The sequence below is a fragment of the Bowmanella dokdonensis genome (assembly GCF_017254865.1).
GTDB lineage: Bacteria > Pseudomonadota > Gammaproteobacteria > Enterobacterales > Alteromonadaceae > Bowmanella > Bowmanella dokdonensis.
In genome coordinates this window covers 169154-283052 of sequence record NZ_JAFKCV010000003.1, presented here as the reverse complement: position 1 = coordinate 283052, position 113899 = coordinate 169154, and the positions used below count along the sequence as shown (strand labels likewise).

Here is a 113899-nt window from a genome sequence, read left to right as displayed (position 1 = left end):
TCTGGCTGTGCTGCTGGGGACAGATCTCAAAGCGACTGTAGGTTTTGCCTGCCAGGCTCAGCGCCGCAGAGCAGGCCTCGGTGGCGGTATCTATTACCAGAATATTCATTTACGGGGATACTCTCACTGTCTCAGTTGGGTCATGTATCTGTTTAAGAAAGCTCAGTGCCTGATCCAGGGCCCGTGTGCGGCGCATATCCGGCAGACTCGTCAGGAAGGTCTTTCCGTAATCACGGGTCACCAGGCGATTGTCACATATTACCAGTACCCCTCTGTCTGTGGTATCGCGGATCAACCTGCCAGCCCCCTGTTTGAGAGAGAGAACTGCCTGGGGGATCTGGATCTGAGCAAAGGGATTGCCCCCGGACTTGCGGCAATCCTCTATTCTGGCCTGCAACAAGGGATCATCAGGGGAAGCAAAAGGCAGCTTATCGATTAATACACAGGTCAGATCGTCGCCGCGCACGTCCACTCCCTCCCAGAAGGCGCCGGTACCCAGCAGTACCCCGTTTTTGGACTCCAGGTAGGCCTCCAGTAATGCGCGCTTGCTGGTACTGCCCTGGACCAGTATCGGATTGGTTATCTGGCCCTCCAATGCACCTGCCACCTCCCTTAGCATGGCATGACTGGTAAACAGCAGAAAACAGCGTCCCCGGCTCGCTGCGATCAACTGCCTGGACAGTTCCACCAAGGTTTGTCGCATGGCGTATGCACTGGGCTCAGGCAGATACCTGGGCACACAAAGTAAGGCTTGTTGCTGATAGGCAAAGGGACTGTCGAGACTCAGGGTCCTGGCATTGGCCAACCCCATCTGACGGGTAAAGTGCTCAAAGCCTGTTCCAACCATTAAGGTGGCAGACGTAAAGATCCAGCTTCGTTTCGGCTCTGCCATATAGGCGGCAAATCGCTTGGCAATGGAAAGCGGGGTCAGATGCAAGACAATATGCTTGGGGGTGGTTTCGTACCAGAGGCTCACCCCCGCCTGCTGTTTGTCGGTCAGGGCATCCAGTTTGCTGCGCGCCTGTACACAGCGCTCATAGAGGCTGTCCAGATCCTTATCCCTGCCCAGATGCAGCTTCAATACCTCATAAACCAGTTTGAGCGCTTCAGACATCTTACCGATCTGGAGTTGAATGTCCTGCCGTTCAAGCATTTGTCGCCAGTTGCCTTTTTGGGGATCATGGGGAAACAGCAGCCGCAGATCCATGGCGATCAGCCTGAGCTTCTCAGCCACTTTGCTCAGTTGAGCCGCATCCTTAAGGCTGGTGCGATAGACCAGTTCCATGTCGCCGGCCAGCTCCTGTAATTGTCTGCTGGACAGGGCTTCACCGAAATATTCGCTGGCGATATCAGGGATTTGATGGGCCTCGTCGAACAGAATCAGATCTGCTTCTGGGATCAGTTCCCCAAACCCCGTATCCTTGAGCGCCATATCGGCAAAAAACAGATGGTGGTTCACCACCACCAGATCCGCTTCCAGGGCATTGCGTCTGGCCCGAACCAGATAACAGTCCTCGTAATCCGGGCAATCCTTACCCAGACAATTGTCGGTGGTAGAGGTAACGAAGGGTAAGACTTTGGCGTCCTCAGGCAGACTCCTTAGCTCTCCCATATCCCCTGAACGGGTGGTCGTCGCCCATTGCCTGACCAGGCTCAGTTCGTGCAAGGTCTGTTTTTCAAACAAGGTGCTACCGCCCCCATGCTGAGCCAGGCGATGCAAACACAGATAATTGGCCCTTCCTTTTAACAGGACGGTTTTCTTGTTGCTGGCCAGAGCCTGCTTAATCAGGGGCAGGTCACGGTGAAACAACTGCTCCTGCAGATTCTTGGTGCCGGTGGAAACGATGACCTTTTGGTCACTCATCAGTGCTGGGGCCAGATAAGCAAAGGTCTTGCCGGTGCCGGTGCCTGCTTCCACCACTAACTGCGACTTTTCCTGAATGGCTTCCTGCACAGCCTCAGCCATCTGGGTCTGCGCTTCTCTGGGGACAAACCCTCTGATAATGCTGGCCAGTTTCCCCTGCTGGGAAAAAAATTCTTTGATTGTTGGCATCTGTTCTCCAGTCCATCCCCGGCCCTGCCCGGTGGCCCTGCCAAATTTGCGCGGCGGGATTATACCAACCCTGTGGCCATATTGGACGGTCAGGGGAAAATTTACCTGTCTGCATAGTCGCAGCGGACCTGTTTCGATCCAAAAATTACAAAGTCCCGTAAAAATAATCTAACCTGTTGATAACACCTTGAAAAAGGGAATGCTTGGAACGCTTGTCGGTGAGAGCGGCCGCATAAGTCAAAGAACGAAAATAATGATGGAGGAAGACATGCTCGCACCTTACGTCAGTCTGTTTCTGTTCCTGTCTCTGGCCTGGTGGGTTCTGTCCGGCATGCCCCAACCCCTGATGCTGGCGCTGGGTCTGTTGTCCGTGTTCCTGACTTTGCTGATTTCTTTCAGGCTGCGCCTGGTGGACTGGGAAAGCCACCCTGTCCACCTGCTCAATCGTTTGCCGGGCTTCTGGCTTCGTCTGTTTACCCGAATTGTACTGGCCAATATTGATGTGCTGCTCAGAATCCTGGGGCTGCGTGCCATAGATCCTGCCGTGTTGAAACTCCCCCTACCTTACCGGAAGGATCTTAGCAAGGCGGCCTATGCCAACGCCATTACCCTCACACCCGGCACTGCCAGCATTGAGCTTACCCAACGATATCTTCGCGTGCATGCCCTGTCTGCCAGCCATAGCAAGGAGTTGGTTCAGGGCCAGATTGCCCGTCTGGTGGGTAACCTGAACCGGGAGTCCGAATAAATGAGTCCGTTGCTGATTGGCGCAACGGCCGCCATCCTGGTCACCATGGCCCTGGCGCTGGCCAGGGCGCTGCTCGGGCCCAGCCTGTTTGATCGAATCCTGGCCATCAATACGTTCGGCACCAAGAGCGTTCTGCTGGTAGCCCTGCTGGCCTTTATGACAGGTCGGGAAGACCTGCTGGACATTGCCTTGCTTTACTCACTGCTGAATTTTGTTGGTGTGGTTGCCGCCCTGCGCCTGGTTGAAAAGGGTCGATATTTCGCCTTCGAAGACATGGACCACCCCGACAAGCATAAGGAGAATGGCGCCTGATGATAATTGAATGGGCAAGCCTTGTCTGTCTCGCGCTGGGCGGCCTGCTGAGCATGGCGGGCGGCTTGGGTCTGCACCGGTTCCCGGATTTTTATTCCCGGCTGCATGCCGCCGGCTTGTCTGACACCCTCTGCGTTGCCCTGATTATGCTCGGGCTGGCTTTTCAGGCCGGGCTGACGCTGGTGTCGGTCAAATTGTTTCTGATCTTCGCCTTTTTGTATTTTACCAATCCCACCGCCAGTTACTGCCTGGGTCATGCGGCCTGGCGCTCCGGCCTCAAGCCGTACCGTCGCGGACAGGAGTCTTGAACTTGGAAAGTCTCCTCGATCTGATACTTATGATATTTCTGTTGATTATGGCGCTGGCTATCCTGCATACCCGGCACCTGCTGGCCATGGCGATGCTGTTCGGTTTGTACAGTTTTCTGATGGCGGGGCTGTTTCTGCTGATGGACGCTCCGGATGTGGCATTTACTGAAGCCGCCGTTGGGGCGGGCATCTCTACGGTGCTGATGATCGTGACCCTCGCTGTCACTGGCATCCACCGGGAACGTCCGGGTCGGATACACTGGCCGGCTCTGTTCGTGGTCATGCTGACTGGCGGATTGTTGCTGGCCGGGCTGAGCCAGTTACCAGCGGTAGGCGACCCGGCCTCCCCGGCCACTCTGGGTGTAGCCCGTCATTATGTCGAACATGCCGCTGAGGAAACCGGCGTGCCCAATCTTGTCACTGCGGTACTGGCCAGCTACCGGGGCTTCGATACGCTAGGAGAAGTCGTAGTTGTCTTTACCGCCGGACTTGGCGTGCTGCTGCTGTTGGGATTGGACAGACGCAAGCCCAGAATCAGGAAACGTGCGCGAAAAGAAGGAGGTGACAGTGAGACCAGACCTGCTGCTTAAGGTGTTGGCGAAGTTCCTGATCCCCTTCATTCTTATCTTCGCCTTCTATGTACAGTTTCACGGTGATTTCAGTCCGGGTGGGGGCTTTCAGGCCGGCGTCATCATCTCTGCCGCGGCGGTACTCTATGTGCTGGCCTTTGGCCTGGAGCTGGCCGAGCGGGGCATACCGCTACGGGCACTGCAATACCTGTCCAGCACCGGAATACTGCTTTACACAGGGGTGGGGGTGGCCTGTCTGCTCAAGGGCGGAAACTTTCTGGACTACAGTGTCTTGCTGGATAACGACGTGGCCGGCCAGCACCTGGGAATTATCCTGATCGAACTGGGGGTCGGCATTACCGTGGCCAGCACCCTGACCCTGATATTTTTTACCTTTGCCCACTGGAGCCGTCATTCATGAGCCTGTTGAGCATCGACCACCTGTATTACTGGGTGATCGTCATATTGCTGATGTTGGGTATGTACTCCATGATCGCCAAGCCAAACCTGTTGAAAAAACTGGCCGGACTGAGCATCTTCCAAAGCGCCATCTTTCTTTTTTACATCAGCCTGGGAAAGCAGACCGGCGGCACCGCACCAATTATTGCACCGGGCTATGACACTTATGCGAACCCCCTGCCCCATGTACTGATGCTGACAGCCATAGTGGTCGGTGTTGCGACCGTAGCCCTGGGCTATGCCCTGATCATCCGTATTCGCGATGCCTACGACAGCATGGAGGAAGATCAGATACGTGAGCAGGATGATCAGGCGTGATTGAAAATCATATGACCATAATGCTGGTGGTGCTGCCAATGCTGGCGGCCCCTCTTATTGCCCTGTTGCCCAGTAAAAACCTGAGTTGGGGGTTGGCAATTTTGACGGCAACTCTGCAGCTTTATCTGGCTGTAAACGTATTGCTGGATGTCCAGGGAGGCACAGCGATACACTACGAATTGGGTGGCTGGGCGCCCCCCTGGGGAATCAGCTACCGCCTGGACAGCCTGAACGGGCTCATGGCACTGCTGGTCTGTCTGATTAACTTCGTTTGTCTGCTCTACGCCAAGGCCAGTATCGAAGCCGAGATACCGGGCCGTAAGCTGGGACTGTTTTATGCCACCTGGCAACTGGTGGTGACTGGATTGCTGGGTATCGTACTGACCGGCGATATCTTCAATCTGTTCGTATTTCTGGAGATTTCCTCACTCTCCACCTACGCCCTCATCGGCATGGGCCGCCAACGCCAGGCGCTGATGGCAGCCTTCCAGTACCTGCTGAGCGGCACTCTGGGTGCCAGCTTTTTTTTAATTGGCGTGGGACTGTGCTATGCCGCCACGGGCACCCTGAATATGCAGGATCTGGCCAGCCAAATCGGCCAGTCCGACCAGCCAATGACCCTGTACAGCGGTTTTGCCTTTCTCTTTACCGGCCTGCTGCTCAAGGCAGCCATCTATCCTTTGCATGCCTGGCTGCCCAATGTGTATCAGTTTTCCCCCCAGGCCGTCAGTGCCCTGTTGTCAGCCACCTCCACCAAGGTTGCCTTGTATGTTGTCGTTCGCTGCCTGCTGGATGTGTTTGGCGTTGAGTTTTCTTTGAGCCGTCTGTTCGCTGATCTGTTACTGCTGGCAGGGTCCCTGGCCATTCTGTTTGGCTCTCTCAGAGCAATTCAACAGACTGATCTGAAGCGCCTGCTCGCCTATTCCAGCATCGCGCAGTTGGGTTACAGCGTGGTCGGATTGGGACTACTGACGGTCACCGGGCTCTCAGGCGCACTGGTTCATCTGTTCAACCATGGAATCACCAAGGCTGCCCTATTTATGGGAGCTGGAATGCTGGCGCTGGGCCCGGGCACTACCTTGCTGACACGGCTGGCCGGCGGTACTCACCGGCCCTGGCTGTTGCTCCTGTTTCTGACTGGCGGTCTGAGTCTTATCGGCTTTCCGGGGACAGTGGGATTTATCAGCAAGTGGATGCTCGCCCTGGCGGCTATTGAGCAGGGTCATTGGTGGCTGCTGGTGGTCATTCTGCTCGGTTCCCTGCTGGCTATCCTGTATGTCTGGAAGTTTATCGAGACGCTGTATTTTGTGCCCCAGAATCCGCCTGAGACTTCCACCGGCCCTGTGCCAGGCAGGGGGATGTGGCTGGCCTGCGGCCTGCTTTGTCTTGCAATTGTCTACTTTGGTCTTGATACACGATTCACTCTGGGTGTGGCCATGGACGCCGCCCGTCAATTGCTGGGAGTTCATCCATGAGTTGGCTGATGTGGATTATGCTTACCCCCCTGCTGACGATGGCCCTGGTATGGCTGCTGGAACGCTGGCCCAACTTGCGCGAAGCTGCCAGCCTGGCCGGTGGTTTATCGCTTTTTATGCTCTGCCTCTGGGGATGGCGGCATGAGCTGCATCTGTCAAATGAGACGCTGATTCTTGCAGAGCCGCTGCCAGGTCTCACCCTCAGCCTTGCACTGGAACCGCTGGGATTGATGTTTGCACTCATGGCCAGCAGCCTGTGGCTGGTCACTACCTGCTATGCCATTGGCTATATGCGCGCCCACCATGAGAAGCAGCAAACCCGCTTCTACAGCTGTTTTGCCCTGGCCATTGCCAGCCTGATGGGTCTGATCCTGGCAGCCGATCTACTCACACTGTTCCTTTTTTACGAGCTGCTGACCCTGTCCACTTATCCCCTTGTAACCCACTCGGGCGATGAACAGGCCAAAGCCAGCGGGCGGCGTTATCTGGGTCTGTTGATGGGTACCTCTATCAGCTTGTTGCTGCCGGCGATACTGCTGGTATGGTATCTCAGTGGCAGCGTCAGCTTTGTGGCCGGCGGGTTGCTGGCCGACCGACTCTCGCCATTTTGGACCGGCATGTTGTACCTGATGTTTCTGCTGGGCATCGGCAAAGCTGCCCTGATGCCCCTGCATGCCTGGCTGCCTGCCGCCATGGTAGCCCCGACCCCTGTCAGCGCCCTGTTGCACGCAGTGGCGGTGGTCAAAGCCGGCGTGTTTTCCATTCTGAAAATCAGCCTGTTCATCTTCGGCCCCGTCCAATTACAGCAGGCATTGGTCCAAGAGTGGCTGATTTGGTTTCCTGCCCTGACCATTTTGCTGGCTTCTTTTGTCGCCATCAGTAAGGACAACCTCAAGGAACGACTGGCCTATTCGACCATTAGCCAGCTCAGTTACATAGTGCTTGGGGTTATGCTGGCCAACCAACTGGGCATGCTCGGCGCCAGTCTGCATATCCTGATGCACGGGTTTGCCAAGATCAGCCTGTTCTTTGCCGCCGGTGCTATTCTGGTCACCACCCATAAAACCCGAGTCAGCGAACTGGCCGGAATGGGTCGCCGGATGCCCTTCACCTTTGTGGTTTTTACCCTGGGCAGCCTGAGTATTATCGGTCTGCCCCTGTTTGGCGGCATGTGGAGTAAATGGTATCTGGCACTGGGCAGCATTGAGGCCAGACACTGGCTATTACTGGCGATCCTGATGGTCAGCTCGCTGCTGAATATCTATTACCTGCTGATTATTCCGGTACAGGCCTTCTTCAGCCAGTCGAGCCAGCGCAGCACCGTCCGGGAAGCACCCTGGCCCTGCCTGCTGGGCATGGCCGCTCCATCGGCTATCTGTCTGCTATTGTTCTGGATGCCCGAGCCTTTTATTAGGTTGATTCAATCGGGCCTGAACCTGGCCTTTGCCAACACAGGAGGATAAGTCTGATGTCAGGATTTTTTGATAAAGCCAACCACATCAAATGGATTCTGCGCAGTTTCTATGGCCTTTGCGTACTTCTGCTGGTGTTGGATTTCCTCCTCCATCGGCATCATTACCTGCAGATTGAGAAGATCCCCGCCTTTTATCCCCTCTTTGGTTTCGTTGCCTGTGTGACGCTGGTAGTGGTGGCCAAGTGGATGCGCCGGTTGCTGAAGCGTGATGAGGATTACTATGATGGCTGAGTATCCTCCCTTTCTGAACTTCTATCTGGCGGCGCTGTTCTATCTTCTGCTCAGTCCCCTGTTCGGCCCCAGATTACGGTTCCTGTTGCCCCTTGTTCCCCTGCTGAGTCTGGGGCAGTTAATTATACTGTCTCCTGATGCCAGTTGGAGCTGGCAACTTGCATCCTTGTCCATGGAGTGGCTCAGGGTCGACAAACTGAGTCTGTTGTTTGGCTATCTGTTTCACCTGGCGGCCTTTATTGGCTTTGTTTACGCCTTACATGTGAAAGATACGCTGCAGCAGGTCAGCGCTCTGCTGTATGCAGGGAGTGCTTTGGGAGCGGTCTTCAGTGGCGATTTGCTCAGCCTGTTTCTGTTCTGGGAGATGATGGCAGTTAGCTCCTCTGGACTGGTGTTTGCCCGGCAAACACAAACAGCCAGGGGTGCCGGCATACGCTATCTGATTGTACAGGTGCTTTCCGGCGTATTGCTGTTAAGCGGTGCCCTCGTGCAGTTCCAGCAGACAGGCACCTTGCGCTTTGACGCCATGCAGGCTGACGGGATTGCAGGAGGCTTGATCCTGTTCGCTTTTGGTATCAAATGTGCCTTTCCCTTGCTGCACAACTGGCTGGTGGATGCCTATCCTGAGTCCACCGCCTCAGGTACGCTTTTTTTATCGGCATTTACCACCAAGGTTGCCGTCTATGCGCTGGCCCGGGGATTCGCAGGCACTGAGCTATTGGTATATATCGGCGCCATCATGACCTGCTTTCCCATATTCTATGCCGTCATCGAAAATGATCTGCGCCGGGTCCTGGCCTACAGCCTCATCAACCAGCTCGGCTTTATGGTCTGTGGTGTGGGCTTGGGCACCGCCCTGGCGCTTAACGGGGCGGTAGCTCATGCCTTTGCCGATGTGATCTTCAAAGGATTGTTATTTATGTCCATGGGCGCAGTATTGCACCGGGTGGGTCATACCTTGGGTTCGGATCTTGGCGGCCTGCACAAGACCATGCCCAAAAGCACGCTGCTGTGCATCATTGGCGCCGGATCCATTTCAGCATTTCCCCTGTTCAGTGGTTTCGTTACCAAAAGCATGATCATGAGCGCGATGATTGAAGCTGGCCATGACTGGCTTTGGCTGGCACTGCTGTTTGCCTCGGCAGGGGTTTTCCATCATGCCGGTATTAAGATCCCGTTCTTTGCCTTCTTTGCCCATGATCGGGGACTCAGACCGAAAGAGGCGCCTGTGCATATGCTGTTTGCCATGTCCATGTCCGCCTTTTTGTGCCTGTTGATTGGAATGTTTCCCCAGCTTCTGTACCGGCTTCTGCCCTGGCAGATGAACTACTGGCCTTATGACCTCACCCATACCCTCACGCAATTGCAGTTGTTATTTTTCTCTGCGCTTGCCTTTGTCTGGTTGAACAAGCAGGGTATTTATCCGCCGGAACTAAGATCCGTCAATCTCGATTCAGACTGGTTATACAGGAAATACTTGCCCAATATGGCCCGGTGGCTGTGGTCTGTGCGAGAGTTCACCCAACCCGGTATTGCAAGGGTCCAGTCTGTCATACTCAGACCTTTTTCCCATCAGTCCGGTCTGACAGCATTTGACACCAGTCAACTTTTATTAAAACTCCTGCTTGGACTGGCAATTTTAATTGGCATTGGGCTGCTCAGTAGCGACTTATTCAATTAAGATAGGGATCGTAAAGGACGAATTGTTACAAAAAAGATCAAAGATAAACCTGTGCCTCACACCGTCTGGTAGACTTTATAAACCCAAGAGTATAATCCAGCTCCGGCCATGGACATTTTTGTGGGTCAATATTCTGACGGAAACGTTAGGTTGGTCACTGGAAATAAGTAATAGTCCTTTACCATTGGTTGAATTTAATTCTTTGTTCGGTATTTCAGCCTTTTCATGATGATTTACGCCAGTTATCTATTGCAAAAATATTATACACACCGTATTTTTATACATACCCCATCAAAAATATCAACTCAGAAATAAGGTGACCGAATGAGTGAATTTATCAGCATTTTAACCCACGCACGACGCTTGCAGGCTGCCGTCAAGGATCTGTCAGTAGCAGAATTGGAACAAGTTGCCGAGAAGCTAGATGCTGTTATTGAAAACAAACGCGAGCAGGAAGCTGAAAAGATCCGTGAACTGGAAAAGAAACAAGCCCTCAAAGACGCTATCCTCAGACAGATGCAGGAAGCGGGGCTGGATATCGATGACCTGGCAGGCGCAGATAAACCCGCAGGCGGCAAAAAAACCGGACAGAAGCGCCCCATCAAATATCGTTATACGGATGAAACGGGTACAGAACATACCTGGACAGGTATTGGCCGTACACCAAAAGTCTTTGCTAAATTAAAGGAGCAGGGAAAACTGGATAGTTTCGCAGTTTAACTCTTACCTTTTCTTCTCAGGCCGGCTCTGCCGGCCTTTTTTGTTTATACCAGGTTATCAAAGCCTATAATCTTCAAGGCAACCACTATGGCATGCTTGCCAAACTGGTAGTAAAAAGTCACAACGGAGATTCCAGAATACCATCAGGTTGAGGCCCATCTGAGTCCTGGCGATTAGGTTCCTTCTTATTGCGACCAGTCGGTAATGGTATGACAAACGACGTAAAGCCGGCTTTTGTTAATCTCCAGTCAGGACAGCTATGGTTATACAGAGGCCATCGGTAAATGACCGTCATTTAGCTGTATACGCAGGCAGCGAATCCACTACAAGGTATTAAGATGCAGACACAGATCCAGCAAGCCGTTGAGCAAATCAGCACTCTGATTCTGGGAAAACAGCAGGAAGTTCGCCTGGCTTTGACCTGCCTGCTTGCGGGAGGGCACTTGCTGATTGAAGATTTGCCCGGCATGGGAAAAACCACCCTCTCCCATGCGTTGGCACAGGTTTTCGGACTGAATTTCTCCCGCATCCAGTTTACTTCGGATTTATTGCCGGCCGACATGCTGGGGGTCAATATATTCGACAACCAACAACAGAGCTTTCGCTTTCATCCCGGCCCGATATTCAGTCAGGTCGTGCTGGCAGATGAGATCAACCGGGCAAGTCCCAAGACCCAAAGCGCGCTGCTTGAAGCAATGGAAGAACATCAGGTGAGTCTTGACGGCAAGACACACCATTTGCCTGAACCTTTTTTTGTCATCGGCACGCAAAATCCGGTTCATCAGGCCGGCACCTACCCGCTGCCGGAATCGCAACTGGACAGGTTTCTGATGCGGGTTCAACTGGGCTACCCCAACTGGCAGGCAGAGAAGAAAATGCTCCAGCAGCCCCAGGCCGACCGCTCTGTCAGACTGAAACAGGTTATTGACATCCAGCAGTTGCTGAGGTTGCAACAACATCTGGGCAAGATTCACGCCTCGGAGGGAATTCTGGACTACATATTGCGACTGGTAACCTTCAGTCGTGAATCCGATCTCTTTGCCAATGCTCTCTCTCCCAGAGCAAGCAAAGCCATTTTGCAGGCCGCCCGCAGCTGGGCTTTGCTGCACGAGCGTGACTATCTGATCCCGGAAGACATACAGGCCGTGCTGCCGGCAGTGGCGGAACACCGCCTCAGAGCCGCATTGGCGGAGCACCAGAGTAAGTCCAGCCTGAGCCGACAGTTGCTGGAGCACGTTGATCCACTGGCAGCCTGAGGCATGGCTAAGGCAAACCTGTTGCAGCGTAAAATGCATGCCTGGCTGGAGCGAAGAATCCCCGGCAGCCGGGAATTCACTCTTAACCGCAACAATATTTTTATTTTTCCTTCAAGGTTTGGCCTGCTGTATCTCATCCTTTGTCTGGCACTTTTTATTCTCGGCACTAATTATCAGAACAACCTGATCCTGATCCTGGGTTATTTCCTGCTCTCTCTGTTTCTGGTCAGCCTGTTGGCCAGCTATCTGAATTTTGCCGGTATACGGCTGCAACTGGGCAAAGTTAGCCACAGCTTTGCTGGCGATGTGGCTAATCTGCCGATCTGGATACTGGGGCCGGATAATGACCGTAACAGGTTTGGTCGGCTGCACTTTTCCTGGTATGGACAACAGGTCCGGCAATCGGTTGAATTGAGTAACATGACCAACCCCGTGGGATTGGAACTTGACAGTCCGGAACGGGGAATATTGCGCCCCCCCCGAGTCACCCTATGCAGCTATTATCCCCTGGGCCTGTTTCGTTGCTGGACCCATCTGTCGTTTGACTGTGAAGTCATCGTCTACCCTGCACCGCTGCCCTGCAATCTGCCCCTGATCAGCGAAACGGCAAAAGGCGAAACCGAGGGCCCACTGTCGGTGGAGGACGGCCACGACAATTTCGACAGCCTGACCGAGTACCGTCCCGGCCAGCCCCTCTATCACGTAGCCTGGAAACAGGTCGCCAAAGGCCAGGGAATGATCAGTAAGAAATTTTCCAGTCAGGCCAGGCAAAGCGCCTGGCTGAAACTGCTGCCGCAAGGATCGGACCGGCTGGAGCATCAGTTGTCAGAGCTTTGTTTCATGATTCTGGAATTGGACAGCGCCGGGATGACCTATGGTCTGGAATTGGGGGGGATGCGACACCAGCCTGACAAGGGCAATGAGCATCTGCACCGCTGCCTGACGGCGTTGGCCCTTTACAGGATGGGCTCCTGAATGCCCAGGTTGAACCCCTCCGCCCATAATCATGCCCATCTGTTGCTGAGTCTGGTGCTCCTGGTCAATGCAGCCAGCTTGTTTGAGCCCCTGCAACTCTGGATCCTTCTGCTGGTGCTGTGCGCCGTCATTATCCGGCTCAGCTTGTTTCTCAACTGGCAGAAGCATCAGTTATCGGTGCGCACGCTGAACCTGCTGGCCGTGCTGAGCGCCATTGTCCTGGCTTATTTCGGCTGGCAGTTGGGATTGCTGCTGGGTATGTTAAATCTGCTGGTGATGGCATCGAGCCTTAAACTGATGCTCCTGGCCTCGCGACGGGACTATTTCCAACTGATCAGCGTACAGTTTTTTCTTATCGGCACCGGCCTGGTGTTCAATCAGAGCATTGCCTTCAGTATGTTGTACGGCCTGCTGACCCTGTTGCTGCTGTTGAGCCTGGCCTTTCATATCAGTCCCTCCAGCGCCTGGTTACAGCAAAGTCACCGGGTCGGCATGTTGTGCCTGCAAGCGCTGCCCATAGCCCTGCTGCTGTTTCTGGTCATGCCGAAACTGGGCCCAATGTGGCAGATGCCAACCGCCAAGGGCACGGAGACGGGTCTTAGCGAAAGAGTGACCCCGGGCGATGTGGCCCAGTTGGCCCGCTCGGCAGATCTGGCCTTTCGGGCCACCTTCGACTCCATTGTTCCCAATACCAGCCAGCGCTACTGGCGGGCACTGACTCTGGAGGATTTCGATGGTAAAAGCTGGCAGGTGCATCCCTACCGCCAGAAACTGCGAGAGCGTTACCGCAGCGCCGGACTGGCTTTTAGACCAGCCATTGAGGGACCCAGCTTCGACTACCAGGTCATTGCCGAGCCCACCCAGCAGCGCTGGCTGTTTGGGCTGGACATCGCCATCAGCAGCGACCCGCAGGTTTGGCTGAGCCATGACTACCAATTAGTCAGCCGCATTAATCTGCAATCCAGCCTCGCCTACAAAGTCAAGTCCTACTTTATGGCCCCCCTGCAGGAAGGCATTCCGGAGCTGGACAACCGCCTCAACTTGCAGGTGCCGGCAGAAGGCAATCCCAGAACGCGTGAGCTGGCCCTGCAACTGAGAGCCGAGCATGTCGGTGACAAAGCCTACCTGCAAGCCGTCAAGGAGGTATTTACCGCAGGCGGCTTTCGCTACACCCTGCGCCCCAACCCCATGCCGGTCGATCCCGTTGACCAGTTCCTGTTTGAGGACAAAGCCGGGTTTTGTGCTCACTATGCCAGCGCAGCGGCCTACATGCTGCGACTGGGCGGTATTCCAGCCAGGATGGTGACCGGCTATCTGGGAGGGGAAATGCGGGGTGACCGGTATATGAGCGTCTATCAGTATGATGCCCATGCGTGGGTGGAATGGCTGTCGGACCAAGGCTGGCAACGTTTTGACCCTACAGTGCTGGTATCACCGCTTCGGTTGGACTACGGCCTGGAGCGGGCAGTAGCTTATGAAGAGAGCTTTCTGCTTGATACGCCATTGGCAGGCTTTCGCAATATTGCCTGGCTGAACGAATTCCGCCTGATGCTGGCAGATATGGATTACCTGTGGAGCCGTTGGGTGCTAGGGTTCAGCCGCGAAAACCAGCAGGACATGCTCAAATCCCTGCTGGGAAAGCTGACCCCTACCCGGCTGGCGTTATTCGGTCTGGCCCTGGTACTGGCTATCGCCCTGCTACTGGGACTCTACCAGCTAAAGCATTGGTTGCCGGATCGCAGCAACCCGTCTGCCTGGTACTATAAAAAAGCCCTGAAACTGCTCGCCAAACAGGGCCTGCAGAGGCCTTCCTGGCAGGGGCCGCAGGACTTTAATCAGGAAGTTGCACAAAGGTTTCCGGGTAAGGCTGCCCGTTGTTTCGGCCAGCTTACTTACCATTATATGCGAATGAACTACCGTCCAATGAGTGAGCAGGAACAAAAAGCCTCGCTGAGTCAGCTCAGACGCCTTGTTCCCCAGTTAAAACAAGCACTTAGCGAAGGTGGAGGGTGATTTCTTCCCTGTCGTGGTACAGATGCCGAGCCTGTAACTGATAGGGCCGGCCGGCCATATGTTCCTCGATAACCTGCAAAGCCTGCTGAAGACATTCGTAGCGCTTCTTCATGGGCAGTTTGAGATTGAAGATGGCCTCCTGGCACCAGCCCTCCCTGAGCCAGTCCGCCATCAGGCGCGCCACCTTGGCCGGTTGTTCCACCATGTCACACACCAGCCAGTGGACATGTTTTTTCTTCGGCCTGAATTTAAAGCCATCCTCGGCAAAATGCCTGACCTGTCCTGTTTCCATCAGGCTCTCGGCCATTGCCCCGTTATCCACCGCCTGCACAAACAAGCCACGGCGGACTAACTGATAGGTCCAGCCACCGGGACAGGCTCCCAGATCCACCGCCTGCATGCCGGATTGCAGTCGTTTTTCCTGCTCTGTGGGGCTCAGAAAGGTCTGAATGGCCTCGTCCAGCTTAAGGCTTGAGCGGCTAGGGGCATCGGCGGGTGTTCTGAGTCGCATGATCCCCAGCGGGTGCGGGGAGACGTTCTGGGGGTCCGCCACGCCCAGGCAGACGTTGCGGCTGTCAGTGAAAAACGCGAAGAGCACCGGCCGGTTAGCCTGCTCCTTTGCGGTGAGCAACCCCTGTTTGCGCAGGGCCTGACGAAGCGGTACCGAGAATTTACGGCAAAACCTGGACAGTTCCCGCCCTTCAGTGGTGTCGGGATACTCCACTCTCAGCTCGCCGCACAGGGGAAAGGCCTCACAAGCCTCAACAATCGGGCTGATGCGATCCTGGCCCTCCAGATGATCCAGTTTTGCCAGGCAGGCAAACTGCTGGCGGGCAAACACCAGATCCGACAAGGGTAAAAGTGAGGACAACCTGGTGGCATCGTGTTCCTGATAACACTCAAACAGCACATGGCCGCTGCCGCCCTGTGTCCGCGCAAATCCATAAATCTGTCTGGAAGCGGCCTTGTCCTGCAGCTCCAGGGCCAAATCGCTCTCAAATCCGGCACGGCAATAGGCCATTAACCCAGCCATCAGGTCCTGACTCCCTTGATACTGGCCACAAGCAACAGCAGCCACCCCAGAATCATGGCCAGTCCGCCGAGGGGGGTAACGGGCCCAAACCATTTAATGCCGGTCAGCGCCAGAAGATACAAACTGCCGCTGAACAGCCCTACCCCGGCGAGCATGGCAACAGCAGACCAGTAGAGCATGGGCTGCGGCTGCTGACGATACAGGACTACCAGCAAGATCACCGCCAGGCTGTGCCAGAGCTGGTACTGTACACCGGTCTGAAATGCCGCCAGCAGGGATTCATCCAATTTGTGTTTGAGGCCGTGAGCCGCAAAAGCTCCCAACATCACCCCGGTGAGGCCGAGGAATGCGGCAATGTTCAGGATCACCTGCATAATTGTTCTCCGATGAAGTCATCAATAACCCGGGCCGCCTGCTGCAGATTCTGCTGCGCTGTTACGCCGGATGATTTACGTGGTGTGAAGCTGTGATCCCCATCCGGCAGCACATGGACCCGGATCCGACTGTGCAACCCATAACCGCTCATCTCCAGCTCGTTACCGAAGGGATCGCGCTGCCCCTGCAAGACAAGCAGCGGCTTACCTGTCTCCTGAAGATGGCCGACACGCAACTTGTCAGGCTTGCCCGGCGGATGGAACGGATACCCCAGGCAGATCCCGCCAAGGGCCCGGGTCTCATTGAGGACCATGCTGGCGACCCTGCCCCCCATGGACTTACCCCCGATAAAAAGCGGCAGCTCGTTATCCGCCTTTTCTACGCAGCGCAGAAAACATTGCTGCAGCTTGTCCATGCTGTCGGGTGGACGCCGCTTGTTTTCCTGTTCGGCTTTTTGCATATAGTCAAAATTGAAGCGTAAAACCTTGATACCGGATACAGCCAGCAACCTGTCCATCTGCAGCATAAACTCGCTGTGCATACCGGCCCCGGCTCCATGGGCCAGGATCAGTGTGACTTTTGGCGGACCGCCCTTTTCAGGCAAAATCATCTTCCCCTTGCTCTTCTCTTACCTGGGTCAGCACCCAGTCACGGAATGTGGCTATCTTACCCAACTCAGCCTGGGATTCATGGCACACCAGATAATAGGCATTACGGGTGATCAGTCGCTCCTCGAAGGGACAGATGAGCCTTCCGCTTTGAATTTCAGCCCGGGCCAGTACCGAATGACCCAACGCAATGCCCTGGCCAAGCGCGGCAGCCTGAAGAACCAGCATGGAGTGACTGAAGATAGGCCCCTGATTGACGTTCACGCCCAGCACGTTGAACTCCCGGATCCAATGTTTCCAGGGCTCCCGGGACGAATCATGCAACAAAGTATGGAAGCGCAGGTCATCCAGGGTATCCAGGGGCTTGTCTGACTGGAACAACAGGGGAGAACAGATAGGGGTCAGGTATTCGGTGTGCAGTTTGTCCGCATGCAGGCCAGGCCACTTTCCGCGTCCATAGTAAATGGCCACATCCACATCGTCGGTCAGGTGCCCTTCATCGAAATCCACTGCCTTGATCCTGACATCAATATCCGGATGCTCCACACTGAACTTGTGGATCCTGGGCACCAGCCATTGAATAGCAAAGCTGGGCGGCAGGGCTACGGTGATGGCACCCTTGGCGCCTCGCGCCAACAGGCGCTGGGTGGCATCCTGCAGTGAAGCGAAAATGTCTTTGATATCAAGATAATAGCCCTGCCCTTCTTCAGTCAGAAGCAATGAGCGGTTCTTGCGCAGGAACAGCTTGATGCCGAGGAACTCCTCCAGGGCCTTGATCTGGTGACTCACCGCTGCCTGTGTCACAAACAGCTCATCGGCTGCCCGGGTAAAACTCAGATGCCGGGCCGCAGCTTCGAAGGCCTTGAGGGAGTTCAGCGGTGGCAAACGTCGTGACATCAGAATGACTCTTCCATTAGTTTTTTTAATCTACTTGCCCGAATTAATGTCAATTTAATACCAAGCAAGTTTAGGCTATATTTTAACCGTGAGATAAAAAACTTCTTTATGAAAAAGAAGTTAACGGAAACAAAATTGTAACACAGTTCTCACAGAAGCGTAATTTTAACATTATTTTTACTTGAGGTTTTGCAGATGAAAAACTTTACCAGAACTTTGGTCACCAGCCTAATATTGTTCACCGGTCAATTGGCCCAGGCCAGTGAGATCCTCGATCAGAACTGGCTCGAAAACCAGACCAGTGATTATATTCAAGGCGCCTTGTCCACATTGGAATTGCCCCGTGTTGAATCTTCCCCGCAATGGATAGCGCAAAGCGCCAAGGTGAATAAGGAAGAAATGCTGGCCCTTTACCAGACCACCAGCCAGAGCCTGGAGAATCGTCAGACTTCAGAATAATTGACCGGCATCTGCAAACATCCATTGCTGAGGGATCGGCAGTCAGCGGCAGCCACCAGTGCCAGCCCCTGACAGATTTCGCTAATTACGCAGGACGGCGGGCCTTGTCCCGCCCGTTCATGGCACCCCCTGACCACCACAGATCTTACTCAACCCCGTAAACCATTGTTCCATGTTTTGCCTGCCGCGGACCACTTCCTCCAGGCCCTCCAGTATTTTATTCTGCCATGCAGCGTCATACCCGCCAGACCGGGGATTCATAAAACCGTGCTGACAGGGCAGCTTCAGTTGACTCACCCGCCCCTGTAATTGCTTCATGATCTGTTGCACTGAAAAATGTGCCTCATCGGCAAATAACAGGTAGCTGGGTACGGTAATCTCAAGCTGCAGATGATGCCGTATTTGACCAGGATAAAAGGCCAGCAGGGCTTTAACCATCCCGCCACTATATCCGGCCAATGCCCGCCACGCAGCGCTGCCACCGGCGCTGAAGCCGATAACCAGCGTGGGCCGAGTCAGCGCCTGTACTGCCCTGCCCACCCGGCTGGCGTAATCTTCATGACCCGATAGCCGTATAAATGCCTCGTACGCCTCCCCTTCGCTGGCAAAAGTCACTGCCTGCCCATAGGGTGATACAATGGACAAATGTCCGGCGACAGAGCCCAGCGTCTGCAAGACAGACTGGTTGTGATCACCGGCACCGAAAATATCGGTGATCAGCAGCGCGTCCATCAGCTGGCGCTGGTATCCAGGGGGGCAAAGCCTTTTATCAGGTCGTCCATGGCTTTCATCTGCACCAGATAAGGCTCCAGTTTATCCAAGGGCAGCGCGCAGGGACCGTCACACTTGGCCTGGTTGGGATCCGGATGGGCTTCAATAAACAGCCCTGCCAGACCCAAAGCCATGCCTGAGCGGGCCAGTTGCGCGGCCTGGGCACGGCGTCCATCGGCCGAATCGGTGCGGCCGCCAGGTTTCTGCAACGCATGAGTGGCATCGAAGATTACCGGAGCAAAAGCTTTCATCTCATCCATGCCCAGCATGTCCACCACCAGGTTGTTGTACCCGAAGCTGCTGCCCCGCTCACACAAAATGATCTTATCGTTGCCCGCTTCGAGGAATTTCTGAATGATGTGGCGCATCTCATGGGGGGCAAGAAACTGAGGTTTTTTGACGTTGATCACCGCACCGGTCCTGGCCATGGCGACCACCAGATCAGTCTGCCTGGCCAGAAAGGCCGGCAACTGAATGACATCCACCACCTCGGCCACTGGCGCCGCCTGGTGCGGCTCATGGACATCGGTAATCAGCGGCACATCGAAGGTATTTTTGATTTCCTCGAATATCTTCAGGCCCTCTTCAAGACCCGGGCCGCGGTAGGAATGCACCGAGGAGCGGTTGGCCTTATCGAAAGATGCCTTGAAAATATAAGGGATCCCAAGCCTCGCAGTGACCTCCTTATAATGCTCGGCAATGCGCAAAGCCAGATCCCGTGACTCCAGCACATTCATACCGCCGAACAGGACAAAAGGTTTGTCGTTGGCCACATCCAGGCCACAAACGCTGACTGTCTGCAGGTTCCTCATCCAGCAATCCCCTTCATGATAATGCCGCACAAATACGCCATATAGGTGCCAAGACCATAGCCCATTACGGCCAGCAACACACCAACCGGTGCCAGCGAGGGATGGAAGGCCGCAGCAACGATGGGAGCAGAAGCCGCACCGCCCACATTAGCCTGACTGCCCACCGCCATATAGAAGATGGGGGCCCTGATCAGCTTGGCCACGCCAAGCATCAGACCGGCGTGGATGGCCATCCAGAGCAGTCCCAACGCAAAAAATACGGGTGTCTCGGTGATGGCAGTTACATCCATATGCAGACCGATGGTGGTCACCAGGATATAGACAAACAGACTGCCCACCTTTGACGCCCCAGCCTGCTCAAGATGGCGTGCAGGGCTGAACGACAGCATAATGCCAAAACTGGTGGCCAGTACCACCAGCCAGAAAAACTGACTATGCAGGCTGTACTCCCGCCCCCAAGGGGCATGTTCCACCATCCATGGCTGAATCAGATCGGCCAGGAAGTGCGCCAGACCACAGGCACCAAACCCCAGCGCAAAAATCATCACCAGATCGTTGAGGTGAGGAATGCGCATTTTTTCTGCCTGGTATTTTTCCACCCGGTGGATAATGTCCTGAATGGCGCTCGTGTCGGCGCCGCTTTTGGCATCCAGCTTCTTGGCATTGGCCGCCATGACCAGCAGAACCGCCATCCACAAATTGGCAATGATGATATCCACCGTCACCATGGTGGAGAAAATCCCACCCCCCACTTCAAATATCTCCTTCATGGCCGCCTGATTGGCGCCTCCCCCGATCCAACTGCCGGCAATGGTGGTCAGTCCACGCCAGACCTCTTCGGGGCCCTGGCCACCCATAGCCTCAGGCGCCACCGAAGACATAATCAGCAGCGCGATGGGGCCGCCGATAACAATTCCCACTGTTCCGGTAAAAAACAGAATCAGTGCCTTGGGGCCGAGGTTGATAATGGACTTGATATCCATACTCAGGGTCAGCAGCACCAAACAGGCCGGTAGCAGGTAACGGGAAGCCATGTAGTAGGCATCCGACGTTCCCCCATCGACAATGCCAAAGGTGTTCAGCAATGAGGGAAAGAAGTAACAGAGCAACAGCGCCGGTACGTAGGTGTAGAATTTCTGGAAAAACGGATGGCGGCTGTGTGAGGTATAGAACACCAGGCCCAGTATGGCGGCCAGCAATCCAATGACCACTGCGTCATTGGTAATCATAGGGGTTTGGGTCATGCAGACTCCTTTTCATTATTATGGGATTGCAAAGGGCATCGGGTCCGCTTATCAATGCAGGACATCCTCTTGTGGACTGACATGCCTGAGGCGCATTTTCAACAAGTGGGCAGCGGGATCCTGAGGACATTGCCGGATATAGTAGCGGTAGTCTGCCAGCGCTCCCCTGTAACAATCAAGCTGCTGATAAACAAAGCCCCGGTCACGCCGCTCATAAGGATCCTCCGGACAGAGCTGAACCAGCAGATCACAGGCTGTCAATGCCTGCTCCGGTTGCTGCTCGGCCATACAGGCGGCCTTGATATTCTGCAACAACCTGATCAGTGTCTGGCGGGTATCTGCAGGTTGCAACATGACTTCGCCGAGGCTGTCCTGCGATTCACCGGTAAGACTCTCATAGAGGTTCGCCAGCATGGTCCAGCTCAGTTGTTCGCCGGTCAGGGGATCGATGAAATCGCTGCGGCTCGGACTGATGCGATGACGAATCAGATAGTGACCGGGAAATATCACGCCGGACAAGTCCAGTCCCAGTCCCCGTCCCAGGTGGCAAAACAACAGGCCCAGACATACAGCACCACCAGTGCGATAGGCAATGACCTGGTGCATCATTGCAGCTTTGGAGGACATCAGATGGCTGCCCTGGCCCGTCACGCCAAGGTGCCGGTAAAACACTTGCCTCAGGGCGTTGAGCCTGGCCTGCAACGACAGACAGGGATCGATATGCCGTTGACAGTAGTCCGTCCATTCAGCGACCTGACCGGAGCAGTAATCGGGATCAATTCCCGGGTCGAACAATCCGGCCAGTCGTAAGGCTGAAGCTAAAGTCGGAGGCTGATCAAATTCAAAATGCAGGAGCGACACTGGCACCTCAAAGGCTAAAGACTGCGACATCGCCTGGAACGAGGCTTGTCAGGAGAATAACAGCGGCTGCTTGAACAGGGCGACCTTGGCGGCAAAGGCCAACCAGCAAAGTGCGCCGATAAACCCAATCCAGCGGATAAAGAGGGTGCGTCCCAGTTTCAACGCCACCATACCCATCAGGATATACAGCAGGACGGCCATGACTTTTTCGGTCAGCCAGGCGTGTACGAAAGGATACTGGGCAATCACAATGGTCAGGCCGATGGCGCTGGCCAGCAGTACGGTGTCAACGATATGGGGTACCACTTTGACCCATTTTTTCTGCATCATGGCAGAGCCTTTGAGCACCCAATAAAAACGCAGAATAAACAGGGACAGGCTCAGCGCAATGGTGGTCAAATGCAGATGTTTGAGAAGCAGGTACATGGCAACACCTTATTGTTATCTTTTTATGGGCCGGTTACTACGCCAAGGCACAGTAAAGGCCCCAACTTTACTGCCTGAGCGTGTGAAAATCGAGTCTTTAACTCAAGGTTAAGACTAACGGCATGAAGGTGCGACGGATTTAACCTCAAACGTCCTCTTCTTGGGGTAAGTCATCCGGGTAGGCAAAGGCAATGGCTTCGAGCTTGTCCCGGTTGGCCAGCAGAATATCCACCAGCCTGGGGTCGAACTGCCTGCCGCGCTGCTGCCTGATGGTATCCAGGACCTTGTCCAGGGACCAGGCGTCCTTATAGCAGCGCCTGGCATGCAGCGCATCGAATACATCGGCCAGGGAAGTAATCCGGCAGTACAGGTGGATTTCCTCTCCTTTGAGTCCCCTCGGGTAACCGTTGCCATCCCAGTATTCATGGTGATCGCGGGCCAGCAAGGCGGCTGTCTTGATGATGGGCCGCCGGGAGTCTTTAAGCAACTCGTAACCAAACTCCGCGTGATTACGCACTATAGCCTGCTCTTCCTCGTTCAGTTTACCGGGTTTGAGCAGGATGGATTCGGGTATCCTGAGTTTGCCCACATCGTGCAGGGGCACTGCCAGCTTGAGGATATCCAGCTCTTCTTTCTCCAGCCCGTATTCCCGACCGAGTAACTCACAAATCAGTGCCATCCGCTGGATATGCTTGCCACCTCCCATCTGCTTTTCCAGGGCCTGCCCCAGGCGTTCGACGATCTCCCTTTGCGTGTCTTCAATATCCTTGGTCAGTAATACATTGTCGAAGGCTATCTGAACGTTTTGCGAGAAGATCTCCAGCAAGTGTTTGTCGGTCTTGGTCAGTTTTCTCGGCAACCCCGACAAGTACAGCAACGAACCCCGCATGGTCTTGCTGTTGCAGTAGGCCACCAGATACTCATCTTCGTAGACGATTTCCCGCTCCCGCAGCGCCCTGCGACAGGACTCCAGTTGATCGCCTCGCAAAACGCTTTCCAGGGGACGCCCTTCGTCATCGGCAAAATCCCCTTTGCCGGTAAACACATAGAAATCGGAAGACGACTGGTTATCTATAGGCCGGGGCCCGGCTACGGCAGAGGTGATATAGGCGGCATCCTGAGTGCCACCCAGAAGCGACGAAAGCTGCTGAATAATGCCGTCAATAAAGCTTTCCAATGAGTGGATACTGAACAGGTCTGCCGAGGCCTCGATAATTTTCTCCAAGCCCTGGCGATTTTCCTCTATGACCATGATGTCCCGGTAGGACCGCAATGTAGAGATAACCACGGTAAACAGCTTCTGAGCGGTCAGCTCGGTCTTGGATTTGTAGTCATTGATATCGTAATTGATAATGACATCTTTTTCCGGCGCCTGTCCCGGCTGGCCGGTGCGCAGAATAATGCGTGTAAAGTGGTTATTGGCGTCGTTGCGGATAAAGTCGGCGACCTGCAGACCGGCGTCGTCGGTTTCCATCACCACATCCAGCAGCACAATGGCAATGTCCGGATGTTCAAGGAAGATATCTTTTGCTTCGGCGCCCGTGTAGGCGCTGATAAACTCTATGCCCTTTTCCTGGAAGACAAAGTCACTCAGAGCCAGTTTGGTCACGGCATGGACTTCGGGCTCATCATCAACAATCAAAACCTTCCAGGTACTGCGTCCTGTTACTACATCCTCTTCCGACTCATCCAGAAACAACAGTTCATCCGACATCTTAGAGCCCCCGAAAACACCAACGCGATTGGCATTACTATTTAATTCATAGAGTTAACAGTTTCTTATAGTCAGTGCAAAAGGTTAATGCAATCAGCCAACGACGTATTGACCCAGGCTAACTCTGTCCAGTCCGGCCAGATCCCTGAGGGTAGTTACGTGACAAAAGCCTCGTTGGATTAGTTTGTCTTGTACGGCCCGGCTTTGTTGATACCCATGTTCCAGCAGCAGCCAGCCTTTATCAACCAGATATTGCGGGGCCAGACAGATAATTTTTTCCAGATCAGCCAGGCCGTTGTGTTCCGCCACCAGGGCACTTTGCGGTTCGTAGCGCACATCTCCCTGGTCCAGCCAGGGGCTGTCAGGCTCCACATAGGGGGGATTGCTGACAATCAGATCAAAAGACCGGGCTTGCAGAGCGCTGAACCAGTCACTGACAAGGAAGGTCAGGTTGTTCAGCCCGTTAAGACGGGCGTTCTGTGCTGCCAGGGCGACAATATCCGGGTCGAAATCCAGCCCAGTCACATGGCAGTCCTGGCGTTCAGACGCCAGGGAAAGGGCGATAGCCCCGGTGCCCGTGCCCAAGTCCAATATCCTGGCTTTGGTTTCCGGCAGTTTTTCAAGGGCGGTCTCGACCAGCAGCTCGGTTTCCGGACGGGGGATCAGGGTCTTGTCACTGACTTGCAAACGCAATGTCCAGAAATCCCGGTAGCCAACCAGGTGCGCCACCGGCACACCCTTCTTGCGCTTACTGATTAACTCTTTGAATTGCTGCCACTGTTGCTCATCGAGTGGCCTGTCAGGCCAGGTATGCAGGTAGACGACCGGCTTTTCCACACAGTGCCCCAGCAACAGACGGGCGTCTATGGCAGCATCATCAAGTTCCTGAAGTTGCTGCCTTGCCCATCTCAGGGCCTGCTCAATACAGGGGACTTCAGGCATCGTCGGATAAGGACGCCAGCAGGTCGGCCTGATGTTCCTGGCGGATGGGGCCCAGAATGCTGTCTAAATGTCCCTCCACGACTTCATCAAGCTTGTACAGGGTCAGGTTGATACGGTGATCCGTCACCCGCCCCTGAGGAAAATTGTAGGTACGGATACGTTCGGAGCGATCGCCGCTGCCCACCAGATTACGACGGGTAGTGGCCTCCTGGGAAGCACGTTTTTCCTGCTCAGCCTGATTCAGCCTGGCTGCCAGCACAGACATGGCTTTAGCCCGGTTCTTATGCTGGGAGCGTTCATCCTGGCACTCCACCACCATGCCCGATGGCAAGTGGGTGATGCGGATGGCCGAGTCAGTCTTGTTCACGTGCTGTCCACCGGCACCACTGGCACGGAAGGTATCCACTTTCAATTCGGCAGGATTGATGGAGATGGCTTCAGACTCAGGCAGCTCAGGCAGCACGGCAACAGTGCAAGCGGAGGTATGGATACGTCCCTGGGATTCCGTTTCGGGCACGCGCTGTACCCTGTGCCCTCCTGATTCAAATTTAAGTGTGCCGTAAGCTCCCTCACCCACCACATTGGCGATAACTTCCTTGTAGCCGCCATGTTCGCCCTCACTGGCACTGACAATCTCCACCCGCCAGCGCCGGGCCTCGGCGTAACGACTGTACATACGGAACAGATCCCCGGCGAAAATGGCTGCTTCGTCTCCGCCGGCACCGGCACGAATTTCCAGAAAGCAATTACGGTCATCGTTGGGATCTTTGGGCAGTAATAATACCTGCAGAGTGGTTTCCAGTTGCTGGATACTGTCCCTGGCCACTTTGACTTCCTCCTCGGCCATTTGACGCATCTCGGCGTCGTCCTCACGGAGCATCTCCTGGGCACTGAGCAAATCTTTTCTGGCCTGCTGATAATCAGCAAAACAGTTGACCACTTCTTCCAGTTGAGCATATTCCCTGGACAAATTGCGAAACCTGTCCTGATTGGCAATCACCCCGGCATCACCGAGCAGGGCCTGGACTTCTTCAAAACGCTCCTGCAAGGACTCGAGCTTACGCAGTACGGATTCTTTCATATTCAACCTAAAACTTGTTAATGCCCAATGCCCGCTGCAACAGGCTTAGACTGCCGCTATCCTGACTGCTGGCCGCCTCTTTAATGGCTTTGGTGGGGGCATGGATCAGACTGTTGGTCAGCCGGTTGGCCAGTTCCGTGATGACTTCTTCCGGTGCTTTACCATCGGCGAGCTGCTTCAGCGCCCTGTCCTGCAGTTTTTGCTTGTGCAACTCGCTTTGTTCACGATAGCAGCGAACCAGATCCACTGAGGCCAGGCTGTCGTGCCAAGTCAGATAGTCCCTGACCCCGGCATCGATCATCTGTTCGGCCTTTTGTGCCGCCGACTGCCGGGAAGCCAGGTTTTCCTGCACTATCTGCTGAAGATCGTCCACAGAATAAAGATAGGCATCGTCCAAATCGGCCACCTCCGCTTCGATGTCGCGGGGCACCGCTAAATCGACCAGAAACATAGGCTTGTGGCGCCGCTGTTTCAGGGCTCGCTCCACTACGCCTTTACCGAGGATCGGCAACTGACTGGCGGTGGAACTGATGACAATATCCGCCTCGGCCAGATGATCCGGGATCTGCGCCAGGGTGATCACGCTCGCCCCCAGGGGTCCGGCCAGCTCTTCTGCCCGGGCCAGTGTCCGGTTGGCCACCCGTATGCTGCTGACCTTTTGTTCATTCAGGTGGCGGGCCACCAGTTCGATGGTTTCGCCGGCACCGATCAACAATACGTTGATCTTCTGCAAGGAGGAAAAAATATGTTTGGCCAGTTGCACGGAGGCATAGGCTACCGACACGGCATTGGCACCAATATCGGTCTCCGAGCGCACCCGCTTGGCGACGGCAAAGGTCTGCTGGAACAACCGCTCGAAACGACTGCCCACCATGCCGCTGTTTCTGGCGCTGGTAAACGCCTGCTTGACCTGACCCAGTATCTGCGGTTCCCCCAGCACCAGGGAGTCAAGGCCGCTGGCCACCCTCATCAGGTGCCTGACGGCATCCTGCTGCTGGTAGCGGTAGCTGCTGGTTGAGAGCAGCTTATCATCCAGACCATGAAAGTCAGCCAGCCAGTTAAGTAATACTTCGTGCTGCGCTTCATCCAGTTCGGCATAGATTTCAGTACGGTTGCAGGTCGACAGGATCACCGATTCCTCGCTGCCCAGTTTTTCCCGCAGGGCAAGCAAAGCATCCAGTTGGCTGTCGGTGGAAAAGGCGACTTTTTCTCTGACTTCCACAGGAGCCGTATTGTGATTGATACCGAGTGCGATTAAGGCCATGTGGATCTGGTCTGTGCGTGCCTGATTAGCCGGGTTATGTCGGCGTGGCATTGTACGCAAAAGCCAAACCTATTGAAAGCACCCGCCTGTTTGTGTTCCCATTATCGGCACCTGACCCGTTGCCAACTGCCAACCTTGCCAAACTTCCTGTTGCGAATCTCCTGTCTTTGCCTGCTGCTGTTGCTGAGCGCCTGTGCAACCCGGCCCGTGGTGGAATACTCGGTTAATGCCCTCCATCATCAGAGGCAGCTTGCCCAACTGCAGCAATGGCAGGTCAGCGGTAAGCTGGCATTTAAAAGCAGCGAGGAAAGATTCAGCGCCAACCTCCACTGGCAACAACGCCAGGACGAATACAATATCGGCCTCAACAGCTTCATCGGCACCCGTTTACTGAGTATGCAGAAGCAGGGGGGACGGGTCCATCTGGAGTATGAAGACAGGGAATACTGGCATGACAATGCTGCACAGTTGCTTGAACAGATGACCGGCTGGGTCATTCCTGTGTCTGATCTGCCGCTGTGGATTAAGGGCCAGGCGTCTGAGGAAGCCATGCCGGCCTTTGCCGATTCGGGCCTGATACGTCGACTGACCACCGACGATGGCTGGCAGGTCAGTTTTTCCGATTACCGCCAACAGGATGGGTATATCCTTCCCCATGCCCTGGAACTGAGTGCGACAGATGTCCAAATCAGGATACGAATAGACCAATGGCAACTGAAATAAGCACGGCCAGGCAACCATTGCCTCAACACAGAAGCTGGCCATCACCTGCCAAACTCAACCTGTTTTTGCATATCACTGGCCGACGTGCAGATGGTTACCACAATCTGCAGAGCCTGTTTCAGATGCTGGATTACGGCGACCATCTGCAATTTGAGATTACCGGCGACTCTCAGATCGACCTGCAGACCCCCGTTGCCGGGGTGGCCAGCCAGGACAACCTGATCATCAAGGCGGCATTGGCGCTGCAAAGCTATACCGGCAGCACAAAAGGTTGCCGTATCTGGCTGAACAAGCGCCTGCCCATGGGCGGGGGGCTAGGGGGCGGCTCCTCCAATGCAGCCACTGCTCTGGTCGCGCTGAATCATCTGTGGCAAACGGGACTGTCCCTCGACAAGCTGGCGGAACTGGGTCTGGCCCTTGGCGCAGATGTCCCGGTGTTCGTGCAAGGCAGAACTGCCTTCGCCACCGGTGTCGGCGAACAACTGCACCCCGCCCCCCAACCGGAGCACTGGTACCTGGTAGTAAACCCTGGTGTACAAATCTCTACCCAGTCGATCTTTACCCATGCGGATTTACCCCGTAACACAGTCCCGATCCGGTGGCATGAATACCACTTCGATACCAGCCGCAATGACTGTCAGGAGCTGGTCTGCCGTTACCACGGCGAAGTTGCAAAGTTATTACACTGGTTGCTAGAATACGCGCCGTCGCGAATGACAGGTACAGGCGCCTGCGTATTTGCCGTTTTCCCAGACAAAGACCATGCTGAATCAGTGCTTCGGGCCTTGCCCGAACAATGGCAGGGTTTTGTGGCTCAAGGGGTCAATCAATCGCCTCTGCACAGTCAACTTGAGACACGAAACGGGTAATCCGCTCTCAAACGCCTGACTTGTGTCGCCACCGCCAACCTTACAATTTAGACAAGTCACTGAGGATCCTACTGTGCCGGATATGAAGTTATTTGCTGGTAATGCTATACCAGAGCTCGCCCAGAAAGTCGCCGACCGACTCTACACAAAACTGGGCCACGCCAGTGTAGGACGATTCAGCGACGGTGAAATCAGCGTCGAAATCCATGAAAATGTCCGCGGTTCCGATGTCTTTATCATTCAGTCCACCTGCGCCCCCACCAATGACAATCTGATGGAACTGATCGTAATGATCGACGCCCTGCGCCGCGCCTCGGCCGGACGCATTACGGCGGTGATTCCCTACTTTGGTTATGCCCGTCAGGACAGACGCGTACGCAGTGCCCGTGTGCCTATTACAGCCAAGGTGGTGGCGGACTTCCTGTCGAACGTTGGGGTGGATCGGGTACTGACAGTAGATTTGCATGCCGAACAGATCCAGGGCTTTTTCGACGTGCCGGTGGACAACGCCTTCGGTACGCCGATTCTGCTGGAAGACATGCGCGAGCGTGAATTCGACAACCCTGTAGTGGTTTCCCCTGATATCGGCGGCGTCGTCCGGGCCCGTGCCCTGGCCAAGGTGATGAACGATCTGGACCTGGCCATTATCGATAAACGTCGTCCCAAGGCCAATGTGTCGCAGGTGATGCATATTATCGGTGACGTCCAGGACAGGGACTGTATCATCGTCGACGACATGATCGATACCGGCGGCACATTGTGCAAAGCTGCCATTGCCCTGAAGGAACATGGTGCCAAGCGGGTATTCGCCTATGCTACCCATGCCATCTTCTCGGGTAATGCTCCGCAGAACCTGAGGGATTCGGTCATCGATGAGATAGTGGTGACTGACAGCATACCCCTGTCACCGGAGATCCGCGCTCTGGACAAGGTTAAGCAGCTCAGCCTGTCCAATATGCTGGCCGAAGCCATCCGGCGCGTCAGCAACGAAGAGTCCATCTCGGCCATGTTCGAGTACTAAACTGAAAGTAGTCAGCAAAAAGAGCCGCCCCCGGGTGGCTTTTTTGTTGGCGCCGGACTCCCTCTTAGTAACAGCCATCAACAGGCAAACCTGGCCAGCGGGGCCGATGTCATTTACCCTTACTGCCTGAACTGACAAGAGCCGATGAGTTAACGTTATGAAATGTCTGCCCGTATTGTTGTGTGCAATCGGATTGTCGGCCTGTGCCCAGGAACCGCCCCTGAAGCAGGAACAGCCAGCCAATCCAGTCCCGTCCACTGTTCAGGAGACTCCCATGCCATCGCAGAAGTCAAAGTCGCCCAAGGCTGAGACCTTACATTTTACTGCACGGGTGGTGCACAAGAATCTGGAAGGGGGCTTTTTTGCCCTGTACACCGATGATGGGCGTCGTTTTCAGCCCATTAACCTGGCCGCCCCCTACCGGCGTGACGGCCTGGTTGTGGAGGTGACGGCAACCACCACGCCTGATCTGGTCACCTTTCAGCAACATGGCCTGCCTGTGCATATAAAAACAATCCGTATTGTGGACGACAGCCAGGTGGGAAAGGGTGAAAACACCCGCTGATTGTGCCTTGTTTCGGCTCTGGTGGAGTGGTAGAATTCGCCGCCCTTTTTCAAGGGGTGTTCTATCAGCGCGGGGTTTTGGTCGCGAAACGCCGCATGCCACTCATATATTGGAGTAATTTATGTCTGAAGCGATTTTTAATCTGGATGCAGACGTCCGCACAGACCTGGGGAAAGGTGCGAGCCGCCGCCTGCGTCGTGAAGACAAAGTACCTGCCATCCTGTACGGTGCCGGCAAAGAGCCCGTCTCCCTGACCCTGGATCACAACAAAGTGGTACAGGCTCAGCAGTTTGAAGCCTTCTACAGCCACGTTCTGACTCTGAACATCGGCGGTGACAAGGTGGAAGCCCTGGTCAAGGACATGCAACGTCACCCTTTTAAGCCCAAGGTGACGCATATCGATTTCCTGCGTGTTGACGCCAACCAGGCGGTGACGACCAACGTGCCCCTGCACTTCCTCAATGAACAAAAGGCCCCTGCCATCAAGGATCAGGGTGGCCACGCAGAACACCATATGAACGATGTGGTGATCAGCTGTCTGCCGGCCAACCTGCCAGAGTTCATCGAAGTGGATCTGATCGACGTGGCTATGGGTCAAACCCTGCACCTGTCTGATCTGAAAGTGCCAAAAGGCGTGACCCTGGTTGAGCTGGCCAAAGGCGCCGACCATGATCTGGCTGTTGTCACCATCAAGGCTGCCAAAGGCGCCGCTGCTGCTGACGAAGCCGAAGGTGAGGAAGAAGCCAGCACTGAGGAGTAATCCTCTTGGCTGACCTTCAGCTCATTGTGGGCCTGGGCAATCCAGGCCCCGAATATGAAAATACCAGGCACAATGCAGGTGCCTGGTATCTTAATGCTCTTGCCCGTCATTATCGTATTCCCCTGACCCTGGAAAACAAGTTCTCCGGTTTTACCGGCCGCGGCAATATTGCTGGCCAGGACGTCAGACTGCTGATTCCGACTACCTTTATGAACCGCAGTGGTCAGGCCGTTTGTGCCATGGCTAGCTTCTATCGCATTGCGCCGGATAATATCCTGGTGGCCTTCGACGAATTGGATCTCCCCCCTGGCGTAGTCAGGCTCAAGACCGGCGGCAGCTCGAGTCAGAATGGTGTCCGTGACATCGTCAGCAAACTGGCCAACTGCAAGGATTTCCATCGCCTGCGCATTGGTATCGGCCATCCCGGCGATAAACACAAAGTAACCGGCCATGTACTGGGGAAGCCCCGGCCGGAAGAGCAACAACAGATAGAGGCCGCCATCGATGAAGCGGTACGCTGCACCGAGATTTTATTGAAAGACGGCATGACGCGGGCCATGAATCGCCTGCATTCATTCAAAGCCGAATAACTTGAGGAATCACCATGGGTTTTAAATGTGGCATTGTCGGTCTGCCGAATGTGGGTAAGTCCACCCTGTTCAACGCCCTGACCAAGGCCGGTATCGAAGCTGCCAATTTCCCGTTCTGCACCATTGAGCCCAATACAGGTGTGGTCCCGGTACCCGATACCCGCCTGGATCAGTTAGCGGCCATAGTGAATCCGCAACGGGTCATTCCCACCACCATGGAGTTTGTGGACATCGCCGGCCTGGTGGAGGGCGCTTCCAAAGGAGAGGGCCTGGGTAACAAATTCCTGGCCAATATCCGTGAGACCGATGCCATCGGCCATGTGGTGCGCTGCTTTGAGAACGACAACATTGTTCATGTGGCAGGGGGGGTGAATCCGGCTGATGACATAGAGGTTATCAATACAGAACTGGCCCTGGCCGACCTGGAAACCTGTGAAAAGGCCATGTTGCGCGTCGGCAAGCGCGCCAAGGGCGGCGACAAGGATGCCAAGTTCGAGATGCAGGTACTGGAAAAGATCAAGCCTTATCTGGATGAAGGCAGGATGTTGCGGATGGTCGAGCTGGAAAAAGAAGAGCTGGCCGCCATCGCCTACATGAACTTCCTGACCCTTAAACCCACCATGTACATCGCCAATGTCAATGAAGATGGTTTTGAGGACAATCCGCACCTGGACAAGGTGCGTGAGATTGCTGCAGCTGAAAATGCCGTGGTGGTGTCGGTGTGCGCCGCCATCGAATCGGAAATTGCCGAGCTGGAAGATGACGAGCGGGCCGAGTTTATGGCGGACATGGGTCTGCAGGAACCCGGCCTGAACCGGGTGATTCGGGCCGGCTACAGCCTGCTCAACCTGAACACCTATTTCACCGCCGGAGTCAAGGAAGTACGGGCCTGGACCTTCCCCATTGGCAGCACGGCCCCCCAGGCAGCGGGTAAAATCCATACCGATTTCGAGAAGGGTTTTATCCGTGCCGAGGTTATCGGCTTTGACAATTTTGTCGAATACAAAGGCGAGCAGGGAGCCAAAGACGCCGGTAAGTGGCGCTTGGAAGGTAAGGAATATATCGTCAAAGATGGCGATGTCATCCACTTTCGCTTCAACGTCTAACATTCGGGGGCCATCGGCCCCCGATTTGTTTATGATCCTGTGACTCCAATAGTGCAGAAATCGTCCATCTGAGGCAGGGCAGTTCTGCCGTTTCTTATCCCCAATAAAGCCTCAGCAACCTGTGTCCCAAGTGCCAGACAGAGGCTGCGCCGGCAAATTGTCCAGATACTGAGCACTCGGAAGGACGGGGGTAAAAAAGGGGTTGACGCTCCATAGGTGGATCAGCATAATACGCGCCACTCAACGCGAGTACCAAAGTGGCTACGTAGCTCAGCTGGTTAGAGCACAGCACTCATAATGCTGGGGTCGCAGGTTCGATTCCCGCCGTAGCCACCACACTTGCGGAAGTGGTGAAATTGGTAGACACGCTGGATTTAGGTTCCAGTGCTTCACGGCGTGAGAGTTCGAGTCTCTCCTTCCGCACCATGTTGGGGTGTCGCCAAGTGGTAAGGCAGCGGGTTTTGATCCCGCCATGCGTTGGTTCGAGTCCAGCCACCCCAGCCAATCTCCTTCCGTTGATCGCGTTATACAATTGGGGTGTCGCCAAGTGGTAAGGCAGCGGGTTTTGATCCCGCCATGCGTTGGTTCGAGTCCAGCCACCCCAGCCATATTGTGCAAAAAGGCCGCTCATTGAGCGGCTTTTTTGTTTTCCGCCCTTTGTCACTCCTCAGTGGTTACTCATCACTGGACAGGGTGGCCTATTCAAGCCAGTATAGGCGGCCAGAAGTCCAATAATAATAAAGAGTGCTCGTGATTCATCAAGTGGTATCCACCGTTAACGGCGTATTGTGGGGCTGGCTGCTGATTGCCATGCTGGTTATTGCCGGAGTCTGGTTCAGCGTCCGCCTGGGTGGCATTCAGATTTTTCAGTTCCGCCATATGTTCAGCCTGCTCAGGGGCAGCAGCAAGAGTGATAAGGCCGGCATCAGCTCATTTCAGGCGTTGTGCACCAGTTTGTCGGCGCGGGTCGGCACAGGTAACCTGGCCGGGGTCGCCGTGGCTATCTCGCTCGGTGGCGCAGGCGCTATCTTCTGGATGTGGGTCATCGCCTTTTTGGGTATGGCCACCGGTTTTGCCGAAAGCCTGCTCGGCCAGCTATATAAGGTCAAGGATGTCAAAGGCGAATACCGTGGCGGACCGGCCTACTATATCCAGCAAGGGCTGAACAAACGCTGGCTGGCCATCACCTTTTCCCTCTGCCTGTTTATGGGATACGGCTTTATTTTCAGCGCAGTACAGGCCAATTCCATCACTGATGCCCTCAATCATGCCTATGGTATTTCAACCCTCGACGCCGGCATCGTCATTATTCTGCTGGCCGGCGTTATCGTCATCGGCGGCTTGCGCGGCATCGCCCGCTTTGCCGAGTGGATGGTGCCCTTTATGGGCATCAGCTATGTACTTGTGGCCCTGGCCATCACCCTGATCAATTTCGATCAAGTGCCAGGGCTCCTATATAACATCCTCACCTCAGCTTTTGGTCTGAATGAGGCGGCCGGTGGCGCCTTTGGTGCTGCGGTAAAACACGGTATCCAGCGCGGGCTATACTCCAACGAAGCCGGCTCGGGCAGTGTGCCCCACGCAGCGGCCAGTGCCACCCCCAACCCCAATCATCCGGCGAGCCAGGGCTATGTGCAGATGCTGGGCGTTTTCCTGGATACCATGGTGCTCTGTACGTGCACCGCCATGATTATTTTATTGGCCGGCGGCTCGCAAAGTGAACAGATGGAAGGTATCCGCCTGACGCAGGATGCCATGGCCTTTCATCTGGGCAACGGCGGCAACGACTTTGTGGCAGCCGCCATCAGCCTGTTTGCATTTACCTCGGTGGTGGCTAACTACGCCTATGGCGAAAGCAACCTGCATATGTTCAAACTGGACAACAGGGCTGGCCGTGGCTGCTACACAGCAGGCTACCTGGCCATGATCCTGTGGGGATCCATGGCCTCCCTGCCCCACGTGTGGGCTATGGCGGACATGGCCCTTGGCCTGATGACAGTGATCAATATCATCGCCATCGCCTGGCTGAACCCCACCATTGTGGCCGTCAGCCGGGATTACCTGGAACAACGTAAAGCCGGCAGGACCCCTGAATACCAGGAAGGCAACTGTGACATCCAGGGCAGCACGGAAAGAGGCATCTGGGACAAGTGAGAGGTGAGACAGAAAAATCTTTACCTATCAATTTGATATGTAAGATTTTTTCTGTCAGCTGACAACTAGTTAAGCCCCATAGCATAGCGGGTAACCTGTTTTTTCAGCAGGCCGCTGCGCTGCGCCAGGCCAAGAACCAGGTTACGGGCCAGTTTCAGCGGACCGATACGGTTACTGAACCCCGCATACAGGGCATCCATGGCAGACATCATCAACACATTGTCCCGTCGTCTTTGCCGCTCGTACCGTCTGAGCAGGGCGGGCAACTGGGTCGGATTTTCAAGCCAACTGTTGTCCTCAAGCACCGCAAGCAGGCAGGCCACATCCTTAAAGCCGAGATTGGCCCCCTGCCCCGCCAGCGGATTGATGGTGTGGGCTGCATCCCCCACCAGCAGGCAATGATCTTTTACATAGTGACGGGCATGCATTCGAGTCAGCGAAAAACTGGCCCTTTCCAGCACCTCAAAATCCACCAGTTGCTCGGGAAACGCCTGGATAACGGCAGCCCTCAATGCCTGGTCCGATAAATTTTTCAGTTGGTTTACCTGTTTGGCGCTGTCATACCAGACCAGCGAAGCATAGCCGTCGTAAAGGGGTAAAAAAGCCCTGGGTCCGTCCGGGGTAAACTGCTGCCAGGTAATATCCTGCTGGGGATGGTTTGTGCGCACCGACACAGCCAGCGCCTGCTGAGCATATTGCCAGCCCTGGGTAGCGATACCCAGTTGTTGACGAACCTGCGAACGGGCGCCATCGGCACCGACCAGCAAACCGGCTGACAGGTGACTCCCATCGGCCAGCTGCACCTCCGGCATCTTAGTGCTGAGCACCCTTTGAAGTGGACTGACAAAATGCCTGACTCCATCGCACTTTGACAAGGCCTGATACAACCCAAGCTGGACCAGGGTATTTTCAATGATATGACCCAGGTGGGGTTCACCTACCTCTGCTGCACTGAAGTCCGTGCGGCCCGAGTCTTCCCAGACTGCCAGCCTAGTGTAAGGACACAGGCGCAACTTGCTGATATGCGCCCAGGCGCCCAGTTTATCCAGCAGTCGTCCGGAGGCAAGACTGAGGGCCGAAACCCTGATGTCGGGCCGCCGGGCAGCGTCATAGGCCGCGGGGGGGGCGGGCTCTATCAACCCAACACTATACCCCTGCCTGGCTGCACCCAGGGCCAGTGCGGCTCCGACCATATTGCCGCCCACTACCAATAAGTCGAATCTATCCATCCCCGATGATCATCCCAACTGATTTTCGCAAAGCATAGCATGAGTTGCCCACTGTCCTGCCAGCAGGCCTGAGGAATATACCGCCAGGCACTACCAGGTACCCTCAGGACACAGTTTGTAACAACCTGAAACAGACTTTGTCGTCACTCCCGGCGACTTACTCCCCATATGCCAGCTGTATCTAAAACCAGACGGAGGCCCTATGCGAAATTGTACCCATACTTTCCTGACTATTGCAGGCCTGTTGCTTGCCAGCCATTTGGCTGTTGCCGATACACAGGAATTCAGCCGGCATACCTTTACCTACCACCTGGACACCCAAATCGATCTGGTGCAGTTCAACTATCTCCAATGCGAGCAATCACTCAGAGATGATCTGGATAGGGATATACAAGACCAGGTGACAGAAAACCTTGAGGAATTTGGCAGTCACAAGCTGCTGGCCGCCTACCTGCCTGTTCACAAACAGGCATTACCTTCGACCGAATAAGATCTCTCCCTGGCTGTCCGGGCAGAGGTATTGCCCGGCAGTCTTTTTACCTGCACCCGGTGGCTGTATGGCCCCGTCGGGCTCTGTTATACTGGCGCTCCATTTGACTCCCAGTAACAGACCGATTTCCTATGTCCTCACCGCTGTTTGTGGGCGCTTGCTGCCTGGTACTGGCCGAAGCCTTGTTTGCCGGTGTCGGTGCACTGGTCAAATACCTGAGTGTTTATCTCAACCAGTCACAGCTGGTGTTCTTTCGCAATCTCTTTGCCCTGCTGGTCTTCGCGCCATGGATCCTGCGGGTGGGTATGGTCGGTCTTAAAACAGACTATCTGGGCCTGCATCTGCTGCGTTCCACCTCCGGCCTGGTTGCCATGTACTGCTTTTTTTACGTCCTGGCCAACCTGCCTCTGGCCCAGGCCATGATGGCGCTGCTGGTGGCGCCTTTTATCATCCCTATCATCAGCCGGGTCTGGCTTAAGGAACTCATCAGCCACAAAAGTATGATGGCTATAGGACTTGGCTTTATCGGCGCCGCTTTTGTGCTCAGGCCCCAGGGCGAAGGCATGAACCTCTTTGTGCTGCTGGCCCTGATCTGCGCCACTCTGGTGGCCTTTACCAAGTGCACTATCCGCAAGCTGTCCGGCTCAGAGCCGCCATCGCGCATCGTGTTCTATTTCACCGGCCTGGCCACCCTGGTGTCTTTGGTTCCCTTTCTGATTAACTGGCAACCCATGCCCGCCAATACCTGGCCGTGGCTGGCGCTGATGGGCCTGATGGCGGCAATAGGGCAACTGCTGATGACCAAAGCCTTTCAATTGGCGTCACCGGTCAGAATTGGTCTGCTGACATACAGCAGCGTGCTGTTTGCTGCTTTTCTGGGCTACTGGTTCTGGCAGGAACCCGTCTCAGTGGGCCTGATTGCCGGCACCTTGTTGATTGTCTGGGCCGCCAACCTGACCATCCGCCAGCGCTGGCTCTGGTAACTGGGCGCCAGTGGCGGTAAAATACCCGGCTCAGTTTTGATTCCATAACAGGAAGGATTGCGCTCCTTCCTTTTTTACCTTTAGGGCCGTATGAGCAAGAAACTTTTCATTAAGACCTGGGGTTGCCAGATGAACGAGTACGACTCGGAAAAGATGGCCGACCTGCTGGACTCCACCCATGGTTATCAGGCCACCGACAACCCTGAAGACGCGGATGTCATCCTGCTCAATACCTGTTCCATTCGCGAAAAAGCCCAGGAGAAGGTGTTTCACCAGTTGGGCCGCTGGAAAACACTGAAGAAAACCAATCCGGATCTGATTATCGGCGTGGGCGGTTGTGTGGCTTCTCAGGAAGGGAACCATATTCGTGACCGCGCACCCTATGTGGATATCGTATTCGGTCCCCAGACCCTGCATCGTCTGCCTGAGATGATTAACCAGGTCAAAGGAGATCGTTCGCCGGTGGTGGATATCAGCTTCCCGGAAATCGAGAAGTTTGATCGCCTGCCTGAGCCCCGGGCCGAGGGTCCCACGGCGTTTGTTTCCATCATGGAGGGCTGTTCAAAGTATTGCAGCTTCTGTGTGGTGCCTTACACCCGGGGTGAGGAAGTCAGCCGGCCGGCCGATGACGTAATTTTCGAGATTGCCCAATTGGCCGAGCAAGGGGTGCGGGAAGTCAACCTGTTGGGCCAGAATGTCAACGCTTATCGTGGCGCCAACCATGACGGCAGTGTCTGTACCTTTGCCGAGCTGCTGCACCTGGTCGCCGCCATCGACGGCATTGACCGGATCCGTTACACCACCAGCCATCCGGTAGAGTTTACCGACGATATTATCGAAGCCTATGCCCATATTCCGGAACTGGTGGATCATCTGCATCTCCCCGTGCAAAGCGGTTCAGATCGTATCCTGACCCAGATGAAACGTGGCCATACGGCCATCGAATACAAATCCAGAATTCGTCGCCTGAAAAAGGTTCGCCCCAATCTGAGCATGTCATCTGACTTTATCATCGGCTTCCCCGGCGAGACGGATGAAGATTTCCAGGCCACTATGGATCTGATCCAGGCCATCGGCTTCGATCTGAGTTTCAGCTTTATCTACAGCGCCCGTCCAGGCACACCGGCGGCCGATCTGCCCGATGATGTGAGTGAAGAAACCAAGAAGCAGCGCCTATACTTATTGCAACAGCGTATCAGTCAGCAGGCCATGAACATTGCACGCAATATGCTGGGCAGCGAACAACGTATCCTGGTGGAAGGGCCCTCGAAGAAGAATCCCATGGAGTTGTCCGGCCGCACCGAAAACAATCGGGTGGTTAACTTCGAAGGCAGCCCGGATATGATTGGCGAGTTTGTGGATGTGAATATTGTCGATGTGTTTGCCAACTCACTGCGTGGTGAGGTGCTTCGGCGAGAGGCAGAGATGGGCCTGCGCGTCAGCGTGACCCCGCAATCCATCATCCAGAAGCAGGCCCACAGCCAGCCAGACACCCTGGGTGTCGGCCAATTTATCCCCAATTAGGAGAGGATCATTGTCCAACCTTCTGGTCAGTAATGAAGTCGTACTGGAACCCAATGACCACAAGCGCCTGTCCAGCCTCTGTGGTCCATTCGATGACAACATCAAGCAGATTGAGCGGCGGTTAGGGGTAGAAATCAGCTACCGCGACAACCAGTTCAAGGTATTGGGCAAAGCTCAGCAGGCGGTGGCCACCTCTGAGCTGCTCAAACTGCTGTACATAGAGACCCAGCCGGTCAAAGGACAGATTCCGGACCTGAATCCGGAGAAAGTCCATCTGGCCATTCAGGAAGCCAAGTGCCTGGAACAGGCCGAAGCGGGCAAACATGGCAAAGAAGTACATATCAAGACAAAACGGGGCGTCATCAAGCCCCGTAACCCTAACCAGTCCCAGTATGTACAGAACATTGTGAATCATGATATCAGCTTCGGCATCGGCCCGGCCGGAACCGGCAAGACCTATCTGGCCGTGGCCAGCGCGGTGGATGCCCTGGAACGCCAGGAAGTCCGCCGTATACTGCTGACCCGTCCGGCCGTGGAAGCCGGCGAAAAGCTGGGTTTTTTACCCGGTGATCTGTCGCAGAAGGTGGATCCCTATCTGCGTCCTTTGTATGACGCCCTGTTTGAAATGCTCGGTTTCGAGAAAGTCGAAAAACTGCTGGAACGCAATGTCATCGAAGTAGCGCCGCTGGCCTATATGCGCGGTCGCACCCTTAACGATGCCTTTATCATCCTCGATGAAAGCCAGAACACCACGGTTGAACAGATGAAAATGTTCCTGACCCGTATCGGCTTTAATTCCCGCGCGGTGATCACCGGCGATATCACCCAGGTGGATTTGCCGCGGGGCGTGCGAAGCGGTCTGCGCCATGCCATCGAGGTACTCAAGGACGTGAATGACATTTCCTTTAATTTTTTCAACGCCAATGATGTGGTCCGTCACCCCGTGGTGACCCGCATTGTTATGGCGTACGAGGAACATGAGCGCCAACAGGAAGAAATCCGCCTGAAAAAAGAGGCAGATAAACATGCCCAGTCGCAGGGGCCCCAAGAGAAACCCTCCCATTGAGCGCCAATCTGGATCTGCAACTTGCCTGTGACAGGCCAGACTTGCCAACTGAAGCCGATATTCAGCGCTGGCTCGACATGACGCTCGACTCTGCCGGTCTTGCATCCGGCGAGATCACCGTGCGAATTGTCTCAGCCGGGGAAAGCCGTCAGCTGAACAGTCAGTACCGGGGCAAGGACAAACCCACCAACGTTCTCTCCTTCCCTTTTGAAGCCCCCCCGGGCATTGAGCTGGACCTGCTTGGGGATCTGGTTATCTGTGCCGAAGTTGTGGCCCATGAAGCGGCCGAACAACACAAACCTCTGGCTCACCACTGGGCTCACATGTGCATCCACGGCACCTTGCATTTACTCGGCTTTGACCATATTGAACAAGCCGAGGCAGAGGAAATGGAAGCGTTGGAGATCCAAATCCTGGCCAAATTAGCAATTGACGATCCCTATGAGGATCGTGAATGATAGCCCCTTATTACCTTAAAGATTGGAGCTTATGAGCGACGACAACCCCCACTCTAGTAACGGTTCTGCCAAGCAGGGCTGGCTGGGCAAGATAGTCCAGTCCCTCTCGGGAGAACCGCAAAACCGGGAACAACTGGTGGAAGTTATCAACGAAGCGCAGCAGCGTGATGTAATTGATTCCGCCACCCGGGAAATGATCGAGGGAGTGCTGGAAATCAGCGAAATGCGGGTCAGGGACATCATGATCCCCAGAGCCCAGATCGTCACCATCGGCATAGACCAGAGCGTCGGTGAGTTTCTACCGGTGGTATTGGAGTCGGCCCACTCGCGCTTTCCTGTCATCAACGAGGACAAGGACCATATCGAAGGGATCCTGCTGGCCAAGGATCTGCTCGAATATGGTTTCAACCCGGAAAAAGACTTCAAACTTAAGGATATCCTGCGTCCGGCCATCATAGTGCCGGAAAGCAAGCGAGTGGACGTGCTGCTGCGTGAGTTTCGCCAGGAACGCTACCATATGGCCATTGTGGTGGATGAGTATGGCGGGGTATCGGGTCTGGCCACTATCGAGGATATTCTCGAACTCATCGTCGGTGAGATAGAGGATGAGCATGATATCGAAGAAAATGAAACCGAGGATATCCGCCAGCTCAACAAGTATACCTTCTCCGTTAAGGCACTGACGCCGGTGGAAGATTTCAATGACTACTTCAATACCGGCTTTGATGAAGAAGAAGCAGACACCATAGGCGGTATCGTCTTGCGGGCTTTTGGCCATATGCCTATGCGCGATGAGGCAGTGGAAATCGACGGCATCGAATTCCGGGTGACCAATGCAGACAAGCGACGTCTGATTCAACTTAAAGTGAGTCTGCCGAAAAAGGATGATGGCGAAGATCAGGGCGGCTGACAGCCGTCTTCTCCCCTGTTTGCTGGCCTTGCTGGCCGGATGCGGACTGACCCTGGGGTTTGCCCCTTTCTCACTCTGGTTGTTGGTGCCTGCGCTGCTTGGCGGCTTTTTTTGGCTGCTGGCATTTCGCGCCAGCCACTATCCGTTTTTGCTGGGTTTCTGTTTTGGTCTTGGCTGGTTCGGCACCGGCGTTAGTTGGGTGCATGTCAGTATTGCCGACTTCGGTGGCCTGCCGCTAATTGGCTCGCTGAGCCTGATGCTGCTGCTGTGTGCCTATCTTTCCCTGTATCCGGCCCTGGCAAGCTGGTTGTTAGTGCGATTGGTCAAACGAGCCTGGTGGCCACTGGCTATTCCCTTTATCTGGCTGGTTTGTGAATGGTTACGTAGCTGGGTACTGACCGGTTTTCCCTGGCTTTCCCTGGGTTACAGCCAGTTACAGGGGCCGCTCGGCGGCTTTATGCCACTGATTGGAGAAACCGGCGTCAGCATGCTGTTGGTGATGCTATCCAGTGCCCTGGCGCTGATGGTGCCCAAGCGGCAGTTTCTGTCCGCCTGTTTGCTGCTGGCAGTACTTCTCGTATGCGGCTTGGTGCTGAACCAGGTAAAGTGGACCTCGCCCACAGGGCAGCAGGCCAATCTGGTGATGGTGCAGGGTAATATCAAACAGGAACTGCGCTGGGTACCTGAACAGGACAAACCCACCATGCAGAAATACTGGCAACTGACCGAGCCTTATCTGGATGCAGACCTGATTGTCTGGCCCGAAGCGGCCGTGCCAAAACTGGAGCCTCTGGCCCTGGACTACCTGCATGACGTGGATGTGCGCCTGGGCGCCCATGGAGTGGGACTGGTCACCGGCATCGTCAACTACAACTTCGAAACCCGAAGTGCCTACAATCAACTTATTGTACTGGGCAGTCGCGACGGTGAACCCGAAGGACATTATGCTTATCCCTATGCCAATCGCTATGCCAAGCATCACCTGTTACCCATAGGTGAGTTTATTCCGTTGGAAGACTGGCTGCGGGGGCTGGCACCCATTTTTGATCTGCCCATGTCATCCTTCAGCCGCGGCGATTACCAGCAGACCAACATGACGGTCAAGGGTTATCGGCTGGCGCCGGCCATTTGTTTTGAGATAGCTTTTCCTAACCAGATCCGCGCCAATCTGCATCAATACACGGATTTTATCCTGACCGTCAGCAACGATGCCTGGTTCGGCCGCTCCCACGGTCCCCACCAGCATCTGGAAATTGCCCGGGTACGCGCCAAGGAATTTGGCCTGCCGGTGCTCAGGGCAACGAACAATGGTATTACCGCCCTCATTGATGCAGACGGCAGCATTCAGGCCAGCCTGCCCCAGTTCGAGGAAGCGGTGCTCAGTGCTACGCTCCGGCAATACCGCGGCACGACCCCTTATGCAAGATTTGGCGATCTGTGGGCCTGGCTTCTGGGACTGCTGGGACTGGCTCTGTCCCTGTGGTTGCCCAGGGCCGGCCTGCTGAGCAGGCATACCAGGTTAAGCTGAGCCTTATTTCCGTCCAAATTCGTTGAACACAGCCTGTCCCCGGCATACCCTGCTGTTTCTACTTCAAGAATTTGGACAACGATATGAAGCTACCTGCCCTTGCCGCCGGATTACTGTTGGGCGGCACCAGTGCGCTCGCCGATCCCCTGGTCATCAAAGCCGACGCCATGATCGATGTACTGACCGGCAAGCGGATTGAATCCCCTGCCCTGGTGATCAGAGACAATCGTATTGAGCAGGTCACTTCCCAGGATAAGCTCAATTTGCCTGAAAGCGCCAACGTCCTGGACTTAAAGGGCCAGACACTGCTGCCTGGTCTGATGGACATGCACGTGCATATCACTTCAGACGCCGCAATGCACGGCTACAAGGGACTGGAGATCTCGCTACCCAGGGAAACCCTTTATGGCGTGGCCAATGCCCAAAAGACCCTGATGGCCGGCTTTACCACCATCCGCAATCTGGGAGCCGGCGGCTTCAGCGATGTGGCCTTGCGCGATGCCATCAACGAGGGAGATATTGCCGGTCCGCGGATTTTCGCCTCGGGCATTCCTCTGGGCATTACCGGCGGTCACTGTGACAATAACCTGCTACCGTTCGAATACCAGGACAAGTCAGCAGCGGTAGCCGACGGCCCCTGGGCGGTGCGGGAAAAAGTCCGTATGAACATTAAATATGGCGCCGATCTCATCAAATACTGCGCCACCGGCGGGGTATTGTCCAAGGGCACCAAAGTGGGCGCCCAGCAATACAGTCAGGAAGAGATGAACGCTCTGGTGGAAGAAGCCAAACTGCGTGGCATTACCGTAGCGGCTCATGCCCACGGTACCGAGGGGATCAAGGCGGCGATACGTGCCGGGGTCAGCAGTATTGAGCACGCCAGTTTCCTCGATGATGAAGCCATCAAGCTGGCCAAACAGCATGGCACTTATCTGTCTATGGATATCTACAATACTGAATACATTCTCAGCGAGGGAGAGAATGCCGGCATACTGCAGGAAAGCCTGGATAAGGAGCGGGTGGTCGGCAGCAAACAACGGGACAGTTTCAGCCGGGCGGTGAAAGCCGGGGCCAAAATGGTGTTCGGTTCGGATGCCGGTGTCTATCCCCACGGGGACAACGGAAAGCAATTTTCGCGCATGGTGCGCTTCGGAATGACACCCTTGCAGGCCATACAGTCGGCGACCATCAATGCCGCCACCCTGCTCAGACAGCAGGAACGACTGGGCAGTCTCAGCGAAGGCAAACTGGCCGATATTATCGCCGTGTCAGGCAATCCCCTTGAGGACATCAGTACCCTGGAACGGGTTAACTGGGTCATCAAGGATGGCAGACTGGTTAAAAAGCCGGACTGACCATCATCCTACCAGGCAAAAACCCGTCAGGGGCTTTGCGGCAACGGGCGGCGAGCCAGCCGCCATTGCCTGAATCTTTCCAGTGGCGTCAGTACCAGGGCATTACCGGTCAGGACCAGCAAGAAACCCCATACCGTGTTGGCGTGCCAGACGAAGCCCTCAAACCAGGTGCTAAGCACCACCGCCACCAGAGGAAACAACACGATCACATAACTGGCCCGTTCCGGGCCGATGTTCTTCAGCAGCACGAAATAGCAGGCAAAGGCGATGACGGTGCCAAAGACCGACAGATACAGCAGGCTGAGGACATATGGCATACGGGTATCGAACGTGAACTGGGCGCCGCTTATCCACACCACCAGGCTCAGAATCCCTGTGCCGTAGAGCATGCCCCAGGCGTTGCCCTGCAAGATGCCCACCTGCCGAGCCGAGTTGCGCACACTGACCATATTCCCCAGTGAGGCAAACAGGGTCCCTGACAGCGCCATCAATAGTCCCATCAGGGTCAGGTTGGACAGGTCCAGATCCTGCACGTCGGTCCAGAACAGTAACACAATGCCGATGATGCCCAGCAGGGCACCGGCATAGATCCGACCGGCAATCGGCCTGCCGAAGAACAACCGGGTGTTGACAATGTTCATCAACAGCAGGGTAGTGAATGCAATGGACGCCAGCGCCGATGTCAGATATTCCTGCGCCCAGTAAAGCACCAGGTAGTTGAAGCAGAAATTAAACGCCGCCAGCAGGATAAAAAAACCATGTTGCACCAGGTCATAGCGCATCGGCAGTTTCCGATACAGACAATAACCCCACATCAGCAGCGCAGCCATGGCAAAACGATAGACCAGGGACACCTCGGCGGCCACCACTCCCAACTGAAATTCGATGGCCAGCCAGGTCGATCCCCAGATCAGAACGGTAACCAGATACAGCAGAAAGTTTTTCATCTATGTCCCTGACGGTTGAGGTTGGATAGCAAGCATGATAAAGATTATCTGTGCACTTAACATATACAGATTGTAAAAAAGCGACCTATACAGATTATGTCTCAGATTGTTACTCGCCAGGCCAACCGCTACCTGTACCGACAGGTGGCGGACATCATCCGTGACATGCAGCACAACGGCACACTGAAAGTGGGAGACCGTATTCCCTCACTCCGGCAGTTGGCCGACACCTTGAATATCAGTGTGCCGACGGTCAAGCAGGCCTATGAAGAACTGGAACGCATCGGTCTGGTGATCTCCAGGCCAAAGTCCGGCTATTTCCTCAGCGGCAGACAAGTGCAGGGAGCGGTGCCGCGCAAGCCCAAGCTGGCCGCCAGAGCCCTGCCGGTGAGCCGGCAGCAGCTTATCGAAGAGATCCACGGCGCCGTGCATACGCCAGGCACCCTGCCATTTGGCATCTGCAATCCGGTGGCGGCCCTGCCCAGCAACAAGGCGCTGGCCCGGACCATGCGTCGGGTCATGTCCATGGCGGGTGAGCAAGCCATCGGCTACGGTGCCTTTGCCGGCTTCGAGCCACTCCGGCGGCAGCTGGCCTATCGCTATCTGCAGATGGGTATGCAGGTGGATCCGGCGCAGATAGTGATCACCAACGGCGCCCAGGAGGCCCTGACCATCTCCCTCAAAATGCTGGCCAAACCGGGGGATGTGATTGCGGTGGAATCCCCCTGCTATTTCGGCATTCTGGAACTGATCGAAAGCCTGGGCATGCTGGTGTACGAAATACCCGTTTGTTCGCAAAAGGGTCTGAGCCTGCAAGACATCGAACAGGCTGTCAGCCAGCATCCCATCAAGGCCTGTGTGTTTTCCACCACCATTACCAATCCCATGGGATCGGTGCTGGATGAGGCAAGCAAGGAGGCGCTGGTTGAATTGCTGGAATCCAAAGGCATCGGCCTGATCGAAGACGACGTCTATGGGGATCTGTATTTCGGCGACAAACGTGGCCTGCCGGCACAGATTTATTCGACCAGGGGTCTGGTACTGAGTTGTTCCTCTTTCTCCAAGACGGCCGCACCCAGCTACCGGGTGGGCTGGTTGTTGGCACCGAATTTCTCTGCTCAGGGGGCGAGGCTCAAGCGTGCCCTGTCCTGCTCGGCGTCCCTGCTGAACCAATGGACACTGTCGGAGTACATCGGCAGTGGTGAATACGATCGTTACCTCAAGCAGCTCCGACAGGTGTTGCACACCAACAAGGAGCGCATGAGTGCAAAAGTTCAGCAACACTTTGTTCCCGGCACCCGTCTGAGCAATCCGGGCGGCGGGGCAGTGTTGTGGTTGGAGTTACCGCGAAAACTGGATGGCAGCCTGCTGTTCCGTCAGGCCCTGAACGCCGGCATCAGTCTGATGCCGGGGACCTTGTTTGCCGCGTCCGACAAGTATCGCCACTGCATTCGCCTCAGCTACGGCCTGCCCTGGAACGATAAGGTAGAAGCGGGCATTGTCCGACTGGGAGAACTGTCCCGGGGCTAGAGCACCGAATGGTTAAGGGATAGCCACCTGTCCCGCCCTGTGGGAGTCGCCTTAAATTAGCCTGGTGAGCATGACTTAACCATTCGGTGCTCTAGGCATAAGCATACTCACCACCGGCCAGCAACGCCTTCTGGTAGGCGGGTCTTGCATGGATCCGCCTGACATAGGCCTGAATATTGGGGTGCTCGTCTGCCGCCAGGCCCCGGGCCACAGCCGCCTCCAGCGGAAAACTCATCTGCACATCCGCCCCGGATGGACTGTCCCCTGTCAGCCACTGACGGCCTTCCAGGCGCTGTTCGACAAACATCAGGTTGTTGCGGATATTGGCGGCAATAAAACTCTTCATCGCCTTGTCAGCGATTTTGCGGGCAATGGGCCTGGCAAAAAACGGCATTGGACTGGTGCGCACCTTGTCCATTACCAGTTTGAGCAGCATGGGCGGCATCAGGCTGCCTTCGGCAAAATGCAGCCAGTAATGGTAATCCAGGTGGGCTTGTGTACCGCTACCCGGAATCCAGTCCTGGCCATGTTGTTCACACAGGTACTGAATAATGGCGCCGGATTCGGCCAGCACCAGGCCGTCCTTTTCCAGCAGCGGTGATTTGCCCAGCGGATGCACCCGCCTGAGGCTCTCGGGAGCCAGCATAGTTTGAGGATCACGCTGGTAACACTGGATCTTGTAGTCAAGGCCCAGTTCCTCCAACAACCAGAGAATACGTTGCGAGCGGCTGTTATTGAGATGATGCAGAGTGTACATTTGAATGACCTGAAGGATTTTAGTCAGGATACGTGATAATGGCGGAATAGATCAGCCTGATTTTCCGCCTGTAGCCAGAAATTCCATGACCTCATCAAACCAGTCCGCATCTGCCTGCAGAGGCAGATTATTGTGGCCCGACTGGGAAAACCGCCACAGTCGCTTGGGCGCTGATAACTGCTGGTACAGGCTCAGGCTGAAGCTGACCGGCACGATCTCGTCCTGTCCGGCCACCAGCACGGCAACGGGCGAAGCAAAATCCTGCAGATGCGTCTGGCTGTCAAATCTGTCTCGCAGCAACCAGTCCACCGGCAGATACCAGTAATGATGGGAAGCCAGTTCAGCCAGGCTGCGCCAGGGAGATTGCAGCACCAGGCCATCCACATCCCCCCGGCCCAGTTGCGCGGTCATGGCTGCCGTCACGGCCGCCCCCAGGGATTCTCCCCATAGATATACCGGCCCGCTGAAAGTCTGCCGGGCAAGAGACAGGGTCTGCAGCGCGTCCTGCACCAGAGTCCGTTCACTGGGCTTACCTGCCCGTCCTCCATAGCCCGGGTACTCTGCCAGCAGGACCCGGTAGCCCCGCGCAGTCAGTGCTTTGGCAAAATAATCCCGCTGCCAGGCGGACCCGGCGTTGCCATGAAACACCAGTACCGTCCCCTTGGCATCACTGTGCTTTGGCTCACCCAGATATCCCCGCCATTCGTCCTGTGGCCAGGGGGTCAGGCCCAAGCTCTGGAGCTGTTCATCTGAGGGACGGTAAGTGGCGGGAAAATACAGCAGACTGCGCTGCCACAGGTATAGGGCCATTACCAACAACAGGTAACCGAGCAACAGAATCAACAGTATGCGCACCATTTCAGGCCCTCCCAAATAACTTGAGTTGACAGAATATACGCCCTGGGACCGACCTATGCCTGTATCACCAGCTTGCCCATCAGTTTCCCCGTTTCAACCAGTCGATGGGCTTTTTCAAGGTTCTCTGGCGACATCCCCCTGAGTCGCTGTGTCAATGTCGGCTTCAATTTGCCTTGCTCAAACAATGTGGCTCCCTGGCTGAGAATCTGTTGCTGGCGAGCCATTAAATGGGATTGATACAGCCCTGGTGTGAACATATATTCCCAGACAAAACCGGCGCTCTTGGCCATCAGTGGCTTGAGATTGTGATCCTTTGTGGTACTGGATAACGCACATATCAGGCCATAGGGGGCTACCAACCTTACCATTTCTTCGAAATACCGGTCGGTATCATGGCAACAAAGAATGCGATCAAACTGATCGGCCGCCATGCCTGTCAGTTCATTATGCGGCAGGACATGGCTTGCCCCCAGGTCACGACACCACTGCTGGGACTCAGCCCTGGACGCTGTTGCGGTCACCTCGATACCGGCAAGACTGGCCAACTGGATAGCCACCGATCCCACGCCCCCCGCGCCGTTAATGATCAGCAGTCGCTTTTTGCCAGCCTCAACCGGCCACAACTGATAGCCGAGTCTGTCAAACAATGCTTCCCAGGCCGTCAGCAACGTCAGCGGCATCGCCGCCGACTCACTATCATCCAGGTTGCCTGGCGCTCGGGAGACGATTCTGGCATCCACCAATTGGTATTCAGCATTACTACCAGCGCGGTTAATCTGGCCCGCGTACCAAATACGGTCTCCAGGTTTGAAACCTTCCACCTTGTGCCCCACCCGCTCAACGATGGCCGTGGCATCCCAACCCAGCACATGCAGGCTGTCATCTAAACCCGTTTTGGCCTGCCTGACCTTGAGATCAACCGGGTTGACGGAAACGGCCAGGATTCTGACCAGCAGGTCGTGTCCATCGGGTGCTTGCAGGACAGTTTCCACTTGCCTGAAACTGTTGCTACTGCCTTGAAAGGCCACGGAAGAAAAACGGATTTGTGAGTCGGTCATCTTGGTTCCTGATTTTTGAAAAAGGTCGCTTCGCGCTTGGCAGTCAAAGTCGCATCTTAGTCAACCTCAGGACTTTATGTAAGAATGCACATTTATGTGCATTAGTGTCACTTTGTATACTATGAGAAATAAAACCAACCAACGTAACATCAGTACGGACTGCGGCGTGGAATCGGCTCTGGAAGTGGTCGGAGGTAAATGGAAAGGCGTTATTCTTTACCACTTAATTCCTGGCATCAGGCGGTTCAATGAACTGAGGCGGCTGCTTCCGGGAGTGACGCAGAGGATGTTGACCAGACAGTTGCGCGAATTGGAAGAGGACGGAATGGTGGACCGGCAAGTCTATGCCCAGGTGCCTCCCAAAGTAGAATACAGGCTGACAGAAAAAGGGGCCACCCTGGCCCCGATTCTGCTCAAGCTAAAGGAATGGGGAGATACCCATATCCTCAAGCAATAATACTTTTGTTCTGGTCGGCCAGATCGGGCGGTTTACATCTTTACTTCAGTGCCCACAGGAAATCCCCGGTCGCGCATCAGGGCTTCCACCTTAGCGTCCCGGCCACGAAACGCCCGGTAGGCCTCGGCCGGATCCTGGGCGTTGCGGATGGAAAACAGGTGCTCAACCAGTCTGGCCGCCACCTCCTTGTCATAAAAGCCCCCCGGTGCTTCTGCGAATGCCTCTGCCGCATCCGAGGTCAGCACCTCAGCCCACATGTAACCATAGTACCCGGCCGAATAGCCTTCGCCAGAAAACACATGGCCAAAATGGGGAGTGCGGTGACGCATCACCAGCTCTTTTGGCATACCGAGCTGCTCAAGGGTTTCCCGCTCAAATTTGCCCGGGTCCAGCCCCTGGGGATCAGTCATATGCAGCTTCAGGTCGATTAACGCCGAGGCCAGGTATTCCGTAGTCTTGAATCCTTCATTGAAAGTGGCGGCCTTTTTGATCTTGGCCACCAGGTCATCTGGTATCGGCTGGCCAGTCCGGTGATGCACCAAGTAGTTGTCGATGACTTCGTCGGTCAACAACCAGCGTTCCAACAACTGGGACTGGAACTCGGTATAGTCCCTTACCCCACTGTTCAAAGAGGGATAAGCCACTTTGGAGGATAAGGCGTGCAGGGCATGACCGAACTCATGGAAATAGGTTTCGGCGTCATCCCAGGAAATTAGCACAGGTTCTCCAGGTACCCCTTTGACAAAGTTGGAATTGTTAGAGGACAACACCGTCTGCTTGCCATCGAATGTACTGTGGCTGCGGTAACTGTTAGCCCAGGCTCCTGAGCGTTTACCCTGACGGGCAAAGGGGTCCAGATACCAAAGACCAACCAGTTTGCCGCTGGTCTTATCTTTGACTTCCCACACCCTCACATCCGGATGGAAGACCGGCACCGAACCTTGTGGCACGGCAGAAAATTCGAAGTTAAACAAGCGGCCGGCTACATAGAACATGGCCTCCCGTAGCTTGCCCAGTTGCAAGTACTGTTTGACCTCATCCGAGTCCAGATCGTATTTGGCCTTGCGGACCTTTTCTGCATAGTAGCGGTAATCCCAGGGCTCAATACTGATATCCGCCCCTTCGGCATCGGCTATGGCCTGCATATCCGCCACCTCTTCCTTCACCCGCGCGATGGCAGCAGGCCAGACGGACTCCATCAGTTCCATCGCACGCTGTGGGGTCTTGGCCATACGATTGGACAGTCGCCACTGGGCATAGTTGTCATAGCCCAGTAGTTCGACCCGTTCGTCCCGCAGCTTGAGAATCTGTGAAATGAGGGCGTTATTGTCAAACTCGTCATTGTTGTCGCCGCGATTGTAATAGGTGCGCCATACCTGCTCACGTAATTCACGCTCGTCGGAGAACGTCAGGAACGGATCCATGGAAGAGCGCGTATTGGTGATGGCATACATACCCTCCCGTCCCCTCTCCTTGGCGGCCTGTGCGGCGGCTCTGACCACCGATTCCGGGAGGCCGCCGAGCTGTTCTTTGTTCAGGAACAGCACATAGTTTTCCTCGTCGGCCAGCACATTGCTGGAGAATTTCGTGTGCAGTTTGGCCAGTTCCAGATTGATTTCTGCATAACGTTCCCTGGCCTGGCCGGTCAGGGTGGCACCATTGCTGGCGAAGCCGTCATAAATCAGATAGACCAGTCGCTGTTGATCGGACCGCATGGTCTTAAGGGATTCGCTTTCATAGACGGTCTTGATACGATCAAACAGTTTGTCATTCTGGGTGATCTTCGAGTAGAAGGCCGACAGCTTCGGGGCCATCTCTTTCTGGATTTCACGAAACTCGGGACTGGACAGATTGGCACTCAAAATCCCATAGTAGGTAAACACCCTGTCCAGATCACGGCCGGCTTTTTCATAGGCGACGATGGTATTCTCGAACGTCGCTGGGGCGGGATTGTTGGCGATGACATCCAGTTCCGCCAGTTGTCTGTCCATCCCTTCCTGCAAAGCGGGTTTAACCCATTTCAGTTCCATTGCGTCAAAGGCCGGTACGCCGCCGTAGGGGCCCTGCCAGTTGGCCAGCAACGGATTGGCCTCACCCAGCGGTACAGCGTGGCTGGCCATAACCTCACTGGCGCTGCTTCTGTTCGCCTGACTGCTCTGCTCGGGTGTCTGGCTACAAGCCGCAAGGCTGCCTATCAGTGCGGCGCTGAGCGCCACTTTTATCAGGGTAGGGGAAGTAAGTTTCATCATTGCTTCTCATGGCAAGTAAAACTCGCAGTCTACCGGGATGAGGGCTACTGGCAAACCCATCTGCACATACAAACACGTTGAATTGGTTAGAAAATGTTTCAAACGGCACAGACCCCATCCTGAATATGGCCACGCCGGTTCTCCCTCAGCAAAAGGGGCTGTGGGGGCGGGAATTTTTTGCCCAGAAATCGTTAAATAGCAACACGGACCCCAAAATTAGGGTCTAACCTTTAGATGAGGCGCCTTGACGAAATGGGCACTTTTCTTCCTCACGCATGCAAATCTTAATGTCCCGGAGGTGGTTATGGGTATTTTCGAGCACTACCAACAAAGATATGAAGCTCATAAAGAAGAAGAGTACAGCATCAGCGAGTTCCTGGAGCTCTGCAAGCAGGACAAGACGGCCTATGCCAATGCTGCGGAGCGTCTGTTGCTGGCTATCGGCGAACCGCAGATGGTGGACACTTCCCAGGATCCCGCCCTCAGCCGTATCTTTTCTAACCGCACTATCGCCCGCTATCCGTCTTTTTCGGATTTCTTTGGCATGGAGGAATCCATCGAGCAAATTGTTTCCTATCTCAAACATTCGGCCCAGGGCCTGGAAGAGAAGAAACAGATACTTTACCTGCTTGGGCCGGTAGGTGGCGGTAAATCGTCCCTGGCCGAAAAACTCAAGGAACTGATGCAGAACGTGCCTGTATATTGCCTCAAGGGTTCCCCGGTTAATGACCACCCGCTGTGTCTGTTCGATCTGAATGAAGACGGCGAAATCCTGGAAAAGGAGTATGGCATCCCCCGCCGTTACCTGAAGACGATCATGTCCCCCTGGGCCAGAAAACGCCTGCACGAATTCAATGGTGATATCGCCAAGTTCCGGGTGGTTAAAATGCATCCTTCCGTGCTGGACCAGATTGCTGTGGCCAAAACCGAACCCGGAGATGACAACAACCAGGATATTTCCGCCCTGGTGGGCAAGGTAGATATCCGCAAACTGGAACAGTATGCCCAGAATGATCCGGATGCCTACAGTTATTCCGGTGCCCTGTGCAAGGCCAATCAGGGGCTGATGGAGTTTGTGGAGATGTTCAAGGCCCCCATCAAGGTCCTTCATCCTCTGCTCACCGCTACGCAGGAAGGCAACTATAACCCCACTGAAGGTTTCTCCGCCCTGCCCTTCGACGGTATTATTCTGGCCCACTCCAACGAATCTGAGTGGATGAGCTTTCGCAATAACCGCAATAATGAAGCCTTCCTGGACAGGGTATATATCGTCAAAGTGCCTTATTGTCTGCGGGTCAGCGAAGAGCAGAAGATTTACAAGAAGCTGCTGGAAAACAGTGAACTCTCAGGTGCCCCCTGCGCCCCGGGCACGCTGGAGATCCTGTCTCAGTTCAGCGTATTGTCACGCCTCAAGGAGCCGGAAAACTCCAGTATTTATTCCAAGATGCGGGTCTATGACGGGGAAAGCCTGAAAGATACCGATCCCAAGGCCAAGTCCTATCAGGAGTACCGCGACTATGCTGGGGTGGATGAGGGTATGGAGGGGCTGTCCACCCGCTTCGCCTTTAAGATCCTCTCCAAAGTGTTCAACTTCGATCCCATGGAGGTGGCGGCCAATCCGGTCCATTTGTTCTACGTATTGGAACGGCAGGTGGAGCGGGAGCAGTTTCCCCAGGACACCACTGACAGATATAAGGAATTCCTCAAGGGTTACCTGATCCCCAAGTATGTGGAATTCATCGGTAAGGAAATCCAGACTGCCTATCTGGAATCTTATTCAGAATATGGTCAGAACCTGTTTGATCGTTATGTGACTTATGCAGACTTCTGGATCCAGGATCAGGAATACCGGGATCCGGAAACCGGACAGTTGTTTGACCGTGAGGCCCTGAATGCCGAACTGGAAAAAATTGAGAAACCCGCCGGCATCAGTAATCCCAAGGACTTCCGCAACGAAATCGTTAATTTCGTGTTGCGGGCCCGGGCGAATAACAAAGGCAAGAATCCGGCCTGGACCAGCTACGAGAAGCTGCGTACCGTCATTGAGAAAAAGATGTTCTCCAATACCGAGGACCTGCTGCCGGTCATTTCTTTCAATGCCAAGAGCAGTGCCGAGGATCAGAAGAAACATGACGATTTCGTCAAACGTATGACAGAAAAAGGCTACACCAGAAAGCAGGTCAGACTGCTGTGTGAATGGTATTTGCGTGTACGCAAATCTTCATAGGGTGCGGGGGAGTTGTATGGCGCACTTTATCGACAGAAGAGAAAACAGCAAGGGTAAAAGCACGGTCAACCGCCAGCGCTTTATCCGTCGTTATAAGCAGCAAATCAAAAAAGCCGTCTCCGACGCCATCTCCAAGCGCAGTGTCACCGACATAGAAAGTGGCGAGAGCGTCAATATCCCCACCCGGGATATTAAGGAACCTGTTTTCCATACGGGTAAAGGCGGCGTCAGAGACATGGTGCATCCGGGGAATGATCAATTCAGCCAGGGTGACCGTATTCAGCGCCCCCTTGGCGGTCAGGGTGGTGGAGCCGGCCAGGGTGACGCATCAGACAGCGGCGAGGGTGAGGATGAATTCGTCTTTCAGATCTCCAAGGATGAATATCTTGATCTGTTGTTTGAAGATCTCGCCCTGCCCAACCTGAAGAAAACCCAGTTGGACAAGCTGGTGGAATATAAGACCTACCGGGCCGGATTCAAAACAGATGGCGTACCCAGCAATCTGGATATTGTGCGTTCCCTGCGTGGGTCCATGGCAAGGCGCATTGCCCTGACCGGCGATAAACGCAAACGCCTCAGGGAGCTGGAAGCCGAACTGGAGACGCTGAAAAATGACAAGCATGACCATGAGCTGGAGATCCGGGATCTGGAAAGAGAGATCGCCGAGCTCAAATCGCGCATTGCCAAGGTGCCTTTTTTGGATACCATTGACCTGCGCTTCCGCAATTTCGAGAAGCGTCCGCTGCCCACCAGCAAAGCTGTGATGTTTTGTCTGATGGATGTGTCCGGCTCCATGGATCAGGCCACCAAGGATATCGCCAAGCGCTTCTATATCCTCCTATACCTGTTTCTGACCCGTACCTATAAGAACGTACAGGTGGTCTACATCCGCCACCATACCCAGGCCAAGGAAGTGGACGAACAGGAATTCTTCTATTCCCAGGAAACCGGTGGCACCATCGTCTCCAGTGCCCTGAAGCTGATGGATGAAATTGTCCGTGAACGCTTCCCTCCCGGGGAGTGGAATATCTACGCTGCCCAGGCGTCAGACGGTGACAACTGGGCGGATGACTCTCCCCAGTGCAGTGCCCTGTTACAGCAGCATCTGCTGCCGCTTGTGCGTTATTACGCCTACATAGAGATTACCCAGCGCCAGCATCAGAGCCTTTGGCGTGAGTATGAGGGAGTGAAGGCGCTGAACGATCATTTCGCCATGAAACATATCCGCACCATTGAAGATATTTACCCCGTCTTCAGGGAGTTGTTTAAGAAGCAGGCTGCCTGACAATACGCTGCCGGTCTGCCTCAGGGCCGACCGGCAAAGGCACCCATCATTTCTGGGCGAAATAAGCCATTTCGCGGATACAGTGCTTGAGCACCGGATTGAGAATAGTGTTCTTGCCATTGATGGCAAAAAAGTCATGCCTGAAGTGAAAATCTTCTCCTCCCACTGCCACCAGGCCAAGCTCAGGATGTCCGTTAACCAGTGAATCCGGCAGCAATCCAAGGTAGTTACCGGTCAGAATGGCGGCCAGGCAGGATTCGAAGGAATCGGAGAACGTATGAATGGACATGCGCTGATTCTCGCCAATGTAGTTTGACGAGGACAAACCGGTAATACCGATGCTGGCATAGTCTTCCAGGCGTATTTTATCAGGAAAGCTTTCCTTGTATCTGGCCAGGGGATGGGATTCATGGCAATAAAGACGCCCTTCATTCACCACACCCAACGGATGAAAAACCAGGGACTCCGGCTTGACCATGTCATAGCTGGACACCACCAGGTGACACTCTCCGGACAAGGCTACATGCTCCACCTCGTTGTACAAGCGTGTCTGAATATTGAAGTGAATATCATCAAATTTCTGCATGGTGCTTTTCACGGCCTGGCTGATGGCCTGGGACAGTTTCAAAGGCAGACTGGACATCATCACCAGGGTAATATGACCCGAGTAGTCGTCGTGCAGACTTTTGAGATTAAATACGAAGTTGTCGAAGGCGTTAAAGATACGCTTGGTTTCCTGAAACACCACTTCGCCTTCCTTGGTCATCTGGAAACCGCCCCTGCCCCGGTGGCAAAGCACCAGATCCAGGCGCTCTTCGAGTTTCTTGATGGCCGCGCTGATATTCGGCCTTTGCATACGCAATACAGGCTCGGCAGCAGTAAAGCCGTTACAGGACGCCACGGCGTAGAATACGCGCAGCAGCTTGATATCAGATTCTTGCAGTCTGTTTAGCATGGGAGTCCAGATCTTTTAGGTATGCTAAAAGATACTACACTCCTTTTATCCAAACTGGCAAATAGGATTTTACTTCCTTCTAAGGGACTGCAGGTACTGTCCTTCAGGAAACAGCCACCAATTGTTTACGCAGGGCTTCGACCTCATCCCTGACTGCGGCGGCCTGCTCAAATTCCAGCTCCTTGGCATGCTTGAACATACGTTTTTCCAGTTCGTCAATCTGGTGCAGCAACTGGTCCGGCGAGACAGCCTTGTAGGACTTCTTCGACTCCGCCACCTTACGCAGCCTGACCCGTCCCTCTCCCAGATCCATCACATCTGTAACCGGCTTGTTCAGCCGGGTGGGTTGGATATTGTTGGCAAGGTTATGGGCCTGCTGCTTCTCACGACGGCGGTTGGTTTCGTCGATAGCGCGCTGCATGGAGCCTGTGATCACATCACCGTATAAAATGGCTTTGCCGTTAATATGCCGCGCAGCCCGGCCAATGGTCTGGATTAAGGAGCGCTCGGAACGCAGGAAGCCTTCCTTGTCGGCATCAAGTATCGCCACCAGCGACACTTCCGGCATATCCAGTCCTTCCCTGAGCAGATTGATCCCCACCAGTACATCAAACTTGCCCAGGCGCAGATCACGGATGATCTCCATTCTTTCCACCGTATCGATATCCGAATGAAGATAACGGACCTTGATTCCATGCTCGTCCAGATAATCGCTGAGATCTTCGGCCATCCGCTTGGTCAGGGTAGTCACCAGCACCCTTTCATCCACCTTGATCCTCTTGTGGATCTCCGACAGCAGATCGTCCACCTGGGTCGCCACCGGCCTGACTTCCAGCAGGGGGTCCAGCAGCCCGGTGGGCCTGACCACTTGTTCCACCACGTCGCCGGCAGACTTTTCCAGTTCATAGTTCCCAGGGGTGGCAGACACATAGATGGTCTGTGGGGATAATCGCTCAAACTCGTCAAATTTCAGCGGCCTGTTATCCAGGGCCGAGGGCAGCCTGAATCCGTATTCCACCAACGTTTCTTTCCTTGAGCGATCTCCTTTGAACATGGCACCAATTTGCGACACTGTCACATGGGACTCATCGATAAACAGCAGGCCGTCGGCCGGAAAATAGTCGATAAGGGTCGGCGGCGGCTCGCCGGGAGCCCGTCCGGACAAATAACGTGAATAATTTTCAATGCCCGAGCAATACCCCAGTTCCAGCATCATCTCAATATCAAACTGGGTGCGCTGCGTAATGCGTTGCTCTTCAATCAGCTTGTTGGCGCTTTTCAATTGCTCCCGGCGCTCAACCAGTTCCAGTTTGACCTGGTCGATTGCAGCGAGGATTTTCTCCCTCGGCGTCACATAATGAGTCTTGGGGAAGACCGTGGCCCGGGCGACAGATTTATCAATGACCCCGGTGAGAGGATCAAACAGGCTGATCTTTTCGATCTCCTCGTCAAAGAGTTCGACCCTTACCCCTTCCCGATCCGAATCTGCCGGAAAGATGTCGATCACATCTCCCCTGACCCTGAAGGTACCCCGTTCAAAGCTGACGTCATTTCGCGTGTATTGAAGCTCGGCCAGCCGACGCAAAATGTCCCGCTGGTCCATCAAGTCTCCCTGGCGAAGATGCAGCAACATCTTCATATAGGACTCGGGATCACCCAGTCCATAGATGGCCGATACGCTGGATACAATCACCACATCCCTTCGCTCCATCAGGGCCTTGGTGGCCGACAGGCGCATCTGCTCTATATGATCGTTAATGGAAGAGTCTTTTTCGATAAAAGTGTCAGTCGTGGGGACATAGGCTTCCGGCTGATAGTAATCGTAATAGGATACAAAGTACTCCACGGCATTGTTGGGAAAAAACTCTTTCATTTCCCCATACAGCTGGGCAGCCAAGGTCTTGTTGTGGGCCAGGATCAGAGTGGGCCGCTGAACTTTTTCGATCACGCTGGCCATGGTAAAGGTCTTGCCCGAGCCGGTCACGCCCAGCAGGGTCTGGCTGGCCAGACCGTCCTGCAAACCCTCCACCAGCGAACTGATGGCGGCAGGCTGATCGCCGGCCGGTTTATAGCTGGAAACCAGTTCGAACCCTCTGCTCATCCTGTCACTCCTTGTGTAGTCTGTGCTTGTAAATAATCTTCTTCTTTGAGCAATCGCCTGAACCAGATAAACGCCAGACCTGCCGTCATCAGATTTGCCACAACGCCTGCAACAAACAGACCGGTCAAATCATACAACAGACTGCCCAAATAAGAGACCGGCACAAAAAATATGAACAGACGGACAATGCTCAGAGACAGGGCGCTCATGGGACGATGCATGGCATTAAAAGACGAATTGGTCAGAATGATAACGCCCTGCAGACCGTAGCCCAGCGGCACTATCATCAGAAACAGCTGGATCAGCTCGGCCACTTCTTGTTCCTCTGCAAACGCCATGGCAATCAGCGGTGAAGCAATCCACAGGAGGACAAAGACCAGCAGTTGCCATATTAAAACAAAGCGAATACACAGCAGATAGCTTTCCTTCACCCGATCTATCCTGCCGGCACCGAAATTCTGGCTGATAAAGGGAGGCAGGCTCATGGAAAGGGCCAGGATCACAATACTGGCAATGGACTCCAGTCTGTTACCCACCCCCCAGGTGGCCACCGCTTCGGCCCCATAGGTGGCAACGACGGCAGTCAATACACCATTGGCAATAGGTGTGAGCATGTTGGCCCCCGCCGCTGGCAATCCGATCCGTAATACTGCCCGGCTGGTCATGATGAACTCAGAAAGATTCAGCAGCCGGGGCAAGACCAATCCACGCCTGACGACCAGCAGATAGAGAATATAGAGACAACCGGAGGTCCAGGCAATCAGCGTCGCAATGGCAGCGCCTTGGATGCCCAATGCTGGCACGGGTCCCCAACCAAAAATTAATATTGGATCCAAAATGGCATTGATCAACCCACCTGCCGCCATAATGATACTGGGTGTTCGGGTATCCCCTGAAGCTCTGAGCACTGAGTTGCCGACCATGGGCAGGGCGAGCATCACGCCAGCCAGGTACCAGACTTCCATGTAGTCGTGGATTAACACCAATTGCTGCGGGGATGCGCCAATAAGACGAAATATGGGCCCAATGGTCAGGTAACCGAGCACAGCCAGTATGCCCACCAGCAGAAACGACAACATCAATGCGCCGGTGGCAAATTCCTTGGCTAAATGTGCCTGGCCGGCGCCAAAATATCTGCCGATGGTGGCAGAGGCACCGATGCCCAGACCAATATTGAGACTGATCAGTGTAAAGGTCACCGGAAAGGTAAAACTGATGGCGGCCAGTTCTTCTGTGCCTAACAGGCTGACAAAAAAAGTATCCACCAAGCCAAACGTCATCAGCATGACCATGCCAAGGATCATGGGCAGCGTCATGCTCTTCAATGTTGGTGCGATGGGGCTATGGATCAGGTCGGGTCTGGAGGATTGGCTCACATCACCACTCTTGGATTCGACAGGGGCACTATGATAAGGGAGCCATGTGCAGAAAACCATGCCGATTACCCTTATCAATTGGGTCTTCACCGGTTTCGATAAGAAAAAGGCTCCAGATCTTAGGGCAAAGATCAAGACCCCATCAGTCCTGAATCTGGAACGATGGTTTAATTTCCTGATTTGCTGAAGTTTTTTTTAAGCAGGACAGCAAGAATAACTAACAAGTCATTACCGAACCGAACAAAAATCGGGCAAGCAGCCTGAATGCCGACCAAAGCGACACGTTAACTCTTGTTTTTATTATATTTTTAAATTATTTGGCCAATATAGTCGAGCCAGGGGTTGACAGCATTTTTACTGAGCTGCGGCTCTTTCTTCCATTTTCATCAACATAGTTATCCACAGATTTAGTGGATAACTCTTTGCCGCCCAATGAGGCCGCCCCTTGCCCGGCCATGTGGACAATTTTTTGTAAGTCTCCACTAACCTGACTGGTTAGGCCGCTTTGTTGCACTTTTGTTAACAACTGTTCATCCATACATTGGGCAAGCCTTTTGTAAGAACAAATTCAAATAAGCTGAGCTCTTTTATATCAGCTATGAAATAAGTATACGCGGGATGCTTTTGACAGTGGATTGGGTGCTTCTATACTGTCCAATCCGACCACTGCGGCGGGGGTTTCAGGGAAGCCTTGACCAGCAATTAAGCAGTCGATTCACAGGCGGGAAAAATAATCGACACGGCTGTTGACACTCAGGGGTAGCCTCATTAATATTCGCCTCCGTTGAAACGGCCGGTCTTCAGTCCGGTCTGTTCGGTGAAATACTGTTCCCCCTTAGCTCAGTTGGTTAGAGCGACGGACTGTTAATCCGCAGGTCCCCCGTTCGAGTCGGGGAGGGGGAGCCAATTTCACTGAATCCGTAGCGCATGTATCTCTTTCTGTTCCCCCTTAGCTCAGTTGGTTAGAGCGACGGACTGTTAATCCGCAGGTCCCCCGTTCGAGTCGGGGAGGGGGAGCCACTTACTGACTAGCCTCACTTTTCTCTTCAGCGTCTTTTTGCAGTGCTTCTGCCTGTGCCCTCTTCTCAAGACTCAGCATATCTGACAGTTTTTCGCCCCCCTTGGCGCCAAAATCCAGTGTGCGAATAGGAAATGGGATCAGGATATCGGCTTCTTCCAGGGCATTTTTTACCGTTGCGACCCCCCTGTGCCTTGCCTGCATAAAGCCAGGCTCTCCGGGGTAGTCAATCCAGAACCAGACCAGCAGATCGACACTCGATTCGCCAAAACCCTTTGCGTAAACGGCCGTCTCGTCCCGGCGGATCACAAAATCATGCTGATTAATCGCCTTTACTATTACCTCGGCGGCATGCTGAGGGTCGTCCGCATAGGATATTCCCACAGGGATCTCTATCCTTCTGTGGCCGTTGTAGCTGTAATTGGTCAGGACATTGCGAAACAGGATCTTGTTTGGCACGATTTCAAGCTGGCCAGAAAAGGTCTGCACCAGGGTATTACGAAGGTTGATGGACCAGACTGTGCCGAACACTTCCCCCGCTTCAATGACGTCGCCTATCTTAAAAGGTTTGCGGATGCCCATGACGATGCCGGCAATCAGGTTTTCGGTCATGTCCTGAAAAGCAAAGCCCAGAGCCAGGCCTATGATACCCGCCCCCGCAAGTAAAGAAGTCACCGTCCCCTGAAGACCAACAAAGTCCAGCGCCACAAATAAGCCGATCCCCACCACCAGCACTTTGACTATGGCTGAGAGGAGATCGGCGATTTGCTGGGAATCCAAAGAGCGCCTCAGCAGGCTCCTGCATCCCCTGGCAGCAATATTAGCCAGCAACATAAACAGCAGAGCCAGCAATACTGCCACCAGCATATTGGGTATATGCTTAATACTGATCTCCAGCCAGGTACTGAGTTTGTCACTGATCAGAGACCAGACTTTAGCCAGGTCAGGTAACTCCATCCTCTAAGATTTAAAGTCCGGCTTACCTTCTCAGGTCCTCGAAAGCCTCTCTGGCTTGCTGCTTGGACATGCCATACTTTTCCTGCATTTTTCCGTAGAAGTTTTCGAACTTACCTTCCATCTCCTCGACTTCATCGTCCGTCAGCTTTCCCCATTTTTCTTTTACCGAACCACGCATTTGTCTCCATTGACCTTCATTAATGTCATTGCTCATAGATTCCTCCTTTGGTCGTTGTCAGGCTTGGGATTGGCAGGACGTTTTCCACCTGCCTCCCCCTTTTCCCGACGCCAAATCCGTGCCAAGAATAATTGACAATATATTCAAATAGTTACAAAAAAATTCATCAGCGAAACTGAATTAATTACAGCGGCATTTGGAAAACTTTCATTGGGGCGGCCAGCGGCAGCAATGCCCCAGACGGGGTGGGGAAAATCAGGAATATCAAGTTGTTAATCGATGCGTAAAAACAGATAATGGCGCCACAAATTTACCGACCCCAGTATGAGGCATGACAGACTACTTACTGCTACTGATTGGCACAGTGCTGGTGAATAATTTTGTGCTGGTCAATTTCCTGGGCCTCTGTCCCTTTATGGGCGTTTCCGGCAAACTGGAAACGGCTATCGGCATGTCCATGGCCACGACTTTTGTTCTGACGCTGGCGTCTCTGAGCAGCTATCTTGTCGAGCATTACATCCTGATGCCGCTGGATATAGGTTATCTTCGTACTCTGAGTTTCATCCTGGTGATTGCCGTGGTGGTACAGTTCACCGAGATGGTAGTGCATAAGACCAGCCCGACGCTTTACCGCTTGCTGGGCATCTTTCTGCCGCTGATTACGACCAACTGTGCGGTGTTGGGCGTGGCACTGCTAAACATTCGTGAACAACATAATTTCGTCCAGTCTGTGGTTTACGGCTTCGGGGCGGCATTCGGCTTTTCGCTGGTACTGATTCTGTTTGCTGCCATGAGGGAGCGTCTTGCCGCAGCGGACGTACCCACCCCTTTCCGGGGTGCTTCCATCGCCATGATCACCGCCGGCCTGATGTCGCTGGCCTTTATGGGCTTTACCGGACTGGTAAAACTTTGATGTCCGTATTCTATGCGTTGCTTGCGGTAGGTTTACTGGCCCTGGCGTTTGGTCTGATCCTGGGGTATGCGGCTATCCGCTTCAGGGTTGAGAGCGATCCAGTGGTGGAGCAGATCGATGCAATTTTGCCACAGACCCAGTGTGGCCAGTGCGGCTATCCGGGCTGTCGTCCCTACGCAGAGGCGATCGCCAACGGGGACGATATCAATAAGTGCCCGCCTGGCGGTGAAAGTACTATCCGCAAACTGGCCGATTTAATGGGCGTCGAAGCCAAACCGCTGGATGCTGCTCATGGTACTGAAGATATCAGGAAGGTGGCCTATATCCGAGAGGATGAATGTATCGGTTGCACCAAATGTATCCAGGCCTGCCCCGTCGACGCCATAGTCGGTACTTCAAAGCAGATGCATACGGTGCTCATTGATGAATGCACAGGTTGCGATCTGTGCGTGGAGCCCTGTCCGGTGGACTGCATCGACATGGTGCCACTGCAGGTGACCACTTCTTCCTGGCGATGGCAGTTGGACGCTATCCCGGTCAGGACCATTGAGTAACAGATCAGGAAATAGGACGCAGTTTGCAATCACTGATTGAAAAAATTCGCCAAGGCAAATTCTCGGACTTTCCGGGCGGCGTCCATCCGCCCCAGCGTAAAACCCTGTCCAACCAAACGCCTATTGCCAAGCTGCCATTACCACAGCGGCTGTATGTCACCATCAAACAACATATTGGCGTGGAGGGACACCTGGAAGTCAGGCCGGGGGATATGGTACTAAAAGGCCAGCCGCTGACCAAAAGCATGAATCCCTTTGCCGTGCCTGTCCATGCCCCCACGTCGGGTGAAGTCACCACCATTGCCCCACACGTTTCGGCACATCCTTCGGGGCTGGCCGAAATGACCATAGAGATCCGTCCCGACGGAAAGGATGAGTGGATAGCCCTTGCTCCCCTTCAGGACTATCAGAACCAGCCAAAACTCAAAGTGATAGAACGCATCTGCCATGCAGGCATCAGCGGCATGGGAGGTGCCGGGTTCCCGACCCATATCAAGGTCAGCCCCAAGAAAAATGTAGAGTTTCTGGTCGTCAACGGGGTGGAATGTGAGCCCTATATCAGCTCTGACGACAGGCTGATGCGGGAGCATGCCTGGCAAATCCGGCAGGGTATTGACGTCATAACCCACCTGCTCAATCCCAAACACGTACTGATTGCCATCGAAGACAACAAGCCTGAAGCCCTGCACGCCATGCAGGTGGCCTGCCAGGAAAATCCAGACTATGTGGTGTGCAGCATTCCGACCAAGTATCCGGCCGGTGGCGAAAAACAGCTTATCCAAGTCCTGACAGGACGGGAGGTCCCCAATGGCGGCCTGCCCATCGATGTGGGTATCATGATGCAGAACGTTGGCACCTGCTTCGCGATTGCCGATGCCATCTTCACCGGCAAGCCACTTATTCAGCGTGTGGTGACATTAAGTGGCGAGTGTTTCGACAAGCCGGGGAATGTCTGGGCTCTGCTGGGCACCCCCGTCAGCCATCTGTTGCAGCAGGGTCAATATCAGCCCAAACGTCAACGAAGCAGGCAGTTGATCATGGGCGGTCCTATGATGGGATTCAATCTGGTGTCCGACCAGGTACCGGTAGTCAAGATCACCAACTGTATTCTGGCCCCCACTGAAAGAGAAATGGTGCAGGCCGACGAAGAGCAGCCCTGTATCCGCTGCAGCGCCTGCGCCGATGCCTGTCCGGCAAGCCTGCTGCCACAACAGATATTCTGGCATGCCAAGGCCAAAGAGTTGGACAAGGCCGGTGAGTATAATCTGTTCGACTGCATAGAATGCGGCGCCTGTGCCTATGTCTGTCCCAGCCAGATCCCGCTGGTACATTATTACCGCGTCGCGAAGGCCGAAATCCGCCTGCAGGAGGAAGAAAAACACCAGGCCGACAAAGCCAGGGAACGATTCGAAGCCAGAAAGTTGCGGCTGGAACAAGAAAAGGCTGAACGGGAAGAAAAACATCGCCAGGCGGCCGAAGCCAGACGTAAGGCGTTGGAACAGCAGGAGTCGACCACCGGGAACAAAGTCTCTGCCGCAGTGGCCAGAGCCAAGGCTCGCCAACAGACACAAGCAGCAAAGGAAGAGACTCCGGCATCTGACAAGGTGGCGGCGGCCGTCGCCCGGGCCAAAGCCAGAAAAGCCCGGCAAGAACAGGAATCGACCAGCCGGGACAAAGTGGAGCCGGGTGAAGAATCTAAACAAGACAAGGTGGCATCTGCAATTGCACGCGCCAAGGCGAAAAAAGCCAAACAGGAGAATGCCTCAACTGCCCCCGACCAGGCTGAGTCGCCAACCGGGGAACAGCAGACCAAAGCTTCGGCGGGCCTGAACCAAACCAGAGAATCCGGGGCAGAACCCTCAGAAAAACAGCCAGCAGGCGATATGGCACCCAGCAAGGATACGAAAGCAGCAAGGGTAGCCGCAGCCGTGGCCAGAGCCAAAGCCAGAAAGGCCGCCGCTGATCAGGATAAGGATCAGAAGCTCTCCCCTGCCCCCGAGTCAGCGTCTCCCACCGTCGCCCTGGAAGTGGATGAGGAAAAGAAACAGCGGGTGGCGGCAGCGATCGCCAGGGCCAAGGCCAAGAAGCGGGTCGGAGTCTCTTCCACAGACAAGCAACAGGATAAGTCCAAGTCATGAGCCTTCGTATCGCCAGTTCACCCCATCAACACAGCAAACGTAATACCGGCTCACTGATGCGGCTGGTGTGTTATTGCACCCTGCCCGGTTTTGCCGCTCAATTATGGTTCTTCGGTTGGGGAACCCTGTTTCAGTTCATCATCGCAGTCGCCGTGGCCCTGGGTACCGAAGCGGCTATTCTTGAACTGCGCAAGAAAGATTTTGAAAAAGCCCTGTCTGACTGCAGCGCCCTGTTAACGGCCCTGCTGCTGGCGTTGTGCCTGCCCCCCCTGACGCCCTGGTGGATTACCGCATTGGGGGCATTTTTTGCCATCGGCATTGCCAAACAGCTTTATGGCGGCCTAGGGCACAACCTGTTCAATCCGGCGATGGTGGCCTATGTCATATTGCTGGTTTCCTTTCCTGTGGCAATGACCTCCTGGCTGCCGCCACAACAATTGATGCAGCAGGGCTATGGCTTACTGGACAGCCTAAGCCTGATCTTCACCGGGTACAGTAATGAGGGGTACAGCCTGAACCAACTGCGTAGCGGCGCGGACGGTTTTACCATGGCAACCCCTCTGGACAGTGTTAAAACCGATATCGATCTGGGTCTGACCGTAGAAGAGGCAATGGCCAAGCCCCAGTTTCATGAAGGCACGGGCGTGGGCTGGTTCTGGATCAATCTGGCGTATCTGGCTGGCGGGCTGGTACTGTTGAAAGCCAAAGTGATCAACTGGCATATCCCACTTAGCATGTTACTTGCAGTTTCTGTAACGGCCGGCTTTTTGCACCTGATGAGTCCGGATCTCTATGCTTCGCCCTGGTTCCATCTTTTCAGTGGCGGCACCATGCTGGGCGCGTTTTTCATCGCCACCGACCCGGTGTCAGCCAGCACCACCAATCTAGGCAGATTGATCTTCGGCGCCAGTATCGGCTTCTGGGTGGTGATTATACGAACCTATGGTGGCTATCCGGATGCCGTCGCTTTTGCCGTGGTGCTGATGAATATGTCCGTTCCCCTCATCGACTACTACACCCGCCCCCGCACCTATGGCCATAAGGCGAGACGATGAAACAGAGTATGCAACGCAATGGCCTGATACTGGCCGCTTTTGCCCTGGTCACCACGGGTCTGATCGCACTGACGCATACCCTGACCAGCCCGGTTATTCAGGACCAGGAGCAGCGTCAACTGCAACAAACCCTGAACAGCATCATCCCGCCACAACTCCATGACAATGATTTGGAACACGACTGCACCATAGTCACAGATGCAGAATATCTGGGCAATGTACTACCCAAGCGGGTATACCGGGCCCGCATGGATGGCCAGCCGGTGGCCCTGGCCATGGAAACCATGACACCCAATGGCTACAGCGGCGACATCAGGCTTTTGGTGGGTGTGAATAGCGATGGGGTAATCACTGGTGTCAGGGTACTGCAACACCAGGAAACGCCCGGATTGGGTGACAAGATTGAGTTGCGGATCGATGACTGGATCCTCAGTTTCAACGGCAGGCGGCTGACCGAGGAAAACCGCGCCAGTTGGGCAGTGAAAAAAGATGGCGGTCAGTTTGATCAGTTTACCGGCGCCACCATCACGCCCAGAGCAGTAGTGGGGGCGGTCAGGCAGGCACTGGCTTTCATTCAGCAACGCCAGGACGAGCTGTTCGGGGCGCCAAATGAATGTCAGGCAGGCACAGGAGATCAAGATGAGTGAGTACCATGAGTTGTCCTGGCAGGGATTGTGGAAAAACAACGCGGCGCTGGTGCAACTGCTCGGTCTGTGTCCGCTGCTGGCGGTAACTGGCAGCTTCGTCAACGGCCTCGGCCTGGGGCTGGCCACCACGCTGGTGCTGATTGGTTCAAATACCGTGGTGTCGCTGGTGCGCAATCTGGTACCCAGAGAAATTCGTATTCCCATCTTTGTCATGATCATTGCCGCCTTTGTCACCATAGTGCAATTGCTGATGAATGCCTTTACTTACAACCTCTACCTGGCCCTGGGTATTTTTATTCCCCTTATCGTCACCAACTGCGCCATCATTGGCAGGGCGGAAGCCTATGCATCTAAGAACCCGGTAGGCTTTGCCGCCTTCGACGGACTGATGATGGGGGTAGGCTTCAGTCTGGTTCTGGTCACCCTGGGCGGGATGCGCGAAATACTGGGTAACGGTACCTTGTTTGATGGTATGGAATTTCTGCTGGGGGACTGGGCCAGGAGCATGACGCTGACCCTGTTTGAAACGGATAACAAGTTTCTGCTGGCCATCCTGCCTCCCGGAGCCTTTATTGGCTTGGGGCTGCTCATTGCCCTAAAGAATATTCTTGATAGGCGGCTGGAGACCCTGGGCGCCCCCCGTCCCACCGATAAGCAGGTACAGCGGGCCAGAGTCACGGCCGAGAGTTAAAGGGCAGCATGAATCAAGTTAAACGCAAACAAATACTGGAACGGCTCAGAGAGGCTAATCCACATCCGACTACCGAGTTAAATTACAGCAGTCCATTTGAATTGCTGATTGCCGTGATCCTGTCTGCCCAGGCTACGGATGTCGGGGTCAACAAAGCCACCGACAAATTGTTTCCGGTGGCCAATACACCTCAGGCCATACTGGATCTGGGCCTTGACGGACTAAAACAGTACATAAAAACCATTGGCCTGTTCAATGCCAAGGCTGAGAATGTCATCAGAACCTGCCGGATACTGGTGGAAAAACACGACGGCCGGGTACCGGAGAGTCGAGAAGCGCTGGAAGCCCTGCCCGGAGTAGGACGCAAGACTGCCAATGTGGTACTTAATACCGCCTTTGGCTGGCCGACTATTGCTGTGGATACGCATATTTTCCGTGTGTCCAACCGCACCAGACTGGCACCGGGCAAGAATGTCAACGAGGTTGAGCAGAAGCTGCTCAAGGTAGTGCCGGCTGAATTTAAGGTGGACGTGCACCACTGGCTGATTCTGCATGGCCGCTATACCTGTGTGGCCAGAAAGCCCCGTTGCGGCTCCTGCCTGATTGAGGATCTGTGCGAATACAACGACAAAACTGAAATATAAACCCCTCATACTCCCTATTCAAAAAGGACACTCCATGCGATTACTGCATACCATGCTCAGGGTCGGCAACCTTGAGCGCTCGATAGAATTTTACACTCAGATGCTCGGTATGAAACTGCTCAGGCGCAGCGACAACGAGGCCTACCAGTACACTCTGGCTTTTGTGGGCTATGGAGAGGAAAAAGACACAACAGTTCTCGAACTGACCTATAACTGGGACAGGGACAGCTACCAGCAAGGCGAAGCCTTTGGTCATATCGCTATCGGGGTAACAGATATTTATAACCTGTGTGAGGAATTGCAGCGCAAAGGCGCCGATGTATACCGTAAACCCGGACCGGTAAAAGGCGGCAGCACCCTTATCGCTTTTGTTCGCGATCCTGACGGCTACGCTATTGAGTTAATTCAGGAATAAACAGCATCAGAACCCTGAGTATGACAAAAGTGTTCCTGACCGTCTGTTCGCTATTGATCTGTGCCAGTTTGTCGGCCAGGCCACTGGTTATCGCCCATCGCGGTGCCTCGGCCTATCTGCCAGAGCATACCCTGGAAGCGGCCGTTCTCGCCCATGGCATGAACGCCGACTACATCGAGCAGGATCTGGTGTTATCCAAAGATGGGGTACCGGTGGTTCTGCATGATATTCACCTTGAGACAGTGACAGATGTGGAACAGCGCTTTCCCAAACGCGCCAGGGAAGATGGCCGCTACTATGCTATCGACTTTACTCTGGCCGAACTCAAAACCCTGCGTGTACATGAGCGTACGGACACCAGCGGCCGGCAGGTCTATACAAAGCGTTATCCGGGACAGAGCCCCTTTCAAATCGCCACCTTCGAAGAGCAGATAGAACTCATTTCGGCCCTCAACCGGACTCGGCATCGCCAGACAGGCCTGTATCCGGAAATCAAGTCACCGGCTTTTCATCGCCGGGAGGGACTGGACATCAGCAAAATCGTACTCGCCCTGCTGGACAGTTATGGTCTGAACCATCCCGGGGCCCGGGTCTACCTGCAATGCTTCGACTACGAAGAACTCAAACGGCTGAAAAAAGAGCTTGGGGCCCATGTGATGCTGGTACAGTTAATCGGTGAAAACGGCTGGCAGGAATCGGCCACGGACTATGACTGGCTGATATCCCGACCGGGACTGGAGGCAGTCGCCAGGATCGCCGACGGCATCGGCCCCTGGATCCCACAGTTGCTGGATTCATCAGGACGGGCTCCGTCCTCTCTGCTGCTCAACGCCCGGGAGCTGGGTCTGTCCGTACATCCCTATACTTTCCGCAGCGATCAGTTGCCCTCAGGTCAGACAGAGCAGCAGCATCTGGAGCTGCTGTTGAATCAATTGCAGGTGGATGGCCTGTTTACCGATTTCCCTGACCGGGTGGTGGCGTTTATTTCCGCTAGAGCACCGAATGATTAGATGGTGAGCACCAGCGGAGGCTAAAATTTTTCCAGGCAATCCAGGTCTTTTCACGGGTTTAGTGGTACTAAATCCTGAAAAGCCTGGGGCAGTCTTGGGAAATTTCAGCCCCGCCCTTCGGGAGCCGCCTGAAATACGCCCATCCGGTGTTACGGCTGCTTGAAAGATTGACGATATTCCTTTACAGCCGCGCCTTGGCTGAGCGTATTTCAGGCAGGCTCTGGCGGTCATCAACTAATCATTCGGTGCTCTAAGGCTTTTGCATCTGAATAACTACACGGCGGTTCCTGGCCCGGGATAATTCATTGCTGTTGGGAGCAACATGACGCCGTTCCCCATGGCCGGTCACTTCGATTCTGTCTGCAGGGATCCCCTGTGCAGTAAAAAACGCTTTAATCCGCTCAGCTCTTTTGATGGAGAGTTGCTCGTTGTGCCAGCGTCCACCGTAACTGTCTGTATAAGCGTCCAGCAGCACCAGTTCGATAGACGGGTCCTCTTGCAGGTATTCCCCTATCATGGTCAGCTTTTTCTCAGATTGTTTTGTCAGTTCATCTGTGTTTTTCTGATAGCTGAGCACCGAATAAGCGATGTCTTCAAAACTGAAGGGCAACAGGTTCGCTACGCAACGGGAGAAACTCTGATACTGAGTGATAAAATTGCTGGCATTCAACCCCACTGCCACCTTATCGTCCTGGTTATACCAGTCCCGGTAATAGATGGTTGGCCAAAAACCCTTTTCCAGTTCCGACAAAATGGTCCAGGCCGCCTGCTCGGGCAAATCGCCGTTGTATTGCTTGCGAATGGGCATCTGAGCAATTTCGCGCTGCATGGCCCCCGGCATCCAACTGGGGGGCATGGAATACACCGCCGCCATTCCATAAGTTTTCGGCAGGCGTAGCATATCCAGTTCGAATTCCATGTTCAGTTGTTTGCTCGCCTGACTGGTAAACAGCGCATCGCCATAGCCGGGAATGTGGTGTTTCAGGCGGCACTGCAACCTGCTGTTGTCGGTCACCTGCCAGTCTGAGCGTTCGACGTCAGCGGCATAATGGCGTATACCAGCCAGGCTTGGCATGGCCAGTGCCGCAATCAGAGCACATAGGATCTTTTTCATACTATCTCTGTCCAGTTCTTCAACCTAATATCGGCAGATTCTCTGTGGCCTTGACAGGCAATTCCAATCTTAACCCTATTTGCTGCGTTGGGTATTACTGGATAGCCCGGAGCAGAATTGCCATAATTCCCCCCTTTGTATTCTGGTAAAACCGGCTTCTTGGCTGGATTTGCTACAAAGCCTGGATTAACCACCGTAAAGATGACAGTTCAAACGCCCCAACTCAAGCACAGATTCAGAGGTTATTTTCCTGTCGTAATCGACGTGGAAACGGCCGGTTTCAATCCCAAGAGTGACGCCCTGCTGGAGATCGCGGCAGTCACCCTGAAACTGGATGAGATCGGCCTGATGGTGCCGGATCAGACCTTTCACTTTCATGTAGAACCTTTCGAAGGGGCCAACCTGGAGCCCGCCGCACTGGAATTCAATGGCATCGATCCCTATTGCGCCCTGCGCGGAGCTCTGGGGGAAACGGAGGTGATGAAAGAGTTGTGCAAAGGTGTCCGTAAAGCACAAAAAGCGGCGGACTGTCAGCGGTCAGTGATAGTGGCCCACAACGCCGCTTTCGATCAAAACTTTGTGAATGCGGCTATTGAGCGGGCGGCTATTAAACGTACCCCGTTCCATCCCTTCGTTTCTTTCGACACCACCAGTCTCTCGGCCCTGGCATTTGGCCAGACGGTGCTGGTCAAGGCCTGTCGGGCCGCAGGGATCAGTTTTGATCAGGCTGAAGCCCACTCCGCACTCTATGATGCCGGCAAAACCGCGGAACTGTTCTGCACTATCGTCAATAAATGGCAGGCTCTGGGGGGCTGGCCGGTACTTGAGCCGACTCAGGAAATGTCTGATCAGGATCATAAACTGATATAAATCAAGGTATTGGTGACATATCCTGCTACAGTTATGGGGATCGGATGCATATCGCATTCCGATCATTCCCCCACTAGTGAGTAAGGAATACAACATGAAACATCTGCTGGTGATTGCCGACTTGCCAGGCCACAAACCCAAGGCCCTGGGCAAAGCGAGGCTGATTGCAGACGCCACGGGCTGTGAGCTTACGGTACTCAGTTTCGTTCACGAACAACTGAAGCATTTACCCGACAATCTCAGCGCGGCTCAGCAAAGGGCCATTCAGACAAGTCTGCTGGAACAGCGGCAACAGTGGCTGGATCGGCAGTTGAGCGAAGCCGGCCTTAACAATGCCGGTACTCAGAGTCAGGTAATCTGGGAGAAGAACATTGCCGGCTGGGTACAGGAATACTGTAAGCAGCACAACTTTGATATGGTTCTGAAGACGGGCCATCGCAGCGAAGGCCTGTTCTATACTCCTACCGACTGGCACCTGCTCAGAACCAGTCAGATACCCGTGATGCTGGTGGCCGAAAAGAAATGGCGAAAGCAGCATAATGTGCTGGTGGCACTGGATATGGGCAGTAAACTGCAAAGCAAACAGGCCCTGAACCGACAGCTACTAAGCGCTGCAGTTGACTGGAGTCGCAATTTTGGCGGTCAGGTCCATTGTGTTTACTGTGTGCCCGTCTCTCCTGTCCTCAAGGATCTGATGGGAATCAGCAACAAGCAGGCCGCCCGTGATGCGAAAAAGCAATATCTGCCCATCATTCAGGAGATGGCCGGAGACTTTGCCATCGACAAACATCATGTACATATCAAGGCGGGTGAACCGGACAAAGTGCTCCCCAGCGTTGCTGCCGACATCAACGCCGGGCTGGTGGTCATTGGCACAGTTGGGCGCAAAGGGGTGAAAGGGCAACTACTGGGCAATACGGCGGAAAAGATCCTGGCCCTGCTGAAAACCGATGTGATGGCCATTCAGCCTTAACCTATTCTAAATAAAAAAAGCCGCGTCTGACGCGGCTTTTTTTGCAGTTTCAGGCTCTTTACAGCTCTTCGCTGTGTGCTGCCAGGTACTTGGCCACGCCTTCTGGGTTGGCTTGCATACCTTCTTTACCCTGCTGCCAGCCAGCCGGGCAGACTTCACCATGTTCCTGATGGAAGTTCAGGGCATCAACCATGCGCAGCATTTCATCGACATTGCGGCCCAGAGGCAGGTCGTTCACCACCTGGTGACGGACATTGCCCTCTTCGTCAATCAAAAAAGAGCCGCGGAAAGCGACACCGGCTTCAGGATGTTCGACGTCATAGGCCTGGCAGATCTCATGCTTGACGTCAGCAACCAGGGTGTACTTGACCGGGCCGATACCGCCCTGGTTTACCGGAGTGTTGCGCCAGGCATTGTGGGAAAACTGCGAATCGATGGATACACCAATGACTTCAACACCACGCTTCTTAAACTCGTCATAGCGCTTGTCAAAGGCAATCAGCTCTGAGGGACAGACGAAGGTAAAATCCAAAGGATAGAAGAAAATCACCGCTTTTTTACCCTTGGTGCTTTCCTTCAGATTGAAGTTTTCGACGATTTCGCCATTACCCAGTACGGCGGCAGCGGTAAAATCAGGGGCTGGACGGCCAACTAATACACTCATCATCATCTCCATTTTGGTTGTTAATCCGACACGCCACCCGGGCGGATCAGCTAGAATCATTCCCATGATAGGGGCAACTGGCGAGAAACCAAGGGTCAACACTGCAGTTTAGTGTCGATCGCCGTAAATATGTGCATTTGCTGGTCCATTTGTATCAACCCGGGTTGCAGTTAAGAAAATACCGGCACAGCGCAAAAACTCCTTGGCAAGACAACAAATAGCAATTATTATCATTTGTAGTGATAGAGGAGTAGTTTGCCGTGTTCGTTTGCCTTTGTTATGCCGTAACCGATAAACAAATTGCCAAAGCCGTACGTGAAGAAGGTGCGGGTAATATGCGTGAACTGCGCAAAGCCCTCGGCGTGGGCAGTCAATGCGGAAAATGCGTGCAGTTGGCCCAGCAGGTAATCGATAACACTATCATAGATGAAACCCTGTTCAAGGAAGTCTGCTGAGCCCCCCTGCCTTTGCCCTTTTCCGTGCCTCTCGTTGCATTCCAGCCGGACGAGCGGTAATTTGTTCTCTATACTGAACCAACAAATTACCAGTCTCTGCATCTTGTGATGCGGCACAAGGAGTCCGCTCGTGAAAGGCGATAAGCAACTTATTAAACATCTCAATACCGTTTTGGGCAATCAACTGGTGGCTATCAACCAGTATTTTCTGCATTCACGGATGTTCAAAGACTGGGGTCTGAAGAAACTGGCAGAGCGGGATTACAAGGAATCCATCCGTGAGATGAAAAAGGCCGATGACATCATTGAGCGGGTTCTGTTTCTGGAAGGCATGCCCAACCTGCAGGATTTGGGCAAACTGCATATCGGCGAAGACACCAGAGAAATCCTCAAGTGCGACCTGGCGATTGAACATAAGTTTATTCCTGATTTGCGCAAGGCCATCGAATACGCGGAATCCATACAGGACTACGTGAGCAGGGATCTGCTCGAAGAGATACTGGAAGGTCAGGAAGAACACCTGGACTGGCTTGAGACCCAGTTGGTGCTGGTTGACAAGCTGGGCATGGAAAACTATATCCAGTCACAAATACACGAAGACTGACAGGCTCTCCTCTGAATAAAAAAGGGCCTCGAGGCCCTTTTTTTATTACTTATTGCCGGCTCATTCGGCCTGTTCTTTTCCAGCCTGATTGGCTCTTTCGGCGGCTTCCTTGATCAATGGCTGCAACTCACCTTGCTGGAACATTTCCAGAATGATGTCACAACCGCCGACCAATTCACCTTCCACCCAAAGCTGCGGAAAGGTCGGCCAGTTGGCATAACCAGGCAAGGTGGCGCGAATATCCGGGTTCTGCAGGATATCCACATAGGCGAACTGCTCTCCACAGGCCATCAGTGCCTGTGAAGCCTGAGCGGAAAAGCCGCAACTGGGCAGTTTCGGAGAGCCCTTCATATAGATAAGAACAGGGTTTTCAGCGATTTGCTGTTTAATTTTATCCAGAGTTTCCAAGGTCAACACCTCTTTGCTAAATCTGTCTACAAGGTGCGGCCATTATAGCGTTTTTCAAGCGTCTTCCGCACAGGGTTTCTTGCAAGTCTCCGCCATGACAAAGAAAAGTGCTTGAATTTGACAACGCTGCTCCCATATAGAGACTTTCATGAAGTAAGAACTAAAAAAGTTTTACCCCTCAAGGAGCAGAGCTTTACAATCCAGACGTTGAGTCTAGGATTTAGCTCACATCCTTTTTCTTGTCCCAAAAACATGGAGAATCAATATGGCTTTCGAATTACCCCCGCTTCCCTATGAAAAAAATGCCCTGGAACCGCATATCTCCGCCGAAACTCTGGAGTATCACCACGGCAAGCACCACGCCGCTTATGTCAACAAGCTGAACGGTTTGATCGAAGGCACAGATTTCGAAGGTAAGAGCCTGGAAGACATCATACGTTCGTCAGAGGGCGGCGTATTTAACAATGCAGCGCAAATCTGGAACCATACCTTCTACTGGCATTGTCTGAGTCCCAATGGTGGCGGTGAACCAAGTGGCGCATTAGGTGAAGCCATCAAGGCCAAGTGGGGTTCTTTCTCTGCCTTTAAAGAGGCATTTAATGACAAAGCGGTGAATAACTTCGGCTCAAGCTGGACCTGGCTGGTAAAAAAATCCGATGGCAGCCTGGATATCGTCAATACCAGCAATGCGGGCACGCCGCTGACAGACAAGAGCCTGACGCCCCTGATGACCGTCGACCTGTGGGAGCATGCCTACTACATTGATTACCGCAACCTGCGTCCCAAATACATGGAAGGCTTCTGGGCCCTGATCAATTGGGATTTCGCCGCAGAAAACTTCGCCGGCTGATCCAACTCGATACAAAAAAAGCGCCTACCGGCGCTTTTCTTTTATCTGCTTGTAGGGAGAGAGCCTGTCAGTCCACCAAACCCTTGGGCATTTCACTGCGGATTTCCTGCCAGATCTTGCCACTGGCAATGCCGTATTTGCGAATCAGTCCGGGCACCTGTTCATGGGCGCCAGCCCTGGCCAGTTGCAGCAATTGGGCGTAGTAATCCCGCGCCAGATTGCGGGACTTGTCACAGGAAAAATAATATCCGCCAATTCTGGCGTACAAACCACGGAAACCGTTCATCATCAATACATAGACCCGGTTGCCTGACGCCAAGGCCAAATCATGGTTGAGCCGATAATCATAATCGGCAAAGGCCTGTCCGTCTTCAGGAACATCGCCATAACCCTTGAGGATTTCAGCAGCCTGTTCCGGGGCATTCTTGATGGCCCCGCGGATAAAAACCGCGCTGACACTGGTGCGGGCCGCCAGCAGGTGATCCACCAGCTCAGGGATCCCGGATTCATCCAGTCTGGCCAGAGTTTCCAGGATATTCAGACCACAGGTTTCCCAGAAATTGTTCACCTTGGTGGGCTTGCCATGCTGGATAGTCAACCATCCATCCCGGGCCAGGCGCTGCAACACCTCACGCAAGGTCGTACGGGTCACTCCAATGAGTTCGGACAATTCCCGTTCAGCAGGCAGTATGGTTCCGGGGGGAAATCTGCCACTCCAAATAGATTCGACAATGTACTCTTCGGCAAATCCTGCTGGACTCTGGGCCTTGTATATCATGCAAAAGCTCACTTAAACCGGGTTGTTGTTCTTGTTAGGAAAATGTTAGCCAACTGATTGTACCAGATGTGTTTGCTATTGAAACCAAATTACTTCTGCATCCTTTTTGTCTCGCCGGCCAGCTAGCGCAAGGCTTAAACAACTACCAGTCATTCATCCGGGTTGAACTGGTAAATACCAGAATTGGCTTGCTTTTTTCGTGGCTTCTCTTTAAAACACTCTGTAGTCTGTTCTGACATATAAGGCCATCGTATCCGAGTGTGCATACCGGTCTGCCGAACCCTCCGGGTATCTTGTCGGTCTCTGGCGAAACAGAGAATGATGCCCCTGCGGATACAAGTCTTCATTCATTAAAGGACCAACATAACATGCAACATTCCATGGTCGAGGCATTATTCAAGAATTTTCTCGGCAATGCGCCAGAGTGGTACAAGAAAACCATCATTGCTTTTTTGATCATCAACCCGGTGTTATTCCAGATTAGCCCCTATGCCGCCGGCTGGGCGCTGGTACTGGAGTTTATCTTCACCCTGGCCATGGCGCTTAAATGCTATCCACTGCAACCAGGCGGCCTGCTGGTGTTGGAAGCCGTATTTATCGGCATGACCAGTCCAGGTCATATCAAGCATGAGATAGTGGTCAACATCGAAGTGGTACTGTTGCTGATATTCATGGTGGCAGGTATCTACTTCATGAAAGACCTGTTACTCCATTTGTTTACCCGCCTACTGATCCGGGTAAAGAGCAAGACTTTACTGGCCCTGTCCTTCACCCTCGCCTCTGCAGTCTTGTCGGCCTTTCTGGATGCGCTGACAGTGATCGCGGTGATCATTGCCGTGGCCACCGGTTTTTATTCCATTTACCACAAGGTCGCATCGGGCAAGGACTATCATCACGAACACGATCACACGGCCGATGAACACATGCCCCACCCTACCAGAGACGATCTGGAAGGATTCCGCAGTTTTCTGCGTAACCTGATGATGCATGCCGCCATTGGTACGGCCCTGGGTGGCGTGATGACCATGGTTGGGGAGCCCCAGAATCTGATCATTGCCGAGAAAGCAGGCTGGAATTTTATCGAGTTTCTGATTCGGATGAGCCCTATCACGATTCCAGTGCTGGTTGCCGGTCTGCTCACCACCATCATTCTGGAAAAAATGAGCTGGTTCAGTTACGGGGCCAAGCTGCCCGATACGGTACGGGCCATTCTGACTGAATACAGTCATTATGTAGATGAACAACGCACCAAGAAAGACAGCGCCAAGCTGCTTATCCAGACCCTGATCGCCCTCTGGCTGGTGATCGGACTGGCCTTTCACCTGTCTGCGGTTGGTTTGATAGGCCTGTCTGTTATCGTGCTGGCCACTTCCTTTTGTGGCATCGTGGAAGAGCACCAGATAGGCAAAGCCTTTGAAGAAGCCCTGCCCTTTACTGCCCTGCTATGCGTGTTCTTCGCCGTGGTAGCTGTCATTATCGATCAGGGTTTGTTCACCCCGGTTATCGACTGGGTGCTGACCTATGAGGGCAAAACCCAGATGGTCATGTTCTATCTGGCCAATGGCGTGTTGTCCATGGTCAGCGACAACGTGTTTGTGGGCTCTGTTTATATCACCGAAGTGACCACTGCTCTCAAACAGGGGCATATCACCCGGGATCAATTTGACATGCTGGCTGTGGCCATCAATACCGGCACCAACCTGCCGAGCGTGGCCACCCCCAATGGCCAGGCGGCTTTCCTGTTCCTGCTCACATCGGCACTGGCACCGCTGCTGAGGCTCTCGTATGGACGCATGGTTTATATGGCACTGCCCTATACATTGGTCCTGACGCTGGTTGGCCTGGCGGCAACCTACTTCGGCTTATATGAACTCACTGACTGGCTGTATAATGTGCACTGGATAGAGCATCATAGCCCCACAGAAATCCCCGGTGAGCCAGCTCACTAAGTGTTGAATCATTACCACGCACCACAAAGAGTGCGTGGTCTTATACCCTGAGTACCAAATGACAATGAAGTTTATTGCAAATCTGGCAAGTTGGCCGACCAGGAGCTGGCCCTGGGCGATGCTGTTTTTATCGGCCCTGTTGCTGGAGCTTACCGCCCTGTACTTCCAATACGGTATGGGTTTGGCACCCTGTATTATGTGTATTTACCAGCGCAATGCCGTGTTTTCCATCCTGTTCGCGGGGCTTGTCGGTATGTTGGGACACAATTACCTGCCGGGCCGGTTGGTGGCATTCCTCTTATGGGGAGTGGGGGCCGTGTGGGGGGGGTTAGTGGCAATGGAGCATGTGGATATTCAAACTGCCGCAAATCCTTTTTTCACCGTCTGTGAAATCGTGCCGAACTTCCCGGATTGGTTGCCACTGCATGAATGGATCCCGTCAGTTTTTGCCGCCACAGGTGACTGTGGTGATATAGACTGGTCATTTGCCGGAATGAGCATGCCACAGTGGATGATTGTCGTCTTTGCCCTTTACTCGGCTGTACTGGCCGTCATCCTGAGCATCAGGATCGCTGCCGCCAAAAAACTTTAACAGCAAGGCTAAAGCGCTACCCCTGCTGCTTGTGCGAGTGGGCTTCCGACATTCAGATATAAATATCCAGATGCCCGGGCTCCGCCCGGTTTTCACCTTCCTTGGGCTTGTCGGCCTCGGCACTTTGCTCCTCTGCCTTGCCCATTTTTTTCTGCTGTTTTCTTTTTTCTTCTTCCCGGGCCTGACGCTCTTCGGCAGTCAGGCTCTTTTCGTCTTCTTCGAGTGAACGAAGCCGAGCGTCTTTGCTAACCTGTTCCACTTTATGTTCGTCCTGCACCGGGCTGGGCTTGCCCTCTTTTGGCAGGATAGGGAAAAGTAAATCGTTGACCATGGTTTCTGTCCATTTTTTAACCAGTTATTATATCGGTTCAATCTAAGCTGTCTTTAGAATATGACCAATAAATGTACACGAAAGTGCAAAAAATCAATAAATTATTCCTATCGGTTTTAAGCAGAGTCAGTAAACCGGCAATTTTGTCTTGCATTGCCTCCCTCCAATCAAGTAGTTTACTGGGCAGGCAAACAAGCAAGATCATTAAGCAATATGAACCAAGCGATCCTGAAAGCTATCCATCACCATCATCACCCGGCATAACCTTTCAGGTTCGTGCTGGAAGGTTATTGTTACCTTCCAGTGGAATCTTGATTGTTAAGACCCCTGGAAGGTTACTTCCGGGGGTTTTTCGTTTTCAGGGCATGTATTTTCAAGGTGGGAACAGATGACAGATAACAGCAGACTCAGAATTGCGATACAGAAATCAGGGCGTTTGTGCGAGGGAAGTATGGACCTGCTTAAGGCCATTGGCGTGAAACTGTCGATTCGGGACAGACTTCTGATCGCCCATGCGACCAATTTGCCCATCGACCTGCTCAGAGTCCGGGACGATGACATCCCCGGCCTGGTGATGGACGGCGTGGTGGACCTGGGCTTTATCGGTGAAAACGAGCTGGAAGAAAAAATGCTTGAGCGCCAGGCCCTGGGCAAGCAGCACCAGTTTCAGACCCTGGAGCGGATGGAATTCGGCGGCTGTCGCCTGTCCATCGCCGTACCTAACGAGTTTGACTACCAGGGGGCACAGTCCCTGGCCGGTAAAAAAGTCGCCACCACCTATCCCTATCTGCTGGAGCGCTATTTCAAAGAGCAAAATATCAACGCCAAGGCGGTGATGTTAAATGGCTCAGTGGAAGTTGCGCCACGGGCGGGGCTGGCCGATGCCATCTGCGATCTGGTCAGTACCGGTGCCACCCTGGAAGCCAATGGCCTGGAAGAAAAAGAAGTGATCTTCCGCTCCAAGGCGGTACTGATCCAGCGCGCCGGTGACATGCCGGATGCCAAACAAAAGCTTATCGACAAACTGCTGACCCGCATCAACGGGGTGATGCAGGCCAAAGAAAGCAAATACATCATGCTCCATGCTCCCAAAGGTAGACTGGATGACGTCAAGGCCCTGTTACCCGGTGCAGAAAACCCCACTCTGCTGCCCCTGGCCGGCAGTGACGAGCGGGTTGCGGTGCATGTGGTCAGCACCGAGACCCTGTTCTGGGAAACCATGGAAAAACTCAAGGCCCTTGGCTGCAGCAGCATTCTGGTGCTGCCCATTGAAAAGATGCTGGGGTAAGCATGCAATTCTGGAATCAGCTTAACAAAGCGCAACAACAGGCCCTGTTGGCAAGGCCCGCCATGGCCGACAAGCCAGGTTTGGCCCACGCGGTCAGCGACATTCTCGAACAGGTGCAAAGTCAGGGCGATCAATGCCTGCTGGCCCTGACCAAGAAATTTGACGGGGTGGCCTTAACCCAACTGCGTCTTGGCAAGGATAAGATTGAGGCGGGCATAGCCAGGCTCAATGACAAGAGCAGACAGGCCATCGACCTGGCCTATACCAATATCCGCCGGTTTCATGAGGCCCAGCGTCCATTGGATGTCAAGATAGAGACCAGTCCCGGCGTCATCTGCGAGCTTAAACACCAGCCTATCGCGTCTGTGGGCCTTTATATCCCGGGGGGCACTGCTCCCCTGCCGTCTACCGTATTGATGCTGGGGGCAACGGCGCAGGTAGCCGGCTGCCCGCGCAAAGTGCTGGTCAGCCCGCCCAATAAAAGTGGCAGCCTGAATGCCGAAATCCTTTATGCCGCAATGCTTTGTGGCATAGAGGAGATTTATCTGGTGGGCGGCGCTCAGGCCATCGGTGCGCTGGCGCTGGGCACCCAAAGCATTGTCCGGGTGGATAAGATCTTCGGCCCCGGCAACAGTTTTGTCACCGAAGCCAAGCAACAGGTGGCCAGAATGCCCGGCGGCCCGGCCATCGATATGCCGGCCGGCCCCTCGGAAGTGCTGGTGATTGCCGATGCCCAGGCCAATCCAGCCTTTGTGGCCTCGGATCTGCTGTCCCAGGCAGAGCATGGGGTGGATTCCCAGGCGGTGCTGGTCTGTGACTCGGCCGATTTTGCCCAAGCCGTGATAGCAGAAGTAAAGCTGCAATTAACAACACTAAGCCGCGCCGAGATCGCCCGTCAGAGCATGCAACATAGCCGCTATATCGTCACCGCCGGCATTGAGCAGGCCTTAGAGGTCTCCAACGCCTATGGGCCTGAGCACCTTATCCTGCAATTGGACAAGGCCCGGGACTATCTGCCCCGTCTGACTAATGCCGGTTCGGTGTTTGTGGGTCCCTGGTCACCGGAGTCCGCCGGCGATTATGCCAGCGGCACCAACCATGTGCTGCCCACTTATGGCTATGCCAGAAACACCTCAAGTCTTGGCCTGCTGGATTTTCTGCGCCGCTACACGGTACAGGAACTGACCGAGCAGGGCCTTAGGAATATCGGTCCGGCCATTATGCAACTGGCCGACGCCGAAGGTCTCGACGCCCATAAACAGGCCGTGGCCATCAGATTGGAAGCACTCAAATGAGTCAACTCGAATTGCTTATTGATAAACTGCAGTGTGGGCACCTAAAAGGCCTGAAGCCCTATGAATCGGCACGGCGCCTGTTTTCCGGCGGTCAGGACTGGCTTAATGCCAATGAATCGCCTTTTGTGGGCCAGTTCAGCTTAAATACACAAAAACTGAACCGCTATCCGGACTGTCAGCCCAAATCGGTATTATCGGCTTATGCAGATTATGCGGGGCTGACAGCCGAACAGCTACTGGTCAGCCGCGGCGCCGATGAGGGTATTGAGCTTCTGATCCGGGCCTTTTGCACGCCGGGACGGGATCGCGTCCTGATTTGCCCTCCTACCTATGGCATGTACGCCATCAGCGCCGAAACCTTTAATGTGGGAGTAGACAAAGCTCCCCTTAAGGCCGATTTCAGCCTGGACCTTGAGGCCATGGCCGGCTACCGGGATAAGGTCAATCTGGTGTTTATTTGCTCGCCCAATAATCCCACCGGCACCCAGGTGGCAGGGGAGCAGATTGAGGCCGCCCTGGAACTGTTCGCAGACAGCGCCCTGGTGGTGGTCGATGAGGCCTATATTGAATTTGCCAGCGATACGGGCTGGGCAAAGGAACTGGTCCGCTTCCCGAATCTGGTGGTGCTGCGCACCCTGTCCAAGGCCTTTGGCCTGGCGGGTATACGCTGTGGTTTCACCCTGGCCGCCCCGGCGATCATCCAGGTACTGCTGAAAGCCATTGCTCCGTATCCGCTGCCAGAGCCGGTGGCGCAAATCGCCGCTCAGGCCCTTTCCCCTAAGGGGCTGGAATGGATGCGGGAAAAAGTCATGCTGCTCAATCAGCTAAAGACAGAGTTAACCACCCAACTAAATGACATACCAGCCTTTACTCCAGTGGGAGACATCCAGGCGAACTTTATTCTGGTGCGGGCAGAGCAAAAACAGGCCCTGATGGACTATCTGGTGGGTCGGGGGATCCTGATCCGCGACCAATCCAAGCAGGTGGCGCTTAATAATTGCCTGCGCATCAGTATCGGGGATATAGAGCAAAATGCGCGGCTTCTGGCTGCCATCCACACCTTTTATCAGGAGCAAGCATGAGCCAGCAAGCAATCCTTTTTATCGACAGAGACGGCACCCTGGTGGAGGAGCCGGCCATCGACAAGCAACTGGACAGCCTGGAAAAACTGGTCTTTGAGCCTATGGTCATTCCGGTGCTGACCCGTCTGTCCCAGGCCGGTTTTAAGCTGGTGATAGTATCCAACCAGGACGGCCTTGGCACCGGCAGTTTCCCGCAAGGGGATTTTGATGCCCCCCACAACAAGATGATGAACCTGTTCGCCAGTCAGGGGGTGCGCTTTGAGGATGTGCTGATTTGCCCGCATTTTGATGCGGATAACTGCAGTTGCCGCAAGCCTAAACTGGGTCTGGTGAAAGACTATCTGCAACAGGGCAAGGTGGATTTTGGCCGCTCCTTTGTCATTGGCGATCGGCAAACGGATCTGCAGCTTGCCGAGAATATGGGCATCGTCGGGATACGTTACGATCGCCAAGAGAACAACTGGCTGGCCATTGAAAAGCAGTTGCTGAGCCAGGGGCGTAGGGCCCAGGTCATCCGTACCACCTCGGAAACCGATATCCGCGTGCAGGTGGATTTGGACAACCAGGTCAAATCCACCATCGAAACCGGCATCGGCTTTTTCGATCATATGCTGGATCAGATTGCCACCCACGGGGGCATTACCCTGAATGTGCAGGTCAAAGGGGACCTGCACATCGACGATCACCATTCGGTGGAAGATACCGCCCTTGCCATCGGCGAAGCGCTGCGTAAGGCCCTTGGCAATAAACGCGGCATCGGCCGCTTCGGTTTTGCCCTGCCCATGGATGAGTGTCGCGCCGAATGTGTGCTGGATATCTCCGCCCGTCCCTACCTGAAATTCTCTGCCGATTTCAGCCAGGAGCGGGTGGGCGAGATGTCCACGCAGATGGTCTCGCATTTCTTCCGCTCCCTTGCCGACAGCATGGGTATTTCCCTGCATTTATCCACCACTGAGGGCAACGCCCATCACCAGGTGGAAAGCCTGTTCAAGGTGTTTGGCCGGGCGTTGCGCCAGGCCGTCAGCAAACAGGGCGATGTGCTGCCTTCCAGTAAGGGGGCGTTATAGTGCAGTTAGTTATCGTCAACACCGGCTGTGCCAATATCTCTTCGGTACGTTTTGCCATCGAGCGGCTGGGCTATTCGGTTAAGGTGTCGGATAAGCCAGCAGAGATCGAGTCCGCCGATAAAGTCTTTCTGCCTGGGGTGGGCACCGCCAGCGCCGCCATGCAGCAGATTCGCGAAAAAGGCCTCAGTGAACTGCTGCCGAATCTGCGCCAACCTGTGCTGGGTATCTGTCTGGGCATGCAGTTGATGACCCGTTACTCCGAGGAAGGTCAGGTGGCCTGCCTTGACATAATGGACACTCAGGTTACCCGCATGCAGGTGGGCAAGTTGCGACTGCCCCATATGGGCTGGAACCAGGTTGATCCGCAGAAGGATTGCCCGCTGTTCCACGGAATCCAACGCGGCAGCTATTTCTATTTCGTGCACAGTTTTTGCGTGATGGTGGGTGAGCATACCCTGGCCAGTTGTGACTATGAGGTGCCCTTCAGCGCCAGCATTGGCCGGAATAATTTTTATGGTGTGCAGTTCCATCCGGAGCGCTCGGGAGAAGCCGGTAGCCGACTGCTGAAGAATTTTATTGAATACTGCTAAGGCCCTGGGTCATTAGCCTGGAACAAGAGACAAGATAAATGATTATTCCTGCGATCGATTTGATAGAGGGTGAAGTGGTTCGTCTTTACCAGGGCGACTATGAGAAAAAAACCCAATACGACTTTGCGCCGGTGGAAGTGGTCAATCGCTATGCCGAGGCTGGTGCCACCTGGCTGCATATCGTCGATTTAACCGGTGCCAAGGATCCGCAAAGACGCCAGTTGAATTTAATCGGCCAGATGGTGGCCACCAAGCGGATGCAGTTTCAGGCCGGCGGCGGCATTCGCAGCGAAGCCGATGTGGAAGCCCTGCTCGAAGCCGGCGTCAGCCGCGTGGTCATCGGCTCCCTGGCGGTGAAACAGCCACAACTGGTGAAAAGCTGGATTGCCAGATACAGCGCCGAGGCTATCGTGCTGGCGCTGGATATTAATATCAGTGCCGATGGCAGAAAATGCCTCGCCACCCATGGCTGGCAACAGGACAGCGGGGTAGAGCTGGCGCCGCTGCTGGATGATTTCCTGGCAGCCGGTGCCCGCCATGTACTGTGCACTGACATCGCCTGTGACGGTACCTTGCAGGGACCCAACCAGGCCTTATATGTGCAAATGAAACAGGACTTCCCGGCCATCGTCTGGCAAGCCTCTGGCGGCACCGGCAGCCTGCAGCATCTGACTGAACTCAGGGGTACCGGAGTGGATTCGGTGATCCTCGGTCGGGCTTTGCTGGAAGGCCGGTTTACCCTCGATGAGGCTATTGCCCTGTGGGAGAAAAACTGATGCTGGCAAAACGTATTATACCCTGCCTGGATGTCAAAGACGGCAAAGTGGTCAAAGGGGTACAGTTTCGTAACCACGAGATTGTCGGCGATATCGTGCCACTTGCCGAGCGTTACGCGCAGGCAGGTGCCGATGAACTGGTGTTTTATGATATCACCGCTTCCAGTGATGCCAGAGTGGTGGATAAAAGCTGGGTCAGCCGTATCGCCCGGGTGATCGATATCCCCTTTTGTGTGGCCGGCGGTATCAAATCCGTGGAGGATGCCGGGCGCATCCTGGAGATGGGCGCGGATAAAATTTCCATCAACTCCCCCGCCCTGACAAATCCTCAGTTGATCAACGAACTGAATGACAGGTTCGGCCAGCAATGCGTGGTCATTGGTATCGACAGTTACTTTGATCAGCAAAGCGGCCAGTATCAGGTCAAGCAATTTACGGGCGATGAGAAACGCACCCAGACCACCGGCTGGCAAACGGCCGACTGGGTCAAAGAGGTGCAGGCCAGAGGCGCCGGTGAGATCGTGCTGAACTGCATGAACCAGGATGGGGTGCGCCAGGGTTACGATATCAGGCAACTGACACTGATCCGCGAGATCTGCACCCTGCCCCTGATTGCCTCAGGGGGGGCCGGCCAGATGGATCATTTCAAAGAAGCGTTCGAGCAGGCGGATGTGGACGGAGCATTGGCCGCATCGGTATTTCATAAGGGGCTGATTCAGATCCCTGAATTGAAACAATACCTGCGCGACCAGGCCATTGCCATCCGCGACTGATACGGATGGCTCACTGACAAACAAAGAGCATTAAGATGATTATCAATAATGACAATATCCACCAGCTGGCCTGGGAAAAAATGGACGGTCTGCTGCCGGTAGTGGTGCAACACGCCTTCTCGGGTAAGATCCAGATGCAGGGTTATATGAACCTTGAGGCAGTAAAGAAAACACTGCAAAGCGGCAAAGTAACCTTTTACAGCCGTTCCAAAGGGCGTCTGTGGACCAAAGGTGAAGGTTCCGGTCATACCCTGGATTTAATGGAGCTGTCCGCCGATTGTGACCAGGATGCACTGATTGCCCAGGCCATTCCCAATGGGCCCACCTGTCATACCGGCGATCCTTCATGCTGGCATCAGGGCGCCACCCCGGCCATGACCTTCATCGCCGAACTGGAGCAATTGCTGGCCTCGCGCAAACAGGCAGAGCCACAAAGCAGTTATACGGCCAGTTTGTATGCCAAGGGCATCAAGCGGATTGCCCAGAAAGTCGGTGAGGAAGGCGTAGAAACCGCACTGGCGGCGACTTCAGGTGACTGGGAAGAGCTGAAGAATGAAAGCGCCGACCTGCTGTACCACCTGCTGGTATTGCTTCAGGCCTGCGATCTCAGCCTTAACGACGTGGTCCGGGTGCTGCAGCAGCGGCATCAGATGTCCAGGCCATAACAGACTAACCGTTCGATATAATTGAACTATCCTGGCGAAATTTAGCCATTTAAATTACCCTGTCACCCAGTTAACCTCAGCGTTACTGTTTGAATAAGGAGATTGCCGGTGCAGAAGAAGAGCACTGGATGGGGGTGGCCCCTGCTGCTGACTCACTGGCTGAGTGCCGTTGCCCTCATCGGACTGTTTGCCCTGGGCTGGTGGATGGTGGATCTGACCTACTACAGTGACTGGTACAAGACGGCGCCGCATATCCACAAGAGTGTCGGCATACTGCTCGCCCTGCTGACACTGGCCAGAATTGGATGGCGCATATCTCGTGGCCGTCCAGAGGCTATCGGTAAGGCATGGGAAATCAGGCTGTCACACTTTGTCCATATCCTGATCTATTTGCTGCTGATTACCATATTTACCAGTGGCTACCTGATCAGTACCGCCGATGGCAGTGCCATTGATGTATTTAACTGGTTCAGTGTGCCAGGCCTGGGTGAATTTGTAGAGAATCAGGAAGACCTGGCCGGAGAGTTTCACGAATACCTGGCCTACGGCTTGATGGGGCTGGTCCTGCTGCACACAGCAGGCGCCCTCAAGCACCACTTTCTCGACAAAGATAAGACGCTGATTAGAATGCTTAAACCCAAGGAGAGATAACATGAACAAGACTCTTATCGCCGCTGCGGTGCTGTCCCTGTCCAGCTCGCTGGCCCATGGCGCAGACTATGTGATAGACAGTAAAGGGGCCCACGCCTCCATTAACTTTAAGATCCAGCATCTGGGCTATTCCTGGCTGACCGGCCGCTTTAACGATTTTGACGGCCAGTTCAGCTACGATGCCGATAAACCGGAAGCGTCCAGTATCAGTGTCAACATTGATCCGGCCAGCATCGACACCAATCACGCCGAGCGGGACAAGCACTTGCGAAGTGACGATTTTTTGCATGTAGATAAGTTTGCAGAGGCCAGCTTTGTCAGCACCAAAGTAGTCAAGGACGGTGACGAGCTGGATGTGCACGGCAATCTGACTCTGCACGGCGTGACCAAGCCCATTGTCATCGAAGTGGAAAAAGTTGGCGAAGGGAAGGATCCCTGGGGCGGTTACCGGGTTGGCTTTGAAGGTGAAACCCGCATCGCCCTCAAGGACTTCGGTATCGATTATGACCTGGGCCCGGCGTCCACGCATGTAGAGCTGGAGTTGCATATTGAAGGGGTGAGGAAGTAACCGGCATTTCCCTGCACGGGCCCGCTTAGCGGGCTTTTTTATGATCGGGAAAAACACATACCGTGCGTGAAGCATCTGCAGACCTGGTGTTGCGAAAGCCCTAAATAATTGGTGACAAAACCATCAATCTGGAGTAAAAAGCGCTGCCTCTTCTCTGCCGGAATCTTCTCTTGAGCGCTATTGTCCAGTTTCCCTCGACCACTGACTATCCAGGCTATGATCTGCTGGCCGACAGTCTGGTGGATAAGGGCTTTATGGTGGTGCCGGATCTGATCCCCATGCAACTGGCCCAGGCCCTGCTTGAGGAAGTTACCGCGTTTAACGAACAGCAGTTTCAACAGGCTGCCATTGGACGGGAGCAGCAGCAACAACAGAACCCGTTTGTGCGCACCGATGCCATCCGCTGGCTGAGCCAGCAGTCTTCCGCCCAGGCTCAGTTCCTCTGCCTGATGGAACAATTGCGTGTGGAGCTGAACCGTCGTCTGTTTATGGGTCTTTTTGACTACGAATGCCATTTTGCCCACTATGCCCCGGGAGATTTTTACAAAAAGCATCTGGACGCTTTTAAAGGCAAGACCAACCGAATACTCAGCACTGTGCTTTACCTGAACCCGGGCTGGACTGCGGACGATGGCGGCGAGTTGTTGATGTATGAGAAAGATGACAAGCAGCCCTTTTTAAAGCTGACGCCGCTGTTCGGCCAGATGGTTATCTTTCTTAGTGAGCGCTTTCCCCATGAAGTGCTGGCAGCAAAGCGGGACAGATACAGTATCGCCGGCTGGTTCAGGGTGAATAACAGTATTGGGGGCGCCATCGATCCGGCCAGATAAAACGAGCTGTGTTGAGAGAAACGGGGTTATTGACCAAAACGCTTCCCGCCCTTGTCCAGATAATCCAGTTCCTCTTTGGTGGATGGCCTGACCAACACCTCATTACGATGCGGGAACCGCCCAAAGCGGGCAATAATATCCCGGTGCTCGATGGCATATTTCAGGGCATTGGCCGCAGCCTGATGCTGAGCGCCGTCAGGGTACTGCTCGGCGAGCATCTGGAATAACTCGACGCAGCATTCCTGGCTGGGCAGATCTTCGGCATGCTCCAGTGGGTGATAGAAAAACAGGCGCTCCACCAGTGATAGCTGTTTATCCTGCTGCTTTTCCCTCCCTTCATTACACAATGCCAGCGCCAGGGAGTCGAAAGCAAAGGCCTGTGGCTTGCCCCGGTAGATATTACGACTGAACTGGTCAAACAGCAGGATCAGGGCCAGACGGCCTTTTGCGCTGTCTTTCCAGTCATCATGTTTACCTTCGGCGGCCTCTGTAAGCAGCTCACTAAATTCAGCTTCTATCTGCTTATCCAGTCGTTTGGTTGATGCATACCAGAGTTGTTGTTTTTCCTTAGGCGCAAGCTCATCTGAAATTTCCCCGAACCAGAACTGGTAGATCCGTTCAATCTGCTTGTTCATAACTTAAAATCCTTATTTTTCTTTCACTTAAAAATTCTTCAGCAAAAATTTTCAATATCAGCCGTTGAAAGCCTGCAGCCCAACCCTATATAGGAGTTGTCGATGCCGCAAGGGTCGACAAACTAACTGGCCGCCGCGTTGCGGGGCAAATTAAACCATATTGCTTTATGAGGATATGCACATGCGTAATATCGATCTGTCTCCACTTTATCGTTCATTCATTGGCTTTGATCATCTGGCCTCTATGCTGGATGCCGCCAGTCAGAATGAAAAGCAACCCTCCTATCCCCCCTACAATATCGAATTGTTAGGCGAGGACAAATACCGCATTACCATGGCTGTGGCCGGTTTCGAACAATCCGAAATCGAAATCCAGGTAGTGGAAAATACTTTGCAGGTCAGCGGCAATAAAGCTGGCAAGGAAGAAGAGCGTAAATTCCTGCATAAGGGGATTTCCGAGCGAAATTTCGAACGCAAGTTCCAACTTGGCGACCACGTCAAGGTGCTGACTGCAGACATGAAAAACGGTCTGTTGCACATTGACCTTGAGCGGGTGATCCCCGAAGCCAAGAAGCCACGCAAGATTGAGATTGGCTCAAACCTGCTGGAAAACTAAGCGCTTAACATCCCTCAATAGTAAGGCGGCCTGGTGGCCGCCTTTTTGTTACCTAAAACGTCAGTAGGGATTGGAAGGATAATAGAAACCGCTGTTACGGCCATCGACGTCCAGACGGATAGGACTCACACTGGAAGCGCCGGTTGAGAGGTTGAAGGTGTCGCCCGATACGAGCTTGTATCGCAACAGATCATGCAAAATAACCGGCTGTCCACAGCTGGTCTGGACAAAATTGGTCTGGCTGTCCGTTGCCAGCACATAGGCCTCGTATTGGCCATCCACGACCCCCTGACCGTCGCTGGTAAAGAAGATGGAGGTGGCTTCGGATACACCAATGGCCCGTTTCCCCATGCCGATATGAGCCAGGAACACCGCCATCCGCCCCATTCTGTCACGTTCATAGAAATGGGTATCGGTGATCAGATTCTGCATGATATCGGTGGACAGGAAGTTATTGCTGATATTGATGGTCTGATGACAAAAATCCGTGACCACTTCTTCACTCAGTGCGCCGGCCACCCCGTCAGGATCGTACACATACTGGCTTTGCACCGCATTGCCCGCCGAGGTGCCGCCTATTACCCCGTTACGCTGATAAACCGAGTCGATGGCAGATTGCACCTTAGTGCCCTGCCAGGCATTTAAGTAAGCGGACTGATCGCCTCCTGAAATCCACACGAACTCGGCACTGCGAATCGTCCAGTCCACGTAGTCAGAGTCGGCTTTGGCGCGGCTGTCGATAATCAGGGTTTCCACCGAATCGGCACCGGTCAGATTAAGCAGATAATCGTTGTAGGCGTCAGTACCTGTCGCTCGCAGGACCACCACATCACCGCCTTTAATATGCGGCGCGATGCGGTTGGTAAAGGCAGCATCCACATCGGTACCACCGCCCATCAGCAACACACCACCTTGATTACCCAGTACCGGACAACTGTCGGCCGTGTCGCCCACCAGGCTTGCAGTAAGGTCCGTCGGTTTACCCGGTCTGGCGCCAAAGTCAGTACAGCTACCGCCGCCCCCACTGCCACCAGTGGGGAAATTAACTGTCAGGTCGTAATCCCCTGTTCCACTGTAGCGGGTAACCTTAATAAAATGATCGCCCCCAGCCGCTGAATAACTCCCTTGCTCTGGATTGGCACTGGTTTCGCCACTGGCCACAGCCGAGCCCGAAGCCTCATACAAGAACCAGTCGAAGTCATCGTTACTGGCGTGACTTAAACTGATATCAATAGTGCCGCTGCTTGGCAGGGTAAATTGATACCAGTCCACATCGCTGCGACTGCCAATGGTTGCTGAAATTTGGGTGCCGGAGCACAGTGGGCCATCTGCCGATCCTTCGGTGTTGTTGCTTTCCGTTTCGTTGGTAATACAGGCAAAGGCCTGGGCGGATTGCACAGCCAATAACAAGGCTGCCAGTTTCAACACTCGCATAATTGCTCCAAAGAGTTTTTATTGTAATGAAAGCACCCGACCTATTAACGGGTACGGATAGATACACCCGGCTGGCGGGCGTAAATTCTTGGGGTTAGTGGCAGTGGTTGACTACTCGTCGAACCATTCTGAGAGATGAAAATCGGTGGAACAGTCATGCACTGAGCGCACGGCAGAGCGTGGCAATTTATTGATAGTGCGTCTGTTCACGATAGGGAAGTCCGAATGTTGAGACAAATTAACATTCTCATAACATTCAGCACCGGTCAAGTCATAACGCCTTGTGCTGCTCCAGCCAGGCCAGGATAGGCCGGTTAACCTCAGCAGTATGGCTGATGGGCGACATATGTCCGCCGGAAACCTGCAAATGGCGCCATTGTGGTTGGAACTGCAACAGCCCTTCTGCCACGGCCCGGGCTGACTCCCGGGTTTGTTTGCCGGACATCAGTAAAGTCGGCGCCTCAATGGCGGCATAATCATCAAAGGAGTAGGATTCGTTCATCAATGCCTGAAAATCCAGTGCTACTTTCGGCACCTGACGGGTAAACAGGGCTTGCATTGAAGGTGAAACGGATTGGAAAAAGCCATTGCCGTTCCAGTAATCCACAAAACGTTGCGCGGCCTCTTCTGCGCTTAGTTCAGGCATAACGGCACCCAGCTCACTCACCTCGGCAAATCCCGGATGAGACTTGTCCAGTAAATGAAAGGCCACCGGCTCAAACAGGATTAACGAGGCAATACTGTTGGGTCTTTCATAGGCAAGCTTAAGCGCCACCGCCCCGCCGTAAGAGTGGCCGACAAGGTGAAAGCGTTGGATGCTGAAATCAGATATGGCCTGCTCGATACGTTCCACCTCGTCCTGCAAGGAAAAGCCCGTATGCTTGTCTGCGGCGGGGGCCCGGCCATACCCCAGTAAGTCGACATTGATGACCTGATAATCTGGCTCAAGCGCTTCCACCAGCTCCCGCCATTGCCTGGCGTTACTCATGGAGCTGTGCAGCAACAGCACGGTGGGGCAACTGTGGTTGCCACTTGCTACGATGCCTTGCATACCGTCCTCGTATAGTCTGCCGTCCAGAAAGAAAAGCCCGAACGAGTCGGGCTTTTTCGCAAGTTGTTAGGTCAGGCCAGCAGCGACGCCAGCTCCTGACTGACTTTCTCTACCGGCTGGGTACCGTCCACTTTATGGTACTGGCAGTTTCCCTGCCCGGCTTCATTTCGGTAATAGTCCACCAAAGGCTTAGTTTGCTCATGATAGATGGCCAGGCGCTTACGCACAGTTTCTTCCTTGTCATCATCACGGATAACCAGATCCTCACCCGTCTGGTCGTCTTTGCCTTCCACTTTGGGTGGATTGTACTGCACATGGTACACACGGCCGGATGCGGGATGAACTCTTCGGCCACCCATACGCTCAACAATGACATCGTCCGGCACATCAAACTCAATGACATGGTCCACCCGGATACCGTTTTCCTTCATGGCATCGGCCTGCGGAATAGTGCGGGGAAATCCATCCAACAGGAACCCTTTGGCACAATCAGGCTGAGCAATGCGCTCCTTGACCAGGCCAATAATGAGTTCATCAGAGACCAGCTTGCCCTCATCCATGACTTTCTTGGCGGCCAGCCCCAGTTCCGTGCCGGCTTTGATGGCGGCGCGCAGCATATCCCCCGTGGAAATCTGCGGGATACCGAACTTACCCATCAAAAACTGGGCCTGGGTGCCCTTCCCTGCTCCGGGAGCGCCAAGCAAAATAATGCGCATACCTGGTCCTCTTACTGAAACTTGATTGATTATCTGAATAAGCCCCGAACTTTACACATTAAGACAGGCTGATACAAGCTGCCTGCGCCCCAAAATGGCGCATCTTAGACCATGGTGTGACAAAGTTCAGTTTACTGATCGATAACGATACCTGGACCAATACTGAGTCCGGCAGCAGCACCGGCCGTTTTAAACCAAAACGGGCCCTCACGGGCCCGCATTGATCTCAGCAGCCAGTTTTACTTAACCAGCCCTATCAACAGGCCATTCAACCGGTTGACGAAACTGGCTGGGTCCTTCAGGCTACCCTGCTCAGTCAGCGCCGCCTGATCGAACAATACTTCAGCCAGCTGCGAGAACTTCTCTTCGTCCTGCATCTCAGCCAGCACCTGTACCAGGGCATGCTCCGGATTGAGCTCGAAATGATAGGTCATTTCCGGCACTTTCTGGCCGGCAGCCTGCATCAGCTTGAGCATCTGGGTACTCATGCCGAATTCGTCGGCCACCACACAGGCTGGGGAATCGATCAGACGATGACTGAGCTTGACCTCCTTCACTTTGTCACCCAACACCTTTTTGACCCGTTCGGTGAGCCCCTCCACCTTTTTCTCAGCTTCCTGCTGTGCCTGTTTAGTCTGCTCGTCCTCAAGCTCCCCCAGATCCAGCTCACCGCGGGTGATGGGCTGGAACGCTTTCTCTTTGTACTCGTTCAGATGTGACATCAGCCACTCATCAATCCGATCAGACATCAGCAGTACTTCAATGCCTTTCTTGCGGAAAATCTCCAGATGAGGGCTCGCCTTGGCGGCCTGATAGCTGTCTGCAGTGATAAAGTAAATCTTATCCTGACCTTCCTTCATGCGGCCAAGGTAGTCATCCAGGGACACCGTCTGCGCGGGGCTGTCTTCATGGGTGGAGGCAAAGCGCAGCAGGCCAGCAATCTTTTCCCGGTTGCTGAAGTCCTCTGCAGGCCCTTCCTTAAGCACATTACCGAACTCAGACCAGAAGTTCTGGTACTTGTCCTTGTCGTTACTGGCCAGGCGCTCAAGCATCTGCAGCACTTTTTTGGTGCAGGCCTGACGCATGGCCTGGGTCACCTTGTTGTCCTGCAGGATTTCGCGCGACACATTCAACGGTAGATCATTGGAGTCCAGCACCCCTTTGACAAAGCGCAGGTAGGTCGGCATGAACTGTTCGGCGTCATCCATGATAAAGACGCGCTGTACATAGAGTTTCAGTCCGTGTGACTGTTCCCGGTTCCACAGGTCAAAGGGAGCCTTGGCCGGTACGTACAACAGACTGGTGTACTCCGTCTTACCTTCTACCTTATTGTGTGACCAAAGTAAGGGATCCCCATAGTCATGGGAGATGTGCTTGTAGAACTCCTGGTATTCCTCGTCCGATACCTCTGATTTGTCTCTTGTCCACAGGGCCGTGGCCTTATTGATGGTCTCCCATTTGGCCGGCTCGGCAGGGATTTTTTCTCCGTCCGGACCGTCCCGCTCTGCAACTTCTTCCTTATACATCTGCACGGCAATACTGATGTGATCTGAATACTTACCGATAATGGAACGCAGACGCCAGTCGTCGAGGAACTCTTTTTCGTCCTCTTTCAGGTGCAGGATCACATCCGTACCACGGTTGCTTTTTTCAATGTCGGCGACGGTAAATTCCCCTTCTCCTTCACTCTGCCACTCGACTCCCCTTGAAGCCTCCTCACCGGCGGCGCGGGTGCGAACCGTCACCTTATCGGCAACAATAAACGCGGAGTAGAAACCCACTCCGAACTGACCGATCAACTGCGAATCACGGGCCTGATCCCCCGACAACTTGCTGAAAAACTCTGAGGTGCCTGATTTGGCGATGGTGCCGAGATGTTCGATAACATCATCCCGGGTCATGCCGATCCCGTTATCCGAGATCGTCAGAGTGCCGGCATCCTTGTCGACGGACAGCCTGACGCGTAAATCACCGTCATTCTCATAAAGACTGTCGTTGGACAGGGCTCTGAAACGCAGTTTGTCGGCTGCATCGGCGGCATTGGATACCAGCTCACGCAGAAAAATTTCCTTGTTGGAATACAAAGAATGGATCATCAACTGCAGCAGTTTTTTTACTTCAGTCTGAAAGCCATGGGTTTCTTTATGGGCAGCTTCAGCCATAAGCAGAAATCTCCTAGTACTATTTCAATTACTGCCCAAAGGGGCAGCAGATTCTATGGGGTTGCGAACTAGGAGATAGGGGCGCTTTGGCAAATTTCAACGGGGAGAATTCAGATGTCTGGATTAATGACTCTGACGGTTATCTGTCTAAAGCTCCCGTCGACCATTAAAGGCGTGCATCAAGGTCGAACCATCCAGGTATTCCAGCTCCCCCCCAACTGGCACGCCATGGGCGATTCGGCTTGCCTTAATCTGGCGACTGCGGCACATCTGCGCAATATAGTGGGCCGTCGCTTCCCCTTCCACCGTGGGGTTAGTGGCCAGGATCACCTCTTCAATGGGGTGCTCATCCAGCATTTCGGCCAGTCTGTCCAGGCCGATATCGTCCGGCCCAATACCGTCGATAGGAGACAGGTGTCCCATCAGTACAAAGTACAGTCCCTTGAATTCAGACGTTTGTTCCACCGCCATCACATCCTGGGGTGTCTCAACCACACAGAGCACACCGGTTTGCTGCCTGGCCGGGCTTGCGCAAATTTCACAAAGATCGGACTCGGTAAAATTGCGGCACTGACGGCAATGCTGCACATGCTCCATGGCATTGTGTAAGGCAGTCGCCAGTTCCAGGGCTCCCTGCCGGTTGCGTTCCAGCAAATGAAAGGTCATGCGCTGGGCGGTCTTCTGACCCACTCCAGGCAGATAGCGCAAGGTACGAATCAACTCACTGAGCAAAGGACTGAACTTCATAGACAGGACCATGGCAGACCCGGCAGTGTTGCCGGGCATAGGATTAGAAAGGCAGTTTGAATCCTGGCGGCAGTGGCATACCACCTGTGACACCGGCCATTTTTTCCTTGGAGGTTTCCTGAACTCTTCTCACAGCATCATTGATGGCTGCGGCAACCAGATCCTCAACCATCTCCTTGTCGTCTTCCATCAGGCTGGGATCGATCTCGACCCGACGCACGTTATGATTGCAGGTCATGGTGACTTTGACCAAACCTGCACCGGACTCTCCTGTCACTTCCAGGTCGGCCAGTTCCTGCTGGGCCTTCTGCATGCGATCCTGCATTTGCTGGGCTTGTTTCATGATATTGCCCATTCCACCTTTAAACATATTCACCTCTTTGACTCAACTGCGCCTGGGCGCGAAAACTAATAATAAAACTTATCTGGGTTCAATACTCTGGGAAATTACTGTCGCTGACAATTCCTTCCTTAGCAGACCAATGCCCTCATCCTGTTCGACTATTTGTTCTGCATAGGCCTGCCTGGCCTGCCGGATGGCAAAAGCCAGTGCAAAAGGGGTATTGACCGGCTCACCCAATGCAATATTCAATGTTACAGGGCGTTGCAAGCGCTGACTGAGACATTGCTCAAGCTGCATTCTGGCCGACTCAGACAGCAAGTGCTCTTTACTATGATGCAGAATCAGATGAACCTGATCGTCCTCTATCTGAAAACCGGTATGCAGAGCCAGTTGCTTGACCAGCCCATTGACCCCCATCTCCTCGACCAACTGGCTCCATTTGTCCAGTTGTCTGGCTTCCACTACCTTTTCCCCTGAGTCGAGAAATACCGGTATTGATCTGTCCACTTTCAGTACCCTGGGATCTTCTTCCTGATGCTCGTTGAGTATCTCATGGGTAGGCAGGTTCCCTGAGGAACCTCTTTCTGCACTGTCGGTAATAGGTTGTTGCACTGGATCCGGCAGCAGCGCGTTCGGTGCCGCTCCGCTCTGTCCGAGCACCTGAGGGAGTGCTGCCACCAGGGGGGGGGCTGTCTGTGGCAAGCTGTCCTGACTGGAAGAGACCTCGAAAGGGATATCGGAATCATCCCAGGGGGGCGGCTCATCTTCTGGCAGGCTTTGCACAACAGTATCTTCAGAGTCAGGTTGCTTCCCGGCAGTAGTGTCCGAGGCAGAGGCAGGTTGTGTCTTTGCGCTCACTTTTTGAGTGGTTAATTCTGACGCTATCGGGTTGGCGGGCTCAGTTATGTGCCGAGGTGAGACTTTTTGCTGCTCAGCCTCTGGGGTCACGCTTCTCAATTTTCTGCGTAAGGCCAGCAGGGATTCTGTTTTACTCAACTGTTCGCTTTTCAGCTCTGGCTCTGGCTCTGGCTCTGGCTCTGGCTCTGGCTCTGGCTCTGGCTCTGGCTCTGGCTCTGGCTCTGGCTCTGGCTCTGGCTCTGGCTCTTCAGCCTGGAAGTCAGGTACCGGTGAAGTCAACAAGGTTGTCGATTCCCCCAGTCCGGCCGACAAAGACAAAGCGGGCTCAGTTAATCGCCGGACGTCCTGCAGTGTTTTTTTTTCAGCCAGGGGTTGAAAGGCCAGCATACGTAACAGGGTCATTTCCAGTCCCACCCGCGCATCTGCGGCATAGGGCAAGTCCTTTCTACCCTGCAGGGCAATCTGGTAAAAAAGCTGAACCTGCTCAGGGGATACGGCTTTTGCCAACTGATATATCGCCTTGGCAGTCACTGTCTCCAGTTTGCAACTGTCTGGCACCAATTGGGTCAATGCCATCTGGTGCAACAGGCTTTGCAGCTCTGCCAGCAGTTGGCTGTAATCCGGTGCATCATGGGAAAGCAGCTCGACCTGCTCCATGACCGATTGGTTGTCGCCTTTAACCAGAGCATGCAATAACTTGAGGATCTGATTCTTATCCATCAGGCCAAGCATGTTGACCACGATTCTGACCGATACCTCGCCGTTTCCCTGGGCGATGGCCTGGTCCGTCAGACTCAGGGCATCACGCATGCTACCCTGAGCTGCTCTGGCCAACTGACCCAATGCTTCCTTCTCAAATGGCAGCTTTTCCTTCTCCAGGATAGTACTTAACTGCTGGGCAATCTGGCTGCGGGACAAGGCCTTCAGGTTGAACTGCAGGCAACGGGACAAAATAGTCACCGGCAGCTTCTGTGGATCCGTGGTGGCAAGGAGAAACTTTACATGGGGGGGCGGCTCTTCCAATGTCTTCAACAGTGCATTGAAACTGTGCTTAGACAACATGTGCACCTCGTCTATCAGGTAGACCTTGTACCGCCCGCGGGTTGGCCGGTACTGGACATTGTCCAGCAACTCCCGGGTGTCCTCCACTTTAGTGCGTGATGCAGCGTCAATCTCCAGCAGATCGACGAAGTTTCCTGCATCTATCTCCTGACAGGTGGAACAGGTTCCACAAGGACTGGCGCCCATCCCCTGTTCGCAATTAAGACTCTTGGAAAAAATCCTGGCGATGGTGGTCTTACCCACCCCACGAGTTCCCGTAAACAGATAAGCATGGTGAAGCCGGTTGTTGTCCAGGGCATTGGAAATGGCTGCCACGACATGCTCCTGCCCAACCAGTTGGGAGAAGTTTGCCGGGCGCCACTTACGGGCCAGTACTTGATAACTCACAAGCACGCCATGATATTTTTCGGGCCGGATTGCACGCTAATCCCCTTCGAATTCACACAAAGCGTGACAGGTAATACCCTGCTCCGTTAGCTTATCCGCACCACCCAAGTCGGGCAGATTCACCACAAAGGCCGCATGTTCCACCAGGCCACCCAATTGCCTGACCAGCGCGATCGTGGCCAGCATGGTGCCGCCGGTGGCAAGCAGATCATCCAGAAGAAGTATTTTTTCGCCCGAGTGGACCGCATCCTTATGGATCTCCAGCACATCTTCACCGTATTCAAGCTGATAACTCTGCCTGAGTACGGGACGGGGCAGTTTATTGAATTTTCTGATGGGAATAAAGCCACATCCCAGTGCCTTAGCCAGCGGCGCACCAAAAATAAAACCTCTGGCTTCTGTTCCGGCAATCTTGTCGAACTGGTGATGCCGGTAGTGCTCGGCGAGCATATCTATGCAGGTGCCAAAGGCCTTACTGTCCTGCATCAATGATGTCACATCCCGGAACTGTATCCCTGGCTTGGGGTAGTCGGCGACGGTGGTAATAACAGATTTAATATAATCGGCAGTCACGCTTGATCCTAGTTAATGTCAGGCGGGAGTCTGTCAGAGGTAGTAAACAAACCAACCGCAGATCACATGCAAAAGCGGCAGGGCGACCAGGGTAACCAGGGCTGCCAGCAAATATTTTACATTAAACGGATCTTGAAGTTGTTGGTCTTGTTGCATGGTAATTTTCTCGGATAGACAGGAGCGGCAAATCTTAATGCAAAGCGCTGCGGATTCCTAGTATGACCGTCAATCTGTGTGGGGATAAAGCACGCCCTTTTGTACAAACCACGCCACCGCCTCACGTAGGCCTTTCTCCACTTGATCCTTGTCCATCTGCGGCATAGCCTGTTGCATGTGTGCGACCAGTGACTGCAAATTCATTGGCTGCTGTTCAAGCAGGTTTATCAGATAAGCATTCACCTGCTCAATCTGATTAAACTGCACCCGGTCCTCTTCGTCCCGGTAGACGAGAAAGTAGTATGGCCCCGAAGGTGATGTTGGCTGGAATTCCCTGGAAATCCGGTGCACCGGATACTGATAGCTCAGGCTCCAGGCCAGTTCTGAAACGGCTAGAGGTAAGGTCTGCCAGTCCGTAGCTTTCTGGGGCGATTTGCTATCGCCCTGAGCTATGCTCAGGGCCAGTTCAACCCACTCGTAATGGGCTAGTTCAGCCATAAATACCGGATCTGGCCCAGACGGCTGGTATTCATTGGCCAAGAACTCAACAAACTCTTTACTGATATCGACAAAGTAAGGGGAGCGACAATGATGCGTACTGAAGAACTTACGACAGAGTTTATGCCATTCTCCTTTACCATACAGGCCACAAAGAACAGGAAATCCATTGCTCAGGAACCCACTTATATTGTTGAAAAAAAGTTCCCGGTAAACAGCCATACGACGGTCTTCGATATCTTCAGGAAGGGCCCGGCCATGAGGATCACGAATATGCCGGGTAAACGCCAATTGGACCGCTCTTAGTTGTGACATCTAAGCTATCATCCTCTTGCTGGAGGAGCACTCCTGCTGGATCTGGCGAATTCTTTGTACTTCCTGCAACAGCACTGGCATGGGCGGAATATTGAAATCCCGTTCCAACAACGTGGGAAAGACCCCATGCACCCCATAGGCAAATTCCAGCAACTGCCACACTGGCTCTATAACATCAGCTCCATGTGTATCAACGATCAGATCCTGTGCCTCGTTATAGTGTCCGGCGATATGGCCATAGGCTATACGGCTGGAAGGCATGGCCTTGATAAAGTCTTTGGCATCATATCCATGATTGACAGAATTCACATGAACATTATTGACGTCCAGCAGTAACTGGCAATCCGACTCATTAATAACGGCCAGGGTAAAGTCCAGTTCAGACAATTGCTGCCCGGGCGCGGCATAATAAGAGACATTTTCCAGAATCAGCGGACGCTCCAGGATATCCTGCACTTGCCGGATTCTCTGTACCACATAACTAACCGCCTCATCTGTGAAAGGAATAGGGAGCAAATCATACAGATGCCCTTCGGCGGAACAATAGCTCAGATGTTCGCTGTAGTGCTCAATGCCATGCAGATCCAGGAAGCCCTTTACCGCTTTGATAAACTCAATATCCAGAGGATCCGGGCTGCCGATGGACAGAGACAATCCATGGGTTTTGAAGGGATACTCAGACGTCAGTTGAGAAAATGCTTTCTGATAGCGCCCGCCCAGGGTCATCCAGTTTTCCGGTGCCACCTCCCAGAAATCTATCGGGACTCTTGAAACTGATTGAATCTCTTCAAGCATTTCACGCCTTAAACCCAGGCCGACTTTTTGTCTTTCGACTGACATAGCTATCCTCGTGAAAAATAAGGCCGGACGTGCCGGCCTTTACGGCTTGCTCAGGTCAGTGTGAGCCACCGCACTTACCTTCACCACACTTACCTTCTTTCTTGGCTTTATCCTCGCCGCATTTGCCTTCGCCACATTTACCTTCTTTCTTGGCTTTGTCGCCACCGCACTTACCTTCACCGCATTTGCCTTCGCCGCATTTGCCTTCGCCACACTTGCCTTCTTTCTTGGCTTTGTCTTCACCGCACTTGCCTTCACCACACTTGCCTTCTTTCTCGGCTTTTTTGTCTTCACCACACTTGCCTTCACCGGCTTTACCTTCAGAGGCAAACTGCATGTAACCCTGTTCCAGGGGCTGCACAGCAAAGGGGCTGGCGTCTGTCGCATAAGCCGCTCCCGACAGTGAGCCAATGACAACGGCACCTAAAGCAGTAGCAATACTGGTCTTCTTAACTTGTTTCATTGTGGAGTCCTACTTTTATGTTGGGTTATGGGAATAGGCCTTTTGGGCTTTCTCAAGAGCATAGACCAAGGCCCGCACTAATTTATTTCATTTTCCTTTGTCAGGGAAAATTTCGTCAAGCTGGGGAAAATACCCGACAAATGACGGACCTTAGTTAACAGAGCAACGACCCACAGAGGATTGAATAAAAATGCCGCCAATAAAAAAGCCCCTTCCGGGGCCTTTTAAAGGGTTTTAAATTTTAATACCGCGATTTTTCGCCTTTTCCTTAATATAGGGTTCCCAGCTTCTGGCACTGCGTGCCGTCGAGCTGTCATTCATGGCAAGCTTGACGTGTTTGTAAGCTTCCTTGAAATCCCCCTGATAGAAGTTGGCTTCCATCATGGCCATATGCAGCCTGCCTGCGTCTTTGGCATCCGTTACCTCAAGGGCCTTATCCAACGCAACCAGCGCGTTCTTGTAGTCCTCTGCAGCGAGCAGCAATGTGCCCTGCCTGCGGAAGTGATCCGGATCCTTACTCAGCGCAGCGGCCTGACCATAATAGTTGGCGGCTTTCTTGATTTCCTTTGCCTGGTGCCAGGTATTAGCCAATGAAGACAATGACTTGTCATCCCGCTTAATCAAACCTTCCTTCAGGTATTTCTCCTGGAGAACAGCAGCTTTGTAGGGGATCTCATTAGTTGCATACAACTGGGCCAAAGCCTTAATCTCTGATTCCTTTTTCAGGAATCCTTGATTATACGCAATCTCCAGAGTAGCAAGAGCTCTCTTGTAATCTTCGACCAGCATATAGAAGAAACCCAACTGTACCCACCACTGAGGCGTGTCAGGGAAGAGCTTAACCAACTCTTCCGCCACTTCAATGGTCTGGGGGTACATCTTACGCTCATAGAAAGAGGTCATCTTCAGAACATAAGGGTTCTTGTTGGGTTTTTCATACAAGGCAATGGCTTTGTTTGCCGGTTCGACAATCTTGGCCAATTGCTTGGTTTCATAATAAGCCTGTGCCATACGGACATAAATATCCGGGTCCTGCTTACAAGTGAAATCCAGCCACTTCTGATACCAGGTCAGCGCCGTCTCAAAGTTCTGCTCCTGCAGATTCAGGTCAGCGACCAACTTTAGGGTTGACGCATGCTCTGTGTCGTTCAATTGTTTGGCGTTGGCCGCACGGCTCAGATAGTCGAGGGCTTTCTTGGCCTCTCCTTCCTTGGCCGCCAGCAGGTTACCGATGAAACGGTCCGTGTAAGCCCGATCAAATTCATCTGAGGTATCGATGTCATACAACAACACCAGCGCCTCATCGACCTGATCATTACTGTAGGCTTCGAAGGCCTTCTGAATCTTCTTACCTACCCGTTCACTGGGAATGTTTGAAGGGGCCTGCTGATGGTTGGGACACACAACAGCAGGCGTCCCCTGCGCCATCACAGTTGAAGTGTAGGAACAGGCCAACAATGATGTCAGAGTGATAAACTTGGCGATTGGATTTTTCGTCATCTTCATTACGATTGCTCCAACTTAAAGTCCAGCTGAACCTTCATGTTAAACTGCTTAACCGGCTTGCCTTCCACTATCTTGGGCTTGTATTTCCAACGGCTGAGTGCACGACGTGCTTCACGGTCAAAAATACGCTTGGGTTCGGCATCGATGACTTCGATGTCTTCCACCCCACCCACTTCATTAATGGTAAAGGACAACCTCACCCAACCTTCTTTACCTTCACGAGCGGCTTCGATAGGGTACTTGGGCTCAATCCTGACTATAGGTGTAGCTTCACCATCACGCATCATGGCCCCGGGAGCACCGATATCCACTGACGCTCCCCCGACATCCACTGAAGGCACGTTAAAACTCATGCCGTCGGCGCTTGGATCGGCCTGATCAGGCTCCTGAGGCTCCAACTTTGGCGGTTGCTGCGGCGGTGGTGGCGGCGGCGGTGGCACTCTGGAGCGAGTCTGTGTTGACGAATCCGGTTCAGCCATGACGATATCGATCACCGGTGTCGGTTTCGATTCGTCTGCTGGCCGAGCAGAATTGGCAATCAATTCTGCCATCAGCACAAACAAGGCAAAGGTAATCGCCGCACCTATTAGTATTGAAACTATTAGACGAAGCATATTAATTATCCTTTGCTGCTACCGATATCTTATCAATGCCTGCAGCTTTGATCTGATCCATTACTTCAACCACGACACCATGTTTGGCTTCCACATCCGCCTGAACAATGACTACATCAGTAGGTTGTTCGGCCAGAAGCCTTTCGATGTTCGCACGGACACGTTCTACGTCAACCTGACGCTTGTCCATCCAGATATCGCCGTTTTCATTAATAGCGATAAAGATGTTGGCAGACTTCTGCTTGGTCGCCTGCTCGGCCTTAGGTTTATTTACTTCGATTCCTGCCTCTTTCACGAAGGAGGTGGTCACGATAAAGAAGATCAACATGATGAAGACGATGTCCAGCATCGGCGTCATGTCAATGGTAGCTTCTTCTTCTTCTGCACGATGTTTACGAGCCATATAATTCTCTCTTTAATGATGAGGCAAGCTGTCGACTAATTTCTCTTTGGAAATCTTAACCTTGGCTTCCAGGCGGGAACTGAAGAATACGCCTGACAGGGCCGCAACCATTCCGGCCATTGTCGGAATGGTCGCCATGGAGATACCGCCCGCCATCAGACGAGGGTTACCGGTCCCCTGTACAGCCATGACTTCAAAAACCGCAATCATGCCGGTTACCGTGCCCAGCAAGCCAATCAGGGGGCACATTGCAACCAAGGTTTTAATCAACAGCATTCTCTCACTGAGTTTGTCTGATGCCTGCGAAATCCATGCGTCACGGATTCTATGCGCATACCAGGAAGTGGTGTCTTTTCTGGCTTCCCAGTCGGCGATGATCTGTTTCATCGCCTTGGGGAAGACCGAAGACACATACCAATAGCGCTCAATCATCAATATCCACATGAGTAAGAGCGCAGCGGCGACCACATAGAGTACGTCACCGCCGGTAGCGATAAAATCCCTGACAGATTCCCATAATCCAATCAGGTATAACATATTAAGCCTTCTCCGCCTCAGCGTGAGCGGCGACGATACCCGCAGCCTGCTCATCCAGGATGTGCATAATGGACTTGCTACGACCTGCCACGATGCTGTGCAGAAGAATCAGCGGCAGTGCAGCGATAATACCTTGAGCCGTCGTTACCAGAGCCATTGAGATACTTCCAGCCATAACTTTCGGGTCACCGGTACCAAACAGGGTAATGGTCTGGAAGGTTGCAATCATACCGATAACCGTACCCAACAGACCCAGCAGAGGGGCGATGGCGGCGATAATCTTGATGATATTCACACCAGACTCAATGCTGGGCAGCTCACGCAGGATGGCTTCATCCAGCTTCAGCTCCAGGTTTTCAGCATCAGACTTCTTGTTCTCATTGTAAACCTGCAGGATACGGCCAAGCGGGTTGGAAGAAGAAGGGTTGGAAGTATTGTTAAGCTGAGACCGGATCTTGCCGCTCATCACAGTCAGCGTGATGATCTTGTACAGGGCAATCAGCACACCAATGATAAACAAGCCTGTGATCACATAACCAGGCAGGCCGCCGGCATGATAACGCTCCATCATGGTGGCTTTGGCAGTCAACAGGCTCAGGATAGCGCCCTGGGACGGGTCAACATAGAAAGGGGCAATGCCTGAAGTCTCGTTCCTGAAATCCATGGCTGCATCCAGCATATAGCTGTCAGGCTGACGTCCCAACGGCTGGACCTGCTGGTTTTCTGCGTTGTACAGCAAATAACCGTCCTGACCGATCAGGTTGAACGTACCTACGCGCACCACTTCCTGACGGCTTGAACCGCCATCCAAGCTGATAACATCAGTTTCAAAACGAGAAACCTTGCCGGACTCGGTCATTTCAGTCTGCAGGGCGAACCACAGTTCTTCCAGTTCCTGAATATTGGGCAGGCCCTTGGACTCGGAAGACATTTCTTCCAGGAAGGCGGCACGTCCGGGATACTCGGCACTGACGATGGAGCTGGAGATACGGCCATAAGCCTCACCCGATGCCTGACGAACCACACCGAACATTTCGCCCAGTGTACCTGTGGCGTTTTTCAGTTCCTGTTCTTTTTCAGCCAGCCTGACTTCATTGTCAGAATATTGCTTGGCCAAACGATCACCACGGTCCTGTTCGGCTTTCAGATCGGCCTGAGCCTTGCGCAGAAGAGCCTGCTTGTCGGCACGGGCAGAATTGAACTCTGCTTCACGTTGGGCATTGATACGCGCTTCGGATACGCGGTTCTTCTTAACTTGTTCCAGCAATTGATCCAGGCTGGTGGCAGCGTGGACAGGGGCAATACTGATAGCCAAACCAGCTGTCAGCAGTACAGATTTGAATAGTTTGTTCATTCTGAATTACTCCGCAGCTTTGATTGGCAGTTTGATCAGGTCGACTGGCACCAGCTTACGGGCCATACGAACGGCTGTAACAGCAGAGCTGAGGTATTCATCCCCCAACGCTTCCCAGGAGCGGGAATCGTTGTTCCAGATCCAGGCATTCTTCTGATCCAAGGACAGTGCCAGCAGTGCGGTGCGACCTAATGCAAAGAAATCCGCCGCAATAGTACGACCTTCGAACTCCAACTGCCCCTGGTATGAGTTGATACGGGAACCGTACTCATTCTCGATTTGATAGGCTTCAAGTACCTGACGGAACTGTTCTGATGTGGTGACGTTCGAGCGGCTCATCAAATCACGCAGGTGGGCAACACGCTCTTTACGGGACTCGTAGCTGACCGGCACATCCAGCTCGATGAACTGCTCGAGGGCGTCGATCATGCGATACATCAGCGGAACTACGCCACGTTTGACGCCTTCAATACCATCTATCTGACGCTGCAGGGAAGCGATAGCCGCTTCCTGGTCTGCCACCAGACGGGCAACGTGATCGTTATAGACTTTCAGGTTCTCAGTTTCGTCAATCACCTGACGGTACTCAGCGAGCAATTCCTGCGTCTGTTCGTAGATGCTGTTGATTTTCTTTTGGGATTGCGCTGCAGCCGCATGGATCTTTGCTTCTTCATTGTGCAAATCTGTTAGAGGGTCTGCAGAGACAACTTGGCTGCTACCTAGCGCGAAAGCGCCGATAACGGCAGAAGCAATTAGATTTCTCTTGCTCATTTTGGACATAGTTCCCAACCAATTTTCTTATCTTGAATCCTCACCCTGGCCTGGTCTAGCCACAAGTGAGGGGCTTATAAAAACGGTTCTGTTTATAGAAGTGGAGTCTGCAGGCCCAATAGCCTCACGGACTCGAACGCCGAATATTCACATGGAACAGACGAAATTGTCAAGGTTAGCCATCCCCGTTTACATCCTGTTAAAGGGCTAAAAACAAGGCTTGCCGTAAGCTTCAGACCTCTCGCAAGGGGAAAGATTCCTTTCAGACAAGACCAACAGCATAACTTTAAGACGACTCTTCGTCGCCTCCGCTACGCATCAGTTGACAGGTTCAAAAATCAAGCAATTCATGTCAATTCCAACACTGCCGTCACCTTTACAACTTTAGGAATGGCATATCATTCCGGCAAAGATCCTGATATACAAGTTCGCTTAACTCAAAGACAGGCAATCACAAAGCTAGCATACATGACCCAAAAGGTAGAAAACTTAATCGAGCAGGGTATTCATCTCTACAAAAAAGGGGACGCAAAATCCGCCTTGCGCTGCTTTGAACTGGCAAGCAGGGAAAAAGCAGAGGATGCAGAAATTATCAGCCTGGCAGGCCTTGCCCTGACATCCCTTGGCCGCTTTGAAGAAGCCCATGCAAAATTGGCCGCAGCCGTAGAGAAGGAACCGCATCAGCCTGGTTTCTGGCTGAATCTGGCCGAGTTCTATATTAAAAAGGCGGCACTTTCTGAAGCAGAAAGTACCTTGGTCAGCCTGTTATCCAGATTTCCGTTGTTCAAGCCTGCCCGGCACCGTCTCGCTCAACTCTATATGGACGCTGCCAGATATGAAGATACTGAGAAACTTCTTACAAAGGTGCCAACGAAGGAGCTTGGCCCTGCCCTTTTCAAACTGCTGGTCACTTCGCTGCAGTATCAGGGCAAGTGGTTGTCCTTGGCCAAAGCCGCGAGTGACTGGACGAATCTCTTTCCCACCGACTTATCAGCCTGGTTAGTCCTTGCAGGCGCGCAGCACGAATGCGGAAATTTCGAACTGGCCAGGCAGAGCTTTCAGAAGATCCTCAACCTGGAGCCGGAAAATCCCAGCTTTCAGAATATGTATGGCCAGGCCTGCCTGAATGTCTCAGAATACCAGGAGGCTGCAAAGGCACTGGACAAAGCCGAATCTTTACAACCCAATAATCCCTCTACACTCACCAATCAGGGCCTGTTGCACACCTTTTTGGGCAATCTTGATTTAGCCCTGGATTATTCAATCCGCAGTCAGCGGCTCGCACCGGATCACCTGCCTGTCTACAGCCAGCTGTCCAGGCTGCGAAAGGGGCAACTACAGGACACCGAGATTGAGTCTTTGCAGAGAATTGCCGGTACAGTAACCAGCGAAGAGGAAAGGAGTCAGGTGCATTTCCTGCTGGCACACCATTACCATGCGCGTCAGGAATTCGACAAAGCTATGCAGGAATATGAGCTGGCCAACCAACACAAATCCACGGCCAACCTGCAAAGAGGTGTGCATTACAGCCAGCAGGAAACAGAGTCTAAGTTTGACCGACTACGGCATCTCGCCGAGACGGTTTCGGTGAACTCGGATAGTACGGAGAAGGCTTGTCAGCCTATTTTTGTAGTGGGAATGCCCCGCTCGGGTACCAGTTTGCTTGATAGCCTGCTAGCGAGGCATCCTGATGTGACTTCCCTGGGCGAACGGGTGGAGATACCGGCGCTCATCACCAAGTTGCTTGCAGAACAACCCATGCCGGCCGATATATTAGAACAAATCAGGCGGGACTACTGCAATCCGCAACGGGTAAGAGATCGCTTATTTGTCGACAAAAATCCTGCCAATATTGAAGCCGTAGGTGTGATGGCAAAACTCTTTCCGGCTGCCGCTTTTGTGCAAATTGAACGCCACCCCATCGAAACCTGTCTGTCTATCTATCGCTATGAATTCTCCCATTACTGGACATTCGCTACCTCCCTGAGGGACGTGGCGCACTATTATGGCCAGTATCGAAGACTGATGGAACATTGGCAGCTGGCGCTGGGCAAGAGACTACTTACTATTCAGTATGAGTCGCTGGCCAGTGATCCCAGCTTATGGATGAAGAAGATCTATGATCATTGCGGCCTGGACTGGAACGATGCCTACCTGGAAGGAAAAGGTAATATTCAACCGGTAGCCACGCTGAGTACTGTACAAGTACGGGGTACCATAGCAGTCGCCCGTCACAGGGATAAATATCTCTCTTTGGCACAGCAATTGTCGGCTAATCTGCGCGCGAATGCTGTGGATTGTGAACAGTGAAACCAGCCGTCCAGGCAGCGATTCTTATCCTTTATAAAGCCAATCCCAGCTCACGATTCAGGTATTGGCGCACCTCCAGTAACTGAGCCGCATAGTTTCTCCATCTATTGGAAGAAGTTTGGTAAAGAGGTTTCCTAACCTGCCAGACACTGGCCGTCTTGACGGCATTGTGGCCCTTGTAGAACGTCAGACAAGCGGGATCCCATTCCAACCGGCAAAAATCCAGTAAGGCTCGGCAAGCCGGTTCCGGCTCCTGAATCAGGCGATCATAATCCAGCACATGCACATTCTCTGGCATCAGTCTCAGCCAGTGTTTAAGCAGCCTTTTGTACTGCACATAATAATGGGCAGTTGCATTGAGGTCCGAACCATAGGGCAACTGATTCCCAAGGTGCTGGAAGTAGACGGACAGACAGATATCCAGTGGATTTCTGTCAGTGCAGATAAAACGGGCATCAGGAAACAATGCCTTTACCAATCCCAGGTAAACAAAATTATCTGGACGCTTATCTGTCACCTTGATGGCCTGTGGGAAGAGTCTTTCGATGCCTTGTTTGTAATCCAATGCCAGCTTGTCCAGCTCTTTAGCATCCAGATGATGCAGATCCATCAGGTCCATCCCTGTCCGGTTCACCGTATCGGCCAACAGACTCAGTTCACCTCCTGATGTCACACTGGAGTGGCTGGCCAGTATTTGTTCGGTGAGTGTTGTGCCGGAGCGGAACATCCCACAGATAAAAATCGGGGAAAACTCCTCCTCTCTCTTACTGGATCTCAACCAGTTCCGGTCAAAGTTATGAGCAAGGGCGTCGACCTGCTGTTCTATGGCCTTTGTATCATATCCTGGAAGTCGCGACTGACAGAGCTGATTGGCGGAGCGGAAAAAAGCAAAAGCCTGGTCATAGTTACCCAAATCATCGTGCGCCTTGCCCATGGCAAACCTGGCGGCTTCTGCTTCTAAACGAGACAAGGACTTGCTGGTCATGGCCACTTGTAACTTGTTGAGGATTTCAAGTTGCTCAGCACGAAGAGTGTGCAGATGGATAAGCCGGCATAGGGCTTCGATGTGGCCAGGCTCTTTGATCAGTAACCTTTCATACAGAGTCTTCGCCGATGATTTTCTTCCCCACTCCTCCATCAGGGTTGCCAGGTTGAACAGAGCCGGCGGATAGTCAGGGGCAATGGACAGAGCTTTTTTAAGCTCCTGCTCGGCCAACTCTTCCTTTCTTAGTTCTGAATATATGGCCGCAATATTCACATGCACTTCTTCAGGCCCACTTATATTTTTAGCCAGCGCCTGCCGGTATTCCTGGATCGCCTCCTCCAGCTTGCCGGATTTTCTGAGTAACCAGGCCAGATTGAAGCGGGCATTGGCATGGTTTGGATTAGTCTGGATAAACTGTCTATAGATTTGTTCTGCCTGTTCGGTTTTTCCCAAGCGCAATAATTGTGTCGCCAAAGAGGCTACATAAGCCATCTTATCTGGGCATAACCGGCAAAGTTGGCCCAGACTGGCAAGGCCTTCCTCAGTGTCACCCGATTGGAAGCTGATCTCAGCCAACAGCTCAAGCAAACGGAGACTTTCCTCGCGCTTCTGAAGTACCCTACAAAGCTGTTTCGCCGCCTTCCAGTCCTGCTGCCGGCAGAGATCAAGCGCCTGCTGAAACAACCGGTCGTTTTCATTCACAAGTATTGCCCTGTCAACTAATGAGGTCATCTTCTGTTGCCCCTAGATTACCTCAAGCCTGTTTACTGGCGAAAAAAAACCGGTCCTTATGGACCGGTTTTTATTGGTTTGGCTAACCCGGACTTAGTAGGTCAGAGTTACACCGGCGAATACGTAGCGACCCAAGGCATCATAGAAGCCAGGGAAGGTGTTACCGTTACCGGAACCAGTGGGAGAGTTAGGAATCAACTGAGGCTCACGATCAAGCACGTTGTTAACACCCAATCTCAGAGAGACATTCTCATGAGCCTGCCAAGTAGCAGCTAGATCCAGATAGTTTTCTGCTTCAAACTCATCTTCACCGCCGAGTTCGTCAACAGCTCCCAAATGGCGCCATGTAGCTGTTACAGAAGCATCCCACGGAGTTGACCAAGTTGCTCTCAAGTTGTGACGCCATTCAGGTGTAGGCTGTCCACAGGAGGTACGATCCCAATAGCCGGCACATTCAACAATGTCAGCACCAGGAATCGGTTGATCAGCCAAAGTCTCTAACCAGGTACCAATCAAACCGATCTTAATGCCGCCCATCTCACCGATATCGAAGTCATAGGTTGCTTCAATATCAACGCCAGAGGTTTCTTTGTAACCAATGTTGATATCGGTCGCAATGATGGCGTTACTGCCAATCCAAAGGTTACCGTTGGCACCGCGGTTAATCAGGCTACAGAAAGCCTCATTACCTGTTTTGGCACACTGTTCCAGAATAACATCCTGAGGTACGTTATCGATAGCATCTTCAATTTCAATCTTGAAGTAGTCGATGCTCATATTAAAGCCTGGCAGGGCACTTGGAGAGAGAGCCATACCGAACGAGAAGGTATCGGAAGACTCAGGATCCAAATCAGGATTACCGCCTGTGACTGTGTTGTACTGGCCGGCAGGACTGGTCAGGGCTGTACTACCATAATTAGCTGCACTCAGGCCAGTGTTAGCACATTCTTGCTGAGTATATTCAGGTGGCGTGATGCTACCATCAGTGTTTACTGTTACCGCGCAAGGATCATTGTCCAGATCGAACAGACCGATGCCTTGGGGACGGAACAGCTCACGGATATTACCGGCTCGTACAGCTCGCTGGAAGCTGGCACGGAAACGTACATCATCATTCACTCCCCAGTCCAAGGCGTACTTGTAAGTATTGGTGGTCTTGTCAGTGGAGTAATCGGAATAGCGGTAAGCCAGTTCTAACGTCAGTTCATCGGCAAATGATGCCCCTTCAACTAGCGGAATATCCAACTCGCCGAAGATTTCTTTCACGCTGAACGAACCTTCAACACCATTAGTAGGTCCGCCCTGACCTGCGCCATCACCAGAGGTAAAGCCAAAATCAGGTTCGAACTTCAGTGCCTCACGACGGTATTCAGCACCCAACACCACACCAACACCAGTAGAGGTACCAGGAACCATTACACCGGCTTCGGTCAAATCACCAGTTACATAACCACTGACTTGAGTACTATGTGTGTCACCCCGTGCGAACAACGGCTTAATCAAATAGGCCAATGCAGCATCCGTCACACCACCTTCCTGAAAGATATTCCAGGGAACACAGTTAGGATCTGTTGAATCGAGCACAGATTTACAAACCGGATTACCGTCGGCATCGACAGTGACATCGAGAGCTTTTCTCATATGGTCTACTGATAGCTCATTACGATATGTCTCGACCATGCCCACTGAGCCATGGTTGGCGAATACATCGTAGGACCAACTGTCGTTAATAATACCTCGCATACCCAACACCGCGCGCATAGATGTATGGCGCAAATCGTCCTGACGGGGGCCTCCTTCCAAGTTTCGGCGACCAATATAGAAGCCAGGATAGTTTTCTACGATGAATTCGCCTGTGTCTGGATCAATTTCATCGGTCACTTCGCTGTAAGGCTCAAAGTAGTCATTCCTGGTCAAGCCGCGAGTGCCACATGTTGCGTCAAATTGGGCATCAGACAGGAAAGGGTTGCCACAAAATAAACGACTGGTGCTGAAAAAGTTACCTGACGGAGCTATCTGAGCTACAGAGCGGTCATCCATATAGCTGACTTCTGCATAAACTTCTGCATGCTCATTGATCTCATACTTACCAATAGCACCGAACGTCTTACGCTCATCAGGGCGCTGGTAGTAATTCAACGGACCATAGTTATAGAGATCCTGGAACGGAATAAATTCGTCACCTTCCACCTGATAATCAAAGGTATCGAAGTCAGTAAACCGGCCCC

At 53.6% G+C, this 113899-nt stretch carries 117 protein-coding genes, 6 tRNA genes and 1 other annotated feature (2 of these 124 cut by a window edge); of the genes, 70 read left to right on the top strand and 53 right to left on the bottom strand.

Annotated elements, in window-relative coordinates; genetic code table 11:
* Positions 1 to 109, bottom strand: partial view of a tRNA (adenosine(37)-N6)-threonylcarbamoyltransferase complex dimerization subunit type 1 TsaB gene (tsaB, locus tag J0A66_RS07265; protein WP_206573125.1) — the 5' end (the start) only. The gene continues 575 nt to the left of window position 1, outside the view; 109 of the gene's 684 nt are visible here — the first part of the coding sequence; it begins with the start codon at positions 107 to 109; its stop codon lies off the left edge, out of view.
* Positions 110 to 2053 carry a DNA repair helicase YoaA gene (gene yoaA / locus J0A66_RS07260; RefSeq protein ID WP_206573124.1) on the bottom strand — a complete coding sequence of 648 codons (1944 nt, stop codon included), beginning with the start codon at positions 2051 to 2053 and terminating at the stop codon, positions 110 to 112.
* Positions 2054 to 2321: 268 nt separating this feature from the next.
* Here yoaA and J0A66_RS07255 point away from each other — a divergent pair, with 268 nt between their 5' ends.
* The 14 genes from J0A66_RS07255 to J0A66_RS07190 all read left to right on the top strand — a co-directional run bounded on the left by J0A66_RS07255 (position 2322) and on the right by J0A66_RS07190 (position 14592).
* Positions 2322 to 2801 carry a Na+/H+ antiporter subunit E gene (locus tag J0A66_RS07255; protein WP_206573123.1) on the top strand — a complete coding sequence of 160 codons (480 nt, stop codon included), beginning with the start codon at positions 2322 to 2324 and terminating at the stop codon, positions 2799 to 2801.
* Positions 2802 to 3113: an MrpF/PhaF family protein gene (locus J0A66_RS07250; RefSeq protein WP_241264063.1), complete on the top strand. Its 312-nt coding sequence runs from the start codon at positions 2802 to 2804 to the stop codon at positions 3111 to 3113.
* Positions 3113 to 3421 (top strand): monovalent cation/H(+) antiporter subunit G, encoded by a 309-nt coding sequence (gene mnhG / locus J0A66_RS07245; RefSeq protein ID WP_206573122.1) that lies wholly within the window; start codon positions 3113 to 3115, stop codon positions 3419 to 3421. The genes J0A66_RS07250 and mnhG overlap by 1 nt, the downstream gene beginning before the upstream one ends.
* A 2-nt stretch (positions 3422 to 3423) precedes the next feature.
* Entirely contained in the window at positions 3424 to 4011 is a 588-nt protein-coding gene (locus J0A66_RS07240) for a DUF4040 domain-containing protein (RefSeq protein ID WP_206573121.1), read from the top strand.
* Complete coding sequence (locus tag J0A66_RS07235) at positions 3989 to 4411, top strand: Na(+)/H(+) antiporter subunit B (protein WP_206573120.1); 423 nt, start codon at positions 3989 to 3991, stop codon at positions 4409 to 4411. Before J0A66_RS07240 ends, J0A66_RS07235 begins: the two co-directional genes overlap by 23 nt.
* Positions 4408 to 4767 carry a cation:proton antiporter subunit C gene (locus J0A66_RS07230; protein WP_206573119.1) on the top strand — a complete coding sequence of 120 codons (360 nt, stop codon included), beginning with the start codon at positions 4408 to 4410 and terminating at the stop codon, positions 4765 to 4767. Before J0A66_RS07235 ends, J0A66_RS07230 begins: the two co-directional genes overlap by 4 nt.
* The gene (locus tag J0A66_RS07225; protein WP_206573118.1) at positions 4764 to 6242 is read left to right on the top strand and encodes a proton-conducting transporter transmembrane domain-containing protein; all 1479 of its coding nucleotides are present in this window, start codon (positions 4764 to 4766) and stop codon (positions 6240 to 6242) included. Before J0A66_RS07230 ends, J0A66_RS07225 begins: the two co-directional genes overlap by 4 nt.
* Entirely contained in the window at positions 6239 to 7705 is a 1467-nt protein-coding gene (locus J0A66_RS07220) for a proton-conducting transporter transmembrane domain-containing protein (RefSeq protein ID WP_206573117.1), read from the top strand. The genes J0A66_RS07225 and J0A66_RS07220 overlap by 4 nt, the downstream gene beginning before the upstream one ends.
* 5 nt (positions 7706 to 7710) lie before the next feature.
* Positions 7711 to 7947, top strand: a complete 237-nt coding sequence (locus J0A66_RS07215; protein WP_206573116.1) for a hypothetical protein — start codon at positions 7711 to 7713, stop codon at positions 7945 to 7947.
* Positions 7940 to 9628: a Na(+)/H(+) antiporter subunit D gene (locus tag J0A66_RS07210; RefSeq protein WP_206573115.1), complete on the top strand. Its 1689-nt coding sequence runs from the start codon at positions 7940 to 7942 to the stop codon at positions 9626 to 9628. The genes J0A66_RS07215 and J0A66_RS07210 overlap by 8 nt, the downstream gene beginning before the upstream one ends.
* A 324-nt stretch (positions 9629 to 9952) precedes the next feature.
* Complete coding sequence (locus tag J0A66_RS07205) at positions 9953 to 10348, top strand: H-NS family histone-like protein (protein ID WP_206573114.1); 396 nt, start codon at positions 9953 to 9955, stop codon at positions 10346 to 10348.
* A 338-nt stretch (positions 10349 to 10686) separates the two neighbouring features.
* Complete coding sequence (locus tag J0A66_RS07200) at positions 10687 to 11604, top strand: AAA family ATPase (protein ID WP_206573113.1); 918 nt, start codon at positions 10687 to 10689, stop codon at positions 11602 to 11604.
* A 3-nt stretch (positions 11605 to 11607) separates the two neighbouring features.
* Complete coding sequence (locus J0A66_RS07195; protein ID WP_206573112.1) at positions 11608 to 12579, top strand: DUF58 domain-containing protein; 972 nt, start codon at positions 11608 to 11610, stop codon at positions 12577 to 12579.
* Positions 12580 to 14592 carry a transglutaminase TgpA family protein gene (locus J0A66_RS07190; protein ID WP_206573111.1) on the top strand — a complete coding sequence of 671 codons (2013 nt, stop codon included), beginning with the start codon at positions 12580 to 12582 and terminating at the stop codon, positions 14590 to 14592.
* Here the strand turns inward: J0A66_RS07190 and rlmM are convergent.
* From rlmM to J0A66_RS07170, 4 genes are read right to left on the bottom strand one after another with little or no spacing between them, the layout of a single operon-like run.
* On the bottom strand, positions 14573 to 15625 hold the full coding sequence (gene rlmM, locus J0A66_RS07185) for a 23S rRNA (cytidine(2498)-2'-O)-methyltransferase RlmM (RefSeq protein WP_206573110.1): 1053 nt from the start codon (positions 15623 to 15625) through the stop codon (positions 14573 to 14575). The genes J0A66_RS07190 and rlmM overlap by 20 nt on opposite strands.
* Entirely contained in the window at positions 15625 to 15999 is a 375-nt protein-coding gene (locus J0A66_RS07180; RefSeq protein WP_206573109.1) for a DUF423 domain-containing protein, read from the bottom strand. Before J0A66_RS07180 ends, rlmM begins: the two co-directional genes overlap by 1 nt.
* On the bottom strand, positions 15990 to 16610 hold the full coding sequence (locus J0A66_RS07175; protein WP_206573108.1) for an alpha/beta family hydrolase: 621 nt from the start codon (positions 16608 to 16610) through the stop codon (positions 15990 to 15992). Before J0A66_RS07175 ends, J0A66_RS07180 begins: the two co-directional genes overlap by 10 nt.
* A complete protein-coding gene (locus J0A66_RS07170) occupies positions 16597 to 17505 on the bottom strand; it encodes a transcriptional regulator GcvA (protein ID WP_206573107.1) in 909 nt (302 codons plus the stop codon). Before J0A66_RS07170 ends, J0A66_RS07175 begins: the two co-directional genes overlap by 14 nt.
* A 195-nt stretch (positions 17506 to 17700) precedes the next feature.
* Between J0A66_RS07170 and J0A66_RS07165 the strand changes: the two genes are divergently transcribed.
* On the top strand, positions 17701 to 17964 hold the full coding sequence (locus J0A66_RS07165; protein ID WP_206573106.1) for a hypothetical protein: 264 nt from the start codon (positions 17701 to 17703) through the stop codon (positions 17962 to 17964).
* 117 nt (positions 17965 to 18081) lie between these two features.
* Here J0A66_RS07165 and J0A66_RS07160 read toward each other — a convergent pair whose 3' ends face one another.
* From J0A66_RS07160 to hemA, 9 genes are all read right to left on the bottom strand, one after another.
* Positions 18082 to 18696 (bottom strand): dienelactone hydrolase family protein, encoded by a 615-nt coding sequence (locus tag J0A66_RS07160; RefSeq protein WP_206573105.1) that lies wholly within the window; start codon positions 18694 to 18696, stop codon positions 18082 to 18084.
* A complete protein-coding gene (gene kdsA, locus J0A66_RS07155; protein ID WP_206573104.1) occupies positions 18696 to 19547 on the bottom strand; it encodes a 3-deoxy-8-phosphooctulonate synthase in 852 nt (283 codons plus the stop codon). Before kdsA ends, J0A66_RS07160 begins: the two co-directional genes overlap by 1 nt.
* Positions 19544 to 20791, bottom strand: a complete 1248-nt coding sequence (locus tag J0A66_RS07150; protein ID WP_206573103.1) for a DUF819 family protein — start codon at positions 20789 to 20791, stop codon at positions 19544 to 19546. Before J0A66_RS07150 ends, kdsA begins: the two co-directional genes overlap by 4 nt.
* 51 nt (positions 20792 to 20842) lie before the next feature.
* Positions 20843 to 21652, bottom strand: coding sequence for a transglutaminase family protein (locus tag J0A66_RS07145; RefSeq protein ID WP_206573102.1), 810 nt, complete (start codon positions 21650 to 21652; stop codon positions 20843 to 20845).
* A 48-nt stretch (positions 21653 to 21700) separates the two neighbouring features.
* A complete protein-coding gene (locus J0A66_RS07140; RefSeq protein ID WP_206573101.1) occupies positions 21701 to 22078 on the bottom strand; it encodes a SirB2 family protein in 378 nt (125 codons plus the stop codon).
* Between the two features lie 145 nt (positions 22079 to 22223).
* A complete protein-coding gene (locus J0A66_RS07135) occupies positions 22224 to 23792 on the bottom strand; it encodes a DUF3369 domain-containing protein (RefSeq protein WP_206573100.1) in 1569 nt (522 codons plus the stop codon).
* Positions 23793 to 23885: 93 nt separating this feature from the next.
* Positions 23886 to 24734: a peptide chain release factor N(5)-glutamine methyltransferase gene (prmC, locus tag J0A66_RS07130; protein ID WP_206573099.1), complete on the bottom strand. Its 849-nt coding sequence runs from the start codon at positions 24732 to 24734 to the stop codon at positions 23886 to 23888.
* Positions 24727 to 25815, bottom strand: coding sequence for a peptide chain release factor 1 (gene prfA, locus J0A66_RS07125; protein ID WP_206573098.1), 1089 nt, complete (start codon positions 25813 to 25815; stop codon positions 24727 to 24729). Before prfA ends, prmC begins: the two co-directional genes overlap by 8 nt.
* Positions 25816 to 25822: 7 nt before the next feature.
* Positions 25823 to 27079, bottom strand: a complete 1257-nt coding sequence (hemA, locus tag J0A66_RS07120) for a glutamyl-tRNA reductase (RefSeq protein ID WP_206573097.1) — start codon at positions 27077 to 27079, stop codon at positions 25823 to 25825.
* Positions 27080 to 27151: 72 nt separating this feature from the next.
* Here hemA and lolB point away from each other — a divergent pair, with 72 nt between their 5' ends.
* The 12 genes from lolB to J0A66_RS07060 all read left to right on the top strand — a co-directional run bounded on the left by lolB (position 27152) and on the right by J0A66_RS07060 (position 34867).
* Positions 27152 to 27802 (top strand): lipoprotein insertase outer membrane protein LolB, encoded by a 651-nt coding sequence (gene lolB, locus J0A66_RS07115; protein ID WP_206573096.1) that lies wholly within the window; start codon positions 27152 to 27154, stop codon positions 27800 to 27802.
* Complete coding sequence (ispE, locus tag J0A66_RS07110; RefSeq protein WP_206573095.1) at positions 27787 to 28671, top strand: 4-(cytidine 5'-diphospho)-2-C-methyl-D-erythritol kinase; 885 nt, start codon at positions 27787 to 27789, stop codon at positions 28669 to 28671. The genes lolB and ispE overlap by 16 nt, the downstream gene beginning before the upstream one ends.
* A 73-nt stretch (positions 28672 to 28744) precedes the next feature.
* On the top strand, positions 28745 to 29692 hold the full coding sequence (locus J0A66_RS07105) for a ribose-phosphate diphosphokinase (RefSeq protein WP_206573094.1): 948 nt from the start codon (positions 28745 to 28747) through the stop codon (positions 29690 to 29692).
* A gap of 274 nt (positions 29693 to 29966) precedes the next feature.
* A complete protein-coding gene (locus tag J0A66_RS07100) occupies positions 29967 to 30257 on the top strand; it encodes a hypothetical protein (protein WP_206573093.1) in 291 nt (96 codons plus the stop codon).
* A gap of 121 nt (positions 30258 to 30378) precedes the next feature.
* On the top strand, positions 30379 to 31017 hold the full coding sequence (locus tag J0A66_RS07095; protein WP_206573092.1) for a 50S ribosomal protein L25/general stress protein Ctc: 639 nt from the start codon (positions 30379 to 30381) through the stop codon (positions 31015 to 31017).
* A gap of 5 nt (positions 31018 to 31022) precedes the next feature.
* Positions 31023 to 31607: an aminoacyl-tRNA hydrolase gene (pth, locus tag J0A66_RS07090; RefSeq protein ID WP_206573091.1), complete on the top strand. Its 585-nt coding sequence runs from the start codon at positions 31023 to 31025 to the stop codon at positions 31605 to 31607.
* A 14-nt stretch (positions 31608 to 31621) separates the two neighbouring features.
* A complete protein-coding gene (gene ychF / locus J0A66_RS07085; RefSeq protein WP_206573090.1) occupies positions 31622 to 32713 on the top strand; it encodes a redox-regulated ATPase YchF in 1092 nt (363 codons plus the stop codon).
* A gap of 259 nt (positions 32714 to 32972) precedes the next feature.
* Positions 32973 to 33049 (top strand) — tRNA-Met (locus J0A66_RS07080).
* 5 nt (positions 33050 to 33054) lie between these two features.
* A tRNA-Leu gene (locus J0A66_RS07075) sits at positions 33055 to 33139 on the top strand.
* Between the two features lie 3 nt (positions 33140 to 33142).
* Positions 33143 to 33217 (top strand) — tRNA-Gln (locus tag J0A66_RS07070).
* Between the two features lie 29 nt (positions 33218 to 33246).
* Positions 33247 to 33321 (top strand) — tRNA-Gln (locus tag J0A66_RS07065).
* Positions 33322 to 33463: 142 nt separating this feature from the next.
* A complete protein-coding gene (locus tag J0A66_RS07060) occupies positions 33464 to 34867 on the top strand; it encodes an amino acid carrier protein (RefSeq protein ID WP_206573089.1) in 1404 nt (467 codons plus the stop codon).
* Between the two features lie 65 nt (positions 34868 to 34932).
* Here the strand turns inward: J0A66_RS07060 and J0A66_RS07055 are convergent, their stop codons facing one another.
* Positions 34933 to 36096: an FAD-dependent monooxygenase gene (locus tag J0A66_RS07055; RefSeq protein ID WP_206573088.1), complete on the bottom strand. Its 1164-nt coding sequence runs from the start codon at positions 36094 to 36096 to the stop codon at positions 34933 to 34935.
* 202 nt (positions 36097 to 36298) lie between these two features.
* Here J0A66_RS07055 and J0A66_RS07050 point away from each other — a divergent pair, with 202 nt between their 5' ends.
* From J0A66_RS07050 to J0A66_RS07015, 8 genes are all read left to right on the top strand, one after another.
* Positions 36299 to 36586, top strand: a complete 288-nt coding sequence (locus tag J0A66_RS07050; protein ID WP_206573087.1) for a hypothetical protein — start codon at positions 36299 to 36301, stop codon at positions 36584 to 36586.
* Between the two features lie 131 nt (positions 36587 to 36717).
* On the top strand, positions 36718 to 37569 hold the full coding sequence (locus J0A66_RS07045; RefSeq protein WP_206573086.1) for a DMT family transporter: 852 nt from the start codon (positions 36718 to 36720) through the stop codon (positions 37567 to 37569).
* 90 nt (positions 37570 to 37659) lie between these two features.
* Complete coding sequence (gene miaB, locus J0A66_RS07040; RefSeq protein WP_206573085.1) at positions 37660 to 39093, top strand: tRNA (N6-isopentenyl adenosine(37)-C2)-methylthiotransferase MiaB; 1434 nt, start codon at positions 37660 to 37662, stop codon at positions 39091 to 39093.
* Between the two features lie 10 nt (positions 39094 to 39103).
* Positions 39104 to 40159, top strand: a complete 1056-nt coding sequence (locus tag J0A66_RS07035) for a PhoH family protein (protein WP_206573084.1) — start codon at positions 39104 to 39106, stop codon at positions 40157 to 40159.
* Positions 40156 to 40617, top strand: a complete 462-nt coding sequence (ybeY, locus tag J0A66_RS07030; protein WP_206573083.1) for an rRNA maturation RNase YbeY — start codon at positions 40156 to 40158, stop codon at positions 40615 to 40617. The genes J0A66_RS07035 and ybeY overlap by 4 nt, the downstream gene beginning before the upstream one ends.
* 31 nt (positions 40618 to 40648) lie before the next feature.
* A complete protein-coding gene (gene corC / locus J0A66_RS07025) occupies positions 40649 to 41527 on the top strand; it encodes a CNNM family magnesium/cobalt transport protein CorC (protein WP_206573082.1) in 879 nt (292 codons plus the stop codon).
* Positions 41505 to 43055: an apolipoprotein N-acyltransferase gene (gene lnt, locus J0A66_RS07020; protein WP_206573081.1), complete on the top strand. Its 1551-nt coding sequence runs from the start codon at positions 41505 to 41507 to the stop codon at positions 43053 to 43055. The genes corC and lnt overlap by 23 nt, the downstream gene beginning before the upstream one ends.
* 83 nt (positions 43056 to 43138) lie before the next feature.
* On the top strand, positions 43139 to 44410 hold the full coding sequence (locus J0A66_RS07015) for a Xaa-Pro dipeptidase (RefSeq protein WP_206573080.1): 1272 nt from the start codon (positions 43139 to 43141) through the stop codon (positions 44408 to 44410).
* Between the two features lie 26 nt (positions 44411 to 44436).
* Here the strand turns inward: J0A66_RS07015 and J0A66_RS07010 are convergent, their stop codons facing one another.
* On the bottom strand, positions 44437 to 45357 hold the full coding sequence (locus J0A66_RS07010; RefSeq protein WP_206573079.1) for a DMT family transporter: 921 nt from the start codon (positions 45355 to 45357) through the stop codon (positions 44437 to 44439).
* Between the two features lie 96 nt (positions 45358 to 45453).
* Here J0A66_RS07010 and J0A66_RS07005 point away from each other — a divergent pair, with 96 nt between their 5' ends.
* Positions 45454 to 46887, top strand: coding sequence for an aminotransferase-like domain-containing protein (locus tag J0A66_RS07005; RefSeq protein WP_206573078.1), 1434 nt, complete (start codon positions 45454 to 45456; stop codon positions 46885 to 46887).
* A gap of 91 nt (positions 46888 to 46978) precedes the next feature.
* Here J0A66_RS07005 and J0A66_RS07000 read toward each other — a convergent pair whose 3' ends face one another.
* Genes J0A66_RS07000 through J0A66_RS06990 form a run of 3 tightly spaced genes read right to left on the bottom strand, consistent with a single transcriptional unit; the run spans position 46979 to position 49560 of the window.
* The gene (locus J0A66_RS07000) at positions 46979 to 47644 is read right to left on the bottom strand and encodes a glutathione S-transferase (RefSeq protein ID WP_206573077.1); all 666 of its coding nucleotides are present in this window, start codon (positions 47642 to 47644) and stop codon (positions 46979 to 46981) included.
* 51 nt (positions 47645 to 47695) lie between these two features.
* Positions 47696 to 48502, bottom strand: a complete 807-nt coding sequence (locus J0A66_RS06995; RefSeq protein WP_206573076.1) for an alpha/beta hydrolase — start codon at positions 48500 to 48502, stop codon at positions 47696 to 47698.
* Positions 48503 to 48555: 53 nt separating this feature from the next.
* Positions 48556 to 49560 (bottom strand): zinc-binding alcohol dehydrogenase family protein, encoded by a 1005-nt coding sequence (locus tag J0A66_RS06990; protein WP_206573075.1) that lies wholly within the window; start codon positions 49558 to 49560, stop codon positions 48556 to 48558.
* Between the two features lie 94 nt (positions 49561 to 49654).
* Between J0A66_RS06990 and J0A66_RS06985 the strand changes: the two genes are divergently transcribed.
* Positions 49655 to 50017 carry a winged helix-turn-helix transcriptional regulator gene (locus J0A66_RS06985; RefSeq protein WP_369127361.1) on the top strand — a complete coding sequence of 121 codons (363 nt, stop codon included), beginning with the start codon at positions 49655 to 49657 and terminating at the stop codon, positions 50015 to 50017.
* A 32-nt stretch (positions 50018 to 50049) separates the two neighbouring features.
* Here the strand turns inward: J0A66_RS06985 and J0A66_RS06980 are convergent, their stop codons facing one another.
* A complete protein-coding gene (locus J0A66_RS06980; protein WP_439098862.1) occupies positions 50050 to 52266 on the bottom strand; it encodes a M3 family metallopeptidase in 2217 nt (738 codons plus the stop codon).
* A 304-nt stretch (positions 52267 to 52570) separates the two neighbouring features.
* Here J0A66_RS06980 and J0A66_RS06975 point away from each other — a divergent pair, with 304 nt between their 5' ends.
* On the top strand, positions 52571 to 54493 hold the full coding sequence (locus J0A66_RS06975) for a PrkA family serine protein kinase (RefSeq protein WP_206573073.1): 1923 nt from the start codon (positions 52571 to 52573) through the stop codon (positions 54491 to 54493).
* Between the two features lie 16 nt (positions 54494 to 54509).
* A complete protein-coding gene (locus tag J0A66_RS06970; protein WP_206573072.1) occupies positions 54510 to 55778 on the top strand; it encodes a YeaH/YhbH family protein in 1269 nt (422 codons plus the stop codon).
* A 46-nt stretch (positions 55779 to 55824) separates the two neighbouring features.
* On the opposite strand, the gene J0A66_RS06965 is transcribed toward J0A66_RS06970, so the two are convergent.
* The 4 genes from J0A66_RS06965 to J0A66_RS06950 all read right to left on the bottom strand — a co-directional run bounded on the left by J0A66_RS06965 (position 55825) and on the right by J0A66_RS06950 (position 60748).
* Positions 55825 to 56733, bottom strand: a complete 909-nt coding sequence (locus J0A66_RS06965) for a LysR family transcriptional regulator (protein WP_206573071.1) — start codon at positions 56731 to 56733, stop codon at positions 55825 to 55827.
* Between the two features lie 103 nt (positions 56734 to 56836).
* Positions 56837 to 58834 carry an excinuclease ABC subunit UvrB gene (gene uvrB, locus J0A66_RS06960; protein WP_206573070.1) on the bottom strand — a complete coding sequence of 666 codons (1998 nt, stop codon included), beginning with the start codon at positions 58832 to 58834 and terminating at the stop codon, positions 56837 to 56839.
* Entirely contained in the window at positions 58831 to 60150 is a 1320-nt protein-coding gene (locus tag J0A66_RS06955; protein WP_439098863.1) for an MATE family efflux transporter, read from the bottom strand. Before J0A66_RS06955 ends, uvrB begins: the two co-directional genes overlap by 4 nt.
* A 373-nt stretch (positions 60151 to 60523) precedes the next feature.
* The gene (locus J0A66_RS06950) at positions 60524 to 60748 is read right to left on the bottom strand and encodes a hypothetical protein (RefSeq protein ID WP_206573069.1); all 225 of its coding nucleotides are present in this window, start codon (positions 60746 to 60748) and stop codon (positions 60524 to 60526) included.
* Between the two features lie 291 nt (positions 60749 to 61039).
* On the opposite strand from J0A66_RS06950, the gene J0A66_RS06945 reads away from it, so the two are divergent.
* Positions 61040 to 61116, top strand: a tRNA-Asn gene (locus J0A66_RS06945).
* Positions 61117 to 61153: 37 nt separating this feature from the next.
* Positions 61154 to 61230, top strand: a tRNA-Asn gene (locus J0A66_RS06940).
* A gap of 1 nt (position 61231) precedes the next feature.
* Here the strand turns inward: J0A66_RS06940 and J0A66_RS06935 are convergent.
* Positions 61232 to 62185: a mechanosensitive ion channel family protein gene (locus J0A66_RS06935; RefSeq protein ID WP_206573068.1), complete on the bottom strand. Its 954-nt coding sequence runs from the start codon at positions 62183 to 62185 to the stop codon at positions 61232 to 61234.
* Between the two features lie 22 nt (positions 62186 to 62207).
* Complete coding sequence (locus tag J0A66_RS06930; protein WP_206573067.1) at positions 62208 to 62399, bottom strand: CsbD family protein; 192 nt, start codon at positions 62397 to 62399, stop codon at positions 62208 to 62210.
* A gap of 295 nt (positions 62400 to 62694) precedes the next feature.
* Here J0A66_RS06930 and rsxA point away from each other — a divergent pair, with 295 nt between their 5' ends.
* The 9 genes from rsxA to glpQ are packed head-to-tail and all read left to right on the top strand — an operon-like array spanning position 62695 to position 70430.
* A complete protein-coding gene (gene rsxA, locus J0A66_RS06925) occupies positions 62695 to 63276 on the top strand; it encodes an electron transport complex subunit RsxA (RefSeq protein WP_206573066.1) in 582 nt (193 codons plus the stop codon).
* A complete protein-coding gene (gene rsxB, locus J0A66_RS06920) occupies positions 63276 to 63830 on the top strand; it encodes an electron transport complex subunit RsxB (protein ID WP_206573065.1) in 555 nt (184 codons plus the stop codon). The genes rsxA and rsxB overlap by 1 nt, the downstream gene beginning before the upstream one ends.
* Before the next feature lie 23 nt (positions 63831 to 63853).
* The gene (rsxC, locus tag J0A66_RS06915; protein ID WP_241264061.1) at positions 63854 to 65968 is read left to right on the top strand and encodes an electron transport complex subunit RsxC; all 2115 of its coding nucleotides are present in this window, start codon (positions 63854 to 63856) and stop codon (positions 65966 to 65968) included.
* Positions 65965 to 67023 (top strand): electron transport complex subunit RsxD, encoded by a 1059-nt coding sequence (gene rsxD / locus J0A66_RS06910; RefSeq protein WP_206573064.1) that lies wholly within the window; start codon positions 65965 to 65967, stop codon positions 67021 to 67023. The genes rsxC and rsxD overlap by 4 nt, the downstream gene beginning before the upstream one ends.
* Positions 67020 to 67670, top strand: a complete 651-nt coding sequence (gene rsxG / locus J0A66_RS06905; RefSeq protein ID WP_206573063.1) for an electron transport complex subunit RsxG — start codon at positions 67020 to 67022, stop codon at positions 67668 to 67670. The genes rsxD and rsxG overlap by 4 nt, the downstream gene beginning before the upstream one ends.
* A complete protein-coding gene (locus tag J0A66_RS06900; RefSeq protein WP_206573062.1) occupies positions 67663 to 68361 on the top strand; it encodes an electron transport complex subunit E in 699 nt (232 codons plus the stop codon). The genes rsxG and J0A66_RS06900 overlap by 8 nt, the downstream gene beginning before the upstream one ends.
* A gap of 8 nt (positions 68362 to 68369) precedes the next feature.
* Positions 68370 to 69005 carry an endonuclease III gene (nth, locus tag J0A66_RS06895; RefSeq protein WP_206573061.1) on the top strand — a complete coding sequence of 212 codons (636 nt, stop codon included), beginning with the start codon at positions 68370 to 68372 and terminating at the stop codon, positions 69003 to 69005.
* 34 nt (positions 69006 to 69039) lie between these two features.
* On the top strand, positions 69040 to 69420 hold the full coding sequence (gloA, locus tag J0A66_RS06890; protein WP_206573060.1) for a lactoylglutathione lyase: 381 nt from the start codon (positions 69040 to 69042) through the stop codon (positions 69418 to 69420).
* A 20-nt stretch (positions 69421 to 69440) separates the two neighbouring features.
* A complete protein-coding gene (glpQ, locus tag J0A66_RS06885) occupies positions 69441 to 70430 on the top strand; it encodes a glycerophosphodiester phosphodiesterase (RefSeq protein ID WP_206573059.1) in 990 nt (329 codons plus the stop codon).
* A 250-nt stretch (positions 70431 to 70680) separates the two neighbouring features.
* On the opposite strand, the gene J0A66_RS06880 is transcribed toward glpQ, so the two are convergent.
* Positions 70681 to 71544 (bottom strand): flagellar protein MotY, encoded by an 864-nt coding sequence (locus J0A66_RS06880; protein WP_206573058.1) that lies wholly within the window; start codon positions 71542 to 71544, stop codon positions 70681 to 70683.
* 201 nt (positions 71545 to 71745) lie between these two features.
* On the opposite strand from J0A66_RS06880, the gene rnt reads away from it, so the two are divergent.
* Together rnt and J0A66_RS06870 are read left to right on the top strand one after the other, a co-directional pair.
* A complete protein-coding gene (gene rnt, locus J0A66_RS06875; RefSeq protein ID WP_206573057.1) occupies positions 71746 to 72414 on the top strand; it encodes a ribonuclease T in 669 nt (222 codons plus the stop codon).
* Positions 72415 to 72508: 94 nt separating this feature from the next.
* Positions 72509 to 73387 carry a universal stress protein gene (locus tag J0A66_RS06870; protein ID WP_206573056.1) on the top strand — a complete coding sequence of 293 codons (879 nt, stop codon included), beginning with the start codon at positions 72509 to 72511 and terminating at the stop codon, positions 73385 to 73387.
* A gap of 58 nt (positions 73388 to 73445) precedes the next feature.
* Here the strand turns inward: J0A66_RS06870 and J0A66_RS06865 are convergent, their stop codons facing one another.
* Positions 73446 to 74051, bottom strand: coding sequence for a peroxiredoxin (locus J0A66_RS06865; protein WP_206573055.1), 606 nt, complete (start codon positions 74049 to 74051; stop codon positions 73446 to 73448).
* Between the two features lie 260 nt (positions 74052 to 74311).
* On the opposite strand from J0A66_RS06865, the gene J0A66_RS06860 reads away from it, so the two are divergent.
* Both J0A66_RS06860 and bfr read left to right on the top strand, forming a co-directional pair.
* Complete coding sequence (locus J0A66_RS06860; RefSeq protein ID WP_206573054.1) at positions 74312 to 74506, top strand: (2Fe-2S)-binding protein; 195 nt, start codon at positions 74312 to 74314, stop codon at positions 74504 to 74506.
* A gap of 130 nt (positions 74507 to 74636) precedes the next feature.
* On the top strand, positions 74637 to 75110 hold the full coding sequence (gene bfr, locus J0A66_RS06855) for a bacterioferritin (protein WP_206573053.1): 474 nt from the start codon (positions 74637 to 74639) through the stop codon (positions 75108 to 75110).
* A 60-nt stretch (positions 75111 to 75170) separates the two neighbouring features.
* Here the strand turns inward: bfr and J0A66_RS06850 are convergent, their stop codons facing one another.
* A complete protein-coding gene (locus tag J0A66_RS06850) occupies positions 75171 to 75518 on the bottom strand; it encodes a Grx4 family monothiol glutaredoxin (RefSeq protein ID WP_206573052.1) in 348 nt (115 codons plus the stop codon).
* 265 nt (positions 75519 to 75783) lie between these two features.
* Here J0A66_RS06850 and J0A66_RS06845 point away from each other — a divergent pair, with 265 nt between their 5' ends.
* Entirely contained in the window at positions 75784 to 76368 is a 585-nt protein-coding gene (locus tag J0A66_RS06845; protein ID WP_206573051.1) for a Fe-Mn family superoxide dismutase, read from the top strand.
* Positions 76369 to 76435: 67 nt separating this feature from the next.
* Here J0A66_RS06845 and fadR read toward each other — a convergent pair whose 3' ends face one another.
* Complete coding sequence (fadR, locus tag J0A66_RS06840) at positions 76436 to 77146, bottom strand: fatty acid metabolism transcriptional regulator FadR (RefSeq protein ID WP_206573050.1); 711 nt, start codon at positions 77144 to 77146, stop codon at positions 76436 to 76438.
* 368 nt (positions 77147 to 77514) lie between these two features.
* Between fadR and nhaB the strand changes: the two genes are divergently transcribed.
* Positions 77515 to 79095, top strand: coding sequence for a sodium/proton antiporter NhaB (nhaB, locus tag J0A66_RS06835; protein WP_206573049.1), 1581 nt, complete (start codon positions 77515 to 77517; stop codon positions 79093 to 79095).
* Positions 79096 to 79159: 64 nt separating this feature from the next.
* Positions 79160 to 79687 (top strand): disulfide bond formation protein DsbB, encoded by a 528-nt coding sequence (dsbB, locus tag J0A66_RS06830; RefSeq protein ID WP_206573305.1) that lies wholly within the window; start codon positions 79160 to 79162, stop codon positions 79685 to 79687.
* A gap of 52 nt (positions 79688 to 79739) precedes the next feature.
* On the opposite strand, the gene J0A66_RS06825 is transcribed toward dsbB, so the two are convergent.
* Positions 79740 to 80018: a hypothetical protein gene (locus tag J0A66_RS06825; RefSeq protein WP_206573048.1), complete on the bottom strand. Its 279-nt coding sequence runs from the start codon at positions 80016 to 80018 to the stop codon at positions 79740 to 79742.
* 239 nt (positions 80019 to 80257) lie between these two features.
* Positions 80258 to 80375 (top strand) — a sequence feature (His leader region).
* Between the two features lie 31 nt (positions 80376 to 80406).
* Between J0A66_RS06825 and hisG the strand changes: the two genes are divergently transcribed.
* From hisG to J0A66_RS06770, 11 genes are all read left to right on the top strand, one after another.
* Positions 80407 to 81306 (top strand): ATP phosphoribosyltransferase, encoded by a 900-nt coding sequence (gene hisG / locus J0A66_RS06820; RefSeq protein ID WP_206573047.1) that lies wholly within the window; start codon positions 80407 to 80409, stop codon positions 81304 to 81306.
* 2 nt (positions 81307 to 81308) lie between these two features.
* Entirely contained in the window at positions 81309 to 82601 is a 1293-nt protein-coding gene (gene hisD / locus J0A66_RS06815; RefSeq protein WP_206573046.1) for a histidinol dehydrogenase, read from the top strand.
* Positions 82598 to 83683: a histidinol-phosphate transaminase gene (gene hisC / locus J0A66_RS06810; protein ID WP_206573045.1), complete on the top strand. Its 1086-nt coding sequence runs from the start codon at positions 82598 to 82600 to the stop codon at positions 83681 to 83683. Before hisD ends, hisC begins: the two co-directional genes overlap by 4 nt.
* A complete protein-coding gene (hisB, locus tag J0A66_RS06805; protein WP_206573044.1) occupies positions 83680 to 84750 on the top strand; it encodes a bifunctional histidinol-phosphatase/imidazoleglycerol-phosphate dehydratase HisB in 1071 nt (356 codons plus the stop codon). Before hisC ends, hisB begins: the two co-directional genes overlap by 4 nt.
* The gene (gene hisH / locus J0A66_RS06800; RefSeq protein WP_206573043.1) at positions 84750 to 85340 is read left to right on the top strand and encodes an imidazole glycerol phosphate synthase subunit HisH; all 591 of its coding nucleotides are present in this window, start codon (positions 84750 to 84752) and stop codon (positions 85338 to 85340) included. The genes hisB and hisH overlap by 1 nt, the downstream gene beginning before the upstream one ends.
* A 38-nt stretch (positions 85341 to 85378) precedes the next feature.
* Positions 85379 to 86116, top strand: a complete 738-nt coding sequence (gene hisA, locus J0A66_RS06795; protein WP_206573042.1) for a 1-(5-phosphoribosyl)-5-[(5-phosphoribosylamino)methylideneamino]imidazole-4-carboxamide isomerase — start codon at positions 85379 to 85381, stop codon at positions 86114 to 86116.
* Positions 86116 to 86889, top strand: coding sequence for an imidazole glycerol phosphate synthase subunit HisF (gene hisF, locus J0A66_RS06790; protein WP_206573041.1), 774 nt, complete (start codon positions 86116 to 86118; stop codon positions 86887 to 86889). The genes hisA and hisF overlap by 1 nt, the downstream gene beginning before the upstream one ends.
* Before the next feature lie 35 nt (positions 86890 to 86924).
* Entirely contained in the window at positions 86925 to 87554 is a 630-nt protein-coding gene (gene hisIE, locus J0A66_RS06785; protein WP_206573040.1) for a bifunctional phosphoribosyl-AMP cyclohydrolase/phosphoribosyl-ATP diphosphatase HisIE, read from the top strand.
* 108 nt (positions 87555 to 87662) lie between these two features.
* Positions 87663 to 88205 carry a cytochrome b/b6 domain-containing protein gene (locus J0A66_RS06780; protein ID WP_206573039.1) on the top strand — a complete coding sequence of 181 codons (543 nt, stop codon included), beginning with the start codon at positions 87663 to 87665 and terminating at the stop codon, positions 88203 to 88205.
* Position 88206: 1 nt separating this feature from the next.
* On the top strand, positions 88207 to 88773 hold the full coding sequence (locus J0A66_RS06775; protein ID WP_206573038.1) for a YceI family protein: 567 nt from the start codon (positions 88207 to 88209) through the stop codon (positions 88771 to 88773).
* Between the two features lie 254 nt (positions 88774 to 89027).
* Positions 89028 to 89603 carry a 2OG-Fe(II) oxygenase gene (locus J0A66_RS06770; protein WP_206573304.1) on the top strand — a complete coding sequence of 192 codons (576 nt, stop codon included), beginning with the start codon at positions 89028 to 89030 and terminating at the stop codon, positions 89601 to 89603.
* Positions 89604 to 89629: 26 nt separating this feature from the next.
* Here J0A66_RS06770 and J0A66_RS06765 read toward each other — a convergent pair whose 3' ends face one another.
* A complete protein-coding gene (locus J0A66_RS06765) occupies positions 89630 to 90238 on the bottom strand; it encodes a DUF924 family protein (protein ID WP_206573037.1) in 609 nt (202 codons plus the stop codon).
* 181 nt (positions 90239 to 90419) lie between these two features.
* Here J0A66_RS06765 and J0A66_RS06760 point away from each other — a divergent pair, with 181 nt between their 5' ends.
* Entirely contained in the window at positions 90420 to 90854 is a 435-nt protein-coding gene (locus J0A66_RS06760; RefSeq protein ID WP_206573036.1) for an Hsp20 family protein, read from the top strand.
* 60 nt (positions 90855 to 90914) lie between these two features.
* Here J0A66_RS06760 and J0A66_RS06755 read toward each other — a convergent pair whose 3' ends face one another.
* The 18 genes from J0A66_RS06755 to J0A66_RS06675 all read right to left on the bottom strand — a co-directional run bounded on the left by J0A66_RS06755 (position 90915) and on the right by J0A66_RS06675 (position 107644).
* Entirely contained in the window at positions 90915 to 92288 is a 1374-nt protein-coding gene (locus tag J0A66_RS06755) for a pre-peptidase C-terminal domain-containing protein (protein WP_206573035.1), read from the bottom strand.
* Positions 92289 to 92559: 271 nt separating this feature from the next.
* Positions 92560 to 93339, bottom strand: a complete 780-nt coding sequence (locus tag J0A66_RS06750; RefSeq protein WP_206573034.1) for an alpha/beta fold hydrolase — start codon at positions 93337 to 93339, stop codon at positions 92560 to 92562.
* Between the two features lie 71 nt (positions 93340 to 93410).
* Complete coding sequence (adk, locus tag J0A66_RS06745; RefSeq protein ID WP_206573033.1) at positions 93411 to 94055, bottom strand: adenylate kinase; 645 nt, start codon at positions 94053 to 94055, stop codon at positions 93411 to 93413.
* Between the two features lie 239 nt (positions 94056 to 94294).
* Complete coding sequence (gene htpG, locus J0A66_RS06740) at positions 94295 to 96217, bottom strand: molecular chaperone HtpG (protein ID WP_206573032.1); 1923 nt, start codon at positions 96215 to 96217, stop codon at positions 94295 to 94297.
* A 147-nt stretch (positions 96218 to 96364) separates the two neighbouring features.
* Complete coding sequence (gene recR, locus J0A66_RS06735; RefSeq protein WP_206573031.1) at positions 96365 to 96964, bottom strand: recombination mediator RecR; 600 nt, start codon at positions 96962 to 96964, stop codon at positions 96365 to 96367.
* Between the two features lie 43 nt (positions 96965 to 97007).
* Positions 97008 to 97334, bottom strand: coding sequence for a YbaB/EbfC family nucleoid-associated protein (locus J0A66_RS06730; protein WP_206573030.1), 327 nt, complete (start codon positions 97332 to 97334; stop codon positions 97008 to 97010).
* Between the two features lie 51 nt (positions 97335 to 97385).
* The gene (gene dnaX / locus J0A66_RS06725) at positions 97386 to 99614 is read right to left on the bottom strand and encodes a DNA polymerase III subunit gamma/tau (protein ID WP_206573029.1); all 2229 of its coding nucleotides are present in this window, start codon (positions 99612 to 99614) and stop codon (positions 97386 to 97388) included.
* A gap of 36 nt (positions 99615 to 99650) precedes the next feature.
* Complete coding sequence (apt, locus tag J0A66_RS06720; protein ID WP_206573028.1) at positions 99651 to 100187, bottom strand: adenine phosphoribosyltransferase; 537 nt, start codon at positions 100185 to 100187, stop codon at positions 99651 to 99653.
* A 33-nt stretch (positions 100188 to 100220) separates the two neighbouring features.
* Positions 100221 to 100343 carry a hypothetical protein gene (locus J0A66_RS23565; protein ID WP_277603529.1) on the bottom strand — a complete coding sequence of 41 codons (123 nt, stop codon included), beginning with the start codon at positions 100341 to 100343 and terminating at the stop codon, positions 100221 to 100223.
* Between the two features lie 69 nt (positions 100344 to 100412).
* Complete coding sequence (locus tag J0A66_RS06715) at positions 100413 to 101156, bottom strand: HvfC family RiPP maturation protein (RefSeq protein ID WP_206573027.1); 744 nt, start codon at positions 101154 to 101156, stop codon at positions 100413 to 100415.
* Positions 101157 to 101996: an HvfB family MNIO-type RiPP peptide maturase gene (locus J0A66_RS06710; RefSeq protein WP_206573026.1), complete on the bottom strand. Its 840-nt coding sequence runs from the start codon at positions 101994 to 101996 to the stop codon at positions 101157 to 101159.
* A 55-nt stretch (positions 101997 to 102051) separates the two neighbouring features.
* A complete protein-coding gene (locus tag J0A66_RS06705) occupies positions 102052 to 102459 on the bottom strand; it encodes an HvfA family oxazolone/thioamide-modified RiPP metallophore (RefSeq protein ID WP_206573025.1) in 408 nt (135 codons plus the stop codon).
* A 234-nt stretch (positions 102460 to 102693) separates the two neighbouring features.
* Positions 102694 to 103959 (bottom strand): tetratricopeptide repeat protein, encoded by a 1266-nt coding sequence (locus J0A66_RS06700; RefSeq protein ID WP_206573303.1) that lies wholly within the window; start codon positions 103957 to 103959, stop codon positions 102694 to 102696.
* Positions 103960 to 103964: 5 nt separating this feature from the next.
* Positions 103965 to 104579, bottom strand: coding sequence for an energy transducer TonB (locus J0A66_RS06695; protein ID WP_206573024.1), 615 nt, complete (start codon positions 104577 to 104579; stop codon positions 103965 to 103967).
* Position 104580: 1 nt separating this feature from the next.
* Positions 104581 to 104982: an ExbD/TolR family protein gene (locus tag J0A66_RS06690; protein WP_206573023.1), complete on the bottom strand. Its 402-nt coding sequence runs from the start codon at positions 104980 to 104982 to the stop codon at positions 104581 to 104583.
* 12 nt (positions 104983 to 104994) lie between these two features.
* Complete coding sequence (locus tag J0A66_RS06685) at positions 104995 to 105519, bottom strand: MotA/TolQ/ExbB proton channel family protein (RefSeq protein WP_206573022.1); 525 nt, start codon at positions 105517 to 105519, stop codon at positions 104995 to 104997.
* A 1-nt stretch (position 105520) separates the two neighbouring features.
* A complete protein-coding gene (locus tag J0A66_RS06680) occupies positions 105521 to 106873 on the bottom strand; it encodes a MotA/TolQ/ExbB proton channel family protein (RefSeq protein WP_206573021.1) in 1353 nt (450 codons plus the stop codon).
* A gap of 6 nt (positions 106874 to 106879) precedes the next feature.
* Positions 106880 to 107644, bottom strand: coding sequence for a DUF3450 domain-containing protein (locus tag J0A66_RS06675; protein WP_206573020.1), 765 nt, complete (start codon positions 107642 to 107644; stop codon positions 106880 to 106882).
* A 468-nt stretch (positions 107645 to 108112) separates the two neighbouring features.
* On the opposite strand from J0A66_RS06675, the gene J0A66_RS06670 reads away from it, so the two are divergent.
* A complete protein-coding gene (locus J0A66_RS06670) occupies positions 108113 to 109954 on the top strand; it encodes a tetratricopeptide repeat-containing sulfotransferase family protein (RefSeq protein ID WP_206573019.1) in 1842 nt (613 codons plus the stop codon).
* A 31-nt stretch (positions 109955 to 109985) separates the two neighbouring features.
* On the opposite strand, the gene J0A66_RS06665 is transcribed toward J0A66_RS06670, so the two are convergent.
* Together J0A66_RS06665 and J0A66_RS06660 are read right to left on the bottom strand one after the other, a co-directional pair.
* Positions 109986 to 111671, bottom strand: coding sequence for a tetratricopeptide repeat-containing sulfotransferase family protein (locus tag J0A66_RS06665; protein ID WP_206573018.1), 1686 nt, complete (start codon positions 111669 to 111671; stop codon positions 109986 to 109988).
* 93 nt (positions 111672 to 111764) lie between these two features.
* Positions 111765 to 113899 carry the 3' portion of a TonB-dependent receptor plug domain-containing protein gene (locus J0A66_RS06660; protein ID WP_206573017.1) on the bottom strand. The gene runs 826 nt beyond the window's last position, so the window shows 2135 of its 2961 coding nt (coding positions 827–2961); its start codon lies off the right edge, out of view — the gene reads right to left on this strand; it ends in the stop codon at positions 111765 to 111767.

Bases quoted from the DNA above. Each gene is read 5' to 3' on its own strand.
- hisD (WP_206573046.1), top strand. From the start codon at position 81,309: ATGCAATTCTGGAATCAGCTTAACAAAGCGCAACAACAGGCCCTGTTG.
- gloA (WP_206573060.1), top strand. From the start codon at position 69,040: ATGCGATTACTGCATACCATGCTCAGGGTCGGCAACCTTGAGCGCTCG.
- corC (WP_206573082.1), top strand. From the start codon at position 40,649: ATGAGCGACGACAACCCCCACTCTAGTAACGGTTCTGCCAAGCAGGGC.
- J0A66_RS06680 (WP_206573021.1), bottom strand. From the start codon at position 106,873: ATGAACAAACTATTCAAATCTGTACTGCTGACAGCTGGTTTGGCTATC.
- J0A66_RS07255 (WP_206573123.1), top strand. From the start codon at position 2,322: ATGCTCGCACCTTACGTCAGTCTGTTTCTGTTCCTGTCTCTGGCCTGG.
- recR (WP_206573031.1), bottom strand. From the start codon at position 96,964: ATGAAGTTCAGTCCTTTGCTCAGTGAGTTGATTCGTACCTTGCGCTAT.
- J0A66_RS06900 (WP_206573062.1), top strand. From the start codon at position 67,663: ATGAGTGAGTACCATGAGTTGTCCTGGCAGGGATTGTGGAAAAACAAC.
- J0A66_RS06935 (WP_206573068.1), bottom strand. From the start codon at position 62,185: ATGGAGTTACCTGACCTGGCTAAAGTCTGGTCTCTGATCAGTGACAAA.
- hisA (WP_206573042.1), top strand. From the start codon at position 85,379: ATGATTATTCCTGCGATCGATTTGATAGAGGGTGAAGTGGTTCGTCTT.
- J0A66_RS06675 (WP_206573020.1), bottom strand. From the start codon at position 107,644: ATGAGCAAGAGAAATCTAATTGCTTCTGCCGTTATCGGCGCTTTCGCG.
- J0A66_RS06965 (WP_206573071.1), bottom strand. From the start codon at position 56,733: ATGCTAAACAGACTGCAAGAATCTGATATCAAGCTGCTGCGCGTATTC.
- J0A66_RS06975 (WP_206573073.1), top strand. From the start codon at position 52,571: ATGGGTATTTTCGAGCACTACCAACAAAGATATGAAGCTCATAAAGAA.
- J0A66_RS06690 (WP_206573023.1), bottom strand. From the start codon at position 104,982: ATGGCTCGTAAACATCGTGCAGAAGAAGAAGAAGCTACCATTGACATG.
- J0A66_RS07165 (WP_206573106.1), top strand. From the start codon at position 17,701: ATGAAAAACTTTACCAGAACTTTGGTCACCAGCCTAATATTGTTCACC.
- ychF (WP_206573090.1), top strand. From the start codon at position 31,622: ATGGGTTTTAAATGTGGCATTGTCGGTCTGCCGAATGTGGGTAAGTCC.
- J0A66_RS06775 (WP_206573038.1), top strand. From the start codon at position 88,207: ATGAACAAGACTCTTATCGCCGCTGCGGTGCTGTCCCTGTCCAGCTCG.
- J0A66_RS06985 (WP_369127361.1), top strand. From the start codon at position 49,655: ATGTGCATTAGTGTCACTTTGTATACTATGAGAAATAAAACCAACCAA.
- J0A66_RS06825 (WP_206573048.1), bottom strand. From the start codon at position 80,018: ATGGTCAACGATTTACTTTTCCCTATCCTGCCAAAAGAGGGCAAGCCC.
- J0A66_RS06665 (WP_206573018.1), bottom strand. From the start codon at position 111,671: ATGACCTCATTAGTTGACAGGGCAATACTTGTGAATGAAAACGACCGG.
- J0A66_RS07175 (WP_206573108.1), bottom strand. From the start codon at position 16,610: ATGATTTTGCCTGAAAAGGGCGGTCCGCCAAAAGTCACACTGATCCTG.
- J0A66_RS07135 (WP_206573100.1), bottom strand. From the start codon at position 23,792: ATGTCGGATGAACTGTTGTTTCTGGATGAGTCGGAAGAGGATGTAGTA.
- J0A66_RS06845 (WP_206573051.1), top strand. From the start codon at position 75,784: ATGGCTTTCGAATTACCCCCGCTTCCCTATGAAAAAAATGCCCTGGAA.
- J0A66_RS06700 (WP_206573303.1), bottom strand. From the start codon at position 103,959: ATGACGAAAAATCCAATCGCCAAGTTTATCACTCTGACATCATTGTTG.
- J0A66_RS06955 (WP_439098863.1), bottom strand. From the start codon at position 60,150: ATGACGCTGCCCATGATCCTTGGCATGGTCATGCTGATGACGTTTGGC.
- J0A66_RS07150 (WP_206573103.1), bottom strand. From the start codon at position 20,791: ATGACCCAAACCCCTATGATTACCAATGACGCAGTGGTCATTGGATTG.
- prmC (WP_206573099.1), bottom strand. From the start codon at position 24,734: ATGCCTGAAGTCCCCTGTATTGAGCAGGCCCTGAGATGGGCAAGGCAG.
- J0A66_RS06765 (WP_206573037.1), bottom strand. From the start codon at position 90,238: ATGAACAAGCAGATTGAACGGATCTACCAGTTCTGGTTCGGGGAAATT.
- J0A66_RS06995 (WP_206573076.1), bottom strand. From the start codon at position 48,502: ATGGTGCGCATACTGTTGATTCTGTTGCTCGGTTACCTGTTGTTGGTA.
- hisB (WP_206573044.1), top strand. From the start codon at position 83,680: ATGAGCCAGCAAGCAATCCTTTTTATCGACAGAGACGGCACCCTGGTG.
- rsxA (WP_206573066.1), top strand. From the start codon at position 62,695: ATGACAGACTACTTACTGCTACTGATTGGCACAGTGCTGGTGAATAAT.
- J0A66_RS06970 (WP_206573072.1), top strand. From the start codon at position 54,510: ATGGCGCACTTTATCGACAGAAGAGAAAACAGCAAGGGTAAAAGCACG.
- J0A66_RS07215 (WP_206573116.1), top strand. From the start codon at position 7,711: ATGTCAGGATTTTTTGATAAAGCCAACCACATCAAATGGATTCTGCGC.
- miaB (WP_206573085.1), top strand. From the start codon at position 37,660: ATGAGCAAGAAACTTTTCATTAAGACCTGGGGTTGCCAGATGAACGAG.
- J0A66_RS06980 (WP_439098862.1), bottom strand. From the start codon at position 52,266: ATGATGAAACTTACTTCCCCTACCCTGATAAAAGTGGCGCTCAGCGCC.
- J0A66_RS06930 (WP_206573067.1), bottom strand. From the start codon at position 62,399: ATGAGCAATGACATTAATGAAGGTCAATGGAGACAAATGCGTGGTTCG.
- J0A66_RS07140 (WP_206573101.1), bottom strand. From the start codon at position 22,078: ATGTACCTGCTTCTCAAACATCTGCATTTGACCACCATTGCGCTGAGC.
- yoaA (WP_206573124.1), bottom strand. From the start codon at position 2,053: ATGCCAACAATCAAAGAATTTTTTTCCCAGCAGGGGAAACTGGCCAGC.
- J0A66_RS07010 (WP_206573079.1), bottom strand. From the start codon at position 45,357: ATGAAAAACTTTCTGCTGTATCTGGTTACCGTTCTGATCTGGGGATCG.
- hemA (WP_206573097.1), bottom strand. From the start codon at position 27,079: ATGGCCTTAATCGCACTCGGTATCAATCACAATACGGCTCCTGTGGAA.
- J0A66_RS07220 (WP_206573117.1), top strand. From the start codon at position 6,239: ATGAGTTGGCTGATGTGGATTATGCTTACCCCCCTGCTGACGATGGCC.
- J0A66_RS23565 (WP_277603529.1), bottom strand. From the start codon at position 100,343: ATGCAACAAGACCAACAACTTCAAGATCCGTTTAATGTAAAATATTTG.
- J0A66_RS07180 (WP_206573109.1), bottom strand. From the start codon at position 15,999: ATGCAGGTGATCCTGAACATTGCCGCATTCCTCGGCCTCACCGGGGTG.
- J0A66_RS07045 (WP_206573086.1), top strand. From the start codon at position 36,718: ATGTCCTCACCGCTGTTTGTGGGCGCTTGCTGCCTGGTACTGGCCGAA.
- rsxG (WP_206573063.1), top strand. From the start codon at position 67,020: ATGAAACAGAGTATGCAACGCAATGGCCTGATACTGGCCGCTTTTGCC.
- ispE (WP_206573095.1), top strand. From the start codon at position 27,787: ATGGCAACTGAAATAAGCACGGCCAGGCAACCATTGCCTCAACACAGA.
- J0A66_RS06865 (WP_206573055.1), bottom strand. From the start codon at position 74,051: ATGAGTGTATTAGTTGGCCGTCCAGCCCCTGATTTTACCGCTGCCGCC.
- adk (WP_206573033.1), bottom strand. From the start codon at position 94,055: ATGCGCATTATTTTGCTTGGCGCTCCCGGAGCAGGGAAGGGCACCCAG.
- J0A66_RS06695 (WP_206573024.1), bottom strand. From the start codon at position 104,579: ATGCTTCGTCTAATAGTTTCAATACTAATAGGTGCGGCGATTACCTTT.
- fadR (WP_206573050.1), bottom strand. From the start codon at position 77,146: ATGATATACAAGGCCCAGAGTCCAGCAGGATTTGCCGAAGAGTACATT.
- J0A66_RS07160 (WP_206573105.1), bottom strand. From the start codon at position 18,696: ATGGACGCGCTGCTGATCACCGATATTTTCGGTGCCGGTGATCACAAC.
- J0A66_RS07230 (WP_206573119.1), top strand. From the start codon at position 4,408: ATGAGCCTGTTGAGCATCGACCACCTGTATTACTGGGTGATCGTCATA.
- J0A66_RS07000 (WP_206573077.1), bottom strand. From the start codon at position 47,644: ATGTACACTCTGCATCATCTCAATAACAGCCGCTCGCAACGTATTCTC.
- rsxB (WP_206573065.1), top strand. From the start codon at position 63,276: ATGTCCGTATTCTATGCGTTGCTTGCGGTAGGTTTACTGGCCCTGGCG.
- J0A66_RS06710 (WP_206573026.1), bottom strand. From the start codon at position 101,996: ATGTCAGTCGAAAGACAAAAAGTCGGCCTGGGTTTAAGGCGTGAAATG.
- J0A66_RS07210 (WP_206573115.1), top strand. From the start codon at position 7,940: ATGGCTGAGTATCCTCCCTTTCTGAACTTCTATCTGGCGGCGCTGTTC.
- J0A66_RS07195 (WP_206573112.1), top strand. From the start codon at position 11,608: ATGGCTAAGGCAAACCTGTTGCAGCGTAAAATGCATGCCTGGCTGGAG.
- J0A66_RS06705 (WP_206573025.1), bottom strand. From the start codon at position 102,459: ATGAAACAAGTTAAGAAGACCAGTATTGCTACTGCTTTAGGTGCCGTT.
- J0A66_RS06750 (WP_206573034.1), bottom strand. From the start codon at position 93,339: ATGCAAGGCATCGTAGCAAGTGGCAACCACAGTTGCCCCACCGTGCTG.
- nhaB (WP_206573049.1), top strand. From the start codon at position 77,515: ATGCAACATTCCATGGTCGAGGCATTATTCAAGAATTTTCTCGGCAAT.
- htpG (WP_206573032.1), bottom strand. From the start codon at position 96,217: ATGGCTGAAGCTGCCCATAAAGAAACCCATGGCTTTCAGACTGAAGTA.
- J0A66_RS06770 (WP_206573304.1), top strand. From the start codon at position 89,028: ATGGTGGTGCCGGATCTGATCCCCATGCAACTGGCCCAGGCCCTGCTT.
- J0A66_RS06870 (WP_206573056.1), top strand. From the start codon at position 72,509: ATGAAACATCTGCTGGTGATTGCCGACTTGCCAGGCCACAAACCCAAG.
- uvrB (WP_206573070.1), bottom strand. From the start codon at position 58,834: ATGAGCAGAGGGTTCGAACTGGTTTCCAGCTATAAACCGGCCGGCGAT.
- lnt (WP_206573081.1), top strand. From the start codon at position 41,505: ATGGCGAAGATCAGGGCGGCTGACAGCCGTCTTCTCCCCTGTTTGCTG.
- J0A66_RS07100 (WP_206573093.1), top strand. From the start codon at position 29,967: ATGCCATCGCAGAAGTCAAAGTCGCCCAAGGCTGAGACCTTACATTTT.
- prfA (WP_206573098.1), bottom strand. From the start codon at position 25,815: ATGAAAGAATCCGTACTGCGTAAGCTCGAGTCCTTGCAGGAGCGTTTT.
- J0A66_RS06755 (WP_206573035.1), bottom strand. From the start codon at position 92,288: ATGCGAGTGTTGAAACTGGCAGCCTTGTTATTGGCTGTGCAATCCGCC.
- mnhG (WP_206573122.1), top strand. From the start codon at position 3,113: ATGATAATTGAATGGGCAAGCCTTGTCTGTCTCGCGCTGGGCGGCCTG.
- J0A66_RS07200 (WP_206573113.1), top strand. From the start codon at position 10,687: ATGCAGACACAGATCCAGCAAGCCGTTGAGCAAATCAGCACTCTGATT.
- J0A66_RS07015 (WP_206573080.1), top strand. From the start codon at position 43,139: ATGAAGCTACCTGCCCTTGCCGCCGGATTACTGTTGGGCGGCACCAGT.
- J0A66_RS06730 (WP_206573030.1), bottom strand. From the start codon at position 97,334: ATGTTTAAAGGTGGAATGGGCAATATCATGAAACAAGCCCAGCAAATG.
- dsbB (WP_206573305.1), top strand. From the start codon at position 79,160: ATGAAGTTTATTGCAAATCTGGCAAGTTGGCCGACCAGGAGCTGGCCC.
- J0A66_RS06990 (WP_206573075.1), bottom strand. From the start codon at position 49,560: ATGACCGACTCACAAATCCGTTTTTCTTCCGTGGCCTTTCAAGGCAGT.
- J0A66_RS07190 (WP_206573111.1), top strand. From the start codon at position 12,580: ATGCCCAGGTTGAACCCCTCCGCCCATAATCATGCCCATCTGTTGCTG.
- J0A66_RS06670 (WP_206573019.1), top strand. From the start codon at position 108,113: ATGACCCAAAAGGTAGAAAACTTAATCGAGCAGGGTATTCATCTCTAC.
- J0A66_RS07205 (WP_206573114.1), top strand. From the start codon at position 9,953: ATGAGTGAATTTATCAGCATTTTAACCCACGCACGACGCTTGCAGGCT.
- J0A66_RS07050 (WP_206573087.1), top strand. From the start codon at position 36,299: ATGCGAAATTGTACCCATACTTTCCTGACTATTGCAGGCCTGTTGCTT.
- hisC (WP_206573045.1), top strand. From the start codon at position 82,598: ATGAGTCAACTCGAATTGCTTATTGATAAACTGCAGTGTGGGCACCTA.
- J0A66_RS07055 (WP_206573088.1), bottom strand. From the start codon at position 36,096: ATGGATAGATTCGACTTATTGGTAGTGGGCGGCAATATGGTCGGAGCC.
- J0A66_RS07005 (WP_206573078.1), top strand. From the start codon at position 45,454: ATGTCTCAGATTGTTACTCGCCAGGCCAACCGCTACCTGTACCGACAG.
- glpQ (WP_206573059.1), top strand. From the start codon at position 69,441: ATGACAAAAGTGTTCCTGACCGTCTGTTCGCTATTGATCTGTGCCAGT.
- J0A66_RS06880 (WP_206573058.1), bottom strand. From the start codon at position 71,544: ATGAAAAAGATCCTATGTGCTCTGATTGCGGCACTGGCCATGCCAAGC.
- rlmM (WP_206573110.1), bottom strand. From the start codon at position 15,625: ATGGCTGGGTTAATGGCCTATTGCCGTGCCGGATTTGAGAGCGATTTG.
- hisG (WP_206573047.1), top strand. From the start codon at position 80,407: ATGACAGATAACAGCAGACTCAGAATTGCGATACAGAAATCAGGGCGT.
- J0A66_RS07170 (WP_206573107.1), bottom strand. From the start codon at position 17,505: ATGTCACGACGTTTGCCACCGCTGAACTCCCTCAAGGCCTTCGAAGCT.
- rsxD (WP_206573064.1), top strand. From the start codon at position 65,965: ATGAGCCTTCGTATCGCCAGTTCACCCCATCAACACAGCAAACGTAAT.
- J0A66_RS07095 (WP_206573092.1), top strand. From the start codon at position 30,379: ATGTCTGAAGCGATTTTTAATCTGGATGCAGACGTCCGCACAGACCTG.
- hisF (WP_206573041.1), top strand. From the start codon at position 86,116: ATGCTGGCAAAACGTATTATACCCTGCCTGGATGTCAAAGACGGCAAA.
- nth (WP_206573061.1), top strand. From the start codon at position 68,370: ATGAATCAAGTTAAACGCAAACAAATACTGGAACGGCTCAGAGAGGCT.
- rnt (WP_206573057.1), top strand. From the start codon at position 71,746: ATGACAGTTCAAACGCCCCAACTCAAGCACAGATTCAGAGGTTATTTT.
- J0A66_RS06950 (WP_206573069.1), bottom strand. From the start codon at position 60,748: ATGGATGAACAGTTGTTAACAAAAGTGCAACAAAGCGGCCTAACCAGT.
- kdsA (WP_206573104.1), bottom strand. From the start codon at position 19,547: ATGAGGAACCTGCAGACAGTCAGCGTTTGTGGCCTGGATGTGGCCAAC.
- hisIE (WP_206573040.1), top strand. From the start codon at position 86,925: ATGATTATCAATAATGACAATATCCACCAGCTGGCCTGGGAAAAAATG.
- J0A66_RS06715 (WP_206573027.1), bottom strand. From the start codon at position 101,156: ATGTCACAACTAAGAGCGGTCCAATTGGCGTTTACCCGGCATATTCGT.
- J0A66_RS07250 (WP_241264063.1), top strand. From the start codon at position 2,802: ATGAGTCCGTTGCTGATTGGCGCAACGGCCGCCATCCTGGTCACCATG.
- J0A66_RS06685 (WP_206573022.1), bottom strand. From the start codon at position 105,519: ATGTTATACCTGATTGGATTATGGGAATCTGTCAGGGATTTTATCGCT.
- J0A66_RS06760 (WP_206573036.1), top strand. From the start codon at position 90,420: ATGCGTAATATCGATCTGTCTCCACTTTATCGTTCATTCATTGGCTTT.